Here is a 109,336-nt window from a genome sequence, read left to right as displayed (position 1 = left end):
CGGCGGAGGCCTTTGCGATGACCATGAAGCCGCCGTCCCGCAGCATTGCGATCGCAGGCAGCGGGGTGTCCGACAGACGGCTCCACCGCGTTCGATAGATTCGGGCTTTAAGCCCGAGAGACCTCGCGCAGCGGACGATATCCGCTGCGCCGAAGCTTGCCGCGCCCAGCCGGTGCCTTAGCTGCTCGCGATCGGCCGCAACACCTTGCAGATGCAGCAGCGTCAGCAACGCATCGAGCCCCGTGTCGGTGGAGACCGCATTCGTCGTCATCAGCGTTCTCCGGGCCGATGCAGCGAGAACGCCACGGCGTGAAGTCGAATCAAGCTTGGCCAGCAGCAGCGCTCCATCCGTTCCCTCCCCCCTTGTGGGGGAGGGACAGGTAGGGGGGTGCCCCACGGGGATTCTTTCCGTCGTTCGGTCGCTAACACCGCATCTTCAACCATCGGCACCTTTTCCTGGGCTACCCCTCTCCCTAACCCTCCCCCACAAGGGGGGAGGGAACGCACCTCCGTCGGAGCGCTAGTGAGGCTCATCCCATCAGGCCTTACTGTCAGGCGTGCTGCGGCGGTGCGAGCACCTGGCTCTGCGTCGCGTGCGGATCGGGCAGCGGCATCTCGCCGTTCCCGTCACCTGCGGGAACGAAGCTGGCCGCCATGGCCTGGTTGAGCAGCATCGCGGCCGCAAACGCTCCGCCCTGGATGACGACGTTGTTGCCGGTGCCGCCGTCCAGGATGTCGAGACCGCCGCCGCCGATCAGCACGTCATCACCGGCACCACCCGCCAGCGTGTCGTTGCCGGGGCCGCCGATCAGCACGTCGTCGCCGTTGCCGCCGTTGGCGACGAGCTGGATGCCGCCCTGCAAGCCGGAAGCCGTGATGACGTCGTCGCCATCGAGGCCGTTGATGACGATCCGGTCGCCAGCGCCGGCATCGGTGATGTTGATGTCCTGGCCAAGCCCCGACACCGTGATGATGCCGTCGTGCTCGGTCACCGTGATGACGTCGTTGCCGCCGGTTGCGTTGATGGTCACGGTATCCGCGGCGCCGTCATTGGCGCCGAGATCGAGGTCGACCTGGCTGACGCCGGTGCCGGAGAGGTCACCGACGGTAATGTTGTCGGCACCGCCGAGAGCATTGAAGTCGACATGTTCGACCCCGTTCAGGTCCATCGCAATGGCGGCAACATCTCGCGTGAACAGCACCCGGCCGCCATTGGCCGAGATGTTGATGGTCTCGCTGATATTGGCGCCGTTGAATGCCAGCGTGTCGGTGCCCTTCCCGCCTTCGACGGTATCGCTGCCGTCGCCGGGATTCCAGACGAAGGTGTCGTCGCCCGCACCGAGATTGGCGAAATCGTTGCCGCGTCCGCCGTTCACGATGTCATTGCCGGCACTGCCTGTGATGGTGTCGTTGCCGTCGCCGCCATTGATGTTGAGGCTGAACGACTGTCCCGCCTTTATGGAAGACGCATTGATGACGTCATTGCCTTGTCCGCCGTTGATGCCGAGTACATCACCGGCGTCCGCGTGTGCAATCGTCACCTGCGCAGCGAGGCCGTTGACCACGATCGATCCGCCGGAGGTCAACACCGATATGTTGTCGTCACCGGTCGTGCCGTTCACGGTCACGCGGTCCGCCGCGCCATCGCCGCTCTGGCTGCCGGGGCCGGCACTGAGGTCGATGGCAACCTGCGTGATTCCTGTCCCGGTCAGATCGTTGACGGTGATGTTGTCGGCGCCGCCTGCTGCCGCGATCTGCACGTGCTCGATGCCGTCGAGGTCCATGACGATAGCGCCGACGTCACGGGTGAGAAGCGCACGGGTTCCGTTCGCCGAGATCGACATGTTCTCGGCCACATTGGCGCCGTTGAACACCAGCGTATCGGTTCCCGTGCCGCCTTCGACAACGTCGCTGCCGTCACCGGGATTCCACGTGAAGATGTCGTCGCCCGCGCCGAGAAGCGCGACGTCATTGCCGCGGCCGCCGATGACCTTGTCGTTGCCGTCGCCGCCGATCAGGGTGTCGGCTCCCTGGCTGCCGGTGATGGTGTCGTTGCCCGCACCGCCGTCGATGGTCAGCCCGATCACCGCGCCGAGCGTAGATGCATCGATCACGTCGTTGCCGCCGAGCGCCTGCACGACCAGCCGGTCGTTGCCCGCCTCTGCATTTGCGATCGTCACGAGCTCCGGCAGCCCCGTGACCGTGACCGTTGTGCCCGTGGCTGTGACCTCGATGTGCTGATTACCGTTGCTGCCGTTGACGGTCACCGTGTCAGCTGCGCCGTCGCCTTGCGTCCCTCCCGGAACGGCTCCGAGATCGACCAGCACCTGCTTGACGCCGGTCCCGGTGAGGTCGCCGACGGTGATGTTGTCGGAGCCGCCGCGCGCATCGAATTCGATCTGCTCGACGCTGTCGATATCCATCGTGATGTTGGCGACATCGCGGGTAAAGCGCACCCGGCCGCCATTGGCCGAGATGTCCATGGTCTCGTTGATGTTGGCGCCATTGAAAAGCAGCTTGTCGCTGCCCGATCCGCCTTCGACCGTGTCGCTGCCGTCACCGGGATTCCAGATGAAAGTGTCGTCGCCACTCCCGAGCTGGGCGACGTCGTTGCCGCGTCCGCCATTGACGATGTCGTCCCCGCTGCCGCCGATGATGAGGTCGTTGCCGTCGCCGCCGATGATCCTGTCGTTGCCGGCGCCGCCATCGAGCGTCAGCGAGATCAGGGCGCCGAGCCCGTTGCCCGCGGTGATGACATCGTCGCCGCCGCCACCGTGCAAGACCAGATTTTCCGTCGTGCCGATGTCGAGCGAGAACGGCGCCGCGCCCGTCCCGTCGAGCCGCACGCGGGTGCCGTTCGCCGTGATCGTGAACGTCTCGGCGGCGTTGCTTCCGTTGACCTGAGCCGTATCGTTGCCCTCACCACCTTCGAACAGGTTGGTGCCGCCGCCGGGATTCCAAATCATGACATCGTCGCCGGCCTCGCCGAACAGCTGGTTGTCGCCGCTGCCGCCGTCGAGGACATCGTTACCCGCTCCGCCGAACAGCAGATCATTGCCGCCGCCGCCCTTGATCAAATCGTTGCCGGCCTGGCCAAACAGAAGGTCAGCCCCCGAGCCGCCCGTGATCCTGTCATTGCCGTCGCCGCCGAAGATGTGCACCGCCGGCATCGGGCCGTGGCATTCGTCGACGGTGATCGTGTCGTCACCGCCTTGACCGAAGATGTCGATCGCGGTGGTGTTGTCGACGGTGGGTTCGCCACCAACCGTTTTCACGTGCCCGTTGTTGACCAGGATGCGGCCGGACTTGTCGCGACTTATCACGAGGCCGTTATTCGCGCCGTCGCCGAAAATGGTGAGCTGCCCCGTAACCGGGGAAAACACAGAGGTAATGGACATCCAAATGATCCTTCCGACCTAGCCCCTCCCCTCGGTGCGTAGCATTCGCGCACATGACATTCTTGAACCGTTGCTTGAGACGCGCGTGATTATTCTGGAGATTTCCTCCAGTTTTGCTTCGGGGCAGTTTTCGAAAGCGGATGCGAAGGCTCTCTCATCACGAATCGCGTGATCACGGATCACGCGTAACGCCACCGTGATTTTCAACGCGCGCGGAAGAACGCGGCTCGACGCAATGAAGGCGCTTTGGGCGAAGGTCGGCATCCGCGATGTCGAAACTCGCGAACAAGATCGCCGGCGAGCGCGAACGGAGAGATCACGGCTCACGCCCGCCCATCGCAATCAATGGATGCAAAATCGCTTGACGATAGAGGCAAGGATGCGCGGCCGATTGCAGCGACAACTGCAACCAGCATCAGGGCAAAAGGCCAAACCGTTACGCCGCCGACTTCTTCTTCGGCTTCGGCTTGGTCGCCTTCGGCATGACCGGTGCCTCCGGCGTGCCCTCGATCGAGGACAGGCGGCCGGACGTGAAGGTGTAGATGCCGGCGCGCGGACCGGTCGTCCAGGTCACGACCGCAACGCGCCTGCCGGCGGCATCTCCGGAGAGGTTGACGCTCGAGGGCGCGCCGATGCCGCGCACCACATCGCATTCGGTGTGGCCGAGCGCGACGGTGCCGCCCATGGGAGCCGGCGCGGTCGTCGACGCATTCGCATCAGCCGGCCCAGGCGGCGGCGCCATGCCAGCACAAGCCCCGTCGGCGCTGACCAGATCCTCGGCCCCAACCGGCTTGTCGGGGGTCAGCGGCGGCGACTCGATCGAGATGCTTTTGATGAACAGGCGGCTGGGCGTGTTGAACCACTGGGCATCCCTGGACAACAGATCGGTCCCGCCCGAACAGCCCGCGACCAGCGGGGCTACGGCCGCCAACGCAACTATGAGCGAGCTGGGAAGCTTTTGATGTCGCACGATAAACTAAATTCCCCGAGTGAAGGATCGGCCCTAAGCAATTGTACCAACACCACTTTGCGGCACGAAGGTGACAAAAGCCATCATCCCCCGAAAAGTGCAAATTATCATTAATTGCGAACGACCGCTAACTCCGCTTCTGCCACCGGCCCCGCTCGTCGGCCTGCCAATAGGTGACATCAAATCCCCGCGCCTTGCAATCCGTCCAGGCGCTGCGGGCGAACGCAAGCGCGTCCGGATCGTCCCCGTCGAACAGCAGCACCATGCGCTCATAGCCCTGGGCGTCCTGCGGCAGCGCAGCGTTGTCGACGAGGAAGCGGACATTGGCACCGTTCGGATTGTCCTCCTCGACCGCAAGCACGATCGGCTGATCGGCGGCGTCGCTCACCCGCCATGTCGCGTGGGGCAGGAAGGAATCGTCGCGATAGGTCCACAAATGGGCGTCGAGCGCATCGGCGCGCTCCGGCGAAGTCGACTGCACCACGACGCGCCAGCCGCGCTCGAGCGATTTCTCGAGAAGCGGCGGCAACACGTTCTCCACCGTCATGTTTTGCAGATGGTAGAACAGGACTTCAGTCATCTCGGGTCATTTGCGTTCGTAATGGTCGGCGACCAGACGATCGAGCAAGCGAACGCCATAGCCGCTTCCCCAGCTCTGGTTGATGTCGGTCTTCGGCGCCCCCATGGCGGTGCCGGCGATGTCGAGATGCGCCCAGGGCGTGCCGTCCACGAAGCGCTGGAGGAACTGCGCCGCGGTGATCGAGCCGCCATGGCGGCCGCCGGTGTTCTTCATGTCGGCGAACTGGGAATCGATCAGCTTGTCGTATTCAGGGCCAAGCGGCAGGCGCCAGACCTTCTCGCCGCTCTCGATGCCGGCCGCCAGCAGCCGCTCGGCAAGTTCGTCATTGTTGGAGAACATGCCGGCATGCTCGGTGCCGAGCGCGACCACGATGGCGCCGGTCAACGTCGCCAGATCCACCATGAATTTCGGCTTGGCCTTCTTGGCGACGTACCAGAGCACATCGGCAAGCACCAGGCGGCCTTCCGCGTCGGTGTTGATGATCTCGATGGTCTGGCCCGACATCGAGGTGACGATGTCGCCGGGGCGCTGCGCGTTGCCGTCCGGCATGTTCTCGACGAGGCCGATGGCACCGACGGCGTTGACCTTGGCCTTGCGTGCTGCGAGCGCATGCATCAGGCCGACGACGCAGGCCGCGCCTCCCATGTCGCCCTTCATGTCCTCCATGCTGCCGGCCGGCTTGATCGAAATGCCGCCGGTGTCGAAGCAGACGCCCTTGCCGACGAAGGCAACCGGCGCCTCACCTTTCTTGCCGCCGTCCCAACGCATGATCACGGTGCGGCTCGGCCGCGCCGAGCCCTGGCCGACGCCGAGCAGCGCGCCCATGCCGAGCTTGTCCATCGCCTTGACGTCGAGCACCTCGATCTTGACGCCGAGTTTGCGGAGCAGGCCTGCGCGGCGCGCGAACTCCTCGGGAAAAAGCACGTTCGGCGGCTCGTTGACGAGGTCGCGCGCAATGATCACGCCGTCGACGATCGCGGCTGCCGATGCAAACGCCTTCTTCGCGGCCACGACATCGCCGACAGCAAACGAGACGTCGGCGCGCGAGCCGCCCTCCTCGCCGTCCTTCTTCTTGGTCTTGTAGCGGTCGAACTTGTAGGTGCGCAGCCGCAGGCCCGAGGCGATCGCGACCGCCTGCTCGCTGGTCATGGCGCCATTGGGCAGTTCCGCCATGATGGTCATGGCCGCCGCGCCGGCCGGAAGCTTGCTCGCCGCCACGCCGCCGAATTTGAGGAAGTCGTTAGCCTTCAGGCCGGCCGCCTTGCCGGCGCCGATCACGATCAGGCGGGTGGCCTTCACGCCCTCCGGCGCAAGGATGTCGAGCGCAGCGCCGCTCTTGCCCTTGAAGGCGGCGGCGGTGGCCGCCCGCTTCACGAGTTCGGTGGCCCCACCGAGCGCCTTGGCGGTCGCCGGGCCGAGCTTCAGAGCGTCGTCGCAGAACACGACCATGATGCCACGGACGGCGGCAGACAAGGGAACGAAGCCGACCTTGATGGCATCGGACATGAGTAACTCCTCAAAAAGACAGGGCTTTTTACCGATCGGCGGCCCCGGCCACCGGCCGGAGCTGAACGGCGATTCACTGAGCGTGCCGCACTATGGGCCACCGGCCCGGCAGATGCCAAGCACCCCCGTGGCCGAGGGGCCACAACGAGGGAAATATTAACCATATATTGAGGGTGCCACGGGGCAGCCATTTTGTTGACGGATCAAAGGGATGGTACTGAGAGAGTAAGCCGGCGGATGAGATGGTTGGCCGACCTTGGGGATCCCCTTGCGGGGATTGGTTGGACAGCCGGAATTCCGGCCGGCATTGGGGACTTGGTGGGATTCGTGCGGTAGCGCATGGGGTCAATCGATAGGTATATCTTCCGCACGACGCTCGCGTCGTTTGCGCTGGTCCTGGTCAGCCTCACGGGCGTGATCTGGATTACGCAGGCGTTGCGCGGCATCGACCTGATGACGAGCCAGGGTCAGACCATCCTGACCTTCCTCGGCATCACCAGCCTCGTCGTGCCCGCGCTGGTCCTGATCATCTCGCCGATCGCGCTGATGATCGCGATCTCGCATACGCTGAACAAGCTCGCGACCGACTCCGAGATCATCGTGATGAATGCCGCCGGCTTCTCGCCGTTCCGGCTGTTCTATCCGTTCTTCTACGCCACCTGCGTCGTGGCGCTGCTGGTCGCCTTCATCGCGGCCTATCTCGCTCCCGACGGCATGCGGCGGATCAAGCAGTGGGACGCCGAGATCACCGCCGACGTGCTCACCAACATCCTGCAGCCCGGCCGCTTCGCCCAGCTCGACAAGAACTTGACGATCCGGATTCGCGAACGCCAGCCCGGCGGCATTCTCGCCGGCATCTTCATCGACGACCGCCGCGATCCGAACGAGCGGGTCTCGATCGTCGCCGAGCACGGCGAAGTCGTGAAGAACGACAACGGATCGTTCCTGGTGCTCGAGACCGGCAATCTCCAGCGCTTCGAGGCCGGCAAGCGCGATCCCGCGCTGGTGGCGTTCGGCCGCTACGGCTTCGACATGTCGAAGTTTTCGGGCCAGGGCCGCGACGTCACCCTCGGAATCCGCGAGCGTTATCTCTGGGAGCTGCTCTCGCCGTCCGAGGACGATCCCGTCTACAAGCAGATCCCCGGCCAGTTCCGCTCGGCCCTGCATGACAGCCTGTTGGCGCCGATCTATCCCTTCGCCTTTGCCGTGCTGACCTTCGCGTTTCTGGGTGCGCCTCGCACCACGCGCCAGAGCCGCAATTTCTCGATCGGCTCATCGATCCTCGCGGTGTTCGGCCTGCGCATGGCCGGCTTCGCCTGCTCGGTGATGGCGGTGAAATCGCCGGGCGCGGTGCTGGTCCAATATGCGATGGTCATTGGCGCCATCGGCATCGGGCTGGCGATCATCATTGGCGGCCTTGTGGTCGAACCGCCGCCGCGCCTCATGGAGGCCATCAACAGGTCGAACGCGCGCATCGCGCGGCTGTTCGGACGGCCGGCCACCGCATGAGCATGCTCACCAACACACTCGGGCGCTACTTCGCCGGCCGCTTCGTGGTCGCGGCGCTCGGCGTGTTCGCCGGCATTTTCCTGCTGCTGGTGCTGGTCGATTACATCGAGATGGTCCGCAAGACCTCAGGGCTCGCATCCGCCTCCGCGGTCATGGTGGCCGAGACCTCGCTGTTCCGCGTGCCGCAGCTGCTGGAGAAGCTGACGCCGTTCTGCATGCTGATCGGCGCCATGACCTGCTATCTCGCCCTCTCCCGCCGGCTCGAGCTCGTGGTCGCGCGCGCCGCCGGTGTCTCCGCATGGCAATTCATCTCGCCGGCGCTCGGCAGCGCGCTCCTGATCGGCGTGATCGCCACCGTCGCCTACAATCCGATGTCGGCCAATCTGCGCGAGCTCTCCAAGCGCATGGAAGCCGAGCTGTTCGGTTCGGCGCCGGGCGGCGGCATTCAGGACGCCTCCGGCTTCTGGCTCAATCAGGTCACCAATGACGGCCAGACCATCATCAACGCAGCGCGCAGCGAGCAGCAGGGCGTCCGGCTCACAGGGCTCACGCTGTTCCGGTTTGACACAGAGCAGCACTTCAAGGAACGGGTCGAGGCGCGCGAGGCGACGCTCGAGGCCGGCCGTTGGCTGTTCAAGGGCGTCCGCCGCTTCTCGCTGGATTCGCCGCCGGTCGATCAGGCCAGCCTGGAGATTCCGACGACGCTGACCGAGGCGCAGGTCCGCAACAGCTTTTCCACACCGGAGACTGTGTCTTTTTGGCAACTACCGAGCTACATCCGCTCGTCCGAAAGCTCGGGCTTCGCGACAGCCGGATACCGACTCCAGTATCAGAAGCTCCTGGCGCAGCCGTTTTTGCTAGCTGCAATGGTGTTGCTCGCGGCCTCCGTGTCGTTGCGCTTCTTCCGGATGGGCGGCGTGCAGAGGATGGTTTTGAGTGGCGTGGGCGCAGGCTTTCTGCTCTACGTTCTGTCGAAAGTGACTGAAGATTTGAGCAAGGCTGAGTTGATGCATCCGATCGCTGCGGCGTGGTTGCCCGTGGTGGTGGGCGGCCTCACCGGCTTTTTGGCCTTGCTGTATCAGGAGGACGGATAGTGACGGCCGTCCACCGAGGGCCCGTGTCTCGTTTGACGCGGCGCACATTGGTGCGCGCGAACGGGTGTGGCTTGTCCATTCGCAGGTTCCTGCTTGCTGTCGCCGCCGTGGCATCGCTCGGCGGCGTGATGGACGTTGCCGCCGTGGCGCCGGCCTCCGCCCAGAGCTTCACCTACAATCCGCTGCCGCCACGTGCGAAGCCGCCGAAGGCCGTCAACGACAACCAGATGCTGGTTCAGGCGACCGAGGTCGACTACGACTACAACAATTCGCGCGTCTCCGCGGTCGGTAACGTCCAGCTGTTCTACAACGGCACCAGCGTCGAGGCCGACAAGGTCATCTACGACCAGAAGACCAAGCGGCTCCATGCCGAAGGCAACATCCGCATGACGGACGCCGACGGCAAGATCACCTATGCCGAGATCCTGGATCTTTCCGACGACTACCGTGACGGCTTCGTCGATTCGCTGCGCGTCGACACGGCCGACCAGACCCGCATGGCGGCGAGCCGCTCCGATCGCTCCAGCGGCAACTACACGGTGTTCGAGAACGGCGTCTACACGGCCTGCGCGCCGTGCAAGGACGATCCGAAGAAGCCGCCGCTGTGGCAGGTCAAGGGTGCGCGCATCATCCACGACCAGCAGGAGAAGATGCTGTATTTCGAAACGGCGCAGCTCGAATTCTTCGGCGTGCCGATCGCCTATATGCCCTATTTCTCGACGCCCGACCCGACGGTGAAGCGCAAGACCGGCTTCCTGATGCCGGGCTTCACGTCGAACACGCCGTTCGGCTACGGCGTCGAGGTTCCGTTCTACTGGGCGATCGCGCCCGACATGGACGCGACTTTCAACCCGCGCATCACGTCCAAGCAGGGCGTGCTGTTCCAGGCCGAATTCCGCCAGCGCCTGATGGACGGCGCCTATCAGATCCGCGTCTACGGCATCGACCAGCTCGACCGCAGCGCGCTCGCCGGCCAGCCCGGCGACAAGCAGTTCCGCGGCGCCGTCGACACCAAGGGGCAGTTCGCGCTGAACGACAAATGGGTCTGGGGTTGGGACGGCGTCCTGATGTCCGACTACTATTTCTTCTCGGACTATCGATTGTCGCAATATCGCGATCCGCTCGGCTCGTTCCTGTATCTGCCGACGGATGCGCTCTCGCAGCTTTATTTGACCGGTGTCGGCAATCGCAGCTTCTTCGACGCGCGCACGATGTACTGGCTGAGTTACTCGGGCAACCAGAGCCAGGTGCCGGTCGTCTACCCCGTGATCGACTATTCGAACGTGCTGAACTATCCGGTCTTCGGCGGCGAGTTCAGCTACAAGACCAATTTCGTGAACCTGTCGCGTGACACCGCCGTGTTCGATCCGATCACGACGCTCGCCAACACCAACAGCCTGTGCACGACGGCGTCGGCCGATCCGCTCGCGCGCACACCGTCGCAGTGCCTGCTGCGCGGCTTCCCGGGCACCTACACCCGCCTGACGGCCGAAGCGCAGTGGCGCAAGTCCTTCACCGATCCGTTCGGTGAAATCTGGACGCCGTTCGCCATTCTCCGCGCCGATGCGATCAACTCCTCGGTCTCCAACCAGCCGGGCGTGTCGAACTATCTTCCTGTCGGCGACACCCAGGCGTTCCGCCTGATGCCGACCGTGGGGCTCGAATACCGCTACCCCTTCATCAACGTTCAGCCATGGGGTTCGACCACCATCGAGCCGATCGCGCAGATCATCATTCGGCCGAACGAGACCTATGCCGGCAAGCTCCCGAACGAGGACGCGCAGAGCATGGTGTTCGACGCCTCGAACCTGTTCAGCGTCGACAAGTTCTCCGGCTACGACCGCGTCGAGGGCGGCGGCCGCGCCAATGTCGGCGTGCAGTCCACAACGCAGTTCGACAAGGGTGGCGCCGTCAAGGTGCTGTTCGGCCAGTCCTACCAGCTGTTCGGCATGAACTCCTTCGCGGTCCAGGACTCCATCAATACCGGCGTGGATTCCGGTCTGCAAAGGCCGCGCTCCGACTATGTGGCGAGCGCTGCCTATTCGCCCAACAGCACCTATACGTTCAGCGTTCGCTCGCGCATGGACGAGCAGACCTGGAACATCCAGCGCTTCGAGGCGGAAGGCCGCGCCAACTTCAACCGCTGGTCCGTCAGCATGCTGTACGGCAATTACGCCGCGCAGCCGGAACTCGGCTATCTGACCCGCCGCGAGGGCATCCTGACGTCGGGCTCGATCAAGGTCGCGGCCAATTGGGTGGTCACGGGCTCGGCGCGCTGGGACCTGGAAGCCAACAAGATCAACCAGTATGTGCTCGGTGCCGGCTACGTCGACGATTGTTTTGTGCTCGGCTTGAACTATGTAACTGCGTATAGCTATTCTGCGGGCTCGACGCCGCCCGTGCTGAACCACGCGATCATGTTCCAGATCGGCCTGCGCACGCTGGCGAACACGGCGACGACCAGCAGTTCCGGCGGCGGCCTCCAGTGAACGGTTTGAAGGTGCCGGCCGCGTGTTCCCGATCGCAGGTTCACCGCGGCTGACATGCGAGCGACAAATATGACGATCCCATTGCCTGTCTTCCGCCTCTTCCTCGTCCTCGGCGCCCTGCTCCTGGCCGGCACGCCGTCGCGCGCGCAGAACATCGTCGTGATGGTCAACGGCGATCCCATCACCGACTTCGACATCGAGCAGCGCTCCAAGCTCGACCAGCTGACGACGCAGAAGACACCGGCCCGTCAGGAGGTCATCAACACGCTGATCGACGAGCGGGTGAAGCTAAAGGAAGGCAAGAAATACGGTGTCGACCCCGGCGTCTCCGACATCAACCAGTCCTATGAGGGCATGGCGCAGCGCATGCGCATCTCGCCGGACCAGCTCACCAAGTCGCTTGAGGTCAAGGGCGTCCGCCCCGAAACCCTGAAGAGCCGCATGAAGGCCGAGATGGTCTGGACCAGCCTCGTGCGCGGCCGCTTCAAGGAGAAGCTGTTGGTCGGCGAGAAGGACGTCGCGCAGGCCGTCCAGGCCCAGACCGGCGACAAGCTGCAGATCGAGGGCACCGAATACAAGATGCAGCCGATCGTGCTGATCGTGCCGCGCGGCTCCTCGCAGGCGTTCCTGGAGACGCGGCATAAGGAAGCCGAGCAATATCGCTCGCGCATCGGGAGCTGCGAAGAAGCCAATTCGTTGTTCCGCTCGACGCCGAATGCCACCATCCGCGACATCGTTACCAAGACCACCGCGGAATTGCCCGAGGCGCTGCGCAAGGTCCTCGACGACACGCCGATCGGCCACCTGACCGCGCCCGAGATGACCAAGGCGGGCATCGAGATGGTGGTGCTGTGCTCGCGCAAGCCGACCATGATCGACACGCCGAAGAAGCGCGAGGTCCGCGAGAAGATGTATCAGGAGAAGTACGAGAAGACCCAGAAGACCTATCTCGAGGAGCTCCGCAAGGCGGCGATGATCGAGTATCGCAACCGCTGATGGCCCAGCAGCCTGCCAAGCCTCTCGCCCTGACGCTGGGAGAACCTGCCGGCATCGGCCCCGACATCACGATCGCAGCCTGGCTCAAGCGCCGCGAACTGGACCTGCCCGCCTTTTATCTGCTCGGCGACGAGGCGCTGATCGCCCGCCGCGCCAAGGCGCTCGGCGCCGACGTCAGGATCGCTTCGGTAAGCGCCGGCGAGGCCGAGGCCGCCTTCCCCAAGGCCTTGCCAGTGGTTGCGACCGGCGAGCACGCAAGCGCCGAGCCCGGCAAGCCCGACGCATCGAGCGCGCCCGCCGCCCTTGCCTCGATCCGCCAGGCGGTCACTGATGTCCGCGAGGGCCGCGCCGGCGCCGTCGTCACCAATCCGATCGCCAAGAGCGTGCTCTATCGCGCCGGCTTCCGCCATCCCGGTCATACCGAATTCCTCGCCGAGCTCGCCGCGGAAGACGGCCGCGCGCCGCAGCCGGTGATGATGCTGTGGTCGCCGCGGCTCGCCGTCGTGCCCGTGACCATCCACGTCTCCTTGCGCGATGCACTGGCTCAGCTCACCAGCGAGCTGATCGTCTCGACCGTGCGCATCGTCGCGACCGAACTCAAATCCCGCTTCGGCATCGCGAATCCGCGCATCGCGATTTCCGGCCTCAATCCGCATGCGGGTGAGGACGGCTCGCTCGGCCACGAGGAGCAGACCGTGATCACGCCGGCGATCAAGACGTTGCGCAGCGGCGGCATCGAGGCGAAGGGACCGCTCCCCGCCGACACCATGTTCCACGAAGCCGCGCGAAACAGCTATGACTGCGCCGTCTGCATGTACCACGACCAGGCGCTGATCCCGATCAAGACGGTCGCCTTCGACGACGCGGTCAACGTCACGCTCGGCCTGCCCTTCATCCGCACCTCACCCGACCACGGCACCGCCTTCGACATCGCCGGCACGGGCAAGGCCAATCCGGCAAGCCTGATCGCCGCGTTGAGGCTCGCGAGCCGGATGGCGGCTGCGAAAACCCGATGAGCGCGATCGACGACCTCCCGCCGCTTCGCGAGGTCATTCGCCAGCACGCTTTGTCGGCGCGCAAATCGCTCGGCCAGAACTTCCTCCTCGACCTCAATCTCACCGCGCGCATCGCGCGTGCGGCGGCTCCGCTCGAGGACTCCACCATCATCGAGATCGGCCCCGGCCCGGGCGGGCTGACGCGCGCCCTGCTCGCGCTCGGCGCCAGACGCGTCATCGCCATCGAGCATGACGAGCGCGCGATCCCTGCCTTGCAGGATATTTCCGCGCGCTATCCCGGCCGTCTCGAGATCGTGCATGGCGACGCCATGACCTTCGACCCGCGCCCGCTGCTATCGGGCGAGAGAGCAAAGATCGTCGCCAACCTGCCCTACAACATCGCGACCCACCTCCTCGTCGGCTGGCTCACCACCGAGCCCTGGCCGCCCTGGTACGACATGATGGTCCTGATGTTCCAGCGCGAGGTCGGCGAGCGCATCGTGGCGCGCGAGGACGAGGAGGCCTTCGGCCGGCTCGGCGTGCTCGCCAACTGGCGCTGCGAGACCAAGATCCTGTTCGACATCGCGCCGTCCGCCTTCGTGCCGCCGCCGAAGGTTACGTCTTCCGTTGTGCGATTGATCCCGCGCGAAAATCCTCTCGCCTGCGATCGCAAGCTGCTCGAAAAGGTCGCAGCCGCCGCCTTCGGCCAGCGCCGCAAGATGCTGCGGCAAAGCCTGAAGTCGCTGGGCGCCGATCCCGCGCGGCTCGCCGCGGCTGCCGGCGTCGATGCGACGCGGCGCGCCGAAACCGTTCCGATTTCCGGCTTTGTTGCCATGGCGCGTGAATTGGCCAATATACGCAGCGAAACAGAGAGATAATTTCGGAGGAAGAAATATGGCGTTGATGCGTCGGCAATCCCTGGTCAAGTTCGATGCGCCGCTGTGCGAGACCATCGTCGACACGCCGAAGCCGCAAGGTCGAGAGGTGCTGGTGCGCATCGAGCGCTGCGGCCTCTGCCACTCCGATCTGCACATCCAGGACGGCTACGCCGATCTCGGCGGCGGCAAGAAGCTCGACACCACGCGCGGCATGACGCTGCCCTTCACGCTCGGCCACGAGATCGCGGGCGTGGTCGATGAAGTCGGTCCCGACGTGTTCGCCGGTCTCGTCGGCAGCAAGAAGGCGGTGTTTCCGTGGATCGGTTGCGGCAAGTGCCGCGACTGCGCCAATGGCGACGAGAACCTCTGCGCCAGGCAGCGCTTTCTCGGCGTCTCCATCGACGGCGGCTTCGCCACCCACGTGCTGGTGCCCGACGCGAAATATCTGCTCGACTACGATCCCCTGCCCGTCAACCAGGCCGCGACGCTGATGTGCTCCGGCGTCACCGCCTATGGCGCGCTCAAGCGCCTGGTCGATCGTCCACGCCAGCGCAATCTCCTGCTGATCGGCCTCGGCGGCGTCGGCATGATGGGCCTTTCCTTTGCGGCGGCCATGTTCAAGCAACCGATCACGGTCGCCGACCTCAGCGGTGCCGCGCGCGAGACCGCGCTGAAGAACGGCGCGGCGGCGGCCTACGATCCGGCCGAGCCCGACGTGATCAAGCGCATCCTCAAGGAAACCGATGGCGGCTTCGACGAGATCGTCGATTTCGCCGGCAACGAGAAGTCCATGGCTTTTGCGGTCGCGGTCGCCGCGCGCGGCGGCAAGATCGTGGTCTCCGGCCTGATGGGCGGCCAGTTCACGTTGCCGATGGTGCAATGGGTCTACAAGCGCATGACCATCGAGGGCTTCATGGTCGGCACGCTCACCGAGGCTCACGAGCTGATGGCGCTCGCCCGCGCCGGCAAGATCAAGCCGACGCCGATGCGCGAGGAGCCGATGGGCGACGTCCAGACCTGGATCGACGAGCTTCGCGCCGGCAAGGTCGTCGGCCGCATCGTGCTCAAGAACTAGGAATGCGCGCGAAGCACGAGGCGGCGGGGTCAGTATTCGTCACGATTAACTCGAAATTGACGCACGGCGGGGTTCCGAATTGGGGAACCCGCTCTCCGCGCATTATGGTCCTCGCCAGCTCTCTTTTGGAATTCTGGTAAGGCCATGCAGACCATCCGCCGCTTCCTCGCCGACGAGTCCGGCGCCACTGCGATCGAGTACGGCCTGATCGCCGCCGGCATTGCGCTCGCGATCATCGCCGTCGTCAACAACCTCGGCGCGACGCTGAACAAGAAGTTCACCTCAATCAGCAGCTCGCTGAAGTAACGCGGGCACGCGCGCTAATTCACGGCATTCGTCTGTCCCGCGGAACGGCAACGGCCGCGCCGCGTTGGCAGCCATGTCCATTCGCTGCACCGTCGAGAACGCATTCTTCATCGCCTGGAGCTTCCTGGAGCAGAGCGGAGAGCTCGGCTCTCCGGACGAGACGGCGAACGTCCTGCTCGACGCCATTGAGGCCCAGCTCAGGACCGGTGAACGCCGGCAACTTATGCTCGCCAACAGGGCGATCGATGCCTATCGCGCCCACGCGGAAAAAAGCCGGCCCGCGCACGATTGCGAAGCACGCTTCGGGTGACGAACTTCGGGTGATGATCATCCTCGCCGCCCTCGGGCCCGCCGGCCCGGCGGCGTTCGAGGTATAGGCCGGCGGTCCGTCGGGCAGAGCGCACGGGATCGGCGCTCCGCGACGAGGACGCTATGCCGATCCGCGCCCCTGCTGTGTGCACTCCTGCACAGAGCTCGTGAAGTTGAAGGCCGACGGGTTCGGCTGCGCCATTTGCCTCGCGTGCCATGTGCATCGCCAACACTTTCCGGAATTCCGCAAGCCGGAGGCCACTTTTTCAACGGCTGAAAAACGCCTTGTGTGCACTTTGGAACCGTCGGCTCCGTCACGGAAACGTAGGGTTCTGGCCGGTGCCGATTCCCGGCCAGAGCAAGACATGTGACCGGTCGGCCCCAGAACGATCTTCTCCAGCGGCTCAGCCGCCCGGATTTCGAACTGCTCGCGCCGCACCTCCAGCCGGTCGAACTCGAAGCGAGCCACATCCTGTATCACGCCGGCGACGAGGTGGCGGCGGTCCATTTTCCCTGCCGCTCCACGCTCGTGTCCTTCGCCGTGCCGGTCGAGGACGATCGCGAGGTCGAAAGCCTGCTGGTCGGGCGCGAGGGCGCGGTGGGCATTGCCGCCGGCCGCAGCGTCTCGCTGGCCTATTCGCGCATCGTGGTGAAGCTGGGCGGGACCCTGGTGCGGCTGCCGCTGCGCGCGCTCGAGCAGGCCCAGCAGAGGTCGGTCACGCTCCAGCAGGTGCTCTCGCGCTATGGCGACTGTCAGTTCGCGCAGCTGCTCCAGACCGCAGCCTGCAATGCCGCACATTCGATCGAGCAGCGCGCCGCCAAGTGGATCATCTCCGCGCAGCAGCACGTCGGCGGCCCCGAGATCCCCCTCACCCACGAGCAGCTTGCCGGCATGCTCGGCGTGTCCCGCAGCTATGCCAGCCGCGTCATCCAGATGTTCAAGGCGAGGCGGATCCTCGCGACGCGCCGTGGCGCCATCCTGATCCTTGACGCGCCGGCGCTCGAAGCCAGAGCCTGCTCCTGCAACGACTGGGTGAAGAAGCACTTTGATGAGGTGATGGGACGCACGGCCGCGGACGGTTAGCCTTGGTTAGCCTTGCGGTCTCAAGCATGCGGAGGCGATTGGCGCTTCAAATGCAGATAGGTCGGACTGAAGCCTCCGAGCCGCTGCAGTTCGCGCCATTTCAGGACGATCAGCTCGCCCTCGCGCATGTCCATGGTCCCGCTCCGCCTGAGGTCGGCGAGCGTCCGGTTCACGGTCGCGATCGCCATGCCCAGGGTTTCGCCGAGTTGTGCGAGGCTGAACGGCAGGCGGCAGCGATTGCCGCGGACGAGTTGCGCAGCCCGGGCGCGGTAGAACAGCTCGCAGAACAGGTGTGCCATGCGCGTGTGCATCGGCCGCGCGCTATTATTGGTGATGGCCTCGCGAAAGATCGCGGCATCGAGCAGAGTCTCGCGCCAGACCGACAGTGCGAAGGTCGGCCGTCGCCGGAAGGCAATGAACAATTCGCGATGCGGGAAGAACGCCACCGAAGCGGGTCCGAGCGCGCAGAGGCCATGGTCCATCTGGTCGATGAACAGTCCCTGCGAGTCCGGCAGGTCTCCAGACAAATGGAACGCGAGATATTGCCGCCGGCCGCTGTCGAGCAAATGGTAGCGCGCGACCATGCCGGAGACGACCAGCGCCGAATGCTCGGGTTCGTCACCCTGACGGATGAAATCCTCGTTCGGAGCGAACTCGCGCTGAACGAAGGTCAGCCCGCGAATTTCCGCGACATCCTCCTGTGCGAGTGCGGTGTGCTCGCTCAGGTTCCGGATCAGCACGTCATGCGCTTTTTCCATGTGTCCCGTTCCATGTGCCCCGCCAAAAATCCTGCCGGTTCGATCAAATGATACATCTGGCCCGTATCCAGCGGACTAGAACGCTGGTCGGAAGCACAGGTTGCTACCGGTTTGCGACGGTACAGGGTCGCGGCCCCCGTCCCTCGATCGCACACTGCGCCCGCCCTTCGCATGAGCCCTACGACGATCCTGAAACGCATTCGCCACCTGTTCGCATCGGATTCGGGCGAGCACCTGGACAGTATCCGCGCTGCTATCCTGCATGGCACGTTGAAGGAGCCGGCGCGGCCAATGTCGGATCAGGAGCTTGCGCGCGCCATCCGCGAGTTCCAGGCGGTTCCCGTGTCCGACTGGACCATCGCAAAACTCTCACGACGCCTGCTTGAGCCGACGATGCCGCGTGACGACTGAAACACCTCTTCCTCTCCATGCCACACCCGAAGTTCATCGCACATCTCCAGGCGATTGAAGGCCTCTCCGAAGACGAACGCCGCCAGATCGCGGGTCTGCCGTCCACGCTGCGCCAGGTATCGGACGGCGAGATCGTACTGCGCCAGGGTGAAGATGCCTCCCGATGCGTTTTCGTCGTCAGCGGCTTCCTCTACCAGGCGCGCATTGTCGGCGATCGCAGCCAGATCCTCGCCTTCCACGTTCCCGGCGACATGCCATGCCTGCACACGCTGCTGGTCTCGCCGATGGATGCGGACCTCGTGGGTCTTGGACCCTCCATCGTCGGCTACGTTGCACACAGCCAACTCAAGCAGCTGCTTGACGGCTCGATTCACCTGACCCGCGCGTTCTGGCGCGAGACGCTGATCGACGCGGCGATCTCGCGACAATGGATCGCGCGCCTCGGCGCACAGGCGGCGCTGCCGAAGGTGGCGCATCTGATCTGCGAGCTCGCCGCAAGGCTGGAGGTCGTGGGCCTCGTCAAGAACCGCTGCTTCCAGATGCCGATGACGCAGCGGCATGTCGCCGATGCCTGCGGATTGTCGATCGTCCACGTCAATCGCACCATCCAGGAGCTGAGAGGGCGCCGATTGATTGCCTGGGAGGGAAGCGAGATCGAGCTGTTGCAACCCGACGAACTCCGCGCGCTCGCGGATTTCACCCCGGATTATCTGACCTGAGCGGAGCGGGCAACTCGGGGGACGCGCCGGCGCTCCAACGAGCAAGCCCAGTCGGCCTGCGTCCGGGACACGAGATGGAAGGTTAGCGCACGCCGTCTCCACGGATTCATTGCGGGCGCAGCGAAGCAATCCAGACTGCCGCCGCGGGAAGATTCTGGATTGCTTCGCTGCGCTCGCAATGACGCGGAGGCCGTAGGCATGCAACAAGCCCTCTCGCCGCACGAGGCCTGCACCCGCGACCCGTCGGGCAAAACACCTAGTCAACCCCTGCTCGCAAAAATATTTTGCTTTTCCGAATTTCGGATTTGTGGCATACAGCGCGCATCCTGGCCCTGCCAAAGGGGCGTTCGCGACCGTCACGACATGCGGGCCGGGTGGCGGTGGACGCGGCAGCGACGGCGCGGGCGGCGTGATGACAGGGCGGGCAACCGTGAGTCCTCACGCGACGCGTACGACACGGCGCTGGAGAGCGGGCTTGTCGATCATCGAGGGTGAGCACACGCAAGCCCCTGACGATTTGGGCGGGACCGTCCGCGGACGGAGAAGTCGTGTGGTCCTGACGCCCGGGGTCTGTGCGTCAAGCCTCGCGGTGATGTGGCGGCCCAACCGGGCGCGCGCATCAGCGATCGGCGGGGCGACGGGGGCAATAGTGCATCGCTCCCCGAGGAGAGCACGAAGGACACCGTTAAAACCATCCGCGCAGGGAAGGCCGGGCGATCGGCCACCCTATCGGTCCACCCCGTGTGCACTCCTGTAGCGCACGGACCAACGGGTGCCGCCGGCGCCCGGCCTTCCCTGCGCCCTTTGGCCTCCATTGGGCGATGAACCGCAGCAAGGCTCGGGCAGAATCTGCCGCGGGAACGCGCGGCCGCGTTCGCAATCTGGATTGAGCGCCCGTTCTATTTCACCGTCACTCTGAGGTGCCGGAGCGTAGCGGAGGCCTCGAAGGGCGACGGCCCGGCTGCCGGTTCGGCCGTTCATCCTTCGAGGCTCTCCACACGTCGCGTTGCGACGCATGGCTCGCGCCTCAGGATGACGGGATCGGCAGCAAGCGCTCGAGCCGCCCGCGCCGCTGCCTGCCGCCGCACCACTTTTCGCCGGCGCGCCGGACTGTTAGACTGACGCCATTATTTTTGGGGAATTTTGATGCGCGCGAGGATTTTCAATCGCGTCCCGGGGCTGGCGACGCTGGTCGCAGCCCTGCTCGTCGTCGCCACATACCCGGCATCGGCCGAGAAGCGCGTCGCGCTCGTTGTCGGCAACTCCGCCTACAAGAACATCACGCCGCTCGACAATCCGTCCAAGGACGCGAGCCTGATGGCGGAGACGCTTGGCCTGCTCGGCTTCACGCTGGTCGGAGGCCGCGCTCAGCTCGATCTCGACAAGGGCGCGATGGACCTGGCGGTGCAGAGCTTTGGCCGGCAGGTGCAGGGCGCCGACGTCGCGCTGTTCTATTATGCCGGCCACGGCGTGCAGGTCTCGGGCGCCAACTATCTCGTGCCGGTCGGCGCCAATCCGACGCGCGAGGCCGACGTCGACTTCCAGATGACCGACGTCAACCTCGTGCTGCGCCAGATGCAGGGATCGGGCACGCGGCTCAACCTCGTGATCCTGGACGCCTGCCGCAACAACCCCTTCGGCTCGCGCGGCCTGCGCGCCTCCGATGGCGGCCTCGCGCAGATGCGCGCGCCCGAGGGCACGCTGATCTCCTACGCAACGCAACCCGGCAATGTCGCCCAGGACGGCAGCGACGGCCACAGCCCCTACACCAAGGCATTGGCCGCGACGGTCCGGACCGCGGGCCTCGACGTATTCCAGACTTTCAATCAGGTCGGCCTCGCGGTGAAGCGCGCCACCTCCGGCGCGCAGCAGCCCTGGGTGTCGTCCTCCCCGATCGACGGCACCTTCTATTTCGTAGCCCCGACGCAAACCGCGCCGCCGCAGGTCGCAGCGATGCAGCCTGATCCGCTGCCGGCAGATCGGCTGCGCCCCGATCCGGACCGCGTCCCCTTGCGCGATGCCGCCCTGCTGAGCGAACTCAGCGAGCGGCTCTACGAGCTCAATTTCGATCCTGACAGCCCTGATGGACTGACCCGCGCGATCACAAAACTCCAGCAGCGGATTTCCATGGCGCCGACGGGCGAAGCCACCGAAGGCCTTCTGCTGCGGATGCGCAAGATGGAGGACCTGAAGCCATGGGGCTCGATCGTCTACGGGCCCGACGGCGGCAAATGGGGCATCTCCTGGAACCACGCCTCGCGGCGCGCGGCGGTAGCGGATGCGCGCGGCAATTGCGCCGGCGCCAAATGTCCGATCGAGCTGTCCTTCTATGGCAACCGCTGCGGCGCGTTCGCGATCTCCGACAAATCCTGGTCGCTGGTCCAGCGCGACAGCGTGCAGCGCGCGAAAGACGCCGCGCTTGACGAATGCGGCAAGGCTGGCAAAGCTTGCCGCATTATCGGTTCCGTCTGTGCCGACGGCTCCGGCCGCTGATACGATTTTTCATTTTGGATTTTGCTCATGCGCAATGCCGTCATCCCTGCGATTGCCCTGGCCTTTTTCCTGTCTGCCGTCCTCGCTCCGCCGTCCGCCGTTGCGCAGTCCGGCAGCGCCGGCGGCTCGATCGGCAATGACGAGAAGTCGCTGTCCGGCTCGCGATCGGACCGTTCCGCCGAGCCGGCGCCCTCGGCGCGTCGCAGCAAGCCGGCAGAGGAGCCGCGCAGTTCCTCACGGCGCGGTGGTGGAGGCGGTGGTGGCGGTGGCGGGAGTTTCGACGGCGCCTGGATGGTCGTCAGCGTCGGCTGCGGCGGCACCACGTCCGGCGCGGTCGTGGTCTCCTCGGGCAAGGTCATAGGCCAAGGCGTCACTGGTACCGTCAGCGCGAGCGGCGCGGTCAGCACGTTCGGTCAAGGCGATGGCGTGACCTTCACCGGGTCCGGCCGCCTCGCTGCCCGCAGTGGCTCCGGATCCTTCCGCCGCTCGGACGGCTGCGGCGGAACCTGGACTTCGACCAAGCAATAGCAGCGAAAAAGTCTGATTCCGCGGCGGAACGAACGCCGCGCAGGCCCGATTCAGGCCACATCCTCTCCGGATTTGCGGCTCATTGCCACCCAAGTCTTTGACGACAAAGGGAAGGTAACGAGTTGCGTCATGCGTAATCGGGAGACCAGGATGGGCAACCGCACCGCAAAATTCTTATCCGCCCTTGTGGGCAGCATCATCGCCGGCGCGCCACTCGCCGCCGTGTCGCAGAATGCACCAACGGCACCGAGCACGGCAACTGCCGCGAGCGACTGCCTTGGCTCGCCAAAGGGCGCCGCGCCGCAGGGCCAGCATTGGCATTATCGCCTCGAGCGCGCGACCAAGCGGCAGTGCTGGTATCTGCGCGCCGAAGGCGGCAAGGCAACTCAAACCGCACAGGCTGCGCCCGACACGCCTGCAGCGGATTCAGCCGTGCCGCAGCAGCACTCGGTCCAGGACGCGCGCGCCGAATATCTGACGCCGCCGAGCATCGCCACGGTGAAGACGCCTGCACAGGCGGGACCGGCGCCGATGCAACAAGCTGCGAGCCCCGCCGCCGACGCCAACGCGCAGCAGCCCGCCGTCGCCGGGCCCTGGCCCGACGCCTCCTCGGCGTCCGCCGCGCCCACAGAGCAGCCGTCGCCTGTACCTGTCGCGGCCGCCGCGCAGCCGACCGCGAAGCCGGCGAAGTCCCCTGCTCCGATGGCTCTGGCCGCGGCAGACAGCACCGCCGACAAGCAGACCGGCTCGCTCCAGATGCTGCTGCTCGTGATCGGCGGTGCGCTGGCGCTTGCCGGCATCCTCGCCAGCGTCATCTACCGCTTCGCCGGTGGACACATCCGCGTCCAGGCCGCGGACCAGCGCCGCATCAACTGGGACAATTTTGAGCCGCACGATCACGACAATGGCCGTGCACCCTGGCTCAACGCAGCGCCCGCCGACGCGCCGCACGCTCGGCAGCCCGGCCCGGTGGATTTCGATGCCCTGCGTCCGCAGCCAGCCCAGCTCAAGACCGCGCAGCTTGCCGCGATCGATCGCGAGATTGATGTGATCGACGAGCGCGCACCGCAAGCGCACCACGATGCCGCAGAGCTCGACGATGCCGACATCTTCAACGGAGAATTCCAGATCGAGGCCGCACCGCAGCTCGCGGCCAACGACCTCAATGACAAAGAGCCGGCCGGCCGCGATGACGATGCGGGAGTCGAGGATGCCATCGACATCGACGTGATCACGACGATGCTGGAACGGCTCGCGAAGGACGGGCCGAGGCTGACGCAGCCTACTAGCCTTGAAGCTGACCTTGCAGACCTCGCACGAAGCCCACGAGGCCGGTCTGCCGCTCGCGCTTGAGGCGTTCGGCCTTCAGGACCGACTGCACCTCGGCGAAGGCCTCGTCAACGTCGTGGTTGATGACGATGTAGTCGTACTCGGCCCAGTGGCTCATCTCGTGGCTGGCGCGGCTCATTCGCTTGCGGATCACCTCGTCGGAATCCTGCGCGCGCGAATGCAGCCGCTTCTCGAGATCGGCGGCCGAGGGCGGCAGGATGAACACGCTGACGACGTCGGCGCGTGCTTTCTCTCGAAGCTGCTGCGTGCCCTGCCAGTCGATGTCGAACAGCACGTCCTGCCCAGCTGACAGCGCCGCCTCAACCGGCGCACGCGGCGTGCCGTAGCTGTTGTCGAACACGGTCGCCCATTCCAGCAGCTGGTCGGCCTTCACCATCGCCTCGAAGGTGGCCTTGTCGACGAACGAATAATCCCTGCCGTCGACCTCGCCCGGCCGCATCGCCCGCGTGGTCGCCGACACCGACATTCGGAGGCCGGGCATACGGTCGATCAACATGCGCGACAGCGTCGTCTTGCCCGCGCCCGACGGCGAGGACAGCACGAACATCAATCCGCGCCGCTCGACACCGTCAGTTCCGTGACCGCCATTCGTCATCGATCACTCCAGATTCTGGACCTGCTCGCGGAACTGCTCGACCACATTCTTCATGGCGAGCCCCGTATTGGTCAGCTCGATGTCGTTGGACTTCGAGCAACAGGTATTGACCTCGCGGTGAAACTCCTGCGCCAGGAAGTCGAGCTTGCGCCCGACCGGGCCGCCCTTGCCGATCAGCTCGCGCGCCTGCGCGATGTGCGAGGCGATGCGATCGAGCTCCTCGCGGATGTCCGCCCTGGTCGCGATCAGGATCGCTTCCTGCATCAGGCGGTCGGAATCGAAACGGTCGGAGGTGTCGAGGAGGCTCGCGATCTGCTCGGCGAGTCTCGCCTTGATCGCCTCGGGCTTGCGGCCGGGCGCGGCCTCGGCCTTCTTCGCCAGCTGCTCGACCTCGTCCACGCGCTGGATCAGGATCTGCCCGAGCGAGGTCCCCTCACGCTTGCGCATCTCAACGAGTTCGGCGAGCGCCTTGTCGAAGGCGTCCGCGGCGGCGGCGCGCGCGGCCTTGTCCTCCTCCTCGTCGCCCTCGGGCTCGGCGACCTCAATGACACCCTTGATGGCCAGAAGCCCGTCGACGCTCGGCGCGACCGCATCGACCTTGCCGGCGATCACGGCGGCGGCCTTGAGGACGGCGTTGAGCACGTCCTCGTTGACGCGGACGCTGGTGGCCGCATTGGCGCGCTTGACCGTCAGATTGGCGTAGACGGTGCCTCGCGAGAGCAGCTCGGCGGCGCGCTTCTTGGCATGAGCCTCGAGCTCGTCGAATCCCTGCGGCAGGCGCACCCTGAGATCAAAGCCCTTGGCGTTGACCGACTTCAATTCCCATTCGAACGCATACGGCCCGCTCGCGCCGTGGCTTCGGGCAAAGCCCGTCATGGACGACAACGCCATCAGGTCAATTTCTCCAGAAGCACGGGATTCGCAGGGCCATCAAGCCACGCGAATCTTAAGACTATTTTGCAGGAAAATGTAATCCGCAAAGTCCCGCGGGGCAGGTCTGCGCGCAGGCCTAGCGCTGCACCACCGGGGGCGAGGCCTGTACCGCACCTTGCCGGGCCGGCGGCGGACCCGCGGGGCGAGCAGCCGGCGGCTTTTTCTGCTGGTTCGGCCGCGCCGGCGTGGTCGCCGTCGGCGTATCGGCGGCACCGGGCGCGGCGGCGGCCGGTGGCTGCGCGTCCTCGGCCGGCTCGACCGTGTCGTTCTGGATCTGCTTTTCCATCGCGCGCAACTTGGCGACGTTCTTCTGGTGCGCGTCGTAGGTCTCGGTGAAGGAATGCCCGCCGGTGCCGTCCGCGACGAAATAGAGGTCGCGGGTGCGGGCCGGGTTGGCGGCAGCCTCAAGCGAGGCCCGGCCGGGGTTGGAGATCGGGCCCGGCGGCAGGCCCTCGATCACATAGGTATTGTAGGGCGAGGGCTGCGTGATCTCGCTGCGCTTGATCGGACGGCCGAGCGTGCCCTTGCCGCCGACGAGGCCATAGATGATCGTGGGATCGGACTGCAGCTTGATCCTCTGCTTCAGGCGATTGACGAATACCGCGGCGACGCGGCTGCGCTCGTCCGGCTTGCCGGTCTCCTTCTCCACGATCGAGGCCAGCGTCACCAGCTGCTCCGGACTCTTGACCGGAATGTCCTGACTGCGGCGCTCCCAGATCTCGGTCAGCACGCGCTTGTGCGCCTGCTGCATGCGTTGGATCACCTGATCGCGCGGGGTGCCGCGCGGGAACTTGTAGGTCTCGGGCAGCAGCGTGCCTTCGCGCGGCAGCTCACGCACGCTGCCGGTGAAGATGTCGTTGTCGGAGAGCCGCGCCACGATCTGCTCGGAGGTCAGGCCCTCCGGGATCGTCACGGCATGCTGCACCACCTTGCCCTCGACGATGGTGGCAATCACGTCGCGCAAGGATGCGTTCTTCTGGAACGAATATTCACCCGGCTTGAGGTCCGAGCTCGCCTTCAACGCAGCGACGCTGGCAATGAACGCCCACGGATTGACGTCGGTCACGCCTTCGCGGTTCAGCGTCTCGGCGATGTCACGCTTGCCGGCGCGCTGCGGGATGTTGACGATCTTGTCTTCCTTCAGCGGCCCCGGCGCCTCGAGCACCTGCCGGCCGTAATAGTACACGCCGCCCGCACCGATCATCGCAATCAGCAGCAGGGTGATGATGGCGTTGCCGACGATCACGAAGGGATTGCGCGCACGATCCGATCGCTTCGGCGGCGGCGGGACCTGCTCGGGCTCGAGCGCTGCCCGCGGGCTCCGGGGCGAAATGGGCGGCCTTTCACTCATCGAAGCAACCTGAATCCTGCCGGTTCAATCGCGACCTGACAATCGCTTGCCGAGCCAAATGCACGCGCCCGCTTCCATGACTATCGCCGAATACGGCAAAACGGTGGATTCGTCGCAACAACAAACTAGTGGACCAGACGCCGGAAGATGACCGATGCGTTGGTACCGCCAAAACCAAAAGAATTCGACAATGCGACGTTGACCTCGCGCTTCTTCGCCTGATGCGGCACGAGATCGATCGCAGTCTCGACCGACGGATTGTCCAGGTTGATGGTCGGCGGCACGACATTATCGCGAATCGCGAGAATGGCGAAGATCGCCTCGATCGCGCCGGCCGCCCCCAGGAGATGACCGGTCGACGACTTGGTCGAGGACATCGCGACCTTGGAAGCCGCATTGCCGAGCAGACGTTCAACGGCACCGAGCTCGATCTCGTCACCAAGCGGTGTCGAGGTGCCGTGCGCATTGATGTAGTCGAGATCGGACGCGGTGAGGCCGGCGCGCTTGAGCGCCGCCGCCATGCTGCGGAAGCCGCCGTCGCCGTCGGGTGACGGCGAGGTGATGTGATAGGCATCGCCCGAAAGACCGTAGCCGATCACCTCGGCATAGATCCTCGCGCCGCGGCGCTGGGCGTGTTCGAGCTCTTCGAGGACCAGAACGCCGGCGCCCTCGCCCATCACGAAGCCGTCGCGGTCCTTGTCGTAGGGGCGCGAGGCCTTCTCGGGCGTTTCGTTGAAGGCTGTCGAGAGCGCACGCGCGGCGTTGAAGCCGGCAATGCCGATGCGGCCGATCGGCGATTCCGCGCCGCCGGCAACCATGACGTCGGCATCGCCGAGCGCGATCAGGCGGGCGGCATCGCCGACCGCGTGAGCGCCGGTCGAGCAGGCCGTGACCACCGAATGGTTCGGCCCCTTCAGCCCATGCTTGATCGAGACGTAGCCGGAGGCGAGATTGATCAGCCGGCCCGGAATGAAGAACGGCGAGACCCGGCGCGGCCCGCGTTCCTTCAGCAGGACCGCGGTTTCGGCAATGCCGTTGAGGCCGCCGATGCCGGACCCAATCATGGTGCCGGTGGCGCATTTGTCCTCTTCGGTCTCGGGATGCCAGTTGGCATCGTCGAGCGCCTGGCCGGCTGCGGCCATGCCGAAGATGATGAAGTCATCGACCTTGCGCTGGTCCTTCGGCTCCATCCAGATGTCGGGATTGAAACTGTCGTTGGTGCCGTCGCCGCGCACGACCGTGCAGCCGATCTTGGTCTGAAGATCGGAGACATCGAAGCTCTCGATCTTGCGTGCGCCGCTTTGGCCGTCGAGGATGCGTTTCCAGGTCGGCTCGACTCCGCAGCCGAGTGGCGAAACCATGCCAAGACCCGTAACGACAACCCGCCTCATATCCGAAAACTCCGCATCGAAACATTCACGGCCAATAACAAGAAACCGGCTGACCGCTGTTGGGCGGTCCGTCCGGTTTCAATGTTGTCCCCGCGAAAATGAAGAGCCTTAGCTCTTCGCGTTCTTCTCGAGAAACTTCGTGGCGTCGCCGACGGTGAGAATCGTTTCCGCGGCGTCGTCCGGAATCTCGCAACCGAATTCCTCTTCGAACGCCATCACCAGCTCGACGGTGTCCAGACTGTCGGCGCCGAGGTCGTCGATGAAGCTCGCAGCGTCGACAACCTTCTCGGGTTCAACACCAAGGTGTTCGACCACGATCTTCTTAACCCGCTCGCCAATCTCACTCATTGCATAACCTCGTGTTGTTCCCTGTAGACCCGACCCCCCGGGACGATACGAGCCGTCGTGGTCGTTGACTGCCTTCGCTTACGAACTTTGACTGGCCCCATCCTAACCGATGCAGGCCCGGCGAATGACGGCCAAGGCTCCGCATCGCCAATATACAGGGTTTCAAAAACCTGCAATGGCGTTCTTTGCCCATCCGTTGAAGGTCCGGTTATCATACTTCAATTGCGTTGACTACAAGCCTCATTTCGCTCCGGAAACGGCCGTTTGCCGCATTCCGCACCGCCAGGGGGCGGTGCGGCATGAAGCGTCAGATCATGGCCATGCCGCCGTTGACGTGGATGGTTTGGCCGGTGACATAGGCCGCTTCGTTCGAACTCAGGTAGACGGCGGCCGCCGCGATGTCCTCTGGCGTGCCCAGGCGATTGGCCGGAACCTTGGTCAGAATCGTTTCGCGCTGCTTGTCGTTGAGCGCATCGGTCATCGGCGTCTTGATGAAGCCGGGCGCGATGCAGTTCGCGGTGACGCCACGCTTGGCGTATTCGGCACCTAACGTCTTGATCATCCCGATCAGGCCCGCCTTCGACGCGGTATAATTGCCCTGCCCCGGGTTGCCGGTGACGCCGACAACCGACGTGATGGCGATGATGCGGCCGAAGCGCTTGCGCATCATCAATTTGGTGGCGGCGCGGGCAAGCCGGAAGGTCGAGGTCAAATTGATGTTGATGACCTCCTCCCAGTCCTCGTCACGGAGCTGCACGAAGAGATTGTCGCGGGTGATGCCGGCATTGGCGACGAGGATGTCGACCTGTCCCATCGCCGCTTCCGCAGCAGGCACCAGCGCTTCGACCTCGTCGGCCTTGGCGAGATTGCAGGGCAGCACATGGGTGCGCTCGCCGAGCTTGCCGGCAAGCTCATCCAGCACTTCCTTGCGCGTCCCCGATATCGCAACGGTGGCGCCCTGCGCGTGCAGCGCCTGTGCGATCGCGCCGCCAATGCCGCCGGTTGCGCCGGTGACGAGCGCCTTCTTGCCGGTCAGATCGAACATCTTTGCAACTCCTCTAGGCCTGCTTCGCAGCGGCCAATGCATCCTTGGCGGCAGCAACGTCGTTGGGACCACCGACCGCAACGCCGACGGCACCGTCCGCAATACGCTTGACGAGGCCGGTCAGCACCTTGCCGGCACCGATCTCGAAGAAACGCGTGACGCCCTGCCCCGCCATATAGGCAACCGATTCGCGCCAGCGCACGGTACCGGTGACCTGCTCGACCAGGCGGCGGCGGATCTCGTCGGGATCAGTGATCGCGCTCGCCAGCACGTTCGACACCAGCGGGGTCGCCGGGGCCTTGATCGTGACCTTGGTCAGCGCCTCCGCCATCGCGTCGGCAGCCGGCTGCATCAGCTTGCAATGGAACGGTGCAGACACCGGCAGCAACATTGCGCGCTTGGCGCCCCTGGTTTTGGCGATCTCCACGGCGCGATCGACCGCGGCCTTGTCGCCGGAGACGACCACTTGCCCGCCGCCATTGTCGTTGGCGGCCTGGCAGACCTGCCCCTGCGCGGCCTCGTCCGCCACCGCCACGGCCGCCTCGTAGTCGAGGCCGAGCAGAGCGGCCATCGCACCGACGCCGACAGGCACCGCTTTTTGCATTGCGAGACCGCGGATGCGAAGCAGCCGCGCGGTGTCGGAGATCGTCAGGCTGCCGGCCGCGGCCAGCGCCGAATATTCACCGAGCGAGTGGCCGGCGACGAAGGCCGCATCCCTCCCTACGGAAAACCCGGCTTCGGTCTCCAGCACGCGCAGGGTGGCGACGGACACCGCCATCAGGGCCGGCTGGGCGTTTTGGGTGAGCTGGAGGGTTTCGGCCGGACCATCCCAGATGGTCGCCGTCAGCTTCTCCCCCAGCGCGGCGTCGACCTCGTCGAACACGGCGCGCGCCACCGGAAAGGCATCGGCCAGGGCCTTGCCCATGCCGACCGCCTGGGACCCCTGCCCCGGAAATGTGAATGCTGCCGTCATCGGCGCTCCCTGCTTGTCGGGCGTGATCCCTGCGAGAACCGGCAGCCGATGACGCACGGCCTTAGGCCATGGTTCCGGATCATGCTCCAAAGGGGGCCGTAGACACCGTCCGGGGCCGGAATGTCAAGCCAAGATAGGAACTTCGATCAGCATTCAACTGGCAGTCTTCAACTGATGAGACGGGTCCCTAAAATCCGCCGGCCGTCTGGTTGGCGTCGACCTCGGACCCCGCCTGCGCGCGGCGCGCGCTGTTGACCAATTGCCCCGGGCGGTCATCGCGGTTCGGCTTCGCGGTCGCAAGCCGCAGCACGGCCGCGTAACTCGGCTGCACCTCCATGCGGCCCGCGTGCCGGCTCTCGCTCAGCAGGCGATGCACCTTCGGCAGATTGTAGCAGGGCACGTAGAACAGGAGATGATGTTCGAGGTGGTAGTTCACGTAATACGGCGCGATGAACAGACGCTCGAGGAAATTGGCGTACGTGGTGCGGGTGTTGCGCAAGGGATCGCTGCTGTCGGGCACGACTGCGTGCTCGGCGATGTTGCGGATACGTGTGATGACCATCATCCAGGTCAGGAGCGGCACCAGCCATAGCAGCGGATAGGCCCACCATACGCCGGCCGCCGTGAGCGCTGCGAACATCGCGCCATTGACCAGACATTGCGGGCCAAGCTTGTCCCAAAAATGCGCCGCGCGCTGCCGCGACGCCCAGTCCTTCGGCCCGAGCGCATTGAGCAACTGCGCCTTGCGCTGCTGATAGCCGGTCTGCCCCGTGAGGTCGCGAATGAACTTGCGGCGATAGCTCAGCTTCGTGATGGGAAATGGCGCCGACAGCACGAGATCCGGATCATCCTCCTGCTGCGTGCGCGCATGATGCTGAAGGTGATAGCGCCGATAGCTGCGCGTCTCCGCAAACAGAGGGTAGGCGCAGAACCACTGGCTCAAGGTCAGATTGGTTTTCTCGTCGGCGGACAGGCAGCCATGCGCGCCGTCATGCATGAGGATCGCGAGCCCGAGCTGGCGCGAGCCGATGATGGCGACGGCGACAATATAGGTGATTGGATTGGGCCACCACGCGACCAGGGCGATTGCGGCGATGATGAGGGCCCAGGCGTGCGCGATCAGCGCGACGCCTTTCCAGGTCACGCGCTGGCGCACGTCGGCAAGCTGGTCGTCGGTCAGGAAATCGCGGGCACGCATGCGAAGCGCAGTCATGACCTAACTCTCCTCATTCGAATTGCTCGATGCGTCGCGCGCGTCGACGAGGCGCAGGCGCGCAGCGTCATCATTGGATTTCGCCTGTTCGCCCAGCACGCGCAGCATCTCGGCGCACAGCGCCTCTGGCGAACGGCCCATGGCGTGGCCCTCGAGGATGATTCCGATGGCGACAGCCCAGAACCGCCGCGAACTCTCATCCGGTGCGCGCAGGGAGCGCCAGCCGTGCCGCGCGACCTGGCTCGCATAGGCCCGCGCGCCTTCACTGTGCAGGCGCTCTATGGTGCGCTCGACCAGCGGCGCGAGATCCTGGCGCCGCCGCGTCAGCGTCAGCGCCTCGGCGAAGAAGGTCACCGAATCGCTCGCCGTAACGGTCTCGGCCAGCGCGTGGGTATAATCCTGCGGCGTGCGCGCTTTCAGCGCCGCCTGCTCGGTCGCTCGCGCCAGATACAGCAGCTCGCGGCAGGCGCATTCGACGAACAGCGCCTCCTTGGTGCGGAAGTAATAGGTGATCTGGCTCGGGAACGCGTTCGCAGCGGCTGCGATGTCGGCGATCGCCGTACCCGACAGCCCCCGCTCCCGGAACAGCGGGCTCGCGGCATCCAGCAGCAGCGAGCGCATTTTGCGGCCGGCCGATCGCGTGGCGCGGGCGGCGTGCTTGGGGTCGCCTGCCGCCTCGATCGGCTCGATCGGCTCGATCGGCTCGTGGGCCGGCTTTTCTGCCATTGGGTTTCGCTCCCGTTGACTTGTTTGTATGATATACAAACAAATAAATCAAGCCGGTATGGTAGCCGGCGGGGGATCCACCCGCCCGTATCGGGACCCCCGCGCCGAAAACGGCGCCTGCAACCTTGCCAAGTCGGCCGAAATCCGTATAACGCGCCCATCCGCAGACCCCGGCCGGGAGCTGAACGGACGGTCTCAGCAAATCATTCGTGATTTTGGTGTGGCAGGGCCAGTCGGCCCGTCGTCCCGTGTTTCCGCCTTCTGAGCTTCATCCCAGAGTCCTTTCCGAAGGCCTCTTAAGGGCTTGACGCCGGGCGATGCGCCAACATGAGGAAAGGACTTCCATGGCTCTCTATGAGCATGTTTTTCTCGCGCGCCAAGACGCGAGCACGCAGCAGGTCGAAGAGCTGACTGCGCAGATGACCGGCATCGTCGAGGGTCTCGGCGGCAAGGTCACCAAGACCGAGAATTGGGGCGTACGCTCCCTCACCTACCGCATGAACAAGAATCGCAAGGCGCATTTCGTGCTGCTCAACATCGACGCGCCGTCCGCGGCGATCGCCGAGATCGAGCGCCAGGAGCGCATCAGCGAAGACGTGATCCGCTACCTCAGCGTCCGCGTCGAGGAGCTCGAGGAAGGCCCGTCCGCGATGATGCGCAAGGCCGACCGTGACCGCGAGCGTGACGACCGTGGCGGTGGCTTCCGCGGCGATCGCGAAGGCGGTGGCTTCCGTGGTGATCGCGAAGGTGGTTTCCGTGGTGGCGATCGTGAAGGTGGCGGCTTCCGCGGTGACCGCGGTCCGCGCCGTCCGCGCGAAGACGCTGAAACCACCACCACCACGACGGATGGGGAGTAAGAACAATGGCTGAAGCTGGTGCACGCCGCCCGTTTTTCCGTCGTCGCAAGAGCTGCCCGTTCACGGGCGCGAATGCTCCGAAGATCGACTACAAGGACTCCAAGCTGCTGATGCGTTACGTCTCCGAGCGCGGCAAGATCGTGCCGAGCCGCATCACCGCGGTGTCCGCGAAGAAGCAGCGTGAGCTTGCCCGCGCCATCAAGCGCGCGCGGTTCCTGGGCCTGCTGCCCTACGTCATTCGCTAAGACGAATTCGGCCGGCGGCGACATCGCCGCCGGCCGTACCACCTAGTTTCTCATAAGGCTTCCGGGTCGTCCGGTCGCCGATGGTTGGGGCGAGATGCCTCTAACCGCTCGAAGGGAGCGGGACAGCTGATGATGGCTTTTGGACTGATAGCCCTGATCGCCGGCGCCGCGTCGGCCCTGATGTTCGCCTCGATCATTTCGGGCGCGCTGATCTCGCTCGTCCTGTTCTATCTCGCACCGCTGCCGCTGATGGTCGCTTCGATCGGCTGGGGACCGCTTTGCGCGAGCCTCGGCGGCATCGCCGCCGCGGTTGGCCTCGGCGCGCTGTTCGGCCTGCCCTACTGCATCGCCTTCGCCGTCACCGTCGCATTGCCGGCCTGGTGGCTCGGCCATCTCGTCCTGCTGAGCCGGCAGGTCGGCCCCACCGCGCCGCAGGCCGCCGCCGAGCCGCCCACCGAGCCTGCGCTCGAATGGTATCCGGTCGGCCGCATCCTGCTGTGGATCGCGGGCTTCGCCACACTGACCACGATCGCCGCGCTGCTCACGATCGGCACCGACGCCGAGACCATCACCGGCACGCTGCGCCGTGGCTTGATGCGCCTCCTCCGCGCCGCCGACCCGCAGAGCTCCGGCGAGACCGACCAATTCGTCGGCGCATTGGTGCGTATCTTGCCGGCCGGTGCCACCATCGTTGCGATGATGACGCTGACCCTCAACCTCTGGCTCAGCACCAAGGTCACAGCGACGTCGGGCCGGCTGCGGCGCCCCTGGCCGGACCTGATGACGGCGGAGCTGCCGCCGATGACGCTCGTGGCGCTCTGCATCGCGCTGGCGTTCTGCTTCACCGGCGGACTGCTTGCGATCGCGGCGCAAATTGCGACGGCTGCGCTGATGATGGGATATGCGCTGACCGGCTTTGCCGTGCTGCATACGCTGACGCTGGCGCTGAAGAGCCGCACCTTCTGGCTCGGCTCGACCTACGCCGTGGTGGTCGTGTTCGGATGGCCCGTCATCGCGATGGTGATCCTCGGCCTCGCCGATGCCGTGTTCGGCCTCCGCGAACGCTTCCTTCGTACGCGCCAGCCGCCGCCACTGCCGACCTCTTGAGTTCAAGTCCGAAAGTTCACGTTCGAAATTCCAACTCACTCAACACATCAAAGGAGAACGAATATGGAAGTTATTTTGCTGGAACGCGTCAACAAGCTCGGTCACATGGGCGAAGTCGTGAAGGTTCGCGACGGCTATGCCCGCAATTTCCTGCTCAAGCGCGGCAAGGCGCTGCGCGCCACCGCCGACAACCGTGCCAAGTACGACGGCATGAAGGCCGAGCTCGAGGCTCGCAACCTTGAGTCCAAGGGCGAGGCGTCGAAGGTCGCCGAGAAGATCCAGGGCAAGAACATCATCGTGATCCGTCAAGCTTCGGAGGCCGGCCAACTGTTCGGCTCGGTCAACGTGCGCGACATCGTCGTGGCGTTCGAAGCCGACGGTGTTTCGCTGTCGCGCCCGCAGGTTCAGCTCGACGCGCCGATCAAGACCATCGGCAAGCACACCATCACGGTCGCCATCCACCCCGAGGTCGAGGTCGAGATCAGCGTCACCGTGGCGCGCAGCCAGGACGAGGCCGAGCGCATCAACCGCGGCGAGGACATTTCGAGCCGGAACGAAGACCGGGATGCTGCGGCCGAAGCGATCGCAGCCGCCGGCGAGTTCTTCGACCCGGAAGCCCTGCAGGACGACGCCGAGCCGGCGCCGGCTGCGGAAGAGACCGAGAAGTAAGCCTCGCGCTCGCGCAGGCTTTCGCAGCCCGGTCGCCTCAGGCGGCCGGGCTTTTCGTTTTAGCGGCAACGTCCTCGCTCAGCATCGCGATCGAGGCGAGCGCCGTTGCCGTATGCTTCTCGACGCCGTCGCCGACGCAGAAAACGTCGGCTGCGACCACGGAGACCTGACGCCCCGGCTTGATCACCCTCGCCCGGCAAATCGGCTTCTCGCCGGCCGCGGGCGACAACAAGATTGAGCTTGTATTCCAAGACGACGAAAGCCGCGCCAGAGCGCGGCCTTCGCGTGACTAAAAAATGTGGTCGCTTATCGCGAAATCGGCGGCGCCGGCGGACCGGACGATTCGGCAGGCGCCGGCGGGGCCGCAGCGGTCGCGGGCGGCGCCGGATCCTGCGACTTCGCTGGCGGTTCGGACCTCGCGGCGGGCTTGGGAGCAGCCTCTTCCGCCGCCTTGGGCGCAGCTGGCTCGGGAGGCTTCGCGGCGGACGGTGCGGCCGGCGTTACCTGCGGCACCGGATCGGGCCGCAACGTCGGAGCTTCGCTGCCGCGCGGCTCCACCTTGGCGCTTTCCGGCTTGGCCTCGGCGGGCTTCTCGGACGGCTTACCGCCTTCAGATTTGCTGCCGTCGGATTTTGCCTCGCCGGAATCCACCTTCGCAGTCTCGGGTTTTGTCTCGGGCTTTATTTCGGGCTTGGACTCGACCTTCGGCTCGCTCTTCTTGTCGTCTGCTGTCGGCGCCGCGGCATCGACCTTCGGCGCCTCATCACTTCCGGGCTTGCCGCGCTTGCCGAGACGCTTGGCCTTGCGCCCTTCGGGTGCGGCCTGGCCCTCGGGCTTCGCGCCTTCCTTCGTTCCTTCTTCGGCCGGCCGCGCGGCGCGCTTCTGACGCGCGCCCTCGGCCGCGGGAGCGGCACCCTCGCCTTCCGGCTTGGCGGATTCCTGGGAACGTTGCCGGCGGCCCTGATGTTCAGGGGACTGCGCGGGACTGGTATTGGCTTCCTTGTCCTTGGCGCCGTCCTTCCTGTCCTTGCCGTCCTTATGGCCGTCCTTCGCCTGGTAGCGGGTGTCGGTGGCCCCGTTGGAGACGAGGTACGAGGCAAGCACGCCGGCCATGTCGGGGCTGGTCGTATAATGCTGACGCAGAAAGCCTGGCAGCGAGCCCGGCGCCACCGTCTTCAACAGGCCGCGCGGGCTCTTGTGACATGCATTGCAGGTCTGCGCGAAAAGCTGGGATGGGGCCTTGCCGGCCTCGAGGTTCGTCGCCTGCGCGAGAACGGTATCGGTCGCGCCGAAGCCGATCAGAAGCAAGATCGTCGCGAGGCTGAGCGCTCGGCTCGACATTCCCATCATCTCCATTGAATTCCGAGAGGTGCAGCCGGCAGGCGGCGCCGCGGCGGGTCACCTTTTATCCGATTGAGCCGCGAATGGAAGCAGGCTGCGCGCGCAAGGATGTGATTAAGCGGTTTTGGAATATCCGCTTTGAGCACAGCGCAATAGCGGGCCCGGGCCACCTCCTTAGATCTAGATGCAAACGCATAGGAACCGCTGAGATGCCCGGGCGTAGGGTGTGAAAGGCCGGGTTAGTCGCATCTCTTCGGGTTCGCTCGAGAGGATGGGTGCCGATGGATCGATTGTTGCGTCAATTCCTGTCTCAATTCATCCGCCGCGGGTCGATGACGGTGACCACGGCGAAGGGCTCGAAGTTCACCGTCGGCGACGGCTCGGGCGAACCGGTCGCAGTCCGCTTCGTCACCGCGGACGCAGAGCGGAAGATCCTCGTCAATCCCGAGCTCGGGCTTGGCGAGGCCTACATGGACGGCGAGTTCGTCGTTGAGCACGGCACCATAGCTGATGCCCTCGCGATCCTGCTCGATCAACCCGACCTATTGCCGCACTGGGCAAAACCCTGGTGGCACCTGCGCTATCTGGTGCGGCACCTGAAGCAGTTCAATCCGCGCCCGCGATCCCGTAGCAACGTCGCACACCATTACGATCTCGATGCAAGGCTCTATTCGCTCTTCCTCGACGCCGACAAGCAATACAGCTGCGCCTATTTCGAGACGCCGGAGAGCACGCTCGACGATGCACAGCTCGCCAAGAAACGGCACGTTGCCGCAAAGCTGCTCGTCAAGAGCGGCCAGCGCGTCCTCGACATCGGCTCGGGCTGGGGCGGACTTGGGCTCTATCTCGCCGAGATCGCAGGTGCTGACGTCACCGGCATCACGTTGTCGACCGAGCAATTGCAGATCGCCAATGCGCGCGCAGCCGAAAAGGGCCTGACCGGATCGGCCAAATTCCTGCTTCAGGACTATCGCGACATCGCCGGTCCGTTCGACCGCGTCATCTCAGTCGGCATGTTGGAGCATGTCGGCGCCCGCTTCTACGACACCTACTTCCGGCGCTGCGCCGAGCTGCTGGATCAGGACGGCGTCATGTTGCTGCACTCGATCGGCCGTTCGCAGGGCCCGGACTCCACCAATCCCTGGATCGCCAAATACATCTTTCCCGGCGGCTACATCCCCGCACTCTCGGAGGTGCTGCCGGCGATCGAGCGCGCGGGCCTGCTGGTCTGCGACATCGAGATTCTGCGCCTGCATTACGCCGAAACGCTGAAGGCATGGCGCGAGCGCTTCATGGCGCGACGCGAAGAAGCCGTGCAGCTGTATGACGAGCGCTTCGCGCTGATGTGGGAATTTTATCTGGCAGCCAGCGAGATGACGTTCCGGAAGCAGGATATGATGAACTTCCAGATTCAACTCACCCGCCGTCAGGGCGTCGTGCCGATGACGCGCAACTACATCGCGCGTGAAGAAGCCCGGCTGCGGGCCGTCGAAGCCGGCGCAACGCCGAGACTGAAGTTGGCTGGTGAATAAGGCCTAGTGGCGCAGGGTCGAAACCGGAGCGGAAGGGTAAGAGGCCGTTAAGGCCAATTGCATCCGCAACGCCTTCAGGATTTCGGGGGCGACCGGTTCCCGACGCACTTCCGGCCGTTCAGCTTGCTCCATGGCCGCGATCAGCCCCGACAGCCAAAGTCGACTGCCTGCTTCGCTTCGCCAATTCCGAGGCTGCCGTTCTGGCCGCATCGCTTGCCTCGTTCCTTGGTGGCAGATCGGGAGACAACCCCCCGCCCGCTAGCCTGTTCCGGCTGGCCCCCCGAAAGAATCCGGGGAGATGTGATCTGCTTCACATAAGTCTCGTCGGCCCTGGCTTAGACCGTCGCCATGAGCAACGAGACCAAAACCTCATTCGACGTGCAGGACGACCTCCGCACCGATTACGCCCTGATCGCTACCGGCGTCGGGGCGGCCCTGGTTGCGCTGGTTTACCTCCTGTTGGTCTGAACCGAGCCAAAAGCGCCTAGCCGTGCGTCATTCGCGCGCGTCTCGATAGGTCTGCCCGGCAACCCATCAGGTTCACTTCATCCGGCGTTTTCCGTGGCGCGGCAGCGGCCGCTTCCAGGCCGCGACCTGGTTCCACGAAAATCCGTCAAGCGCGGCGCGGGCTGCGGCGAACAATCATCCACCATTTTAATGATCGGTTGATAGCGGCGAGCTTTCGCTTCCGCTTTGGCCAGAGGCGGCGCTTTATCCCGGCCCCGCATCCGCCCCAGAAAATTGCTATCGCTCGACCATGGCCCTGACTGATTCGAACGTTCTCAAACTCGCGCCCGAAGCCGGAACTCCCGCCTATCGGAGCGCGCCGCATAATATTGAAGCGGAACAGAGCCTTCTGGGCGCGATCCTGGTCAACAACGACGCGTTTTACCGCGTCTCCGACTTCCTGGAGCCGAAGCATTATTTCGAGCCGCTGCACCAGACCATCTTCGAGACCGCCTCGAGCCTGATCCGGATGGGCAAGATCGCGACGCCCGTCACGCTGAAGACCTTCCTGCCCGCCGACACCGATATCGGCGGCATGACCATCGGGCAATATCTGGCGCGCCTCGCCGCCGAAGCGACCACCATCATCAATGCGCAGGATTATGGGCGGACCATCTACGATCTCGCATTGCGACGCGACCTCATCGGCATCGGCGAGGACATGGTCAATGTCGCCTATGACGCCCCGGTCGACTTCGCGCCGCGGGCGCAGATCGAGGACGCCGAGCGCCGCCTCTACGAACTCGCCGAATCCGGCCGCTATGACGGAGGCTTCCAGAAATTCTCGCAGGCGCTGACGCTTGCGGTCGATCTGGCCGCGAAAGCGTTCCAGCGCGACGGAAAGCTGTCGGGCATCTCGACCGGCCTGCGCGACCTCGACACCAAGATGGGCGGATTGCAGCACTCCGACCTCATCATCGTCGCCGGCCGCCCCGGCATGGGCAAGACGTCGCTCGCGACCAACATCGCCTACAACGTCGCCCGGGCCTATGTCGGTGAACTCCAGGCCGACGGCACCATGAAGGCCGCCCATGGCGGCGTCATCGGCTTCTTCTCCTGCGAAATGTCGGCCGACCAGCTCGCCACGCGTATCGTGGCCGAGCGCACCGGCATTCCCTCCTCCTCGATCCGCCGCGGCGGCATCTCGGAGGCCGATTTCGAGAAGATCCGCGAGGTCTCGATCGAGCTGCAGTCGCTGCCCTTCTATGTCGACGAGACCGGCGGTCTCTCGATCGCGCAGCTTATGGCGCGCGCCCGCCGGCTGAAGCGGCAGAAGGGCCTCGACCTCATCGTCATCGACTACATCCAGCTCTTGTCGGGTTCGGGCAAGCGGAGCGAAAACCGCGTGCAGGAAATCACCGAGATCACGACCAGTCTGAAGGCGCTCGCCAAGGAACTGAGCGTGCCCGTGATTGCGCTCTCGCAGCTCTCGCGCCAGGTCGAGTCGCGCGACGACAAGCGACCGCAGCTCTCGGACTTGCGCGAATCGGGCTCGATCGAGCAGGACGCCGACGTCGTGCTGTTCGTCTACCGCGAGGAATATTACCTCGGAAACAAGGAGCCGCGCCCGGGCACACCGGAGCACGAAAAATGGCGCTTGGACATGGATCTTGCGCATGGCAAGGCCGAAGTCATCATCGGCAAGCAGCGCCACGGCCCGACCGGCACCGTCGATGTGGCCTTCGAAGCGTCGATCACACGGTTCGGCGATCTTGCGCCGGACAGCCAGGTGCCGGACCGCAGCGGCAACGACTACTGAGTTCCCTGGGTTGAACCCGACCGGCCTCTTGCGTAAAACGGCGCCATGACAATGGCGTCCGACCCGAAAATGATCCCGCAATCCGGCCTTCTCTCCGCGGACGCCAATCAGGCTGCCGCGCTCGCAACCTTCGGCGGCGTGCTCACCGTCGATCTCGATGCCATCATCGCCAATTGGCGCAAGCTCGAGAAGACGGCGGTGCCGGCCGAATGTTCGGCGGTGATCAAGGCCGACGCCTATGGCTGCGGCGCCGAGCAGGTCGCCCGTGCCCTGAACAAGGCCGGCTGCAAGACCTTCTTCGTCGCCACCATCGAGGAAGCGCGCAAGGTGCGCGCGGCGGTGCCGGAGCCTGCGATCTACGTGCTCGGGGGCTATTTCCAGAACACGGGCGAGCACTACGCCCACATCAACTGCCGCCCCGTGATCGGCGATCTCAACGAGCTTGCCGAATGGGACGTGTTCTGTCGCCGCACCGGCTGGACCGGTGGCGCCGCCATCCACATCGACACCGGCATGAACCGGCTCGGCCTGACGCTTGCGGAAGCGCAGGCCATCATTCCCCGCATCAACGCCGGCGATCACGGCATCACCCTGGTGATGAGCCATCTGGTTTCGGCCGAGCAGCTCAACAGCCCGGTGAACGCCAAGCAACTCGCGGCCTTCCGCGGCATCGCCAGCGAATTCTCCGGCGTGCCGGCGGCGCTCGCCAATTCGTCCGGCGTCTTCCTCGGCGCACCCTTCCAGTTCGACATGGTGCGGCCGGGCGCCGCGCTCTACGGCGTCAACCCGACGCCGGAGGCCGACAATCCGATGCAGCCGGTGGTCGACCTGAAGGCCCGCATCGTGCAGATCCGCAGTGTCGAGCGCGGCGAGAGCGTCGGCTATGGCGGCACCTGGACCGCCCGGCGGCCGACGAAACTCGCGATCATCGCGGTCGGTTATGCCGACGGCTATTTCCGCGCCGCAAGCTCCAATGACGGCACCCGAGGCGCCGAGGTCATCGTCGCCGGCAAGCGCTGCCCCGTCGCCGGCCGCGTTTCGATGGACCTGATCGCGATCGACATCACCGATCTGCCGCCGAACGCGGCGCGGCGCGGCCACATGGTGACGCTACTCGGCGAGGGCATCACCGTCGACGAGCTCGCGCATCATTTCGGAACGATCGGCTACGAGGTACTGACCAGCCTCGGTCGCCGCTACGCCCGCATCTACAAGGGCGGGAATGTGGTGGAGCCGCTGGCCAAGCCGGCTCCCGCGCAGGCGGTCGAGCAGCAGCCGCCTGCTCCGCCACCGATCGAGCAGCCCGCAAGCCCGCCGCCGCTGCCGGGCTGAGCGGCTCGCCGCCTACTTCTTTTTCCTGCTGTCCAGCGCCGTCTTGCAGGTTGCGCTGAGCTGATCGCGCTTGCCGTTGAGGCAGGCGACGATGCCGCCGCCCGGCGCAAGGCCGGCGCAGAATTTGTCATAGTCCGCCTTGCACGCGCCGCGCGGATCGGATGATTGTGCCGAGGCGACCCCGGAGAACGCAACGGCGACGGCAATTGCGGCAAAGCTCAACTTGGACATTGTTTCTCCGGTAACGGAAGTCAGGAGCCGGTAGCTCTACATGAAGATCGCGACGTTCAACATCAACAACATCAATCGCCGCCTGCCCAATCTGTTGGCATGGATGCGAACGGCGAAGCCAGATGTCGTCGCACTTCAGGAGTTGAAGGCAAGCGATGGCGAATTTCCGGCGGCCGCGATCGAAAAGGCCGGTTACGGCGCCGTGTGGTGTGGACAGAAGACCTGGAACGGCGTCGCGATTCTGGCCCGCAATGCCGAGCCCATCCTCACCCGCGATCGCTTGCCGGGAAAGCCTGCCGATCACGAAGCCCGCTACATCGAGGCCGCGGTACGCGGTGTCATCGTCACCAGCATCTACCTGCCGAACGGCAATCCGCAGCCGGGACCGAAATTCGACTACAAGCTCGACTGGTTCGCGCGGCTCAAGCGCCACGCCAAAACGTTGATCAAGCAGGACCTGCCCGTGGTGCTCGCCGGCGACTACAACGTTGCGCCTGATGAGATCGACATCTATCCGACGCGCTCGTGGGACAAGGATGCCTTGATCCAGCCGAAGAGCCGTGCGGCCTTTGCCTCGCTGGTGGCGCAAGGCTGGTGTGACGCGATCCGCGAACTGCACCCGGAGCAGCGCATCTACACCTTCTGGGACTACAAGCGAAACCGCTGGCCGCGCGATGCGGGCCTGCGGCTCGATCATCTCCTGCTCAGCCCTGCCCTCGTTTCACGCCTGGCAAAAGCCGGCGTGGACAAGAAGGTTCGCGGCGAGGAAGGCGCGAGCGACCACGCACCGGCTTGGGTCGTGCTGCGCTAGGTCAACGCCCGTAATACTCCTGCACCGTGTCCCACGCTGTTTTTTGCAGAAGCTCCACCGTCGGCGCATCCAGTCCCATCGTGTAGGAATTGCCGACCGGCGAGCGGCCGGTCAGCGCGGCGAACGTCACGCAGGTCGCCAGATACGTGCCTGCGGGGCTCGGGTGCCGCTTGTCCGGCGCATACAGATTGAGCTCCGGCTGCAGCTTGCGCACACGCGCAAAGGCAAGGCCTGCGGGGATCACCAATGCATCATTGGCATTGCCTGCGATCGTGTAGGCGTCGGCCAACGCTTCGGTCATTTCAGGCTTGTCGGCGTAAGCCCAGGACATGAACAGGACCGGCCGCATGCCGTGGGCGCGGACGATCTCGCTGTCCTTCTTGGCGAAGGTCGCGAATGCGTCCTTCAATTGCGGATGAATGGGGCACTGGCTGCAATCCATCATCACGACGGCGTCGTACTGCCTGCCCGGCTTGTTGAAGACGACGTTGTTCTGCTCGTCGAACGAATAGGCGCCGAGGCCGCCCGGCCGCAGCAGATTGTCCATGTCGTGCCAATCGAGGCCGGAGCCGCCGATCGTCGCCATGGTGTTGCGATAGGCCGCCTTGTTTTCGGGATACGCAGCCCGCTCCATGAAGGAGAGATGTCCGGGCATGCCGTTGTTGTAGTAGAAGAAGCTGTTGCCGACGAACAGCGTCGCCTTGGGGAAATCCGGTCCTGACGTGGTGACCTTGGGCTTGGTCTGCGCCTGCGCCTGGAAGCCGACTACAACGGCCAGCCACATCGCGAGCATCACTCGCGCGAAAAGACGCATCATCGGCTTCCTCCCTTTTTCTGTCGGGCCGGAAACAGATCAGCTTTTCAAGAATGCCTCAAGAGCACGGACGAGCAGCAGACATGCGCGCGAGCGCATGCTCACCACAAATTTTTGCCATCGATCATGGTCACCGGCACGGCCTCGAGATCAAACTCGTCGAACAGGCGCGCGTTGACGGCGACCCTCGGATTGTCGAAATCGGGCTTGCCGGTCGACCAGTCCGGCGACTCCGAATAGGTCCCGCAGCCGCAGCTTGCGCAGAAATGGTGTTTGACGGTGCGGCTGCCCCAGAGATAGGTCGCGACGTTCTCCGCGGGCGACAGCAGGCGAAACTGCGCCGGCGTGTAATAGGCCCACAAGGCGCCGCGCTTGGCGCAGAGGGAGCAGGTGCAACGGGTCACGCTCGAGGGCGCCTCCGTCACCTCGAACACCGTCTCACCGCAATGACAGCTTGCCTCGATCGGCATGACCCGCTCTCCGTTTGCCAGGAGATGGTCCTAGCCGGACCCTGCTGCCAACATGCTGTCAGCAGCGCGCAGCCGGCGTTGCCCCATGTGCTGCGAGCACCGACTTGCCGCGCCAACTCGACAAAACACGAAAAACAACCCCATGCACAGTAGCCGACCGCTGTCGAATCAATGGGTTACACATACCCCGAAACGCAGGTTTTCACCGGTCGAGACACTTCGCCCGACACGCAAACGGTGCGATGGGCCAGGAGCTGACCTCGTAGGCGCCTTGCATTGCCTCCTTGTCCTCAGTTGCAGGATGAAAACCGAGCACGCGTTACCGGGCCTCGGCGATCTTCGGTCCAGGTGACGGCATCTGCGCGTGAGTTGCCGAGGGCCGGCTCGACGGCGATGCCGGGTCCGGTAATCGGAAAGCGGCGTCGGCCGGCGCTCCCTGGGGTGGTCGGCGGGCAACGGTTGTCGGAAGCACGATCACTTTCGCGCCGACTTTCACGCGATCATAGAGGTCAACGACGTCCTCATTGGTCAGCCGGATACAGCCGGACGAGACCCGCTTCCCGATCGTATCGGGCTTGTTGGTGCCGTGAATTCGATATTCGGTGTCGCCCAGATACATCGCCCGAGCGCCAAGCGGGTTGCCGGGACCGCCTGCCATGAACCGCGGCAGATAAGGCTGACGCGAGACCATCTCAACAGGCGGATGCCAATCGGGCCATTCTGCCTTGCGAGCCACAGTCTGCTCACCGGACCATGTGAAACCTTCGCGGCCAACACCGATGCCATAGCGCAGCGCTTGCGCGTCGTTCAGGACGAAATAGAGGAATGTGTTCTTGGTATCGATGATCACGGTGCCTGGCGTCTGACGGCTGGCGTAGTCAACCACCTGCCGAACAAATGCTCCCGGAACGTCAGCCGCTTTTGGTGGTTCGACCAGAGGCGCCGGGGCCGGAAGCGGAGCCGAAGTCGGTGCCGGAGCTGATGCATGAACCGGCGTTGCCACGTAAACCGGAGTTGACGACGCTTGAGCTTCGTGCGCGGACGGCTTTCGTGCCGGTTGCACGTTCGTCGGCCGGGACAGCAAACCGTACCCCAATGCGCCAACGGCCACGGCGCCAATTGCAACTCTCGCGGCCATCGGGATTGCGAACGTCTTCGCCTTTCCGCGCTTGGCCCGCTTACCCATTACTCTTCCCCCAGCTCACTATGCTCACGAGAGGTACCCAGTAAGATTTAAGAAACTTCGAAGCGATTTCGCTCAGACTGGAACCGTCGGCGATGGTTAACGCCGGGCTCTCGTTCGGCAAGACAGGGTTCCCTCGCCTCGCGGATCGCCCGCGCCGCTGGCCGCGGCTAAACTCTCCCGATTCGTGGAGACCGTTTTGGCTTTTCTCTTCGTCCTCATCGTCGGCCTCATCGCAGGCACCATTTCCGGCATCGTCGGCACGGGCTCGTCGATCATGCTGATGCCGGTGCTGGTCTATGCCTACGGGCCAAAGGAGGCGGTGCCGATCATGGCGGTGGCCGCCGTCATGGCCAACTTCTCACGAATCCTGGCCTGGTGGCGCGAGGTCGACTGGCGGGCCTGCGCGGCTTATTCGGTGACAGGCATTCCGGCCGCCGTGCTCGGCGCGCGGACGCTGCTGGCCCTGCCCTCGCACGCCGTCGATCTCGCCATCGGCGTCTTCCTGATCGCGATGGTGCCGGTGCGGCACTGGCTGGCACGGCACGATCTCAAGGCCAATCTCTGGCACCTGGCGATCGGCGGGGCCGTCATCGGCTATCTCACCGGCATCGTCGTCTCCACCGGCCCGCTCAGCGTCCCGCTATTCCTGTTCTACGGCTTGTCCCGGGGCGCCTTCCTCGCCACCGAAGCGGCTTCTTCGCTCGGGCTCTATGCCGCGAAATCCGTGACCTTCGAACGGTTCGGCGCGCTGACCGGCGATGTGTTCGTCAAAGGCCTGATCGCTGGATCTTCGTTGATGGCCGGCGCCTTCATCGCCAAACGCTTCGTGCTGCGCCTGAAGCCCGAAATGTTTCGCGTGGTGATGGACGCGATCATGATCGCCGCCGGCCTCTCCATGCTGTGGAATGCGGCGCAGCCCTAGCCGCGCTGCGCTCAGACGGCAAATTCGGGCGCGATCGACGGGCTATCCTCGATGACGCGGCTGTGGTGGGCCGGCCGTCCCTCGAGCCATAGCAACACGGCCTCGAGTGGCTGCGGCCGATGATAGAGAAAGCCCTGGCCGAACCTCACGCCCATCTCGCGCATGGCCTGGGCCTGCTCAGCGCGCTCGATGCCTTCGGCCACCAGAGTGAGGCCCAGCGTGCCGGCGAGCGACGCGATGACGCCCACAATCGCCTTGTCTTCCGCACTGTCGGGGATCTCGCTGATGAAGGCCTTGTCGATCTTGACCTTGTCCAGCGGAAACCGCCTGAGATGGGCGAGTGAGCTATAGCCGGTGCCGAAATCGTCGAGCGCGATGGTGGCGCCCAGGCGCCGCAGGCGGTGCAGTGTCTCGGATGCGCTGGCCATGTTGTTGATCAGCGATCCCTCGGTGATCTCGAGCTCCAGCAATGATGCCTCGACGTCGAAGCGTCCGCAGGTCGCGCGCAACTCGGCGGCGAACGAATGGTCGGCGAGCTCGGACGGCGGCAGATTGATCGCGATCCGGATCTGCGGCCTGCCGGCCGCAGCCAGTTGTTGCAGCGCGCGGCAGGCATCGGTGAGCACATAGCGCGTCAGCCGCGCATTGTTGCCGCTGCGCTCGATCAGCGGCAGAAATTCGCCCGGACCGATCACGCCATGTTCCGGATGGCGCCAGCGGATCAGCGCTTCCAGGCCGACGATGTCGTGGCTTTCGAGATCGACCTGGCTTTGATACCAGACCTCGAATTGCCTCTCGTCGAAGCCCGTGGGAATGGCAAGTTCGAGATCGCGGCGGCGGCGATAGTCGCGCTGAAGCGCTTCATCGAGCACCGCGACCGTGCCGGGCGCCTTGGTCTTGGCATGGTAGAGCGCGATGTCGGCGAGCGCCGGCAGATGCGAAAGCTCGGGATCTCCGGCACGGCGCACGGCAAGGCCGATGCTGGCACGCGGCACGACCTGCTTGTCGTGAAGCCGGATCGGTTCGGAAATCGCATCCAGCAAGTGGCGCGCAAACCTCTGCGCGCTCTCCTCGTTGCTGACCTCGGGCCGGATGACGACGAATTCATCGCCGCCGAGCCGCGCCACCCAATCTTGCGGTTCGACCGCACCACGAAGGCGCGCGGAAATGTGCACCAGGAACTTGTCGCCGGAATCATGGCCAAAGGTGTCGTTGATGCCCTTGAAGTCGTCGAGATCGATGAAGCAGAGCGCGATCAGCGCATCCGGCGAGCCGGCATCGTGGCTGAGGGTCGCGAGGTGCTCGGATAGCGAGCGGCGATTGGGCAGCCCCGTGAGCGGATCGTGTGCGGCCATGTGGCCGAGCCGGTCGAGCGCACCAGACGTCGTGTGCTGCATGGCGTTGAAGGCGTGCGCGAGCTGACCGAACTCGTTCGAGGATTTGACTTCCGCAGGATAGGCGCGGCCGTCCTGCTTGCTGCGCTGGATCGCGGACATCATTGCCGCCAGCGGCCTTCCGATGAAGATGTTGGCGGAGATCCGCATGGCGATCAGAGTCGCAAACGTTCCCAACAGGCCGACGACCAGCAGCAGCACCAGCCGGCTGCCTGCGTCTGCGTAGAGCGCCGCATGCGAATATACGATCGCGATGCGGCCGGCCTGCACGGCCATGTTGCCGTTGCTGTAGTTGATCGGACGCGAGACCTCCGCGACCGCCTGCCCCGCCGGACGCGCCATCACGCGGGCAATCGCGATACCGGTATCGTCGTAAACGGCCGCCGCGGCGATGCTCTCGTCGTGCATGATCTCGTTGAGCACGCTCGTGACCTGGTCGTAACGCATCTTCCAGAGCGGTTCGGCGATCAGCTCGGCGCGGCTCTCGGCGACGCGGGCAATGCGGGCGTCGAGCTGCCTGATCTGCGACCAGAAGCTCGAGGCCTCGACGCCGGCGGAGGCGAGCAATTGTACCAGCAACAGAACAGGTACGGTGGCCCAGATCATTGCGCGGACGACCGAGCGCAAGCGCGGCGGCGCCACCTGCTGCCTGCGATCCGGACCGGTCATATCGTCACCGTTTCGCATCAGTCGGCAGCGCCTTCCACAGGGGTCAGCGACGAGATGAGCGCATCGACGGAGAAGTCGTACTGGCCGCAGTGCCCTGTTTTGGCCTTGAACCGCGCGAAATCGATCCGGTCGAAGGCGCGCGTCGTGATGAGGTCGCCGACCGCAGCGAGGTTGTCGCGCGTGATCGCGGAGGTCTTGACCTCGACGCGGGGTGATACGGCCGCGAAATCGCAGCCGTCGGCGTAATCGCGCAAGAGAACGATCGACCAGCCGCCGAGCAGGAAATGCCCGCCGTCGGTCAGGAGCAGACGGCCCGCCTTGATCTCGCGCAGCGCATCCTCCGACCAATTGAGGCCGACCAGCTGGATGTTCCGCCCGGGCGTGAGGCCGGCAGCGCTCACCGCGCGAAGCGCGCCGAGCGCCATCGGATCGTTTCCGGCCCATATGCCCGCAGGCCGGATCTCCTTGCGCGCGGCCCAGCTCAGATAATTCGTGGTGACATGCTCGGCCTCCGACTGCGTCCAGTTGGCGAACAGCATCCGATCCACCACGACGTCTGGCGCGGCATCCACCGCGAGCTTGAGACCCGCGTTGCGCGCGATCGAGGCCGGCGTGATTTCGTCGCCACCGATGCCGAGAATGTGGATCTTGCCGTCCGGGCTCTGCCATTTCTCGGCGCGCGCCGCGCCGATCAGGGCATTGGCCATCCGCGCGCCCGCGGTCTGAAGATCCGTCGTGATGTCGCCAAGCCAGGTCTTGAGTTTTTGGCGCGGCGGTCCAAGACGCGCCGCATCGTCGCCGATCAGGGTGTTCGAGAGCAGCAGCGTCCTGACCCCGGCGGCCTCGGCCGCCTCCATGATCGGGACGGCTGCGGATTCCTCATTCGAGAGAATGAGGAAGTCGGGCTTGTCGCTGCGTGCCACCACGCCGAACCCGAGCTCCTGCATGGTGCGGTAATTGCGCTCGCTGGTCAGCACCTCGACATGCGCGCCGAGCTTGCGGCCGGCGGCCTGCATGGTCAGCGAAACCATGTCCCAATAGACCTCGCCGGTCTTGCCCGGGTTGACGAAGACGACGTTGAGACGCTTCGCGTCGGCCGCACTAGCGCCAGGCGGCATGAGAAAGCCGCAGACGACCCCCACAGCAAGCAATATCCGCAAAAGTCCCGTCATTCGTTTCGCCATCCCGTATTGGTTCCGAAGCTGGACCCGCGTCCGCTAACATTTGGCAAAGTCCGGCCTGTTGCGGCGGCATACAGCTAACAAAGGGTGTATCCGGCGTACCGAATTGCGATATTCGAGGCGCGCCCGGACTCACTCTCTTGACCCGTCATTCCGTGCTATCAGCAAACCTGAAACCCTCGACTCGCTGTCCCCGGGCGCTCGCTGTCCTCATGGCCAAGAACACACTTTCCTTCGTCTGCCAGAACTGCGGCGCGGCCTATAACCGCTGGCAGGGCAAGTGCGAGTCCTGCGGCGAGTGGAATACGCTCGCGGAGGAGGACACGACCGGCAGCGTGCCGGTGTCGATCCGCTCCAAGCGCAAGGGGCGGACGTTCGCGCTGGAGAGCCTGTCCGGAAAAGCCCAGGACGCCCCGCGCCTGTCCTCGGGCATGACCGAGCTCGATCGCGTGACCGGCGGCGGCTTTGTCCGCGGCTCGGTGCTTCTGGTCGGCGGCGATCCCGGCATCGGCAAGTCGACGCTGCTGACGCAGGCCACAAGCCTGCTCGCGCGCGCCGGGCACCGCGTCGTCTATATCTCCGGCGAAGAGGCGGTCGCACAGGTTCGGTTGCGCGCCGAACGGCTCGGGCTGTCGGACGCGCCGGTGCAGCTCGCAGCCGAAACGTCGGTGGAAGACATCGTCTCGACGCTGTCCGAAGGCGCGGTGCCCCGGCTGATCGTGATCGATTCGATCCAGACCATGTGGACCGACACGGTGGAATCGGCGCCCGGCACCGTGACGCAGGTGCGCGCCTCGGCGCAGGCCCTGATCCGTTTTGCCAAAAGGACCGGCGCGGCCATCATCCTGGTCGGCCATGTCACCAAGGACGGCCAGATCGCAGGCCCTCGCGTGGTCGAGCACATGGTCGATGCGGTGCTGTCGTTCGAGGGCGAAGGCTCGCAGCAATTCCGCATCCTGCGTGCCGTGAAGAATCGTTTCGGGCCGACCGACGAGATCGGCGTGTTCGAGATGACCGGGCTTGGCCTGCGCGAAGTCACCAATCCCTCCGAGCTGTTTTTGTCGGAGCGCGATCTCGGCACGCCCGGCACCGCAGTCTTCGCGGGCATCGAAGGCACAAGGCCCGTTCTGGTCGAATTGCAGGCGCTGGTGGCGCCGACCTCGCTCGGCACCCCGCGACGGGCCGTGGTCGGTTGGGATCCGAGCCGGCTTTCGATGGTGCTGGCGGTGCTGGAAGCCCATTGCGGGGTCAAGCTGTCCGGCCACGACGTCTATCTGAACGTCGCCGGCGGCCTGCGCATCCACGAGCCCGCGGCTGATCTGGCCGCCGCGGCGGCGCTGGTGTCTTCCCTGGTTAATGCGCAGTTACCCACCGATGCGGTCTATTTCGGCGAGATCTCGCTGTCCGGCGTGGTGCGCCCGGTGGCGCAGACCCCGGCCCGGCTGAAAGAAGCGGCAAAACTCGGCTTCCAGCGTGCCGTGCTGCCCGAATCGGCCCGGGGCGAAGCCGCCGGCGATGCCGGCCTGTCGCTGAACGCGATCAACAGCCTGACGACACTGGTCGCCGAGATCGCCGCGCGCGGCTCCCGGCGGGGCGAGCAGAGCGCGCCGGCAGAGAAAAATGCCACACCGGCAAGATTCCGCCGTGGAGAGGGTTAGCCGGTGGTGACGTCCCCCGCCCCCGCCGCTATACAGCCGTCACAAAAGCAGCATGGGATTGCGTGGTTGCGGCCTTGCCGGGAACGTCGTCTGGCCCTCACTTAGGGCGGCGGCCAAGCACCGATTCGCTGAGCACCTTGAAGTACGAGCGGACCAGACCAGCCGATGCCAGTAACCATCCTCGACCTGATCCTGCTCGGTGTGATGCTGATTTCGGGCCTGCTCGCCATGGTTCGCGGCTTCATGCGCGAAATCCTGTCGATCGCGGCCTGGGGCACGGCGGCGATCGTCACCCTTTATTCATTCTCGAAGCTGCTGCCGACCGCAAAGACCTATTTCAACAACGATACCGTCGCGAGCGTGGTCGTGGTCGCCGGCGTGTTCGTGGGCACCCTGGTCGTGGTCTCCGTGATCACGGTGCGGATCTCCGACATGATCCTGGATTCGCGCATTGGCGCGCTGGACCGCACCCTCGGCTTTCTGTTCGGGCTGGCGCGCGGGCTTTTGATCGTCGTGGTCGCCTTCCTGTTCTTCACCTGGCTGGTGCCGGACAAGCAGCGCCCGGACTGGGTCACAGGGGCCAAATCCCGCGTGGTGCTGCAGGGAACCGGGGATTGGCTGATGGCCCTCTTGCCTGATGACCCCGAGAACACCATCTTGAAGAGATTCAAGAAAAACAAACCAGATGAAGAGCAAACTGATTCCGAGCAGCAGCCTTCGGGCAGTGGCGACGGATACAGCAAACCGGCTCGTGACAGCCTTAAAAAGCTGATCGAGAAACCCGCGGCGCGTTGATTAAGCCGTAACGAGAGGCTCGGACGAGATGCGAAATCCTGACCAGGACGCCCTACTTGATCTCGGCCCGGCCGCGCTGGAACTTCAAGACGATCTGGAGGGGGATACGCTGCGCGAGGAATGCGGCGTCTTCGGCATCTACGGCCACCCCGATGCCGCCGCCATCACGGCGCTCGGCCTTCACGCCCTTCAGCACCGTGGCCAGGAAGCCGCCGGCATCGTCTCCTATGACGGCGGCCGCTTTCATTCCGAACGCCGCCTCGGCCTCGTCGGCGACACCTTCTCCCGCCGCGAGGTGATCGACCGCCTGCCCGGCACAATGGCAGTCGGCCATGTCCGCTATTCCACCACCGGCGCGACCATCCTGCGCAACGTGCAGCCGCTGTTCGCCGAACTGAATGCCGGCGGCCTTGCGGTCGCCCACAACGGCAACCTCACCAACGGCCTGACGCTGCGCCGCGAGCTCGTGAAGAACGGCGCGATGATGCAGTCGACCACCGACACCGAGGTGATCCTGCATTTGGTCGCGCGCTCCAGGCGCAGCCGCTTCATCGAACGCTATATCGACGCGCTGCGCGAGATCGAGGGCGCCTATGCGCTGGTGTCGCTGACCAACAAGAAGCTGGTCGGCGCGCGCGATCCGCGCGGCATCCGTCCGCTGGTGCTCGGCGAGCTCGACGGCTGCCCGATCCTGACCTCCGAGACCTGCGCCCTCGACATCATCGGCGCGCGCTTCGTTCGCGACATCGAGCCCGGCGAGGTCATCGTGTTCGACGAGAACGGGCAGGACATTCACAAGCCGTTCCCGCCGATCGCGCCGCGTCCCTGCATCTTCGAATACATCTACTTCTCCCGTCCGGATTCCATCGTCCACGGCCGCTCGGTCTACGAGGTGCGCAAGGCCTTCGGTGCGCAGCTCGCGCGCGAGAGCCACGTGCCGGTCGACGTCGTGGTGCCGGTGCCGGATTCCGGCGTGCCCGCCGCAGTCGGCTACAGCCAGCATTCCGGCATCCCGTTCGAGCTCGGCATCATCCGCAATCATTATGTCGGCCGCACCTTCATCCAGCCGACGCAGGCGATCCGCGAATCCGGCGTGCGCATGAAGCATTCGGCCAACCGCGCCGCGATCGAAGGCAAGCGCATCATCCTGATCGACGATTCGCTGGTGCGCGGCACCACCTCGAAGAAGATCGTGCGCATGATGCGCGATGCAGGCGCCAAGGAAGTGCATTTCCGCCTCGCCTCGCCGCCGATCCTCTATCCCGACTATTACGGCATCGACCTGCCGGACCGCGGCGGTCTTCTTGCGGCGACGCATTCGCTGGAAGAGATGCGCGAGATCATCGGCGCCGACTCGCTCGCCTTCCTGTCCATCGACGGCATGTACCGCGCCATGGGCGAGCCGGGCCGCGACCCCGCCAATCCGAAATTCTCCGATCATTGCTTCACCGGGGCCTATCCGACCCATCTCACCGACCAGACCCAGACCGAGCAGCAGCCGCGGCAATTGTCGTTGCTGGCGGAGGCGAGCTAAGGCGAGGTCACGACGATGCAGCCGATCATCGCCATTCTCTGCGGAGGGCTGTTGGTCGGCTTCATTGTCTTCGCCTTCAGGCAGGGCATGAAGGTAACACCCGACGGATCGGGAAACGCAAGCAACAGCGACAACATGCAGTCGGGCGGCGGCAACTAAAACCCGAGGTCGAAAATTCCGTCATGGCCGGGCTTGTCCCGACCATCCACGCCTGTAAAACCCCGCCATGACAAATCCCCTCGCCAACCGCATCGCTCTCGTCACCGGCGCCTCGCGCGGCATCGGCTTCGCCACGGCCAAGGCGCTGGCCAAGGCCGGCGCGCATATCGTCGCCGTGGCGCGTACGCAGGGCGGGCTGGAAGAGCTCGACGACGAGATCCGGAAGTACGGCGGCAGCGCCACGCTGGTGCCCCTCAATCTCACCGATTCCGACGGCATCGCGCGGCTGGGTGCCGGCCTGCATGAGCGTTACGGCAAGCTCGACATCCTCGTCGGCAATGCCGGCGTGCTCGGCCCCTCTTCGCCGATCGGCCATATCGAGCTGAAGGCCTTCACCGACGTGATGGCGGTCAACGTGTCCGCAAACTTCCAGCTGATCCGCTGCATGGAGCCGTTGCTGAAGCAGTCCGACGCCGGCCGCGCGGTGTTCGTCACTTCCGGCGCTGCCAACAAGGCCACCGCCTATGTCAGTCCCTACGCCGCCTCCAAGGCGGCGCTGGAAACGCTGGCGCGCGCCTGGGCGCAGGAGACAGCGAATACGAAGCTGCGCGTCAATTTGTTCAATCCCGGCCCGGTCCGCACCCGCATGCGTGCCACGCTGATGCCGGGCGAGGATCCGGCGACGCTCGATACCGCCGAACAGGTCGCCGAATTCATCGTGCCGATGTGCGCGCCGGACTGGACCGAGACCGGCAAGTTCTACGACTACAAGACCCGCAGCCTGATGAGCTTCCGCTCGCCGGCCTGATTGACTTGACGGCCTCCCCGCGATTGACTGCCCGCGCTCAAGCGGCAGCAAGCCGCAAGCCAATAAAGGGAGGTTGCCATGGCACCATGGCGGAATCGCGCAGGCTTTAAGCGTGCGCTCGCAGATGTCTCTCGCGTCCTCTCTGTCCTGATCGCGGCCGTGGCGTTTGCACTTCCGGGCGCGGCGACCGCCGGCGATATCCCGACCTTCGCAGTCGATGCGTCCTGGCCAAAGCCGTTGCCGAACAACTGGATCCTCGGCCAGGTCGGCGGCATTACCGTCGACTGGCAGGGCCACATCTGGGTGATCCATCGGCCCCGCTCCCTCACCGACGACGAGAAAGGCGCGAGCCTCACTCCGCCGCGTTCGAAATGCTGCGTCTCGGCACCGCCGGTGCTCGAATTCGACAGCGACGGCAATCTGCTGCGATCGTGGGGTGGCGCGGGCGAAGGCTATGAATGGGTCGGCCGCGAGCACGGCATCGAGGTCGACGAGCGCGGCTTCGTCTGGGTCGGCGGCAATGCCGACAATGACAACGCCATCCTGAAATTCACGCTCGACGGCAAGTTCGTCGCCCAGATCGGCAAGATCGCGCCGAGCCTCGGCAGCAACGACACGACGCAGCTCGGCAAGCCCGCCGAGACCGCGATCGACAAGGCCGCCAACGAAATCTACGTCGCCGACGGCTACGGCAACCGCCGCGTCATCGTGTTCGACGCAACCACGCTTGCCTACAAGCGGCACTGGGGCGCCTACGGCAACAAGCCCGACGACACCAAGCTGGCGGCGTACGATCCCAAGGCGCCGGTGTCCCAGCAGTTCGGCAATCCGGTCCACTGCGTGAAGCTCGCCAATGACGGGCTCGTCTACGTCTGCGACCGCATCAACAACCGCATCCAGGTGTTCAAGACGGACGGCACCTTCGTGAAGGAATTCTTCTTCGAGAAGAACACGCTCGGCAACGGCGCGGTGTGGGACATCGCGATCTGGCCCGATCCGAAGCAGACCTGGCTGCTCAGCGCCGACGGCGAGAACAACGAAATCAGGGTGGTCAGGCGAGACGACGGCAGCGTGGTCGGCAGCTTCGGGCACAACGGCCGCAATGCCGGACAATTCCATTGGGTGCATGCCATGGCGATCGACGCCAAGGGTAACGTCTATACCGCCGAGGTCGACACCGGTAAGCGGATCCAGAAATTCAAGCTGACGTCGGACGCGCTGAAATAGCGTCTCGACGCATTTTGCCCAAAAGTTAACCGATGGATGACGCTACGACGCAGCTTCATCCGGCTTTAGGCGCATTGCCGCCGGCCGTGGGACACGGTAGAGCCATCAGCCGGAACAAGGCCCATTCAAGAGAGCCGTCCGCATGTTTGACAATGGAGGAAACCTTTTATGACGACGACGTTCGCGCGCCGCTCTGCGGCCCTTCTGGCCTGTGCCGCCTTCGGTTTTGCCACATCCGCCTTCGCCCAGGACAAGACCGTCAAGATCGGCGTGCTCAACGACATGTCCAGCCTCTATGCCGACATCGGCGGCCCGAACTCCGTGGTCGCGATCAAGATGGCGGTCGAGGATTCCGGCCTGCTCAAGAAGGGTTGGAAGATCGACGTCATCAGCGGCGACCATCAGAACAAGCCCGACGTCGGCGTCAACATTGCCCGTCAGTGGATCGACAACGACAAGGTCGATGCGATCGCGGACACGCCGAGCTCCGGCGTGGCGCTCGCGGTGAGCAACCTCGTCAAGGAGAAGAATGCGGTCCTGCTCAATTCGGGCGCCGCCACCGCGGATCTCACGGGTAAGGCCTGCACACCGAACACGATCTCCTATACCTACGACACCTACATGCTCGCCAACGGTACCGGCAAGGCGTTGACCAAGGCCGGCGGCGACAGCTGGTTCTTCCTCACCGCCGACTACGCGTTCGGACATGCGTTGGAGCGCGATACCAGCGCCGTCGTCACCGCCAACGGCGGCAAGGTGCTCGGAGGCGTCAAGCATCCGCTCAACACGGCCGACTTCTCCTCCTTCCTGCTGCAGGCCCAGTCGTCGAAAGCGAAGATCGTCGGTCTCGCCAACGCCGGCGGCGACACCACCAACGCGATCAAGCAGGCCGCGGAGTTCGGCATTGTACAGGGTGGGCAGAAGCTTGCGGCGCTGCTGCTGTTCATCAATGACGTGCATTCTCTGGGTCTGAAGACCGCCCAGGGGCTGACCTTCACGGAATCCTTCTACTGGGACATGAACGACCAGACCCGCGCCTGGTCGAAGCGCTTCTCGGCGCTGGCCAACAAGAATGCGATGCCCTCCATGACGCAGGCCGGCAATTACGCGATGGTGCTGCATTATCTCAAGGCGATGGACGCGCTCGGCGGCAACCCGCATGACGGTGCCAAGGTCGTCGCCAAAATGAAGGAGCTTCCGACCGACGATCCGCTGTTCGGCAAGGGCCCGTTGCGCGCGGACGGGCGCCGCCTCATCCCGGCCTATCTGTTCGAGGTGAAGAAGCCGGAAGAATCGAAGGGACCGTGGGACTACTACAAGCAGATCGCCACGATCGCGGCGGAAGACGCGGCCAAGCCGCTCAAGGACAGCGAGTGCCCGCTGGTGAAGAAGTAAGAAGTCGCAGGGTGGGTTAGCTCTGCGGCTGCGCAAAGCGCAGTCCGCACGGCGTAACCCACCTCTTCTCCCGCCTCGGACAAGGTGGCGGATTACGCTTCGCTAATCCGCCCTACGGTTCTGATCTCGCCGCTCCCAGCGCCCGCACCGCGATCGCCACGCACGCCACCATCAAAACCGCCGCGAGCAGGAAGGGCGCGCCGGGCAGCTGCCACGGCGCGCTGGCGCCGATGAAGTATGAAAACGTCAGCGTGAACAGGAACGGACCGACGAGCTGCGATACGCTCTGCACGCTCGCGGTCGCGCCCTGCAACTGGCCCTGCTGATCGGGCGCGACCAGCCGCGTCATCAGCGATTGCATGGCGGCGCCCGAAATGCCCCACAGCGACATCACGGGAATGCCGAGCCAGAACAGCGGCCCGGTCGGCGCCGCGCCGAAGATCACGAAGCCGACCGCACCACAGCACAGGCCCATCAACAACGCGTTGCGCTCGCCGAACACGCGCACGATCGGGCCGATCGCGAGCCCCTGCACCACCATGGCGCAGATGCCGACCATCGCCAGCGTCAATCCCACGGTTTTCGAATCCCAGCCGTAGCGATAGGTGGCATAGAGCACGAAGGTCGAGGGAAGCACGACATGCGCGACCTGCGCGATGAAGTTGACGACAGACAGCGCAGCGAGGACCGCGTTGGAACGCAGTAGGCGGAGCGCTCCGAGCGGATTGGCGCTCCTCCAGCGGAACGGCGCGCGCTTGTCCGGCGCCAGCGATTCCGGCAGGACAAAGAGCCCATAGAGCGCATTGGCGAAGCTTAAGGCCGCCGAGGCCCAGAACGGCAGGCGCGGATCGATATCGCCGAGCAGGCCGCCCAGCGCCGGGCCCAGCACGAAGCCGGCGCCGAAGGCAGCGCCAATCCTGCCGAACACCGCTGCGCGCCGCTCCGGCGGCGTGATGTCGGCAATATAGGCAAAGGCGGTCGAGATGCTGGCCGAGGTGATGCCCGAGATGACGCGGCCGACAAACAGCCAGACCAGCGACGGCGCCAGCGCCATCAGCACATAGTCGGCCGCGAGCCCGAAATTCGACAGCAGCACCACCGGCCGCCGCCCGAAGCGATCCGACAGCGCGCCGAGCACCGGCGAGAACACGAACTGCATCAGCGCCCAGGCGGTGCCGAACAGACCGAAGATGCGGGCCGCATGCGCCGTGTCGTTGTCGACGAAGCTCTCGATCAGTTTCGGCAGGATCGGCATGATCACGCCGAGCGCGAGCATGTCGAGCAGGATGGTGACGAAGATGAAGGCGACCGCACCGCGCCGGACTGGCGCTGCGCCCTGCGCCATCGCCTCGCCGGCGTCATTGCTCACGACGGCCGCTTGCGCTTATGGGCGAACGGATTGGCCTTCTCGCGCAGGGTGATACGCACCGGCGTACCGGGCAGCTCGAAGGCCTCACGCAGCGAATTGGTGAGATAGCGCAGATAGGACTGCGGCACCGCGTCCGCACGCGAGCAGAACAGCACGAAGCTCGGCGGGCGGGCCTTGGTCTGCGTGATGTAATTCAGCTTCAGCCGTCGTCCGGACACGGCGGGCGGCGGATTCGCCTGGACCGCCTCCTCGAACCAGCGGTTCAGCGCCGCGGTCGACACACGCCTGTTCCAAAGCGCATACGCATCCTGGATCGCCTGCATCAATCGGTCGATGCCCTCGCCCATCAAGCCGGAGACGGCGACGATCGGCACACCCTTGATCTGCGGCAGCAAGTGATCGGCATCGCGGCGCAGGTTCGAGATCGCACCGCCACCCTTGCTCTCCATCAGGTCCCATTTGTTGACGGCGAGCACGACAGCGCGACCCTCGCGCTCGATCAGGTCGGCGATGCGAAGATCCTGCTCCTCGAAGCGGTTCTGCGCATCCATCATCATCACGACGACTTCGGCAAAGCGCACCGCGCGCAGTGCGTCGGCGACCGAGAGCTTTTCGAGCTTCTCCTCGATCCGCGAGCGCCGGCGCAGGCCTGCGGTGTCGAACACGCGAAACTCGCGGCCCTTCCAGTTGATCTCGACTGCGATGGAATCGCGCGTGGTGCCGGCCTCCGGGCTCGTCAGCAGGCGCTCCTCGCCGAGCAGATGATTGATCATCGTCGACTTGCCGGCGTTGGGCCGGCCGACGATCGCGACCCGGATCGGACGCGTGGCCGCCTCTTCCTCCGTCAGCGGCTCGTCGTCCTCGACGTCGTCCTCCTCGACGGGCTCCGGCATCAGCTCTCTCAGCGCGTCATAGAGCTCACCCAGGCCCTCGCCGTGCTCGGCCGAGATCTGGATGGGATCGCCGAGGCCGAGCGCGAAAGCCTCCATCGCGCCGGCATCGCCATGCTTGCCTTCGCTCTTGTTGGCGACGAGCAGCACCGGCTTGTTGGCCTTGCGGGCGAACTCGGCGAAGGCGCTATCGTTGGGTGTGAGGCCCATGCGGGCATCGATCACGAAGAACAGCGCGTCGGCCTGTGCGATCGCGGCCTCCGTCTGCTCCTGCATGCGGGCGGTCAGCGAGCCCTTGGCGCCCTCATCGAGGCCGGCGGTATCGATGATCGTGAAGTCGAGATCGCCGAGCCTGGCCTCGCCCTCGCGGCGGTCACGGGTGACCCCGGGCAGGTCATCGACAAGCGCGAGCTTCTGCCCAACCAGGCGGTTGAACAGCGTCGACTTGCCGACATTGGGTCGGCCGATAATGGCAATCTTAAAGGACATGGGTCATTCGTGCGCTGCCGGAGCCGCGCCTGTCAATGAAATGAAAAATTAGCGCGAGAAGCTGCCGCTCGGCATCGGCGCCGGGAAGGCGCCCTGCGTTTGCTGCTGGGTGGTCTGGGTCGGTTGCGCCTGCTGGACGGGTTGATCGGGCGGCGGCGCGGTGGTGCGCTTGCGCACGATCTTCTGCCTGGGCGGCGGAGTGGCCGCGGGCGGCGCGGCCTCGGGTTGGGCCTCGCCATCGACTTCCCCGGCGGGCGCCTCAGCCGGCGCGACGGCCGCGCTGGCCGGCTGCCTGGTCTTGTTCGCCTTGGCACCCTTCGCGGGCTTGGCCGGCTCGGGCGGAGGCTCGGTGGGCAGAGCCGCGACGGCGGGTCCGTTCGGATCGGGCTGTTGCTGTGCGCCCTTGTACATATCCTTCGGAACGCCCTGCTCGAGGCCGGGCACGCCTTCCGGGAACACCAGCTTGCGGTCGCCCGGCAGCTTCTTCTTGGTATCGAGGAAGTCGAGCATGTCGCTCGGATCGAAGCTGGAGCAACCGCCCAGGACGCCCGTGAAGGCGATCAGGACGGCGGCTGCGATCAAGCGTGGCGTGCGGCGCATGTCGGTATCTCGTCTCAGCTCTCGGCTCAGCTCTTCGCTACGGGCGGCAGCAGGGCCTGTAGCGCCTCGGCGCGTGAGCGCAGGCCGGGCGGCGTTTCGCCATCCTCGGCAATCGCGTCGAGCCATTTGCGGGCGGCAGTCATATCGTTGTTGCGCCAGGCCGACAGCGCCAGCATCTCGCGGGCGGTATGACGGAAGGTCGATTTAGGCGCGGTGGAGGCTTCCAGCCGCTGCTGCATGTCGGCATAGCCGGCGCTGTCGAGCAGGAGACCGGCCGCGCGAATCTTTGCCAGATCCTGCCACTCGCCGCCTACGCTGCGGTCGGCGGCGATGTCGTCATACAGCTTGGCGCCCGCCTTGCGATCGCGGGCCGCCGCCTCGGCCGCGGCACGCAGCCGCGCCAGAGTGCGATAGCCCGATGGAGCCTTTGCAGCGAGCTCGGTGAAGGCCGCTTCGGCCTCCGCATGCTTGTCCTGATCGGACATTTCGGCGGCCTTCTCGAAGGCGGCACCGGCCTCGGCAGCCTTCTTGGCCTCCAGATATTGGTAACCGCGCCAGCCACCCACGGCGGCGACGATCAGCACCATCAGGGCGATGAACAAAATTGAATACTTGTCCCACAGCTTCTTGAGCTGTTCGCGACGTACTTCCTCGTCGACTTCGTCAAATAATTCAGACACTTATGCTTATCCCATGCCCGTCCGGGTGCGCGCGCCAAAGCGTTCGCGTCAGGAATCCCGTCCCCACGTGGCGGCGAGGTACCCTAACGATATGGCGGTGGCAAGGCAAAGCGAGCCCGATCAAGGCGTTAACCACCCGGGACAGCCCGGAGAGACCGCCTCCTCGGGTCAGGTCCCCAACAGCTCCCGCAGCTGCCGCTTCAGCACCTTGCCATTGGCATTGCGCGGCAAGGGCTCCGCGGTGATCACCATGGTCTCCGGGACTTTGTAGTCGGACAGCCGCTCCGCGCACCAGGCCCGCAAGGACTCGCTATCCACCGGTGCGCGCGCCACCACCACGGCGTGAACGCGCTCGCCCAGCACCGGACACGCCTTGGCGACGACCGCGCTCTCGACCACGGCCGGGTGGCCGGCCAGCACGGATTCGACCTCGGCCGAATAGATCTTCAGGCCACCGCGATTGATCATGTCCTTCTGCCGGTCGAACACCCGGACAAATCCCTCCGCGTCGACCGAGCCGAGATCGCCGGAATGCCAGAACCCGCTGGTGAAGCTTTCGGCCGTGGCTTTTGGATTGTTCCAATAGCCCTTGATGACGGAGGCACTCTGGATCCAGAGCTCCCCGATTTCCCCAGGCGGCAGCTCGCGTCCGTCCGCGTCCATCGCCAGGATGCGCGCACCCGGACACGGCAGGCCGACGCTGTCGATATGGCTTGCCGTCAAGCTGCCCGGCATGATCGTGGACGGCGATGTCGTCTCGGTCGCGCCGTAGCAGTTCGCCAGCTCGAGGCCGGGAATGATCGCCTTGAGCTTCTCGATGGTGGCAACCGGCATTGGTGCGCCGCCAAAGCCGCCGATGCGCCAGCTCGATAGATCGTAACTCTCGAAATCCGGCTGGAGCAGGCAGAGATTGTACATCGCCGGCACCATCACCGTGTAGGTGACGCGCTCGCGCGCGGCGAGCTTGAGATATTCGCCGGCCTTGAACTCCGGCATGATGATCAGCGCGCCACCGCAGCAGATCATCGTGGTGATGTTGGCGACGACACCGGTGACGTGGCCGAGCGGCACCGCCGCGATCGAGCGGTCGGCCGCCGTCAATTGCAGGCAGGACACGAAGATCATCGAGGAATGGACGATGTTGCAATGGGCCAGCATCGCACCCTTCGGCTTGCCTGTCGTGCCCGAGGTGTAGAGGATCATGGCGGTGTCCTCCTCGCTCGTCTCGACCGGTGTCGAGGCCGGTGCGTTGTCTGCCAGCACAGCGAAACGCGACAAAGCCGGATCGTCGTCGACAGCGATGCGGTGGACCAGTTCGGGCACATCCGGCAGCCGTTCCGCGAGCGCCGCCTCGAAAATCAATATCTTTGCGCCGCAGTCGGCGAGCACATAGGCGATTTCCGGCTTCTGCTGCCGCGTGCTGAGCAGCACCGTGACGAGCCCCTCATGCGCGGCAGCAAACAGCAGCAGCGGGAATTCGACCCGGTTGCCGAGCAGGATCGCGACACGATCGCCGCGCTGCAATCCGAGCTTGCGAAATCCCGCCGCGATCCGCGCAGCCTGCTCCGCGGCCTGCCGCCAGCTGAGCCGGACCTGGCCTGAGATCAGCGCTTCGCCGTCGGGATTGCGGGCGCAGGCGTCCGCAATCATCGCCCACAGGCTCGACGGCCGATCGCAAAATGCCGGCACGACCCGATCGCCGAAGCGCGCCTCGAACCGCATGGGCGGGATCTGAGAATGCGACCAGTCCATCGGAATGCCTTGGCTTGTTGCTCTCGTTATCTTCCGCGCATGGGCATGCCGTCTTGTCTTGTGCTGATCGGCTAGCCGCCCATCACGGGAACGCCGATGACGACGGGATGGAACGCAAACGCCAGCGCCAGATAAGCGACGATTCCAACCACGACCGCGATCAGATCGTTGGTGACGCCGCCGACCGGAATCGGCGGACCGCCACCATCAGTCCGACGCTTCAGCGTAATGCGATCATACACCGCCCAGCCCAGGAACGAGCCGAACAGGATGATGGAGCCGAGATCGCCATTGGCCAGAAGATGCGCCGCCGCCCACAGCTTGATGCCGGCCAGCATCGGATGTTTCAGCGTCGCATAGATGCGGCCGCGCAGATAGGACGCAACCACCAGGATGACCGCGGGCAGCATCAGTGCGAGCGTGATGTGCTTCAGCGCCTTCGGTGGATACCAGACGTCGATCCAGCCCGTCGCGCGATAATGCGCGAAGCCCCAGATGATCAACGCGAGCCCCGCGAGCGAGGCAAGCGAATAGAGGATTTTGTAGGTCCCCTCGCCCAGTCTCGCGATGGCCTGCGCGCGCGCCTCGCGTTTCGTCGTGAACACATGCGCCGCAAAAAACAGCGCAAGCCCCAGGATCATAACCAGCAGACCCACGAGATTCTCCCCTCAACCAGCGCCCCAGCCCATGGCCTATCATCGATTGGCCGCGGGTCGCAACTCTCACCCCTCATGGTGAGGAGGCGCGAAGCGCCGTCAGCGGACGATGCTTCGCATCGCCGCGAGAACCATGCAGGCCCGGCTGCTGCAACAGCGCGGCCTGCATCCTTCGAGACGCGCGTAAGAACGCGCTCCTCAGGATGAGGGGATAGAGATGTCCCGGCTGTTATTTTCCCAAGGTCCGATTGTCGACATACCGGATCGCGATCGGCCGCCCGGCGAGGGCACCGCCAAGACCCCCGGTGAATTTCAGCGGCAGGCAGGCGTTCAACGATGAATTGATCGCATTGAGATAGGTGGTTCTCGTCTCGGGGGGCACGCCCGCGGTCGCAAAGGTCAGGCGCGGCGGGCCGATCAGGCCGCCCGACTTGTTGAAGCTGAAGCGCACGGCGATCTGCATGCCCGCGCGGGCATTGTCCGTTGGCGGCGACCAGCAAGTGCGCAGCTCGGCGAAGAGATCGCCGATCGTATCGAGATCGTGATCCGGCTTTTGATATTTGGCGCGATCCGCCTCTGACGGTACGCTTTGGATCGTGAGCTGGAGGTTCTGGCCGTAGGGATAGTCGATCTCGGGAATGCAGGGACCAGGCTCGAGCGGGCTGCAATAGGACGGCGTGCAGGGCCTTCCATCGAGGACGCTGCACGGCTCGTGCGAAAACGGAATGGGGTTGATTTGCCGGGGCCGCGCGTCCGTGGCGATCGTCGAGATCGCCAGCAGGAGGAAAACAAGGATGCCGCGCCACATGACCAGAACGTGGCATCGCCGGAGAAGCCGTCAAGCCCGCAAGCGTTCACATGCTCGCGCGTACACGCGGTGTCGTCGTCCGGCTCGACCGGACGATCCAGTATCCCAGAGGCGATTGTGATTGAGCCGAGAGGCTGCGGCGTACTGGATGCCCCGCCTGCGCGGGCATGACCGCGGTGGGGCGGAACGCCCCTACCCCTTCTTCTTGACGTCCTTGACGTTGGTGAACTCGATGCCCTCGGCCCGTTCCCTGGTGTAGCCGAGATAGAACTCGTTCCGCGCCAGATAGACGGGATCGCCGTCGACATCGTCGGCGATGCTGGAGGTGTTGGCCGCGATGAAGGTGTCGAGCTTCTTGCGGTCGTCCGACGAGACCCAGCGCGCGAGCTGGAACTCGCTGACCTCGAATTCGACCGGCAGGGAATATTCCGCATCCAGCCGCGCCTTGAGCACGTCGAGCTGGAGCGCGCCGACGACGCCGACCAGCGCGGGCGCGCCGTCGCGCGGGCGGAACACCTGCACAACACCCTCTTCCGACATCTGCTGAAGCGCTTCCTTCAGCTTCTTCGCCTTCATCGCATCCGTAAGACGTACGCGGCGGACGATTTCCGGCGCAAAGCTCGGCACGCCAACGAAGTTGAAATCCTCACCGTCGGTCAGCGTATCGCCGATGCGCAGCGTGCCGTGGTTGGGAATGCCGACGACGTCGCCGGCGTAGGCCTCGTCCGCAACCGAACGGTCCTGCGCGAAGAAGAATTGCGGGCTGGACAGCGGCATGCTCTTGCCGGTGCGCACGAGCTTCGCCTTCATGCCGCGGCTCAGCTTGCCGGAGCAGAGGCGAGCGAAGGCGATGCGGTCACGGTGGTTGGGATCCATGTTGGCCTGGATCTTGAACACGAAGGCGCTCATGCGCGGGTCGGTGGCTTCGACCTTGCGCTGGTCGCTCTCCTGCGCGCGCGGCTCGGGCGCGAACTTGCCGAGTCCTTGCAGCAGGTCGCCGACGCCGAAATTGCGCAACGCGCTGCCGAAATAAACCGGCGTCAGATGGCCCTCGCGAAACGCTTCGAGTTCGAACGGTTTTGAAGCTGCGGTGACGAGCTCGAGCTCGTCCTTCACCGCCGACACGTCGAGATTGGCGTTGAGCTTGCCGAGCTCGGCGATCTCGATCTGCTGCGCCGCGCCGGTCTTGGCGCCGCCGCCTTCGAGCAGGCGCACGCCGCCATTGACGACGTCATAGGTGCCGAGGAACTCGCGGCCGCGGCCGACAGGCCAGGTCATTGGCGTGGTATCGAGCGCCAGCGTCTTCTCGATCTCGTCCAGAAGCTCGAAGACGTCGCGGCTCTCGCGGTCCATCTTGTTGATGAAGGTGATGATCGGGATGTCGCGAAGACGACACACCTCGAACAGCTTTCGGGTGCGCGCCTCGATGCCCTTGGCAGCGTCGATCACCATGACGGCGGAATCGACCGCCGTGAGCGTGCGATAGGTATCTTCCGAAAAGTCTTCGTGGCCCGGCGTGTCCAGAAGGTTGAACACCAGCCCCTCGAACTCGAAGGTCATGACCGAGGTCACGACCGAGATGCCGCGCTCGCGCTCGATCTTCATCCAGTCCGAACGCGTGTTGCGCCGCTCGCCCTTGGCCTTGACTTGGCCGGCCAGATTGATGGCGCCACCGAACAGCAGCAGCTTTTCGGTCAGCGTGGTCTTGCCGGCGTCCGGATGCGAGATGATCGCAAAGGTACGCCGCCGCGACACTTCAGCGGCAAGCGAGGAACGGGCCGTCGATTCGGCTGTGGTGGCGATGTCGGACATTGCGGCAGCGTTTGGCAGGGAAAATGAGCCTGATCAAGCCTCATCTGGTGATTGCGGAGCCTTCCGGCCAGTCCCATATCCGGCCTGGGATCAGGTTGGGAGGGACGGCCTTCCCTTCCCATCAGCACACCAGTCGCGGGGACGCCCCTGCCTTGAATGGAGGGTCGTCATGGCCTGGAGCATCCTGTTTGTCGCCGGTCTGCTGGAGGTCTCATGGGCGATCGGCCTCAAATATACCGAGGGGTTCAGCAAGCTCGTTCCGTCGGTCCTCACGCTTGGCGCCATGGCCGGCAGCATCATCCTGCTCGGGCTCGCCCTCAAATCGCTGCCGATTGGAACCGCTTATGCAGTCTGGACCGGCATCGGCGCGGTCGGTACCGCGACGCTCGGCATCATCCTGTTCGGCGAGCCGGCCACCGCGTTCCGCCTCGCCAGCATCGGGCTGATCGTCGCCGGGATCGTCGGGCTGAAGCTGGTTACCTGAGGAAGATCTTGACCGCCCACCAGGAGAGCGCGGCGACGATGGCCGAGGCCGGCATCGTGATCACCCAGGCATAGACGATCGAGCTGGCGACGTTCCAGCGCACCGCCGAGAGGCGCCGGGCGGCGCCGACACCGACGATGGCGCCGGTGATGGTGTGGGTGGTCGAGACGGGAACGCCGAGGAAGGTCGCCATGAACAGGGTCGCGGCACCGCCGGTCTCGGCGCAAAAGCCTTGCATCGGGGTCAGCTTGGTGATGCGCAGGCCCATGGTGCGGACGATGCGCCAGCCGCCCATCAAGGTCCCCATCGCCATCGCGGCCTGGCACGAGAGCACCACCCAGAAGGGGACGAAGAATTCGCCGCCGAGCTGGCCCTGCGAATAGAGCAGCACGGCGATGATGCCCATGGTCTTCTGGGCGTCGTTGCCGCCATGGCCGAGCGAATAGAGCGAGGCGGAGGCGAATTGCAGGATTCGGAAGGCGCGATCCACGGCAAAGGGCGTGGAGCGCACCGAAGCCCAGGAGACGATCGCAACCAGCACCATCGCGAGCAGGAAGCCGACCAGCGGAGACAGCACGATGGCGATCACCGTCTTGGACAATCCGCTCCAGACCGCCGCCGAAAGGCCGGCTTTGGCCACACCGGCACCAAACAAGCCGCCGATCAACGCGTGAGACGAGGACGATGGGATCCCGAGCGCCCATGTCACCAGGTTCCAGACGATGGCGCCGACGAGCGCCGCGAAGATCACCTGGGCATCCACGATCGCGGGATCGATGATGCCGGTGCCGATGGTCTGGGCGACGTGCAGCCCGAACACCATGAAGGCGACAAAATTGAAGAACGCGGCCCAGAACACCGCGTATTGCGGCCGCAGCACGCGGGTCGAGACGATGGTCGCGATCGAATTGGCGGCGTCGTGCAGGCCGTTCAGGAAGTCGAACAGCAGCGCGACGGCGATCAATCCGACCAGGACGGGAAGACCCAACGCAACATCCACGGCGTGGCCCCTGCCCTAAACTTGCTCGATGACGATGCTGTTGATCTCGTTCGCGACGTCGTCGAAGCGGTCGGCGACTTTCTCGAGATGGTCGTAGATCTCTGCGCCGACGATGAAATCCATCGCGTTGCCGTCGCGATGCTTGAGGAACAGTTCCTTCAGCCCGATATCATGGAGATCGTCGACGCGGCCTTCCAGCTTGCCCAGCTCTTCCGTGATCGCGGTCAGCATGGCCACGTTCTGGCCGATCTTCTGCATCAACGGCAGCGCACGACCGACCAGATTGGCGCATTCGATCAGGAGCCCGCCGATCTCCCGCATCGGCGGCTCGAAGCTGCGGACCTCGAACAGCATCACGGCCTTGGCGGTCTGTTGCATCTGGTCGATGGCGTCGTCCATCGAGGTGATCAGGTTCTTGATGTCGCCGCGGTCGAACGGGGTGATGAAGGTGCGGCGCACCGCGGTCAGCACCTCACGGGTGATGTTGTCCGCATCGTTCTCGAACTGGTTGACGCGCTGGCAATAGACCGGCGTCTCCTCGCCCCCGTTGAGCATGCTCTGGAGCGCGATCGAGCCCTGGATCACGGTCTGGGCGTGGCGGTCGAACAGGTCGAAGAACCGTTCTTCCTTGGGCAAGAAAGCGCGAAACAATCGCATCATGGGGGAGAGACTACCGGTTGGATAATGGCCTGGGCCCGAGCGGGCCGTCATAAAACTGTCATAGACCATTTTCGATCCACGCGCGTGCCACCTCACGCCCGTGGAGCCGGATCATCCACCGCTTTCGCCCGTCAGTACATCTTCCAATATATCAACGACTTACAGTGACCGCCGGAAGTAATGCGCGATTTCGCCGATGACGCCACGGCGGAAGGTGAGCACGCAGATCACGAAGATCGAGCCCTGGATCACGGTCACCCACTGGCCGAACCCCGCCAGATATTGCTGCATGGCGATGATCACGAAGGCGCCGACCACGGGACCGAAGACGGTTCCGAGTCCGCCGACCAGCGTCATCAGCACGACTTCGCCCGACATCGACCAGTGCACGTCGGTGAGCGAGGCATTCTGCGCCACGAAGACTTTCAGCGCACCGGCAAATCCGGCCAGCGTGCCCGAGAGGACGAAAGCCAGGAATTTGTACTGATCGGTGCGGTAACCCAGCGAGATCGCGCGCGGCTCGTTCTCGCGGATCGCCTTGAGGACTTCGCCGAACGGTGAGTTGATGATGCGGAAGATCAGCAAGAAGCCGGCGAGGAAGCCGACCAGAACCACATAGTAGAGCACGGTCGGCTTGGTCAGATCGAAGACGCCGAACATGCGTCCCTGCGGGATGCCCTGGATGCCGTCTTCACCATGGGTGAACGGCGCCTGGAGGTAGATGAAGTACAAAAGCTGCGACAGCGCCAGCGTGATCATCGAGAAATAGATGCCTTGGCGGCGGATCGAGATATAGCCCGTGATGAGCGAGAGCACGAAGGCACCGGCGACGCCGACGAGGATGCCGAGTTCAGGCGGCAGCGCCCAGACCTTCAGCGCATGCGCGCTGCAATAGCCGGCCGTCCCTAAGAACATCGCATGGCCGAAGGACAGCAGACCGCCATAGCCGATCAGGAGATTGAAGGCGCAGGCGAGCAGCGCGAAGCACAGCGCCTGCATCACGAAGAACGGGTAGACTCCCGTGAATGGCACCGAAGCCAGCAGCAGCGCCATCACCACGAACACGATCATCTCATCGCGGATCGAGCGCGGGGTTACCGGCAGCGTGTCGTCCGTCAAGGCTGTCATATCAGGCCGCCCTTCCCGTCAATCCCGTTGGCTTCACCAAGAGGACCAGCACCATCAGCACGAACACGACGGTGTTGGAGGCCTCGGGGTAGAAATATTTGGTCATGCCCTCGATCACACCGAGCGCAAAGCCGGTGATGATGGAGCCCATGATCGATCCCATGCCGCCGATCACGACCACCGCGAACACCACGATGATCAGGTCGGCGCCCATCAGCGGCCGCACCTGGTTGATCGGCGCCGACAGCACGCCGGCGAGCGCGGCCAGGCCGACACCCAAACCATAGGTCAGCGTGATCATGCGCGGCACGTTGACGCCGAAGGCGCGCACCAGCGTCGGGTTTTCAGTGGCGGCACGCAAATAGGCGCCGAGCCGCGTCTTCTCGATCAGGAACCAGGTCGCGATGCAGACTACCAGCGAGAAGATGACGACCCAGCCGCGATAGATGGGCAGGAACATGAAGCCGAGATTCATACCGCCCTTGAGCTGGTCCGGAATGGCGTAAGGCATGCCAGAGGAGCCGAAATAGTTCTGGAACACGCCCTGCACGATCAGCGCAATGCCGAAGGTCAGGAGCAGGCCGTAAAGATGATCGAGCCCCGTCAGCCATTGCAGCATGGTCCGTTCGAGGATCATGCCGAAGATGCCGACGATGATCGGGGCAAGCAGCAACGCCCACCAGTAGTTGATGCCGCCGATGTTCAGCAGGAAGTAGGCGACGAACGCGCCCATCATGTAGAGCGCACCGTGGGCGAAATTGATGATGTTGAGCATGCCGAAGATCACGGCAAGCCCGAGACTGAGCAGCGCGTAGAACGAGCCGTTGATCAGTCCCACCAGTAGCTGAGCGTAAAGAGCCTGCATCGATCCCGCACCCGGTCCCTTCGGCGTTCCCTGAAAGTCGCCCGCAAGCCTGATGGCCTGCGGGCGGTTATCTTACTTCTTCAACAGCGCGCACTTGCTCTCGGACAACGGCGTGAAGGCCTGGTCGCCCGGCACCGTGCCGACCAGCTTGTAGAAGTCCCACGGCCCCTTGGACTCGGAGGGCTTCTTCACCTCGAACAGATAGGCATTGTGGATGGTGCGGCCGTTGGGCTGGATCTCGCCCTTGCCGAACAGATCGTCTTCCGTCGGCATCGACTTCATCTTCTCGACGACCTTGGCGCCGTCATGCGGGTTGCCGCCGAGCGCTTCCAGTGCCTTGAAATAGTGACGCACGCCCGCATAGACGCCGGCCTGCACCATGGTGGGCGGCGCGTTGTTCTTCATCTTCTCGGCGAAGCGCTTCGAGAACGCCCGGGTCTGGTCGTTCATGTCCCAGTAGAAGGTCTCGGTGAAGTTGAGGCCCTGAGCGGTCTCGAGCCCGATCGCCTTGACGTCGGTGAGGAACAGCAGCAGCGCCGCGAGCTTCTGGCCGCCCTTGACGATGCCGAACTCGGCCGCCTGCTTGATCGTGTTGGTGGTGTCGCCGCCGGCATTGGCAAGGCCGATGATCTTGGCCTTGGAAGCCTGCGCCTGCAGCAGGAAGGACGAGAAATCCGGCGTGTTCAGCGGGTGCTTGACGCCGCCGACCACCTTGCCGCCGTTGGCGGTGATGACCGCGGTGGTGTCGCGCTCCAGCGCCGCGCCGAAGGCGTAGTCGGCGGTCAGGAAGAACCAGGTGTCGCCACCGGCCTTCACCAGAGCCTGGCCGGTGGTGTGGGCCAGCATGTAGGTGTCGTAGGTCCAGTGCACCGTGTTGGGCGAGCACTGCGCGTTGGTGAGGTCCGAAGTCGCAGCACCCGAGTTGATATAGACGCCGTTCTTTTCCTTGACGACGTTGTTGACCGCGAGCGCCACGCCGGAATTCGGTACGTCGACGATGATGTCAACCTTGTCGACGTCGAACCATTGCCGCGCGATCGCGGTGCCGATGTCGGGCTTGTTCTGGTGATCACCCGAGATGATGTCGATCTTCCAGCCCTTCGCGGCCAGGCCGGAATCTTCAATGGCCATCTGCGCGGCGAGCGTCGAGCCCGGTCCACCGAGGTCGGCATAGAGCCCGGACTGATCGGACAGCGCGCCGATCTTGACGGTCTTGTCCTGCGCGAAAGCTGCACCGGTGGCGGTCACGGCCAGCGCCGTGCCGAGCAGAAACGACGCAATCGACTTGGTCATCATGCTACTTCCTTATGAATCTTTTTATTGGCCGTTCTAGACGCCGAGATACGTGTGGAGCTTGTCCATATTGGCGGCAAGCTCCGCATTGGAAAATCCGTCAATGATCTTGCCGTGCTCGACCACGTAATAGCGGTCGGCGACGGTGGATGCGAACCGGAAGTTCTGCTCGACCAGGAGAATCGTAAAACCCTCCTTCTTGAGCCGCGCAATGGTGTGGCCGATCTGCTGGATGATGACGGGCGCGAGACCCTCGGTCGGCTCGTCCAGCATCAGGAAGTTCGCGCCGGTGCGCAGGATGCGCGCGATCGCGAGCATCTGCTGCTCGCCACCGGAGAGCTTGGTTCCCTGGCTGTTGAGCCGTTCCTTCAGGTTCGGAAACAGATCGAAGATCTGCTCGAGCGGCAATCCGCCCGGACGCACCACCGGCGGCAGCAGCAGGTTCTCCCGGACATCGAGGCTGGCGAAAATTCCCCGTTCTTCCGGGCAGAACGCGATTCCCATCCGCGCGATCTTGTCCGAGGTCGTACGGATGATGTCCTGGTTGTTGAACTTCACCGAGCCGGTGCGCTTGCCGATGATGCCCATGATCGACTTCAGCGTGGTGGTCTTGCCGGCCCCGTTGCGCCCGAGCAGGGTGACGACCTCGCCCGCGTTCACGTCGAAGTTGATCCCGTGCAGGATGTGGGACTCGCCGTACCATGCTTCCAGGTTGCGGACCTGGAGGAGGTTGCCGCCGCTCGCGGCCTTTGCGGGAGCTTCCGCCGTTGCAGTCTCAGCCATGACCGGCTCCCAGATAGGCTTCCTTGACGCGTTCGTCCTTGGTGAGCTCGCTGTAATGGCCTTGCGCCAGCACCTGCCCGCGCGTCAACACGGTGATGATGTCGGAGAGATTGGCCACGACGCTCAGATTATGCTCGACCATCAGGATGGTGTATTTCGCGGAGATGCGCTTGATCAGCGCCGCGATCTTGTCGATGTCCTCGTGGCCCATGCCGGCCATCGGCTCGTCCAGCAGCATCATCTCGGGGTCGAGCGCGAGCGTGGTTGCGATCTCCAGTGCGCGCTTGCGCCCGTAGGGCATCTCGACCGCAGGCGTATTGGAAAACTCGCTGAGGCCGACATCGTTCAACAGCTCGCGCGCGCGATCGTTGAACTGGTTGAGCACGGATTTGGAGCGCCAGAAATCGAAGGAGCTGCCGTGCTGGCGCTGAAGCGCGACGCGGACGTTTTCCAGCGCTGTGAGATGGGGGAATACCGCCGAGATCTGGAACGAGCGAACCAGTCCCAGGCGGGCCACGTCGGCGGGCGCCATCGCGGTGATGTCCTGCCCCTTGTACAGGATTTTTCCGGCAGACGGTTTGAGGAACTTGGTCAAAAGATTGAAGCACGTCGTCTTGCCGGCGCCGTTCGGGCCGATCAACGCGTGAATGCTCCCACGGCGAACCTTGAGCGCAACGTCGCGGACGGCGAAGAAGCCCGCGAACTCCTTGGTCAAGCCTTCCGTTTCGAGAATGAACTCATCGGCCAAACAGTTTTCCCCCTGCCCGCACAACGCGCGTGGCTATCCTTGTTGCTTCGGCTTTCCGGAGGCCTTGGAGCCACTCCCTGGAGCCTATCCGGAACGCCGCCTCCGGGCGCGGAATATGCCGGAGGTGACGGGGGTTAGGCAAGGCGGAAAGCTGAGCAGGTCAGGCCTCCGGCCGGGAGACTTATGCTCCCTTAGTCGGACGTGTTTTGATGTCGCGCCTGCCCGGCTTCCCGGTTCGCAAAGCGCCGGTCATCAAGCCGTCGTTAACGGTCTTTCGTTCCATGCGCCAGCCTTCATAGAAAATTTTCCCGCGGCGAGGATCATGCGCGGGTTTCATGCGTCCGGAATTTCTATTCGCCGGGAATATTGTCTTGGATTTTGCAAGCGCCGCTCCTTCCGTGGTCAAGTCGATCAGGCAGCGTGATCTCCTGAACACGTGGCTGCGGCTCTATGCGCGCGAGCAGACGGCCCCGGCGATCTGGGAGTACCAGCCTGCGCGGCTCGAGGAAGAGCTCTCCGATCTGATCTATTATACGGTGGACATGTCAACGCCGACACCGCGTCTGACCATCCAGAGCGAAGGTACGCGCATCTCGCGCGCCTATGGACACACCGGCAAGGGCGTTCTGCTCGACGACTATATCGGGCCGCGTCTCGTGCCCCTGGTGATGCCGGTCTATCATGAATGCGTGGCGCGCGGGCTGCCGGTCTACAGCATTGCCGACGTCGACGACATCTACGGCCGTGTCGTCGCCTATGAGCGCCTGCTGCTGCCCTTCCAGACCGACGGCAAGGTCTGTCACATCATCGCATCGCTCAAGACCTTCTGCGAGGACGGCGGCTTCGAGATCAAGAATCTGATGCGCGGAAATGACGCGCTGCCGCGCCCGAGATTGCGCAAGGTGATCGACCGCGACCTGTTCCATCGCACCCCCGGCCGCATCGCGCCGGCCGAGTTGGTCGAATTCGTGGACCAGCAGGGGTCCGGTGTTCCCACCGAGATCATCGAGCTGAACTAGCGCTCAGCGCGATTTGGCGCCGGCGTCCTTGGTCGTGACTTCCTTGGCATAGATATCCGGCTTGAAACCGACCAGCAGCTTGCCGCCGACTTCAAGCACCGGCCGCTTGATCATCGATGGTTGCGCTAGCATCAATGCCAGCACCTTTTTCTCGGAGAGGCCTTCCTTGTCGGCATCGGGCAGCTTCTTGAAAGTCGTCCCGGCGCGGTTGAGCAGCGTCTCCCAACCGACCTTGTCGCTCCACTGCTTGAGCTTGTCCTTCTCCACGCCCGCTGTCTTGTAGTCGTGAAACGCGTAGGCGACGCCATGGCTGTCGAGCCAGGCGCGCGCCTTCTTCATGGTGTCGCAGTTCTTGATGCCGTAGATGATGTTGGGCAAAACGTTCCTCGCGCATGCGTCGTATCGTGATCCCAAAGCGTTGTACGCAACTCCGGTTCGCGCGACAATATTGCGAACGACGCCATCTCTTCGAACGGACACTCCATGCACGTCACTCATGATCCAGGCGCGACTGCGTCGCCGACCATCGACTTCGACACTTTTCTCGCGGTCGATATCCGCGTCGGCACCATCGTCGATGCAAAGCCGTTCCCGCAGGCGCGCAAGCCGGCCTACCGGCTGTGGATCGACTTCGGTCCCGCGATCGGCGTGCGCACGAGCTCGGCGCAGATCACCGAAAATCATCCGCTTGAAACGCTGGTGGGCCGACAGGTTGCTGCGGTCGTGAATTTCCCGCCGCGCCAGATCGGCCCTGTTGTCTCGGAGGTGCTGACCCTCGGTTTCCCCGATGTCGACGGCAAGGTCGTCCTGGTGCAGCCGAGCAAGCCCGTGCCGAACGGCGGACGGCTGTTCTAGCACCGCGCGATCGAGGGGCGGTCCGTGGCCGCCGGCGGCCCCCCTTTAAAGAACCTGCTGTTTCCCGGCCCCGGGTCGTCGGGCTTGACCGGGTTACTCTTTGATAATAAAAATGACTGACTGATCGCTTTTTATCTTGTTCAGTGCTATACTGCCATGTCTCCTACAGAACAAGTAAACGATCGATCTGTCAGTTATTTATGGACGGCCGGATGCCAAAGATCAGCGACAAGCAACGTGAAAGCCGGCGGCAGCAGATTCTCGAAGCCGCCCTCGCCTGCTTCGCCGAGGACGGTTTTCACCAGACCGGGATGGCCGACATCGTCAAACGGTCGGGGCTGAGCCACGGTGCGGTCTATCTCTACTTCCAGAGCAAGGACGATCTGATCGAGGCACTCGCCGACGACCGGCACCGGCGCGAGGCCGTGCTCAACTCGGTCGCGCAAGGATCCGGCGATCCGATCGAAGGACTTCACGCGCTGGTCGGCGTCTATGCGCAATGGCTCACCGACCCCACCGGCGAAGCACGCCGCCGTGTCGGCATCCATGGCTGGGCCGAAGCCCTGCGCAATCGCCGCGTCCGGACCAGCGTCGTGGAAGGCGTCGACATGCCGCGCGCCCTGATCGTCGCACTGGTCGAGCGCGGCCAGCATGACGGCCTCATCAAACGCGATCTCGGTGCGGAAGCGATCGCGCGCGTGCTGATCGCGATCTTCCAGGGCTTTGTGCTGCAAAAATGCTGGGGCCAGGATTTTGACATCGAGGCCTGCATGGCGGCCGTGACCGGCGTGATCGATGGATTTCGCACCACGAAGGCCGACGTCAAGCGACGGACCAGGAGCTGAGCGATGTCGTGGGTCCATGACCTGCTCGCAGGCATTGGGGTCGGTCTCATCGGCGGGCTGACATCGGGCTTCATGGGGACGAGTCCCGGAGGCGGTCTCGTGATTTTCAGCGTGCTGCTACTGGGCGCGGAGCAGCACGTCGCCCAGGGCACATCGCTGATCGCGCAAGTTCCACCGACGGGACTCGCGGGCGTTCGCCGCTACTGGGAGAACGGCAATCGCAGCCCCTTGCTGTGGATCGTCTGGATCGGCATCGGATTTCTGTTCGGCGGCGCCGGCGGCGGCTACGCCGCGGCGGCGGTCTCCGACTCGGTGCTGCAATGGACCTACGTCGTTTATCTCGTCGCGCTAATCGCTCTCCTGATCCTGCGCCGCGACCGCGAGGAGAAAAATAATAAGACGGGTGACCGAGACAAGCTGCCCTGGCTGCCGCTGCTCCTCATCGGCATGCTTGCCGGATTTTCTTCTGGCTTCATGGGCATCGGCGGCGGGCTTGCGATCACCGTGGGGCTCGCAGCGGGCCTGCGGGTGCCGCAGCACCAGGCGCAGCTCGTCAGCCTCGTCTTCTCGGTCATCCCGACCAATATTCCGGCCGCGTGGATCTATTGGAGCAAGGGACTCATGGTCGGCTGGCCGGCCATCATCGGCATCCTTGCCGGTCTTTGGGTCGGCACCGATCTCGGTGCACGCGCGGCCAATGGCGTCAGCAGATCGGTGCTGCGCCGGGTCATGATCGCCCTCATCTTGCTGATGGCGCTCTACATGACCCACAAGGCGCTAACCTGATCTTATGGCCGCTTCGGAATGTTCAGCCCGCGCTCGACCGCCGGACGCGCCAGCCCGCGTTCGAGCCAGGCGGCGACGGATTTGAACTGGCTGAACGCGACCAGATCGCCGGCGCCGTAGAAGCCGATCAGATTGCGCACCCAGCCGAGCATGGAGATGTCGGCGATGGTGTAGTCGTCGTCCATGAACCATTGCCGGCCGGCAAGATGCATCTCCATCACCCCGAGCAGCCGCCTGGCCTCGCCCACGTAGCGCTCGAGCGGCCGCTTGTCCTCGAAATCCTTGCCGGCGAACTTGTGGAAAAAGCCGACCTGGCCGAACATCGGCCCGATGCCGCCCATCTGGAAATGCAGCCACTGGATGGTCTGGTAACGGCGCGCGGCATCCTGCGGCAGCAGCTTGCCGGTCTTCTCCGCGAGGTATTGCAGGATCGCTCCGGATTCGAACAGCGGCAGCGGCCTGCCGCCGGGACCGTTGGGATCGAGGATCGCCGGGATCTTGCCGTTCGGATTAAGCGAGAGGAACTCCGGTGTCTTCTGGTCGTCTTTGCCGAAATCGACGAGATGGACTTCGTAGGGAAGCCCGATCTCTTCCAGCATGATCGAGACCTTGACGCCGTTCGGCGTCGGCAGCGAATAGAGCTGGAGCAGCTCCGGGTGCTTGGCCGGCCAGCGCTTGGTGACGGGAAAGGCGGACAGATCGGACATCAGGACCCCGGCTTCGTTCATGAGATGCCGCCTAGTTTAGGCAAGCGAACGAACGACGCAAGGTCGAGTGGTCAGATCATTTTCCCGTACAGGTCACAACGGCCGCAGCAAATGGTTGGTGGCGTGCATCACATCGCGCTGTGCGCGTTGCTCGATGAAGAGCTGGCCGGTGACGAGCAGTGCTCCGGTAAAGACGAGCGCAAGCATCGCGGTCGCGAACTGACTGGCATCCCTCATCGGACGAGCTTCTCCGTGTTCGGTTCGCACGGGGAACGCGGGCCGGCCGTCGTCTGTTCCTGCAAGCTTCAAATAAATTGCAGCTTTTTCCCGAACCCTCACGCGCCGGCAGCCTCAATAATTGATCTCCATCCGCAAGCCCCGCGGGTCGGTCTCCTCCCCGCCGAACCGCTGCGTGCTGTCGCGTGCCGCGACCGCGCAGGCACAGGCGTCGATGAGATCGTCACGGCCGATGCCAGTGCCGTGTCGTTGGGTCAGCCATTTCGGCAAGCGCACGAAGCCGCGCTGCTGCAGGAGTGCGATGCGTTGCTCGCGGCCCTCCGCCGATGTCTTCTTAGCAAGCCGGGCCCGCCCAGCCAGATTCCAAAAAATCAATTCCGGATGCGCTTCGCCGATGGTCGCCTGCCGCGTCGGCGTCATGATCGCGTCGACGTCCCCGATCTTGTCCCTGATGTTCCAGAGCTGCGCCGACACGCCCCTGCCCTTGCCCTCGCGCGCCCAGTAGTGACGGTTGGCTGCGGCCATGTCGGCAAAGCTCCAGAGGCCGCGGCGCGCGCCGAGAAACACGGCAGGACCGACCAGCTCGCGTGCGCGCAAATCGCAGACGCGATATCCGCTCCATTTCAATCCGATCGGCATGTCGATCATCGCTCGGGCATGCGGCAGCGCGAGCAGCCGCGCGAGAACCGGCGAATAATCGAAGCAGTGATCACCGCGATCGTCGATCCAGGCGGCGACCCAGCCGAAGCGGAATCCATCGAGGCCGAGATAGCTTGGCAAGTTCCTGATCCCTGACGGGCATCCGCCCGCTCCTCTATCCCAGCTCCTCGCCCCGATGCCGCTCGAACAGGCGCTGCGCCAACAACGCGTGGCCGAGCGTGCCGCCGGCGCGAACCGCCGCCGCAATCAGCGCGGCTTCCGCGATTTCTTCGCGCGTTACACCGGCCTTCGCCGCCTGCGCCGTGTGCACATCGAGGCAATAGGCGCATTGCGTCGTGAGCGCGACCGCGAGCGAGATCAGCTCGCGATATTTTGGCGGGATCAATCCGTCCTTGCGCTCGACCGCGTGGTTGAACGCAAGGAACGCGTTGGCCTCGACCGGCGCGAGCGCCACGAAGGCCGGGATGGATTTCAGATCGTCAGGGCTTAGATAAAAGGTCATGGCTCATCTCGTCAGATATTCGCGCAGCAGCGCGCGGGCGCGATGCAGGCGTGCTTTCACGGCCTGCCGGGTCGCGCCGAGTGCGTCGGCGATTTCGTCGATGGTCATTTCCTTGACGTCGCGCATCAGAGCGACATCGCGGTAGTGCGGCGGCAGTGCCTCGAAGGCCGCCGCGACGTCGAGCCGCAAATCGGCTTCAGGACGCGACAGCAGCAGCGCCTCCGCCTCTCCGCCGTCGATCGCCGGCGCGAGGCCTGCCTTGCGGGCGAGCCGCAGGCATTCGCGGCGGACCACGCTGAACAGCCAGGCCGAAAACGCCAGCCACGAGCGGATCGTGCCGACATGGCGAAACAGGATCCACAGCGCCTCCTGCGCCGCATCCTCGGCATCCGCCGAGCTGCGACAGGTGGCGCGGGCATAGCGACGGATGTTCGGCTGCGCCGTCTCGAGCAGAGACGCGATCGCCTGGGGATCGCCGAGGCGCGCGGCCTCGAACAGGTCCGGCGAGATCACAGCGGCGCTCACGACGCGCCTCCCCTTCCGATGCCGGCCATCGCGCACATCGGACAATAACCGACGAGGCCGGTCAGCGCGAAACCGGCGCCGCCGAGCGCAACCAGCCACGCCGCGGCGCCGGTGAGATACACGAATGCCGCGACGGCTACTGCCACGCCCAAGGCGATCCGCACGACCTGATGCAGGCCGCCGATGTTCTTCCTGTAAAATGCCATCGCATCCTCCGAGACAAGCCGAAGCAAAATGCCTCGACCCTCAAGAGAGGGCGCGACGACCGGAAAGGATTCGCGGCGACCTGCAATTTTTTTCGCGATCAGCCTCCGAGAGCCTGATAGGCCAGACGCTTGAATTCGAAGAAGAACGGATTCCAGAAGCCCATGTAGCGCTGCGTCATCAGCACACCGGCGGTATTCGCCTGCGGGCAGATCCACCAATGGGTGCCGGCAAGGCCGCCCCACTGGAATTCGCCGGTCGAATTCGGGGGATCGAACGGCATCGGCGCGAAGGTGACGGCGCCGCCGAGGCCAAAGCCCTTGCCGGGGATCGGGCCGAGATTGGCGAAGCGGATGTTCTCGCCGGCGGGCAACTGGTTCGTCATCATCTGCCGCAGCGTCTCCGGCTTCAGCAGAGCATCCGAGCCCGGGAGCAGCGCCCGTATCAAAGCGAGCATGTCGGGCAAGCTCGAGACCAGTCCGCCGCCGCCCGACAGCCGCGGGAACTGCCGCCGATAGGCCTGCGGATAAGGCAGGTCGTCGGCCCGGTTAAGGCCGGGCTTCATGGGGTCGAGCACATCCGCGCCGTTGTAGAGGGCCACCAGCCTGCCCTGCTGCGCGTCCGGCACGTGGAAGCCGGTGTCGGTCATGCCGAGCGGCTCGAAGATGCGCGCCTTGAGGACGGCGTCGAGCGACTTGCCGGAGACGACCTCCACGACACGCCCCAGCACGTCGGTCGCGACCGAATATTCCCAGGACGCGCCGGGATGAAAGGACAGCGGCAGATCGGCGAGCTGGTCGATCATGCCGGTCAGCGGCGTCAACGGATTGAGAACCCGTGCCTCGTTATAGGCTTTGAACAACACCGTACCGGGATCAAAAACGCCGTAGCTGAGGCCGGAGGTATGAGTCAGAAGCTGCCGGATCGTGATCGGGCTCTTCGCCGGTTCGACGTCGGCAAGGCTCAAAGCGCCCGGCTTCAGAACCTTGCGATTGCCGAGTTGCGGCAGGAATTTCTCGACGACGTCATCGAGCCCGATGCGGCCTTCCTCGACCAGCAGCATGATCGCGCAGGTGACGAAGATCTTGGTGTTGGAGAACGCGCGAAAAATGTGATCGGGCCTCAGCGCGGTGCTCGCCTCGCGATCGGCAAAACCGACGCATTGCTGATCGACGACCTCGCGGCCGCGCAGCACCGCCCAGGATGCCCCCGGAATGATCTCCTGATCGACGTAACGCTGCATTGCCGTCCGCGTGGCGGAAAAATCAGGTGTTCTGGCGTCCATGTGCTTCCCCCAATGATGGTGGGATCGATATAGCGTGAATTCGCCGGATGAGAAGCCTGACCGGACGGCGCGGCTCATTCCTGCTTCATGAACGCAGTGACGTGCAGGCTGCGCCGAATCCACATCCCCTGCCGCTGGTACAGCGCGATGGCCGATGAGTTGCTCGAGAACACGTGCAGGAACGGAATTTCGCCGCGCGCCTCGATCTGGCGCGCGACCGCCGCGAGCAGCGCCTGCGCGTAGCCCCGGCCGCGATGGTCGGGGTGGACGCAGACGGCCGTCATCTCGACGAAGTTGCCCGGCTTCATGCGCTCGCCGGCCATCGCGACCAATTCGCCGCCCGCGCGGATGCCGAGGAACGTCCCGAGTTCGTGCGTGCGCCGCGCGAATGGACCGGGCTTCGTCAACTCCGTCAGCGCCATCATGGCGGGAACGTCGGCTGCACCCAGCCGGACGATCTCGGCATCGCGAAGCGGATTGTCGGCCGGAGAGCCGATCATCTGCTCGCAGGGTCCGGCCAGCACAACCTTGAAACCTGCGGGAACGTCGACGGCCTCCGGAGTGAACAGCGCGGCGACCTGCGAGCCCGACAGGAGATCACGGAGCGCGGCAAAGCTCGTCTCGGACATGTCGACCATGTCGGCAAAGGGCGTCACGTCGACCGGATAACGCAGCGCTCGCGGGCCACCCTCGGCCAGATGTTTGTGGCTGGTCGTCAGCGCGCTCCAGATCGGGCGATCCAGCAGCGTTGCGTCACCGTTGGACACCGGCCTAGTCCTTGTCGAAGCTGACGATGACGGCGGCATTGGCGATGAGGATGGGGTCGTTGCCCTGTTCCGCGGCCGAGGGGATCTCCAGCCCGCCCTTCACCGCGTTGACGGTGACAGTACCGTAAGGCAGCTCCTTGGCGACGGCTTCCTTGTCGACGGCTTCGGGATTCGGCACCGCAATTGTGACGTCCACGAACATGTCGTTCGCGGTCTTGTCGATCATCCGGAAGAAGCCGAGGCTCGAATGCCTGATGGCATCAGACACGGCACGCTTCGCCGCCTTGGTGGCGTCCCTGCCATGAACGTCGACGCCCATGCCCATCTCGGTGATACAGCGAACGCGAGTCATGTTCTTATTCCTGTGATTGGTTGGATGGTTGGGGAGTGTGGGCGATCGGACGGCACGAGACAAGTGAAGTCGTTCCTCTCGTGTCCCGGACGCGCTGTAACGCTTTGGCGTCGCTGCGCAGAGCCGGGACCCAGGAGGCGGAGAGTCCGCTGATGCATGGGCCCCGGCTCTGCAGCGCACCGCCGAAGGGGCGCTGCGCTGCGTCCGGGGCACGAGATCGCAGTTCTCACGCTTTTGCTTTCTCCCTCGCCCGCAGCTCCTCCACGAGCACCCGCACATTCTCCGAATAATCGATCGGGATCACGACCAGATGCACCCCGCCCTCCTTGAAGGCGGCATTCAGAGTCGGGGCAAAACTGTCGATGCTCTCGATCCGATGTCCCTTCGCCCCATAGGCTTTCGCGTACAAGACGAAATCGGGATTGCCAAAGGTCATGCCGAAATCGGCGAAGTGATCGACGGCCTGCTTCCAGCGGATCATGCCGTAGGCGTTGTCCTCGAGCACCAGCACGACCAGATTGAGCTTGAGCCGGACGGCGGTCTCCATCTCCTGGCTGTTCATCATGAAGCCGCCGTCGCCGGCAACCGCGAGCACGCGGCGCTCCGGATAGAGCATCGCGGCCATCATCGCCGACGGCAGCCCGGCGCCCATCGTCGCCAGCGCATTGTCGAGCAGCAGCGTGTTGGCGACGCGGGTGCGGTAGTTGCGCGCGAACCAGATCTTGTACATGCCGTTGTCGAGCGCGACGATGCCGTTCTCAGGAATGACCTGCCGGATATCGTGCACGATGCGTTGCGGCGTCGGCGGCCAGCGCGCTTCGGTGGCGCGGTCGGCGATCTGCGACAGAATCTTTTCGCGCAGCGGCAGCAGCGCGGCGGCTTGCGGCAGCTTGCCTTCGAGCCGGTCGGCGAGCAGTTCCAGGCTGGGGCCGACGTCGCCGACGACTTCCGCATCGGGGAAATAGACCAGCTCGACGCTGGCCGGCGTGTAGCTGACGTGAATCACCTTCGGGCCCGACGGTCCCATGATGAAGGGCGGCTTCTCGATTGGGTCGTGACCGATCGCAACGATCAGGTCGGCGGCGTCGATCGCGTCATGAACGTAGTCGCGCTCGGACAGCGCGGCGGTGCCCATGTAGAGATTGGTGCCGCCGGGAACCGTGCCCTTCCCCATCTGCGTGGTGAAGAAGGGAATGCCGGTCCGCCGCACGAAGCTGGCGATGCCGTGGGTCGCGCGCGGCCGGCTGGTCGCAGCGCCCATCATCACCAGCGGATGCTTCGCGGCCAAGATCATCTCGGCGGCGCCTTCGAGCGCGGCGCGATGGGCGACCGGGATCTCGATCGGATGAACCGGGATCACCGGGACATCAGGCACTTCATCGCCCGCGATGTCTTCCGGCAGCTCGAGGTGCACCGGCCCCGGCCGCTCCTCCATCGCCACGCGAAACGCGTCGCGGACCACGGTCGGGATGCTTGAGGCGCTGATGATCTGCCGCGACAGTTTCGTCAGCGGCTTCATGGTGGCGACCACATCGACGATCTGGAAACGGGCCTGCCGGCTGCTCATGATCGGCTTCTGGCCGGTGATCAAGATCATCGGCATCGCGCCAAGATGCGCATATGCCGCGCCCGTCGACAGATTGAGCGCACCCGGGCCGAGCGTCGAAAGACATACTCCGGGCTTGCCGGTCAGCCGCCCGTGCGTCGCGGCCATGAAGGCGGCGGCCTGCTCGTGACGGGTCAGGATCAGTTCGATTTTGGAGGTGCGGAGCGATTCCACCAGATCGAGATTCTCCTCGCCGGGCACACCGAAGATGCGGTCTACACCTTCGTTCTCCAGCGCGGCGACGAACAGGTCGGATCCTTTTACTTTGCGTTCCTGCCCACTCATGTCGCCTCCCGGTCACAATGTCGGCTCCCGTGTTCCACGGCAGCCGGCGCATGGTAACGGTCCGCGGCGCGGGCACAACTCACAAAGAGGCGCGCAACTGCATCATCCCCGTGGCGACAACGCTTGTCCCCTCCGTGTCCTTGCCGCGTGCGCTGTGCTATTGCTCGGGCGATGACTCCCAAAACCTTCGAGACCCGCTGCCTGCGCCTGCCGGCCGTCACCAAGGTGATGCAGTGGGAGGGCACCTCCGTGTTCAAGGTCGGCGGCAAGATGTTCGCACTCGGCGGCGGCTTTGCCGCGCGCTCCGGCGGCTACATGTTCAAGGTCTCGAACATGGCCTACGCCATGCTGATCGAGCACGGCCTTGCGCGGCCGGCGCCCTATCTGGCGCGCGCCAAATGGGTGCAGCTCGTCGGCAACAACGCACTGTCAGACGCCGAGCTCACGAGCTATCTGGCGCAGGCGCACGCGCTGATCGTGGCGAAACTCACGCGGAAGTCCCGCAAGGCGCTGGGCCTGGACTGAAGCGCAGCCGCTGTTGAAGCGAAAGCCTGCGCTGATTGACTTCGATGATATGCCTGACTAAAGTCAGATACATCATGCTCGACCCGGTTTCCCGCGTCCGCCGCTTCAATCGTGCCGTCACGTCCGCGGTCGGCGCACTCGACACGTCATTCCTCGGACGCGGGCGGCCGCTGGGGGCGGCGCGCGTGCTCAACGCAATCGGGCACGGACGTTCGGACGTGGCCGAGATTCGGGACTATCTCGGCCTCGATTCCGGCCTGATGAGTCGCCTGCTCCGCAGCCTCGAGGACGAAGGGCTGGTCGAGACCAATGCGCATGAGGACGATGCGCGCCGCCGCGTGGCGACATTGACGCGTGCGGGCCGGCGCGAGTTCGCGGCCTATGAGGCGCTGTCGAACACGCAGGCCGGGGGCTTCCTCGCCCAGCACTCGCAACGCGAGGCGCTGCTGGCGGCGATGGATTTGATTGCCTCCACATTGACGCGCGAACGCGTCACACTGGACGAGATGGATCCGCGGAGCGAACAGGCCCGTTATTGCCTCGGCGAATATTATGGCGAGCTCGGCCGCCGCTTCAAGCAGGGCTTTGACGTCTCGCTGTCGCGCGATCCCGACGCCAAGGATATGCGCCGCCCGCGCGGCACGTTCATCGTCGCGATCTCGGACACGCTGCCGGTCGGCTGCGTCGGGCTGAAGGGCACGGATCACGGCTATGCCGAGATCAAGCGGCTGTGGGTCGCACCGGCGGCGCGCGGATTGCGGCTCGGCCGCCGCCTGATGGACGCGACCGAGGATGCCGCGCGCGGGCTCGGCGTCAAGCTGCTGCGGCTCGACACCAACAGCGCCCTGGCGGAGGCCGGCCAGCTTTACCGACGAAGCGGCTGGACCGAGATCCCCCGCTTCAATGACGATCCCTACCCGGACCTGTTCTTCGAAAAACGTCTGTGAGCGCAGGCGCCGATTGCCCTGTTGCCGCGTTATGGCCGGAGCCGCAGGAGCAACGCCATGATCAAATCCGATCTCGCCGACGTCTACCGCAACTACATCGCCTGCCTGAACCGGCAGGATTGGCCCGCGCTCGGACAGTTCGTCCACGATGACGTCGTGCACAATGCGCGACCGTTCGGACTGTCCGGCTATCGTGCCATGCTGGAGCAGGATTTTCGGTCAATTCCGGATCTGCATTTCAACATCGATCTGCTGGTCTGCGATCCGCCCCACATCGCCGCCCGGCTGAAGTTCGATTGCACGCCGGCTGGAAAGTTTCTGGGCCTGGATGTGAACGGCAGGCGCGTGTCCTTCTGCGAAAACGTGTTCTATCAATTTCGCGACGGAAAAATACGGCAAGTGTGGTCCATCATCGATAAACCCGCGATCGAGGCGCAGCTCTAGTGTTGCGCCTCGATGAACCTGCTTACACCGCCGCCGGCGCCAACTCCGCTCGCGGCTTCGGGAACGGCTTGAAATTCATCGCCATCAGGAAGGCGCCGAGGCCCATCGCCCAGGAGGCGATATAGAGCCAGGCGTAGCTCGAGAACGCATCGTAGATCAGGCCGCCGGCGAGCGGGCCCGTGGCCATGCCGAGGCTGCCGGCCATGGCGGTGCCGCCGATCACCGTGCCCATCATCTTGAGCGGAAAATTTTCGCGGATCAGCACCGCGTAGAGCGGCATGGTGCCGGCATAGATGAAGCCGAAGACGGCCCCGACCGCATAGAATGTCGTGAGCTGGTGCGCGAAGACATAGGCGAGCGCGCCGAAGGCCTGCAACAGCAGGCCCGAGACGAGCACGCGCTTGGCGCCGAAGCGGTCACCCATCAGGCCGAAGGCGATGCGTCCGCCGAGGCCGGCAAAGCCTTCGATGCTGTAGATCGTCACCGCCGCGACCAGCGGGATGCCGCAGCTCACGGCATAAGAGACGGTGTGAATGATCGGACCGGAATGGGTGGCGCAGCAGAAGAAATTGGTCGCGAGCAGGATCAGGAATTGCGGCGAGCGCAGCGCCTCTCCCATCGACATCTCACCTTGCGCGGCACCTTCGCCCGCAGGCGCGGCGACGGCATGCGCGAGCGCCGGCGGGCGGCGCACCAGGAACGAGACCGGGATCATGATGGCGCCGACCACCAGCGCCACGATCTGCATCGAGGTGCGCCAGTCATGGCCTGAGACGAGCCAGGCCGCGAGCGGCGCCATCGTCATCGGCGCCATGCCCATGCCGGCCGACACCAGCGAGACCGCGAGGCTGCGATGGGTGTCGAACCAGCCCGTCACGGTCGCCATCATCGGCGCGAAGATCGCGGCACAGGACGCCCCGACCAGGAGGCCGAAGACGAACTGAAACGCCAGCAGCGAGGTGGCGTGGCTCGCCGCGAACAGGCTCACGGTCAGCACCGTCGATCCCGTCAGCACCACCAGCCGCGGCCCGAACCGGTCCGTCAGCGTGCCCCAGACCATGCTGGTGCAGGCCATCGCCAGAAAGCCGATCGTCATCGCGCTGGAGATGCCGGTCACGGACCAGCCGGTATCCTTTGCGATCGGCTGCAGGAACACCGGCAGCGAAAACATGCCGCCGATGGCGACGCAGCCGAGCAAGCCGCCCGCGGCGACGATCACCCAGCGATAGGAGGACGAGTTCATTTTTTGGTCTCCCGTCAGGTCTCTCTGGGTGGAAGACGAATGGGAACTCCGGCGGCCGACATTGGCAATGGACGAGACCGCAAGATTTTTCCGCCCCCGAAACAAAAACGCGAAAACAACCCCATGCACAGTAGCGGGGGTCAGCTTATTCAATGACTTACCAACGGCCGACAATGTCAGAACGCGATTTGACCCGTCGGGCAAAACACCTGCACAATGTCATCATCCCGAAAACGCGATCGTAACCCGCTGAACGCGCCCGCCACCTACGCACGGCTACGCGTCAAACAGCGCGTTCACATCACCCTCAGTGAGGGCCGACGCGATCCCGCCATCGCGATCGAACAAGCCGTCGGCGAGCGCGCGCTTTCTGGCTTTGAGCTCGTCCATCTTTTCCTCGATCGTCCCAGCGGCCACCAGCCTGTAAACGAAGACAGCCTTGTCTTGTCCGATCCGATAGGCCCGATCGATCGCCTGTTCCTCGACAGCGGGATTCCACCATGGATCGAAAATGACGACGGTGTCGGCGGCGGTCAGATTGAGGCCGACGCCGCCTGCCTTCAGGCTGACCAGGAATATCTCGGCAGCGCCGTCCTGAAAGGATTCGATCGCGGTCTTTCGGTCCCTGGTTTGACCGGTGAGAATGCTGTAGCGCAGGCCTGCCGTCTCGACGCGCTGCCGGATCAGATCGAGCATGGAGGTGAATTGCGAGAAAATGATGATCTTGCGCCCCTCGCTGAGCAGCTCCCCCACCATGTCGATCAAGCGATCGAGCTTGGCCGACGGCCGTTCGACGCCGTCGTTCAGTTTCAGCAAGGCCGGATCGCAACAGGCCTGCCGCATGCGAAGCAGAGCTTCGAGCACCACGATGTGACTCTTGGCGAGGCCGCGTTTTGCGATGGCCTCGCGCACCTTGCGCGACATCGTGAGCCGTATCGAATCGTAGAGATCGCGCTGCGGCCCTTCCAGCGCGATGGTCTCAACGATTTCGCTCTTGGCGGGCAAGTCCGTAGCGACCTCCGTCTTGGTACGGCGCAGCAAAAACGGCTTGACCCGCTGCGCCAACGCCGCAGTCCGCACCTTGTCGGCGCGCTTTTCGATCGGCGTGCGCCACTGGCGCGAAAAGGCCGCCTTGTCGCCGAGAAAGCCGGGGTTGACGAAGCTCATGATCGACCAGAGTTCGCCGAGATGATTTTCCATCGGCGTGCCCGTGAGACAGAAGCGATGCTGCGCCTTGGTCTCGCGCAGAAATCGCGTGGTCGCCGCATCCGGATTCTTGACCGTCTGCGCCTCGTCCAGCACCGCGATATGCCACTCCCGCGCCAGCAGAATTTCGCGATCCCGCGCAATCAGCGGATAAGTGGTCAGGACCAGATCGTGCTCTGCGATGGCAGGAAATCTGTGCTTGCGATCTGCCCCGTGCAGAACGAGAACCTTCAGCTCCGGCGCGAACTTCTGCGCTTCGGCGGACCAGTTCGTCATCAGGCTGGTCGGCGCGACGACCAGCACGGGATTGGCGAGGTGACCGCGCGCTTTCTCGAGCGCGATCAAGGCCAGGATCTGGACGGTCTTGCCCAGCCCCATGTCGTCGGCGAGGATCCCGCCCAACCCGCTCTCGCGGAGCAGATCGAGCCATGCCACACCCTGAGCCTGATAGGGCCGAAGCGTGGCGCGAAAGGTCGGCGGCAGTTCGGGCGGGGTCAACCCTCGCGCCTGGAGCAGGCCTGCGAGGTGGCGAAGACTGTCGGCTCCCCGAAAGGCGAAGCGCTCGTTCTCGACGCCGAGCAGCGGAACGACGTCCGCGCGCGACAGTCTGATCCTCCTAGAGGCGTCCTCGAAAGCGCCGCTCATATGCAGGCCATGCAACGCCAGCACGAGCGGCAGGAAGCGATCCGCAGCCAGCGCGACGTGCCGGCCGTCGGCCAGAGGCAGAAGGAAACGCTCGCCCTTGTCCGCGAGTGCCGTCAACGATTCGGGGCTGAAGCCGGGTGCCGAAACCAGCGCCGCCAGCAGCGGCGCGAGATCGCGCCGCTCGCCTTCGATCTCGATGCCGAGTGACAGCTCGAACCAGTCGATGCCACTGGACTCGAACTCAGCGTCAAAATCGCCCGACGACTCCGCCAGCCGGAACGGAAAATCGTCGTCGACCAGGATCTCGAACCCCCCGGACCGCAATTGCTCCCCATGCAGCGCGAGAAAGTCGAGCCAGCCGTGCTGGTCGCGCAGCGTCAGGTCCATGGCATGGCGGTAATCGAGCATCGGAAGCACCGACCTTGCCTCGATGAGCCCCGCGTCGGCGAGGCGCTTGCGCGCTTGCCTCTCCTTCGGCTGACGGCGGGCGATCGCATAGACCTGCCCGCCCTGGAACAGTTCCAGCCGGCTTGCCCGCTGGCTCGGATCGATGTCGAACCCACCGTAGCGGAAGCCCAGGCTGGCCACGCCGACAGGACCTGAGGCTTCGTTCTTGTTGCGATAGTAATAATAGCTTGCACCGACATGACCCAGCTTCAGCCTCAGCACGGGACGCGGATCCTCGTCGATGAGCACTGCGGCGGCCGGCGGCACCGGCAGCAGGCCGTGATGAAGCTCGGGCAGCCTCTGGCTCAGACGGCGCGACACTTCTTCGAGTTGGGCGCGGGGAATGGAGGGCGCAGCTAGGAACTGGCAGGCGAGCCGAGGCGGCAGGCCGAGTTGGACGGGCCCGATGACCCCGCTGGCTTCATCGACATAGACCGGCGGTTCGGCGTTCAACGCGACCGCTCCCGATACGACGAGGGTCGGTGCAACACCCTTGCCGCGCCCTGGCTGCCATTCAATCCGGCCTTCCCGCGCTTCGCCCCAGCTCAGCGGCGCGCCCTTGTGGTCAAGCCAGAATGCGCGGCCGGTCGCGACAATTCGGCGCAACAGCTCTTCCGAATACGGCCCCTGAGTGTAGTAGTTGCGCAACCGGCGCGATATCTCCGTCACGATATCGATGTCGACGTCACGGAAATATTTTGGCGCCCGGTCCGGCTTGAATTCGTACGGACTGGGACTGCTGTAGTTCTGGGCGTAAATTCCGCCCTTGCGGAGTTGGACCGATCGCAGGGACACCGCGGCCAGAGGCACCGGGTCATCCGAGGCCTCCAGGCAATACAGCAATCGCGGGCTCTCGTCCGCGGCATAATCGCTGCTCCTTACCGCCCGGCCCACATTGTCGATCCAGCTGTTCACTTCGACGCCGAGGACCGGCGGAGCCGAAGTCGCTTGCGCGTTGACGGGCTTGGCTGCCTGCGGGGTCGGCACAGGAGCCAGTTTCGACGGCTCGGTGTCGCTCAGCGCTTCAAGCAGGGTCGCCGCGACATGCTTGCAGTTGAGGGCCATCGGACAACTGCAATCGCCATCGATGCCGACGAGCCTGCCGCGGTCGAACGTTAATTCGATGTCGACGCGATAATTTCTGAACTCGCTGCCTCGCACCTGGGAACCGACGTGGGTCAGGTCGTCGCTGACGTCCAGCGCAGAGACCCGGCCATGCGCCTGATAGGCGTGTGCCTTCTCCATCGCCGAGCGGCTGAAATAAGTATAGATTTCTTTTTGCTTGAGGACGTCCGAGAGCACTTGCAGCGATTCCGCGACCCAGCTTTCCGGCTTGTAGCATAACCATTTGGGCCGGAGAGTTGTAGTCGCGAAATCCGCTTCGCCCCGGCTTCGTCCGGATCGTTCATAGACCGGGAGGGCAGCGGGCCGCTAAACGCGCTTGGCGTGCTGCCGCCACTCGCCGACCGTGAGCCAGATTGCCGAGACCAGAAAGTAGAGCGCACCGACGGCAGCATAGCCCGCGACATTCGCGATCGAAGGAACCTCGGGCATCGTCGCCTGAAAGATGAAGAAGCCGCCTGCAAGCGCCGACTGGCCACCGCTGAGCACCATGGCCCATTGCGCGCCAAAACTCCGCCAGCGGCGAATGGCCGTCCCCAACTGCAGCAGTCCGGACACAATCGCCCATGCCCCGAAGATTCCGAGCACCCGGTTCATGCTCACCTGCAAGGTCACAAGCACCGCAACGGTGGTCGCCAGGCTGACCACAACGTTCAGAGCCTGCGTGCGGCTTTGAGCGAGACCGCCGCTACGAACCGCGTCCGCGAAATTGGCTGCGGCGTCCCATGCGGGATAGAGGACGAGCAAGGCGGCGGCGATCACTGGAGAAGAAGCCCCGGCGGCAAACGCAGCAGCGACCCAGGCCACCGAGAATGCCGCTCGCACGAAGTAGTATTGCTTCAGCCATCGCTCGCGATCGGCACGAACCGGATCCAGTTGATATTGCGCCATTGCAGTCTTTCCTATACCTACTAGTTGGTAGTTTTCTTGCACGCAGCGAAACCGACTTCGCTCCAGCCCGCTTGTGGACCGTCGCCATCGTCTCGCTGATATCTCTCAGTGCTTGTTGGCCAGCCGGTCCAGCAGCGGGGTGGTGATCACACCGAACATTTTTGGATCGCCATAGGCACGCGCCGACAGCATTGCGCCGTGAATGGTCGCCATGAATCCTTCGGCCTCGACGCGGGCTGTGCCGGAGAGTTTGAGTTGCCCTTTCCGCTTGCCGCGCTCCATGACGGCCGTCAGCCAGGACGCCAGGGAGCGGAAGTGCGCACGGACTTCGAGCGCGACCTCCTCCGGCAAAATGGGGAGCTCGCTGGCCAGCAGCGCGCACACGCAGAACGGCGCCGTCGCATCATTGATGCACGCCTTCCAGTACGCGACATAGCTTTCGAGCTGGGCGCGCGGATCAGGGACATTGCGCTCGAGCGCGGACAGTCCCGCCTCGGCCTCTCCGCGGTAGCGCGACACGAGGGTGCGGACCAGGTCGACCTTGCTGGCGAAATGGTGGTGGATGCTCGGCTTGCGGATGCCGACCACCTCGGCCACGTCGGCGTAGCTGAAACCATTATAGCCGCCCGCGATGATCAAGCTGCGCGCGCAGGCCAGGATGTCGTCGGCAGTCGAGGAAACGTTGGTCATGGCCCTTAGCTACCTTCCAGTTGGTAGGGCGTCAAGAACGGGATGCTTCAACCATCCGTGAGTGGTAGGAGCCTGCATGACCATTCGCCCGATCGTCCGCTATCCCGACCGCCGCCTCGCGATGCCGGCCCGCCCCGTCACCGCGTTCGACGATGCGCTCCGCGAGCTTGCGAACGATCTGCTCGATACGATGCGCGCCGCGCCCGGCATCGGCATCACGGCGCCGCATATCGGCGTGCCCATGCGCGTCGTCGTGCTCGAGCTCGACGTCAGGGAGGGTGCGCAGACCTATGTCAATCCAGAGATCGAATGGGCCTCACCCGAGATGATCCTGCATCGCGAAGGCAGCGTCTCGATGCCCGGCGTCAACGACGAGGTGCAGCGCCACGCCCGCGTGCGGATCAGCTATCGGGATATCGACGGCAACGTGCACAGCGAGGAGTCGGAAGCCTTGCGCGCCGTCTGCCACCAGCACGAGATCGACCAGCTCGATGGGATGTTCTGGATCCAGCGGCTGTCGCGGCTGAAGCGCGAGCGGCTGGTGAAGAAATTCGAGAAGATGTCGCGCGAGTGAGCGGGCCAGCAGAGATCAGGCTTGTGTGAAATCGCGCCGGCTGCTCGATGTGGCGAAATCAAACCAGCCTGATATGATCGGACCGGTCGGCCCCGTCGGGAGGGAGACGAATGACATATTCAGGTCGTTGCGCCTGCGGCGCGGTTTGCTACACCAGTGCGTCCGCGCCGGTCCGCGGCTTCCAATGTCAGTGCAGCGACTGTCAGCGCGATACCGGCAGCGGCCACAGCTCCATCTTCGTGTTCGCGCGCAGCGCAGTCTCGGTGACAGGCGAGGTGCGCGAAATCGCACGCACTGCCGACAGCGGCGCAGTCAAGCGCAAGGGGTTCTGTCCGAACTGCGGCTCGCCGATCTACAACAAGCCGGACGAGAAGCCGGAGTTCATCGGCATCTATGTCGGCACGCTGGACGATGCCAGCACGTTCAAACCGTCCGTCGTGCTGTTCTGCTCGCGCGGATATGCCTGGGATCATCTCGATCCCGAGATTCCCAAACTCCCGGAATGGCACCCGGGATCGCGCTGATTTCTTGCAGATTGGGGGACAGCCAATGGCGATGAGCTTCGAGCTATCGATGCTGGCCGCCGCGATCGTCTGGGGCTTCGTACAGCTTGTCGCCGCCGCGCAAGCCGCGAACCTGCAGTACGGCCTCAGATGGGCTGCGAGTCCGCGCGACACCGAGATGCCGCCGCTCAAGCCCATCCCCGGCCGGCTCAACCGAAATTTCCGCAACTACATGGAGACGTTTCCATTCTTTGCCGCCGCGATCCTCATCTCTCACGCCGCAGGCGTTCACAATGAGCTGACTTATTGGGGATCGATCGCCTATCTTGGCGGACGCATCGCCTACACCGCGCTTTACCTATCCGGCATACCGCTCGTCCGCTCGCTGTTCTGGAATATCGCCAGCTTTGGTATGCTTGCTGTTTTGGCGGCGGCTTTCGTGCCTCACTGAAGCGGCGCGATGCTACGGGGCCTTTGCCGCGATGCCTTCATGCCCGCTTCCCGCTCCGCTTGGTCATCGGAGCATTCCGACGCTCGCGTTTGCCGCGCGCGATTTCCGTCGCCAGCGCATCCAGCTTCGGCTCCCAGAAATTGCGGAACTGACCGACCCATGCATCCACCGCTTGAAGCCCCGCAGCATCGACCGAATAGAGCCGCCGTTGCGCCTCCGCACGAACCGTCGCGAAGCCGCTCTCGCGCAGCACCTTGAGGTGCTGCGACACGGCGGCCTGCGTGATCCCGAACTCGGCTCCGATCACTTCGACGACCTCGCCGGACGCCATCTCGCCGGGCGCAAGCAGCTCGAGGATGCGACGGCGGACGGGGTCGGCGAGGACCTCGAAGATTTGCATCAGCTTCCTGTGCCCGGATGCGCGACGTCGGGCGGCGGCTCGCCGCGATAGAAAGCGATGGTACGGTCCGACCGCTGTTTCGCGGAGGCAGGATCCACGCCACTTGCGACATGCGCCGCGCGCCAATACTCGCCGCTACTGGTCATGAATTCCTTGCCCGCGGGAGAGCCCATCCATGCCTCGGCCGTCTCATGGTCGACCGATGCCCCGGTCGCAACATATCGCTCCAGCCCCGCAATGGCGAGATCCCAACCGATCCCGACCGCCCCTGGACCGAACTGCTCCCAATGATCCTCGATCATCGCGGTGTGCTCAAGCGTCAACCGCGCCTGGCTTCGTTCTGCCGTCAGCTTGACATCGATCCAGCTCATCGCGCCGCCGAATTCCCAGGTCGCCGCGAAATGGGTTGGCGGCGTGCACGCCGTGATGGTGCCGCCGGCATTCCCCTTGAGCTGGTACTTTCCACCGATCTGGAGATCTCCCTCGACCGGCAAGAACCAGCGCGGAATGCGTTGCTGGCTGGTCACTGCGTCCCAGAGATCGTCGACGCTGGTCTCGTAAAGCCGCGTCAGTGTCACCGCACTGGCCGCTTTCCCGTCCTTCTCGAAATTCCTCACCGAACGCGTAACCAGCCCCAATACCCTGACGACGTCGATCTCCATGGAGCTCCTCCTTGTCGCGTGCAAGGATCAATATCGACCCACACTAATATAAGTCAAGTCTTATATTATGGAGTATTCGATGTCTGGATTCGAGGACGCTACTTCAGCGGCAGAAAAACGTCCGCGACGGTCTCGTGCTCCGGCACCTCGGGGAAGAAGCTCAGCCGCTGGCAATAGACCGGGAAGTCGCGGGCTTCCTCGCCGCTGGCCGGAAGCCAGTCACGATAAAGAAAGAGCGCGGCAGGCTCCAGATTGTCGGTGTAGCCGACGACGCGCAGCACCGCGCAGCGTCCGCCGGGGATCTCGCCGGTCTTGATCGCTTCGCCGTTCGCCGCGATCGGCTGGTCGGTCCCGACACAAAGGTCGATGCTGTATTCGTCCTGCTGCGCCGGACGCCCCTCGGAATGCCAAACAGTGAAGGTGGGATTTGTCCTGGGGTGCAGGCCGGCGGCCCTGCGCCACGCGATGAACCGCCGGATCGTGTCACCAAGTGTCTCAGGGCTTCCCCGATGCTCCATGATCGCGACCGGCGTAGGGGGCACATCGCGGATCGTCACGTCGTCGGTGGTAAACGTTTTCTGCATGAGCTTGCTCCTGGCGTTGTCGAGAGGCCCTAAGGCCGCAAGCCACGGCTCCCAGTCGGGAGACTTCCGGAACGACGACGGCGATTGCCCGAACCGTTGCCGAAAGGCGCGGGCGAAGGCATCCGGTGCGTCGTAACCGGCATCCATCGCAATCTCCGTGACATCAAGGGCGTCCATATAGGCCAGCTGATGCGACGCGCGCTTCATGCGGGCCAGCTGGACATAACGATGCACTGATAGTCCGAAGGTCGCCGAGAACTGCCGGTGGAAATGAAACTTCGAGAAGGCCGCAACAGCACTCACCGTGTCCAGATCCAGATCGCCGTCGAGATGTCGGTCGATATGGTCCAGCACCCGTCGCATCCGGTCCCGATAGCTTTGCAGCGCCGCCTTCATCGTCCCTCCTCCGTGGCGGCTCCATCTAGTCGCTGACGGCCATGACTTGCTCGACCGATCTTGCGGTATGGCACGGATCGACCCTGACCGTCACTGTTCGCGCGGAACGAAGCGACAGCCCTCCTACGTGTTCAATGTTTGAAGCAATGCTCGCGGTGCCACTTCAAAAAATGCGGATGAGGCCGATCTGATAGTCGCTTTGGCTCATGCGCGCGGCCAGTCTTGTTGATTACCGCTCGGACTCCGTCCAGATCGTTTGTCTGGCGCGAGATCAGTATTTTCAGATCATCCGCCAAGCTGATCAAGCCACGATCGAACATCCAATGAGCGGTACCGGACAGAGCGATGCCATTGCTCACGATGTCCGGCCCATCTGCCTCCACAGACCGTATATGCGCCGCCGCGACCTCTGCGCGCCCCATTCCGTTTATGAGCTTCAGCCCGGTAATGGCGCAACGTTCGTCGTAGGCGCGCAATACAATGCGACGAAAAACCGATCGCGCAAAATTCTCGATACCGTAAGACTGACACGATCCCGCTGCTGCTCGAATTTGAAGGGCGCCTGCTCTTTTTCGCCGAATTGAGATTGAACATCAGCATCAACGCGCGGCAGCATCGGCGCAGTCTCCGAGAATCCAAGCTCGAATATTCGATTGAAATCGTCGGGTTAGATTGCGCGGACCGCAGACTGAGCACGCCCTGAAATTCGTCCCTGCGCGTTCAGCACGCCCCGTTCCACTAGACCGGTCGGCCCGTTGAAAGCCACCGAATTGGCAAAATCGAGGTAACTTCCGGGTTCCATCAGAGCAAGATATATCCCCGAAGTACCCGGGTCGGGAATAACCTGCTGAACGCGAGCAATCGCAAAGTAGCCGCGCGTCTCAGCGACCTTCCTTGGTTCGTAATAGATAATCCAATCGCCGATGCAGGCTTCGACGCGGCTGAGATACTGACCGGGAAATTGGTACTGCTCAGCTGGGCTGTCATCGTAAATCGAGTCCAATCGATGGATGAATACCCCAAATCCCATGACCTAAGCGGCGCTGCCTCTCCAGGAAATAACCGATGCTGGACGAATAGCAGTCACAACCCTACTCCCACTCGATTGTTCTGAAGCACGATAACGCACTGATCTGTCGAGGCCAACCTTTCCGTCGCCGACCTGCCGCGCCTCAGTCGCGCGCCACCGACAGTCCCGCAAGAAGCGGCGCGTACGCGGCGAGCCTGCGGGATACGAACTCGGTGAACAGCCGCACGCGCTTGGTCTTGCGTGTCTCGCCCTGCGTGAGGAGCCAGACCGTTCCGTACATGTGCAACTCGGTGCCCGGCACCCTCACCAGCAGCGGGTCGGCATCGCCGACGAAGCACGGCAGTGTCGTAATCCCCAGCCCTTGCCGGACAGCAGCGATCTGCGCCCCGGCGTCTGAGGTCCTGAATGGAACGCCCGCGGCGCGAACCTCACCCGCGCTGGCCCAGTCCGGGATGCCGTGAATGCTGATGACGATCCAGCGGAAGGGATCAGGCGCGCCGGCACGCCACGCGGTCAGCCGATCCCTAGACGTGTAGACGGCGCCGAACAGCTCCGGTCCCTTCACACCGTGAAGATTGAGCGGCAGGGTCTTGCGGTCGTAGACGACGCGGATCGCGACGTCGGCCTCCCGGTTGGTCAAATTGACCAGCTCGCCGAACGACAGGATATCCATCTCGATGTCCGGATGCAGACGCGCGAAGTCGGCGAAATCAGGCATCAGCAAATGTGTCGCGAGCGGCGGCGCCAGCGTCACCCGCAGACGCCCGCGCACACTCTGGTCGCGCCCGAAGACGCGCGTCTCCAGCTGGTGCGACGAGGCTTCCATCTGGTCCGCGAATTCGAGGACCTCCTCGCCCGCAGCCGTCAGGCGGTAGCCCGAGGGTAGCTTTTCGAACATCTGGACGGCGAGGCGTTCCTCGAGCTGGGCGATGCGCCGCAGCACGGTCGCATGGTTCACACCGAGCTGCTCGGCCGCAGCCCGCACCGAGCCTCCGCGCGCGACGGCCAGAAAGTAGCGAACGTCATCCCAGTCGATCATGGTGCAATCCCGCACCGCGCGGTGCGCCTTTCAAGCCCTCCGGATGCCTCGTACCGCAGTACGGGCGGTCATCATAGCCCGTTCCGGCAGGCGCAGCCCTTCCCAACGGCAGACACCGGCCGTCGCGGCTGGCGTCGATCGTGCAGCCGGATCGATTTCGCACCACCGATGTGCGCGCTTCCGCACTCAACGCCTGACGCCGGCGGACCTATGTCGGGGACGTCGGGGGCAGATGCTGTCCCGGCACCACGACAGGAGAAATCATGGGAAAGCTTGACGGCAAGGTTGCAGTCATCACGGGTGGCGCGACCGGCATCGGCCGCGCTGCGGCAAAGCGCTTCATCGAAGACGGCGCCTTCGTCTTCATCTTCGGCCGCCGACAGCAAGCGCTCGACGCAGCTGTTGCCGCCCTCGGATCCAATGCCCGCGCGGTGAAGGGCTCGGTCTCCGATGAGGACGACCTCGACCGGCTCTACGCGGCGGTGAAGGCCGAACGCGGTACCCTTGACATCGTCTTCGCCAATGCCGGAGCGGGAAGCCAGCTTGCGCTCGGCAAGATCACCGCCGCGCACATCGACGAAACCTTCGGCACCAACGTGAAGGGGACGATCTTCACGGTGCAGAAGGCGCTACCGCTGATGCGCCGGGGCGGTTCGATCATCCTGACCGGATCGAGCGCAGGCACCACGGGCGCCCCGGCCATGAGCGCCTACAGCGCCAGCAAGGCGGCCGTGCGCAACCTCGCGCGGACCTGGGCGGAGGACCTGAAGGGCAGCGGCATCCGGGTCAACGTGCTGTCGCCCGGGGCGACTGCGACCGAACTCGCGAAGGAAGCGCTCGGCGAGGAGGGACAGAAGATGTTCGCCGCGATGACTCCGCTGCAGCGCATGGCCGATCCCGCGGAGATCGGGGCCGTGGCTGCCTTTCTCGCCTCGTCGGACAGCAGCTTCATGACCGCCAGCGAAGTCGCCGTCGACGGCGGCCTGGCGCAACTCTGACCCCGGCGCGGTCCCGCGCCTGGCCCACACACAACGAAAGATAAACATCATGAAAAAACTGGAAGGCAAGATCGCAGTCATCACCGGCGGCAGCAGCGGCATTGGATTGTCCACAGCCAAGCGCTTCGTGGACGAAGGTGCGCATGTGGTGATCACCGGGCGACGCGAGAAGGAGCTGAAGGAGGCCGCGGCCTTCATCGAGAGAAACGTGACGACGGTTGTCGGCGACGTGTCGCGCCTGGAAGATCTGGACCGGCTCTATGCCGTCGTGAAAGAGAAACATGGTCACATCGACATTCTCTTCGCGAATGCGGGCGCGGGGACAATCGCGCCGCTCGCGGCAGCGACCGAGGCCCATTTCGACCAGACCTTCGACGTCAACGTGAAGGGGCTGTTCTTCACGGTGCAGAAGGCCCTCCCCCTCTTCAGGGACGGCGGTTCGATCATCCTGAACTCTTCGGTCTCGAACGTGAAGGGGCTGCCAGGGTTCAGCGTCTACGCCGCCAGCAAGGCGGCGGTGCGCAGCTTCTCGCGCGCCTGGACGCTGGAGCTGAAAGACCGCAAAATCCGCGTCAATACGATGAGCGCCGGGCCAACCGAGACCCCCGCCCTGGAGACGACGACGGGCTTGACCCGCGAGCAAGCCGAGCAAGCCGCCGCCGGATTTGCGTCACAGGTCCCGATGGGTCGCAGGGGCAAGCCGGAGGAAATCGCGGCTGCCGTCACGTTCCTCGCCTCCGATGAAAGTTCCTACATCACCGGCGTGGATCTCGCCGTCGATGGCGGCATGGCGCAGGTCTGACCGCGACATCAAAGGACTGGTCGAATTCACGCCGTGCCCACCGGCAAGGCTACGAGGCACGGATCGGATCGCGTGCGATCCGATCCGTGCGAGATGGAGAAATTCCCATGAGCATCGAGAACAACATCCAGACCGTGAAGGACTTCTTCGCCGCGATCGGCCGCGGCGACGGCGAGGCTCTGCTCGCGATGGTCACCGAAGACATCGAGTGGGTCATCCCCGGCGAGGGCTGGCCGCTGGCCGGAACGCACCGCGGGCACGAGGGGGTGACGGATCTGCTTGAGACGGCATCCAAGTCGGTAGAAACGTCCACGGGAGCCCGGGAGTTCGTCGCGCAAGGAGACCGGGTCCTGGTCGTCGGCCTCGCAAAGGGAAAGATCAAAGCCACGAACAAGACGTTTAGGGACGACTGGGTGTTCGCCATCACCGTTCGAAACGGCAGACTGACGAACATCCGGGAGTACGTCGACACGCAAGCACTGGCGCGAGCCGCGCGCGCATCGAATGCCCCGGCCTAAAGGAGATCCCGATGTACGACCAATCCAAGCTAGCCGAGTTGATCCAGTTCGCACGCATCGATGCGGGCTCCACCGTCATCGACGTTTACCCGGGCGACGGCGACTGGACCCGTCTCTTCTCCGAGATCGTGGGGGCCGACGGACGAGTCTACAGCTTCGTGCCGGCCGAAGTCGCGCACTTCAAGAACGATCCGCTCGGCCTCATGCGGTCGCTCGCGAAGGAGCCGGGTCGAGATAACGTCGAAGCCGTGTCGGGGGACCTCGTGGCGATGCCGCAAGCGACGCAAGCAGCTGACGTCCTGTGGCTGCACCTGTTCTACCACGATCTCCACACCGCGCTGATCCAGGCCAGGGGCGCGACGGCGGCGCGCTTCAATCGCGCCGTCTACGAGCGGCTGAAGCCCGGCGGGTCCTACGTCATCATAGACCACGCCGCCGCGCTCGGCGCCGGCGCGAGCGACGCCCAGTCACTGCATCGGATCGAGCCTGCCTCCGTTCGCGAGGAGGTGGAGGCGGCCGGCTTCGTGCTGGACGCGGAAAGCACCCTGCTCGCGAACAAGGACGATCCGCATTCGATCAAGGTGTTCGATCCCGCGATCAAGGGCAAGACCGATCGCTTCGCCTATCGGTTCGTGAAGCCCTGACAGAGATCGAAGGGCGGATTAGCGAAGCGTAATCCGCCCTACGCATCCGCTGCGGGTCAGTTGCAGTTCTTGAGCTTCCGGTGCTGCCGGATCACTTTTTAGGCGTGCCGTCAGATGGCAGCTCCGCCGACCCGCCGATTTTCTTCGAGACCAAATAGACGTCGACGCCGCTCATCGAGCATTCTTCGCTTGATGCTTGGTTTTTCGTGATGACCTCGATTGTCTTGCCATCCTTGGTGTGAAACGTGATGTCGTAAACCTGCAGGTAGAGGTCCTTGCCGATCTTTTCGGATGCGAGACGAACGGCCTTGGTCTGCGCCTCGACCACTGATGGGATATCAATCAGGCCGGCGTTCTTGAGGTGCACGAGGGCCATGTTGGTGGGCCAACTCGCGCAGTCCGGAGACTTCGCCAGAGCCACCGCAGCCGGCATGGCAAATGTTGCGGCCATCACCACTTTCAACGCGGCGCGCATCAACGCACCACCTCGATGGTGTGGTGACCACTTTCCCGGATCTGCTTACGCCCATTGATGGGCGGGACGGCAACGTACATGCCGTCGCGGTCGCCGCGCTTGCAAAGCGTCTTGCCACGCTTGAGCTTCGGAAGTCCCGTATCGGTCAACAAGGTATTCTCCGTTCGATTCGCCGCCAGGTACCATCATGGACCATGATGGTACAGAACCGACCGAAACGGAGCCACCGTATTTCCGTTTGTGCAATGGGCTCCGCGAGCATGAACGGTTGGTAGAGAATCAGCGGTCGTCGGAAGCCTCATATCTGCCGATAGAACAGTGCCCGCCCGCCGGGCATGAGCTGGACCAGGATATCAAAGTCACCAATATTCGTCGTCAGCACGACAAGGCCGAGCTTCCGCGCCTGGAGGAACAGCACACTATCCCCGAGCGCCCGAAGCTTCAGATCGTTCCCGTAGCCCTGGAGCCGGCAGAGGATTCCCGACAGCAGCGCTGCTCTGCCGAGCACCTCGATGTCTGGCGTAAAGATTCGATGGGGCGGCATCGCCTTGATCCGCTTGCCAATCTCGGCGGTGACCCGCGGGGTCCGCTTGTCAGCCGGGTTCAGCACGCCGACAGTGTGCATCAATTCCTGAATGGCAACCGACGAATGATTGACCTGGCGATGCGCGATGAGCTCTTCCAGCAGAGCTGGCGCGCGCGCCTGCATCTGGTCGATGTAGACGCAGGTGTCGAGCAAGAGCCCCTGCCCACCGATCTGGCCGGCGGCGACGAACGGAAGGACGTTGTCATGACGCCGGGCGAGCGTTCGCTTGGGGTTGAACCGGGCCCACCTGCATGCGGCGTCGAAATCGAACTCCGCCACGTCAGAAGCCGAGTTTCAGATCAGGATCGACCTTGCCTCGTGACTTCCGAAAGTCCTCGGCGAAATTGTCCTCCAGAGCGATGCTGGCCAGAGCAAACTCGATCAGGTCCGTATCGGCCACGATTCCGGTCTGCCGTTTGGCTTGCCTGATCAGCGCCGGACTGACGCGGCCGGCGATCCGGCCGCTCTTCCTACTGAGGAGACCGGATTGCTCGGCGGCCCGCATCACCGCCTCCACGCGTACGCTGCCGAGCTGGATTTCGCCTTTTGCGTCACCTTGGACGCGCTTTGGCCGCCGCGCCCCGCCCGTAAGGCCACTGCCCGGCGACCGCCGCCGACTTCGCGCCGCCGGCCGTTTTGACGAAACTCCTGCCATGGCGCTCCCTCATGTTGAACAAATCGGCATATTGTTGAACATATAGCTTTGGTTCGCCGGCTTCAAGACGCGACCCTCGCGGCAGCTCGCAGGATGAGGTGGAGCGCAGCGATACCCATCCTTGCACTTAGGGCGGCGGAAGTTGTGTGCACTGACACCGTGACTCCAGTCCCGTGTCGGTCAACAAGGCATTCTCCGTTCGGTACGCCGCCAGACGCGATCGTGGCGCTGCTTCATTATTTTCAAATACGTTGCTATCTTTTGTCAGAAGAAACTCGACTGACTGGTCAACCGAGGCCCGCGAATGAAAAGCTTGAACAATCTAGAGTGCGTGACCCTCTTCGTTGACGACCTCGCGCGCGCGAGGACATTCTACGAGGCCGTGTTCGACGCCAAGCCTATCTATTCCGACGCGGTATGCAGCGTGATCGGGCTTGGTGGTGTCATGGTCAATTTGCTTCAGGAGACGGAGGCACTGCAGCTCGTCCAGCCGTTGATGCCGGCTGCTTCGAGCGCCGGACCTCGCATGCTCATGACCATTCGAGTCAGCGATGTCGATGATGCCTGCGTAAGGCTCCGGCAAAGCGGCGTGGAACTAGTGAACGGCCCTATCGATCGTCCCTGGGGTCGCCGCACCGCCGCCTTTTCCGACCCATCCGGTCATATGTGGGAGATCGCACAGGAGATACCCTCCTAGCATCCGTCATCCGCGCAGGGACGTCTGCACCAAAGCGGGTCTAATTGGCGAGTGGCAGAGCATTGCTCCGATGGCACCACCAAAGGCCAATGGGCGACAGCGCCGCTATCAAGCCCACGACGAACTCGTAGGTGCGGCCGTCACCCATGACGCCGACGGTCTTGACGGGGAGCCACCGCAAAGGCCTGCCAGATGTCGTCGTAGAGGCCGTGCTTGCGGATCTGGTCGATGTAGACCACCGCAAATGCGACGGATTCTGCTGCGGTCTGTCCGTCTTAGGCTTCTCCGGTACCGCCTATTGCTTGAAGCAATGCTCGCGATGCCATTTTAGGAAATGCGGATGTGGACGATCCGATATCCGTCGCGGCGCAAGTGCATGCCCAGTATTATTGATGATCGATCGCGCTCCGTCCGGATCGTTGGTGTGGCGCGAGACCAATATCTCGAGATTGTCCGCCAGGCTAATGAGACCGCGATCGAACATCCAATGCGCGGTGCCAGAAAGAGCGATGCCATTGCTAATGATGTCGGGCCCGTGTGCCTCGACAGGTCGTATGTGAGCGGCTGCGACCTCTGCACGGCCCATCCCATTGATGAGCTTTAGCCCGGTAATAGCGCATCGCTCATCATAGGCGCGGAGCACGATGCGGCGGAAAACTCGATCACGCAAGATTCTCGATACTGTCAGGTTAACACGTTCGCGCTGTTGGTCGAAGCTGAACGTCGTCTGCTCCTCGTTGAGATCGAGTGAGTGGAAGTCCTCGTCGCGCCGCGGCAGCAGCGGCGCATTCTCCGCCAAACCAAGTCCGCATATTGTATTGAGATCGTCTGGAGAGATTGGACGGACCGCAGACTGAGCACGTCCTGAAATTCGTCCCTGCTCGTTTAAGACGCCGCGCTCCACAGGACCAGAGGGACTGCTGAATGGAACAGGATTGGCGAAATCGAAATAGCTGCCCGGCTCAATCAAAGCAAGGTACATCCCCGGCGTGCCGGGATCGGGAATAACTTGCCGTACCTTCGCAATCGCAAAGTAGCCGCGCGTTTCGGCTATCTTGCTCGGTTCATAGTAAATGATCCAGTTGCCGACGCAGGCTTCAACGCGACGCAAGTACTGGCTGGGAAACTGATAGCGTTCAGCCGGGCTGTCATCGTAGATCGAGTCCGATCGATGGATGAATACGCCAAATCCCATGGCTAATGCGGCGCCGCCTCTCTGGGATGAAAACAGCTGATGAGCGACGACCTACCGTTGAGATCCCCTACTCCCACTCAATCGTCCCCGGCGGCTTGCTGGTCACGTCATACACCACCCGGTTCACGCCCTTCACCTCGTTGATGATGCGCGTGGCGGTCTCGCCAAGGAATTTCATGTCGAACTGGTAGAAGTCCGCGGTCATGCCGTCGGTGGAGGTGACGGCGCGCAGGCCGACCACGAAATCATAGGTGCGGCCGTCGCCCATGACGCCCACCGTCTTCACCGGGAGCAGCACGGCGAACGCCTGCCAGATGTCGTCGTAGAGGCCGTGCTTGCGGATCTGGTCGATGTAGACGGCGTCGGCCTTGCGCAGGATATCGAGTTTTTCGCGCGTGATGTCGCCGGGGCAGCGGATGGCGAGGCCGGGGCCCGGGAACGGGTGGCGGCCGACGAAGATTTCGGGCAGGCCCAGCTCGCGGCCGAGCTTGCGCACCTCGTCCTTGAACAGCTCGCGCAGGGGCTCGACCAGCTTCATGTTCATGCGCTCAGGGAGACCGCCGACATTGTGGTGCGACTTGATCGTCACCGACGGGCCGCCGGTGAAGGAGACGCTCTCGATCACATCGGGATAGAGCGTGCCTTGGGCAAGGAAGTCGGCGCCGCCGATCTTCTTGGCCTCGGCCTCGAACACCTCGATGAAGAGACGGCCGATCGTCTTGCGCTTGGTCTCGGGATCGGTGACGCCTTCGAGTTCACCCAAGAACTGTTTCGAGGCATCCACGTGCACGAGCGGGATGTTGTAGTGGTGGCGGAACAGGTCGACCACCGTCTTGGCTTCGTGGAGACGCAGCATGCCGTGATCGACGAACACGCAGGTGAGCTGCTCGCCGATCGCTTCGTGGATCAGCACGGCCGCGACCGCGGAATCGACTCCGCCGGACAGGCCGCAGAGCACCCTGCCCTTGCCGACCTGGGCGCGGATCTTGGCGATCTCCTCCTCGCGGAAGGCGCGCATGGTCCAATCGCCGGAAAGGCCGGCGATCTTGCGGACGAAATTGCGGATCAGTTTGGCGCCGTCCGGCGTGTGCACCACTTCCGGGTGGAACATCAGGCCATAATATTTGCGTGTCTCGTCCTGGATGATCGCGAAGGGCGCGTTCGGCGAGGTGCCGGCCACCGAGAAGCCCGGCGGCATTTTCGTGATGCGGTCGCCATGGCTCATCCAGACCTGGTTCTTGCCGCCGGGTGACCAGACGTCCTCGAACAGCTTGCTCGACGCTTTCACCTCGACATCGGCCCGGCCGAATTCGCGGTGATGGCCGCCCTCGACCGTGCCCCCGAGCTGCTCCGCCATGGTCATCTGGCCGTAGCAGATGCCCATCACCGGCACGCCGGAATCGAAGATCGCTTGCGGGGCGCGGGGCGAGCCCGCCTCATGCACCGACTCAGGGCCGCCGGAGAGAATCACCGCCTTCGGCTTCATCTCGTTGAAGGCTTGTTCGGCCTTGTTGAACGGGACGATCTCGCAATAGACGCCGTCCTCGCGCACGCGACGCGCAATGAGCTGCGTCACCTGGCTGCCGAAGTCGACGATGAGAATCTTGTCATGCGCCGAGGCCACCGAGGGCGTCGACGCGGAGCGGTCGGTCTGTGCTGCTGTCATGGCAAGCAAATACGCGACCGCGCCCCTGCCCGCAACCGCGCGGGCCGCGCGCCCACATTCTTCTTTGGGCATGGACAAATGGAGATAGGTCAGTATTATTGACCTAATGTGCTCCGCGTCACACAGGAGCAATCAGGGAGACCGCCATGTCACAGCACCATCAGCCATCAACGCTTGCCGAGCTCGGCCGGACCTGGATCGAGGTCTGGAACGCCCGAGATCTCGAACGCGTGCTCACGCTCTATGCCGACGACGTCGTCATGACCTCGGACCGCATCCCCGCGATGGGGTTCGATGAAAGCGGTACCGTGCGCGGCAAGGATGTGTTGCGCGCCTATTGGGGCAAGGCGCTCGGGCTATTGCCGAACCTGCATTTCTCGCTCATCGAATTGTTCGTCAGCCCTGACAGCGTGGCGGTGCTCTACGAGAACGAGCGGGGAAAGCGGATCTGCGAATATCTGCGGGTGAATGCGGCCGGAAAGATCGTGCAGGGCTCGGCGAATCATTTGCCACATTGACGCTCGCGCACCCTGTCATTCCCCGCGAAGGCGGGGAATCCAGTACGCCGCGGCCTATCGCTTCAATCACTGCGGCCTCTGGAATACTGGATCGCCCGCCTTCGCGGGCGATGACAGCGGGAGTTAGGCGCGGGGCATGCCCCAAGCGCGTCAGTGCGGGCGCAGCGACGCAATGACGGAGACTGTGGCGAGCACATGCGCTAACAACACCGGCGCGGCTCTGACACAGGATTCCAGATGAAGCTTCCCACCTCCCCCTTCACCGTCACCGACTGGAGCAAGGTCGAGCCGACCATCCATCCCGGCGAGACCGGGCAAGCGCAGTGGCGCACGGTCGACATCGGCGACCTCCGAGTGCGGATGGTCGAATATTCGCCGGGCTATCTCGCCGATCATTGGTGCGATCGCGGCCACGTGCTCTACGTGCTGCAGGGCGAGCTCGACAGCGAGCTGCGCGACGGCCGCAAGTTCAAGCTTACGGCGGGGATGAGCTACCAGGTCTCGGATTTCGGCGACGCCGCGCACCGGTCCTCGACGGCGACGGGGGCGACGCTGTTTATCGTCGATTGAGGCGCCCGGGAGGGTTAATTTGCACCGCAAAATAGCAAAATTCGGCCACATCCCGAGCGACGGGTGGTGCCTTGAAGTGGCCCCAAAATCTCGCTATATTGTGATCATCGATACTTGGCCGAACGACTGGGCCGCTTCGCTTCGTTGCTGACGGGCGCGCACGCTTCAGATGATTTCTCCAACATCGACTGATCAGGACTATGGGCGCAATAGTGCGTACCGGTCCGCGTGTTAACTTCTTAAGCAAAGGAAATTCCCATGGCTATGGGCACCGTGAAGTGGTTCAACAATCAAAAGGGTTTTGGTTTCATTCAGCCGGATGACGGCGACAAGGACGTGTTCGTGCACATCAGCGCCGTCGAGCGCGCCGGCCTCTCGACCCTCAACGAAGGTCAGAAGGTCTCGTTCGACATCGTCGCCGATCGTCGCAGCGGCAAGTCCTCGGCCGACAATCTCCGCGTCGGCTAAAGCCCGCGCACCGTTCTGACCACGGACGTACCGGCAGAACGTCAAGTTAGAAAACCCCGCGACCGGGTTCCGGTTCGCGGGGTTTTTGTTTGGGGCCGCCGCACCCGCCAAGAGCGGCGATGACGCTACGATTTCTTCAGCACCGAGACGAAGAACCCGTCCGTCCCCGTCCGCCGCGGCGTCATCAGCCAGCCTTCGGCGGATCGCAGCGCGGTTTGTGCAAACTCCTCCGCCTTATCCCAGAGCACGCTCGCGGTCTGCTCGGGCGGCACCACCGCGAACTCGGGATGGCGGGCGGTGAACGCCCTCACCTGCTCGCCGTTCTCCTCTGAAAGTACCGAGCAAGTGATATAGGCGATGCGGCCGCCGGCCTTGACCAGCGGAACCGCGCGATCGAGCACCGCAGCCTGGTCCCGCAAGCGGATCTCGAGCGCGCCCGGGCGCATGCGCCATTTGGCATCGGGGTTGCGGCGCCAGGTTCCGGTTCCCGTGCAGGGCGCGTCGATCACGACGAGGTCGGCGGTGGCGCTGATCTCGGCCAGCGGATCGGCCTCGCCCTTGGGCGTGCGCACATCGGCATTGTGGACGCCGGCGCGCGACAGGCGTTCGTGGATGGGCGCGAGCTGCCGCTTGTCGCTGTCGGTCGCGATCAGCCGGCCCTTGCCCTGCATCATCGCGGCGAGCGCCAGCGTCTTGCCGCCGGCTCCCGCACAGAGATCGATCACCTGCTCGCCCGGTTTTGCCGCGGTCAAGGCAGCCGCAAGCTGCGACCCCTCATCCTGCACTTCAATGGCGCCCTTGATGAAGTCCTCTTCGGCCTGGATACCGGGGTTGCGCGCATCGGCCGAAAGCTCGATGCGCAGGCCGGTTGCGGACCACCGCGTCGGTTTCGCATGAAGATGAGCAAGCGCCGCCAGCGCCTTGTCGCGATTGGACTTTAGCGTGTTGACGCGCAGGTCGAGCGGCGCCCGGCTCGCCATCGCGGCCGCCTCCGCAACGCGCTCGTCGCCGAACGCTTTTGCCAAATAAGGATCCAGCCATTCCGGATAGTCGCCGGCGGTCGCGGCCGGGGCATTCTCAAGGGACCGCGAGGCGAGCGCGGCCTGCTCGGCCTCGGTCAACGGCGCGGGGGCAAAGCGGCTGCCATCGAACAGCGCGGCCATTGTGGCCGTGTCCATGTTGCGCTCGAGGCGAAGCATGCCGATCAGCCGCGCACGCGCGGTGTCCGAATCCATCAGATACGCGCTCGAGGCGTAGCGGCGCAGCACGTCCCAGACGAGGCCGGCAATGGCGGCGCGGTCGCCCGAGCCGGCGAAGCGGTGCGCGGTGCCCCACTCCTTCAGCGCCTTGGCCGCGGGCACGCGGTCTTTCTCGATGGTGTCGATCAGTTCGATGGCTGCGGACAGCCGGGCAGCGGGAGTCATTTGAATCTTTCAGATCAGGATCGGCGAGTAGCGGCTAGATCAGCAACAGCATTTTCAACGCGAAGTAGATCCACATCGCGAGCAGGACGAGCACGCCGGCGAGCCAGATCGTGGAGCGGCGGCCGAGATTGTTGGAGGAGACGAAAATTCCGGCATGGACGAAGCGCGTCACCACGAACACCCAGGACATCAGCACGATGAACAGATCGGCATGGCGCAACGGGAGCGCCAGCGCGATCAGGGCGTAGAACAGCACCGGCAGTTCGAACTGGTTGCGGTAGCAATTGGCGATTTGTGTGGCGCCCTTGGGCCAGTTGGGCTCGCCGAGCGCAATGTCACGGCTCTTGGTCTCGCCGGAGACGAGCGCGCGCCGGCGTCCCATCGCCATGGCGATCAGGAGCGCGAAGGTGAGACCGACCTGCACGAAGACCGGCAGCAAAACCATTTGAACGGACATCGAAATTTCCCGGGATTTCCCATCGGGCGGAAGCCACAGCTAGCGTCCATTAGCGGTCACCGCTGCTCCTGACAATCAACCAGTTGAACCGGCGTTCCCGATGAGGCGACCAACTGCCGACAGCTAAAGCGATATTGCCCCTTGGGGCGCGCAAGGCGAGAGACCGCCATGAACACCCTCTTCAGCCAGATCGCCAGCCTGACCGGCGCGTTGACCGAGTCCGCCGACGGCCAGTTCGGCATCCTGATGTCGGCGCTGGCAGGCATCGCGACGGCGCTTGCGGTGGCGCTGGCAATGACGGTCTACTTCCGAATGAGCTATCGGACCTGGCGCGATGTCCTCAGGCATGGCCTCGCTGCGCTCGCCGCCCTCGCTCTGTTCGCTTTTGCCGCCTACGACATGCGCCATGCCGCGCTGGCCTATCTCGGCCTCAATCCCTCGAAACCCGCGGTCGAGTTCGAGATCCGCATGCCCAGGGAGACCTTGGCGGCGTCGTCCGACACCCAGATCGAGCTGCATACCGACCGTAACCAGACGTTGGCACTGATTGACGGCGTGCGGGAGCTCGGTGATGGCCGCTCCGTGC

The 109,336-nt window shown here is 64.3% G+C and carries 115 protein-coding genes and 3 pseudogenes (2 of these 118 only partly in view); 51 read left to right on the top strand and 67 right to left on the bottom strand.

Features of this window, described 5'->3' with window-relative positions; all coding sequences use genetic code 11:
• From BRA471DRAFT_RS17200 to BRA471DRAFT_RS17180, 5 genes are all read right to left on the bottom strand, one after another.
• Positions 1–271 carry the beginning of a type I secretion system permease/ATPase gene (locus BRA471DRAFT_RS17200; RefSeq protein ID WP_007609356.1) on the bottom strand. The gene continues 1,862 nt to the left of window position 1, outside the view, so 271 of the gene's 2,133 nt are visible here — the first part of the coding sequence; the start codon lies at positions 269–271; its stop codon lies off the left edge, out of view.
• A gap of 280 nt (positions 272–551) precedes the next feature.
• Positions 552–3,398, bottom strand: a complete 2,847-nt coding sequence (locus tag BRA471DRAFT_RS17195; RefSeq protein WP_007609355.1) for a calcium-binding protein — start codon at positions 3,396–3,398, stop codon at positions 552–554.
• A gap of 436 nt (positions 3,399–3,834) precedes the next feature.
• A complete protein-coding gene (locus BRA471DRAFT_RS17190) occupies positions 3,835–4,329 on the bottom strand; it encodes a hypothetical protein (RefSeq protein ID WP_198287831.1) in 495 nt (164 codons plus the stop codon).
• A gap of 166 nt (positions 4,330–4,495) precedes the next feature.
• Entirely contained in the window at positions 4,496–4,948 is a 453-nt protein-coding gene (locus BRA471DRAFT_RS17185; protein ID WP_007609353.1) for a DNA polymerase III subunit chi, read from the bottom strand.
• Positions 4,949–4,954: 6 nt separating this feature from the next.
• Entirely contained in the window at positions 4,955–6,454 is a 1,500-nt protein-coding gene (locus tag BRA471DRAFT_RS17180) for a leucyl aminopeptidase (protein ID WP_007609352.1), read from the bottom strand.
• A gap of 339 nt (positions 6,455–6,793) precedes the next feature.
• Here BRA471DRAFT_RS17180 and lptF point away from each other — a divergent pair, with 339 nt between their 5' ends.
• The 10 genes from lptF to BRA471DRAFT_RS17130 all read left to right on the top strand — a co-directional run bounded on the left by lptF (position 6,794) and on the right by BRA471DRAFT_RS17130 (position 17,189).
• The gene (gene lptF / locus BRA471DRAFT_RS17175; protein WP_007609351.1) at positions 6,794–7,963 is read left to right on the top strand and encodes an LPS export ABC transporter permease LptF; all 1,170 of its coding nucleotides are present in this window, start codon (positions 6,794–6,796) and stop codon (positions 7,961–7,963) included.
• Positions 7,960–9,057: an LPS export ABC transporter permease LptG gene (lptG, locus tag BRA471DRAFT_RS17170; protein ID WP_007609350.1), complete on the top strand. Its 1,098-nt coding sequence runs from the start codon at positions 7,960–7,962 to the stop codon at positions 9,055–9,057. Before lptF ends, lptG begins: the two co-directional genes overlap by 4 nt.
• On the top strand, positions 9,057–11,546 hold the full coding sequence (locus BRA471DRAFT_RS17165; protein ID WP_007609349.1) for an LPS-assembly protein LptD: 2,490 nt from the start codon (positions 9,057–9,059) through the stop codon (positions 11,544–11,546). The genes lptG and BRA471DRAFT_RS17165 overlap by 1 nt, the downstream gene beginning before the upstream one ends.
• 69 nt (positions 11,547–11,615) lie before the next feature.
• Positions 11,616–12,542 carry a SurA N-terminal domain-containing protein gene (locus tag BRA471DRAFT_RS17160; RefSeq protein WP_007609348.1) on the top strand — a complete coding sequence of 309 codons (927 nt, stop codon included), beginning with the start codon at positions 11,616–11,618 and terminating at the stop codon, positions 12,540–12,542.
• Positions 12,542–13,558, top strand: coding sequence for a 4-hydroxythreonine-4-phosphate dehydrogenase PdxA (gene pdxA, locus BRA471DRAFT_RS17155; RefSeq protein WP_007609347.1), 1,017 nt, complete (start codon positions 12,542–12,544; stop codon positions 13,556–13,558). Before BRA471DRAFT_RS17160 ends, pdxA begins: the two co-directional genes overlap by 1 nt.
• Entirely contained in the window at positions 13,555–14,415 is an 861-nt protein-coding gene (gene rsmA, locus BRA471DRAFT_RS17150; protein WP_007609346.1) for a 16S rRNA (adenine(1518)-N(6)/adenine(1519)-N(6))-dimethyltransferase RsmA, read from the top strand. The genes pdxA and rsmA overlap by 4 nt, the downstream gene beginning before the upstream one ends.
• 16 nt (positions 14,416–14,431) lie before the next feature.
• On the top strand, positions 14,432–15,490 hold the full coding sequence (locus BRA471DRAFT_RS17145; RefSeq protein ID WP_007609341.1) for an alcohol dehydrogenase: 1,059 nt from the start codon (positions 14,432–14,434) through the stop codon (positions 15,488–15,490).
• Between the two features lie 144 nt (positions 15,491–15,634).
• Positions 15,635–15,796 carry a Flp family type IVb pilin gene (locus BRA471DRAFT_RS17140; RefSeq protein WP_007609340.1) on the top strand — a complete coding sequence of 54 codons (162 nt, stop codon included), beginning with the start codon at positions 15,635–15,637 and terminating at the stop codon, positions 15,794–15,796.
• 73 nt (positions 15,797–15,869) lie between these two features.
• Positions 15,870–16,106 (top strand): hypothetical protein, encoded by a 237-nt coding sequence (locus BRA471DRAFT_RS17135; RefSeq protein ID WP_007609339.1) that lies wholly within the window; start codon positions 15,870–15,872, stop codon positions 16,104–16,106.
• A gap of 366 nt (positions 16,107–16,472) precedes the next feature.
• Positions 16,473–17,189 carry a Crp/Fnr family transcriptional regulator gene (locus BRA471DRAFT_RS17130; RefSeq protein WP_007609338.1) on the top strand — a complete coding sequence of 239 codons (717 nt, stop codon included), beginning with the start codon at positions 16,473–16,475 and terminating at the stop codon, positions 17,187–17,189.
• Between the two features lie 20 nt (positions 17,190–17,209).
• Here BRA471DRAFT_RS17130 and BRA471DRAFT_RS17125 read toward each other — a convergent pair whose 3' ends face one another.
• The gene (locus BRA471DRAFT_RS17125; protein ID WP_007609334.1) at positions 17,210–17,947 is read right to left on the bottom strand and encodes a Crp/Fnr family transcriptional regulator; all 738 of its coding nucleotides are present in this window, start codon (positions 17,945–17,947) and stop codon (positions 17,210–17,212) included.
• Positions 17,948–18,118: 171 nt separating this feature from the next.
• Between BRA471DRAFT_RS17125 and BRA471DRAFT_RS17120 the strand changes: the two genes are divergently transcribed.
• From BRA471DRAFT_RS17120 to BRA471DRAFT_RS17100, 5 genes are all read left to right on the top strand, one after another.
• Positions 18,119–18,358, top strand: coding sequence for a hypothetical protein (locus tag BRA471DRAFT_RS17120; protein WP_007609333.1), 240 nt, complete (start codon positions 18,119–18,121; stop codon positions 18,356–18,358).
• Between the two features lie 17 nt (positions 18,359–18,375).
• Entirely contained in the window at positions 18,376–19,077 is a 702-nt protein-coding gene (locus BRA471DRAFT_RS17115) for a Crp/Fnr family transcriptional regulator (RefSeq protein ID WP_007609332.1), read from the top strand.
• Positions 19,078–20,223: 1,146 nt separating this feature from the next.
• Positions 20,224–21,570: a caspase family protein gene (locus BRA471DRAFT_RS17110; RefSeq protein ID WP_007609331.1), complete on the top strand. Its 1,347-nt coding sequence runs from the start codon at positions 20,224–20,226 to the stop codon at positions 21,568–21,570.
• A 27-nt stretch (positions 21,571–21,597) separates the two neighbouring features.
• Positions 21,598–22,098: a hypothetical protein gene (locus tag BRA471DRAFT_RS17105; protein WP_007609330.1), complete on the top strand. Its 501-nt coding sequence runs from the start codon at positions 21,598–21,600 to the stop codon at positions 22,096–22,098.
• 150 nt (positions 22,099–22,248) lie between these two features.
• A complete protein-coding gene (locus tag BRA471DRAFT_RS17100) occupies positions 22,249–23,451 on the top strand; it encodes a hypothetical protein (RefSeq protein WP_007609329.1) in 1,203 nt (400 codons plus the stop codon).
• Here BRA471DRAFT_RS17100 and gmk read toward each other — a convergent pair.
• The 9 genes from gmk to BRA471DRAFT_RS17055 all read right to left on the bottom strand — a co-directional run bounded on the left by gmk (position 23,384) and on the right by BRA471DRAFT_RS17055 (position 32,023).
• A complete protein-coding gene (gene gmk, locus BRA471DRAFT_RS17095; RefSeq protein WP_007609328.1) occupies positions 23,384–24,043 on the bottom strand; it encodes a guanylate kinase in 660 nt (219 codons plus the stop codon). The genes BRA471DRAFT_RS17100 and gmk overlap by 68 nt on opposite strands.
• A gap of 3 nt (positions 24,044–24,046) precedes the next feature.
• Complete coding sequence (locus BRA471DRAFT_RS17090) at positions 24,047–24,934, bottom strand: YicC/YloC family endoribonuclease (RefSeq protein WP_007609327.1); 888 nt, start codon at positions 24,932–24,934, stop codon at positions 24,047–24,049.
• A 118-nt stretch (positions 24,935–25,052) separates the two neighbouring features.
• Positions 25,053–26,327 (bottom strand): endolytic transglycosylase MltG, encoded by a 1,275-nt coding sequence (gene mltG, locus BRA471DRAFT_RS17085; RefSeq protein WP_007609326.1) that lies wholly within the window; start codon positions 26,325–26,327, stop codon positions 25,053–25,055.
• A 125-nt stretch (positions 26,328–26,452) separates the two neighbouring features.
• Positions 26,453–27,718: a beta-ketoacyl-ACP synthase II gene (gene fabF, locus BRA471DRAFT_RS17080; RefSeq protein ID WP_007609325.1), complete on the bottom strand. Its 1,266-nt coding sequence runs from the start codon at positions 27,716–27,718 to the stop codon at positions 26,453–26,455.
• 108 nt (positions 27,719–27,826) lie between these two features.
• Positions 27,827–28,066 (bottom strand): acyl carrier protein, encoded by a 240-nt coding sequence (locus BRA471DRAFT_RS17075; RefSeq protein WP_006020277.1) that lies wholly within the window; start codon positions 28,064–28,066, stop codon positions 27,827–27,829.
• 307 nt (positions 28,067–28,373) lie between these two features.
• On the bottom strand, positions 28,374–29,111 hold the full coding sequence (gene fabG, locus BRA471DRAFT_RS17070) for a 3-oxoacyl-[acyl-carrier-protein] reductase (RefSeq protein WP_007609323.1): 738 nt from the start codon (positions 29,109–29,111) through the stop codon (positions 28,374–28,376).
• Positions 29,112–29,124: 13 nt separating this feature from the next.
• Positions 29,125–30,084, bottom strand: coding sequence for an ACP S-malonyltransferase (gene fabD, locus BRA471DRAFT_RS17065; RefSeq protein ID WP_007609322.1), 960 nt, complete (start codon positions 30,082–30,084; stop codon positions 29,125–29,127).
• Positions 30,085–30,271: 187 nt separating this feature from the next.
• Positions 30,272–31,297, bottom strand: a complete 1,026-nt coding sequence (locus BRA471DRAFT_RS17060; protein WP_007609321.1) for a fatty acid desaturase family protein — start codon at positions 31,295–31,297, stop codon at positions 30,272–30,274.
• A 3-nt stretch (positions 31,298–31,300) separates the two neighbouring features.
• Positions 31,301–32,023, bottom strand: coding sequence for a TetR/AcrR family transcriptional regulator C-terminal domain-containing protein (locus BRA471DRAFT_RS17055; protein ID WP_007609319.1), 723 nt, complete (start codon positions 32,021–32,023; stop codon positions 31,301–31,303).
• 344 nt (positions 32,024–32,367) lie between these two features.
• Here BRA471DRAFT_RS17055 and rpsF point away from each other — a divergent pair, with 344 nt between their 5' ends.
• The 4 genes from rpsF (at position 32,368) to rplI (ending at position 34,901) form a co-directional block, all read left to right on the top strand.
• Positions 32,368–32,880 carry a 30S ribosomal protein S6 gene (gene rpsF / locus BRA471DRAFT_RS17050; protein ID WP_007609318.1) on the top strand — a complete coding sequence of 171 codons (513 nt, stop codon included), beginning with the start codon at positions 32,368–32,370 and terminating at the stop codon, positions 32,878–32,880.
• A gap of 5 nt (positions 32,881–32,885) precedes the next feature.
• Positions 32,886–33,125, top strand: coding sequence for a 30S ribosomal protein S18 (gene rpsR, locus BRA471DRAFT_RS17045; RefSeq protein WP_007592020.1), 240 nt, complete (start codon positions 32,886–32,888; stop codon positions 33,123–33,125).
• 129 nt (positions 33,126–33,254) lie between these two features.
• The gene (locus tag BRA471DRAFT_RS17040) at positions 33,255–34,232 is read left to right on the top strand and encodes a hypothetical protein (RefSeq protein WP_007609317.1); all 978 of its coding nucleotides are present in this window, start codon (positions 33,255–33,257) and stop codon (positions 34,230–34,232) included.
• A gap of 63 nt (positions 34,233–34,295) precedes the next feature.
• Complete coding sequence (gene rplI, locus BRA471DRAFT_RS17035; RefSeq protein ID WP_007609316.1) at positions 34,296–34,901, top strand: 50S ribosomal protein L9; 606 nt, start codon at positions 34,296–34,298, stop codon at positions 34,899–34,901.
• A 37-nt stretch (positions 34,902–34,938) separates the two neighbouring features.
• Here the strand turns inward: rplI and BRA471DRAFT_RS17030 are convergent.
• A pseudogene (locus tag BRA471DRAFT_RS17030) lies at positions 34,939–35,152 on the bottom strand (PaaI family thioesterase); the annotation flags it as partial.
• A gap of 55 nt (positions 35,153–35,207) precedes the next feature.
• On the bottom strand, positions 35,208–36,242 hold the full coding sequence (locus BRA471DRAFT_RS17025) for a hypothetical protein (protein ID WP_007609315.1): 1,035 nt from the start codon (positions 36,240–36,242) through the stop codon (positions 35,208–35,210).
• Positions 36,243–36,523: 281 nt separating this feature from the next.
• Between BRA471DRAFT_RS17025 and BRA471DRAFT_RS17020 the strand changes: the two genes are divergently transcribed.
• The 3 genes from BRA471DRAFT_RS17020 (at position 36,524) to alr (ending at position 41,372) form a co-directional block, all read left to right on the top strand.
• The gene (locus BRA471DRAFT_RS17020) at positions 36,524–37,774 is read left to right on the top strand and encodes a cyclopropane-fatty-acyl-phospholipid synthase family protein (protein WP_007609313.1); all 1,251 of its coding nucleotides are present in this window, start codon (positions 36,524–36,526) and stop codon (positions 37,772–37,774) included.
• A 757-nt stretch (positions 37,775–38,531) separates the two neighbouring features.
• Entirely contained in the window at positions 38,532–40,040 is a 1,509-nt protein-coding gene (locus tag BRA471DRAFT_RS17010; RefSeq protein WP_007592031.1) for a replicative DNA helicase, read from the top strand.
• Between the two features lie 51 nt (positions 40,041–40,091).
• A complete protein-coding gene (alr, locus tag BRA471DRAFT_RS17005) occupies positions 40,092–41,372 on the top strand; it encodes an alanine racemase (RefSeq protein ID WP_007609309.1) in 1,281 nt (426 codons plus the stop codon).
• Positions 41,373–41,384: 12 nt separating this feature from the next.
• On the opposite strand, the gene BRA471DRAFT_RS17000 is transcribed toward alr, so the two are convergent.
• The gene (locus BRA471DRAFT_RS17000; protein WP_007609307.1) at positions 41,385–41,603 is read right to left on the bottom strand and encodes a hypothetical protein; all 219 of its coding nucleotides are present in this window, start codon (positions 41,601–41,603) and stop codon (positions 41,385–41,387) included.
• A 40-nt stretch (positions 41,604–41,643) separates the two neighbouring features.
• On the opposite strand from BRA471DRAFT_RS17000, the gene BRA471DRAFT_RS16995 reads away from it, so the two are divergent.
• Positions 41,644–42,414 (top strand): exodeoxyribonuclease III, encoded by a 771-nt coding sequence (locus BRA471DRAFT_RS16995; RefSeq protein WP_007609306.1) that lies wholly within the window; start codon positions 41,644–41,646, stop codon positions 42,412–42,414.
• Between the two features lies 1 nt (position 42,415).
• On the opposite strand, the gene BRA471DRAFT_RS16990 is transcribed toward BRA471DRAFT_RS16995, so the two are convergent.
• The 3 genes from BRA471DRAFT_RS16990 to BRA471DRAFT_RS16980 form a co-directional block, all read right to left on the bottom strand.
• A complete protein-coding gene (locus tag BRA471DRAFT_RS16990) occupies positions 42,416–43,231 on the bottom strand; it encodes a hypothetical protein (RefSeq protein ID WP_007609298.1) in 816 nt (271 codons plus the stop codon).
• Positions 43,232–43,329: 98 nt separating this feature from the next.
• A complete protein-coding gene (locus BRA471DRAFT_RS16985) occupies positions 43,330–43,698 on the bottom strand; it encodes a GFA family protein (RefSeq protein WP_007609295.1) in 369 nt (122 codons plus the stop codon).
• A gap of 319 nt (positions 43,699–44,017) precedes the next feature.
• Positions 44,018–44,884 carry a L,D-transpeptidase gene (locus BRA471DRAFT_RS16980; RefSeq protein WP_007609294.1) on the bottom strand — a complete coding sequence of 289 codons (867 nt, stop codon included), beginning with the start codon at positions 44,882–44,884 and terminating at the stop codon, positions 44,018–44,020.
• 196 nt (positions 44,885–45,080) lie between these two features.
• Here BRA471DRAFT_RS16980 and BRA471DRAFT_RS16975 point away from each other — a divergent pair, with 196 nt between their 5' ends.
• The gene (locus tag BRA471DRAFT_RS16975; protein ID WP_007609293.1) at positions 45,081–45,806 is read left to right on the top strand and encodes a sulfite exporter TauE/SafE family protein; all 726 of its coding nucleotides are present in this window, start codon (positions 45,081–45,083) and stop codon (positions 45,804–45,806) included.
• Positions 45,807–45,817: 11 nt separating this feature from the next.
• Here BRA471DRAFT_RS16975 and BRA471DRAFT_RS16970 read toward each other — a convergent pair whose 3' ends face one another.
• Together BRA471DRAFT_RS16970 and BRA471DRAFT_RS16965 are read right to left on the bottom strand one after the other, a co-directional pair.
• On the bottom strand, positions 45,818–47,887 hold the full coding sequence (locus BRA471DRAFT_RS16970; RefSeq protein ID WP_007609292.1) for a bifunctional diguanylate cyclase/phosphodiesterase: 2,070 nt from the start codon (positions 47,885–47,887) through the stop codon (positions 45,818–45,820).
• A complete protein-coding gene (locus BRA471DRAFT_RS16965; protein ID WP_007609291.1) occupies positions 47,887–49,041 on the bottom strand; it encodes an ABC transporter substrate-binding protein in 1,155 nt (384 codons plus the stop codon). Before BRA471DRAFT_RS16965 ends, BRA471DRAFT_RS16970 begins: the two co-directional genes overlap by 1 nt.
• Positions 49,042–49,262: 221 nt before the next feature.
• On the opposite strand from BRA471DRAFT_RS16965, the gene radA reads away from it, so the two are divergent.
• From radA to BRA471DRAFT_RS16935, 7 genes are all read left to right on the top strand, one after another.
• Positions 49,263–50,708 carry a DNA repair protein RadA gene (gene radA / locus BRA471DRAFT_RS16960; RefSeq protein WP_007609289.1) on the top strand — a complete coding sequence of 482 codons (1,446 nt, stop codon included), beginning with the start codon at positions 49,263–49,265 and terminating at the stop codon, positions 50,706–50,708.
• Positions 50,709–50,873: 165 nt separating this feature from the next.
• Positions 50,874–51,503 carry a CvpA family protein gene (locus tag BRA471DRAFT_RS16955; protein ID WP_007592055.1) on the top strand — a complete coding sequence of 210 codons (630 nt, stop codon included), beginning with the start codon at positions 50,874–50,876 and terminating at the stop codon, positions 51,501–51,503.
• A gap of 28 nt (positions 51,504–51,531) precedes the next feature.
• Complete coding sequence (purF, locus tag BRA471DRAFT_RS16950; protein WP_007609288.1) at positions 51,532–53,037, top strand: amidophosphoribosyltransferase; 1,506 nt, start codon at positions 51,532–51,534, stop codon at positions 53,035–53,037.
• Positions 53,038–53,052: 15 nt separating this feature from the next.
• Positions 53,053–53,196, top strand: coding sequence for a hypothetical protein (locus BRA471DRAFT_RS38890; RefSeq protein ID WP_007609287.1), 144 nt, complete (start codon positions 53,053–53,055; stop codon positions 53,194–53,196).
• A 67-nt stretch (positions 53,197–53,263) separates the two neighbouring features.
• Positions 53,264–54,004, top strand: coding sequence for an SDR family NAD(P)-dependent oxidoreductase (locus tag BRA471DRAFT_RS16945; protein WP_007609286.1), 741 nt, complete (start codon positions 53,264–53,266; stop codon positions 54,002–54,004).
• A 78-nt stretch (positions 54,005–54,082) separates the two neighbouring features.
• Positions 54,083–55,231, top strand: a complete 1,149-nt coding sequence (locus BRA471DRAFT_RS16940; protein ID WP_007609282.1) for a hypothetical protein — start codon at positions 54,083–54,085, stop codon at positions 55,229–55,231.
• A gap of 168 nt (positions 55,232–55,399) precedes the next feature.
• Positions 55,400–56,626, top strand: a complete 1,227-nt coding sequence (locus BRA471DRAFT_RS16935) for an ABC transporter substrate-binding protein (RefSeq protein ID WP_007609280.1) — start codon at positions 55,400–55,402, stop codon at positions 56,624–56,626.
• Between the two features lie 112 nt (positions 56,627–56,738).
• On the opposite strand, the gene BRA471DRAFT_RS16930 is transcribed toward BRA471DRAFT_RS16935, so the two are convergent.
• The 8 genes from BRA471DRAFT_RS16930 to BRA471DRAFT_RS16895 form a co-directional block, all read right to left on the bottom strand.
• Positions 56,739–57,995 carry a TCR/Tet family MFS transporter gene (locus tag BRA471DRAFT_RS16930; protein ID WP_007609266.1) on the bottom strand — a complete coding sequence of 419 codons (1,257 nt, stop codon included), beginning with the start codon at positions 57,993–57,995 and terminating at the stop codon, positions 56,739–56,741.
• On the bottom strand, positions 57,992–59,374 hold the full coding sequence (gene der / locus BRA471DRAFT_RS16925; RefSeq protein WP_007609265.1) for a ribosome biogenesis GTPase Der: 1,383 nt from the start codon (positions 59,372–59,374) through the stop codon (positions 57,992–57,994). Before der ends, BRA471DRAFT_RS16930 begins: the two co-directional genes overlap by 4 nt.
• 48 nt (positions 59,375–59,422) lie before the next feature.
• Positions 59,423–59,974: a hypothetical protein gene (locus BRA471DRAFT_RS16920; protein ID WP_007609264.1), complete on the bottom strand. Its 552-nt coding sequence runs from the start codon at positions 59,972–59,974 to the stop codon at positions 59,423–59,425.
• A gap of 26 nt (positions 59,975–60,000) precedes the next feature.
• A complete protein-coding gene (locus tag BRA471DRAFT_RS16915) occupies positions 60,001–60,654 on the bottom strand; it encodes a tetratricopeptide repeat protein (protein WP_007609263.1) in 654 nt (217 codons plus the stop codon).
• Between the two features lie 168 nt (positions 60,655–60,822).
• Positions 60,823–62,406 carry a class I adenylate-forming enzyme family protein gene (locus tag BRA471DRAFT_RS16910; RefSeq protein ID WP_007609258.1) on the bottom strand — a complete coding sequence of 528 codons (1,584 nt, stop codon included), beginning with the start codon at positions 62,404–62,406 and terminating at the stop codon, positions 60,823–60,825.
• Between the two features lie 71 nt (positions 62,407–62,477).
• Positions 62,478–63,062 (bottom strand): NnrU family protein, encoded by a 585-nt coding sequence (locus BRA471DRAFT_RS16905; RefSeq protein WP_007609254.1) that lies wholly within the window; start codon positions 63,060–63,062, stop codon positions 62,478–62,480.
• Positions 63,063–63,291: 229 nt separating this feature from the next.
• Positions 63,292–63,870, bottom strand: coding sequence for a hypothetical protein (locus BRA471DRAFT_RS16900; RefSeq protein ID WP_007609252.1), 579 nt, complete (start codon positions 63,868–63,870; stop codon positions 63,292–63,294).
• Positions 63,871–64,062: 192 nt separating this feature from the next.
• Positions 64,063–65,682, bottom strand: a complete 1,620-nt coding sequence (locus BRA471DRAFT_RS16895) for a peptide chain release factor 3 (protein ID WP_007609250.1) — start codon at positions 65,680–65,682, stop codon at positions 64,063–64,065.
• 169 nt (positions 65,683–65,851) lie between these two features.
• Between BRA471DRAFT_RS16895 and sugE the strand changes: the two genes are divergently transcribed.
• Positions 65,852–66,166 carry a quaternary ammonium compound efflux SMR transporter SugE gene (gene sugE, locus BRA471DRAFT_RS16890; RefSeq protein ID WP_007609247.1) on the top strand — a complete coding sequence of 105 codons (315 nt, stop codon included), beginning with the start codon at positions 65,852–65,854 and terminating at the stop codon, positions 66,164–66,166.
• Here sugE and BRA471DRAFT_RS16885 read toward each other — a convergent pair.
• The 7 genes from BRA471DRAFT_RS16885 to BRA471DRAFT_RS16855 form a co-directional block, all read right to left on the bottom strand.
• Positions 66,159–67,166, bottom strand: a complete 1,008-nt coding sequence (locus BRA471DRAFT_RS16885; RefSeq protein ID WP_007609242.1) for an inorganic phosphate transporter — start codon at positions 67,164–67,166, stop codon at positions 66,159–66,161. The two genes, sugE and BRA471DRAFT_RS16885, sit on opposite strands and share 8 nt — an antisense overlap.
• 15 nt (positions 67,167–67,181) lie before the next feature.
• Positions 67,182–67,826 (bottom strand): DUF47 domain-containing protein, encoded by a 645-nt coding sequence (locus BRA471DRAFT_RS16880; RefSeq protein WP_007609240.1) that lies wholly within the window; start codon positions 67,824–67,826, stop codon positions 67,182–67,184.
• A 159-nt stretch (positions 67,827–67,985) separates the two neighbouring features.
• A complete protein-coding gene (locus tag BRA471DRAFT_RS16875; RefSeq protein WP_007609238.1) occupies positions 67,986–68,954 on the bottom strand; it encodes a branched-chain amino acid ABC transporter permease in 969 nt (322 codons plus the stop codon).
• A gap of 1 nt (position 68,955) precedes the next feature.
• Entirely contained in the window at positions 68,956–69,819 is an 864-nt protein-coding gene (locus BRA471DRAFT_RS16870) for a branched-chain amino acid ABC transporter permease (RefSeq protein WP_007609236.1), read from the bottom strand.
• A 72-nt stretch (positions 69,820–69,891) separates the two neighbouring features.
• Positions 69,892–71,115 carry an ABC transporter substrate-binding protein gene (locus tag BRA471DRAFT_RS16865; RefSeq protein ID WP_007609234.1) on the bottom strand — a complete coding sequence of 408 codons (1,224 nt, stop codon included), beginning with the start codon at positions 71,113–71,115 and terminating at the stop codon, positions 69,892–69,894.
• 33 nt (positions 71,116–71,148) lie between these two features.
• On the bottom strand, positions 71,149–71,895 hold the full coding sequence (locus BRA471DRAFT_RS16860; RefSeq protein ID WP_007609233.1) for an ABC transporter ATP-binding protein: 747 nt from the start codon (positions 71,893–71,895) through the stop codon (positions 71,149–71,151).
• On the bottom strand, positions 71,888–72,643 hold the full coding sequence (locus tag BRA471DRAFT_RS16855) for an ABC transporter ATP-binding protein (protein ID WP_018459153.1): 756 nt from the start codon (positions 72,641–72,643) through the stop codon (positions 71,888–71,890). The genes BRA471DRAFT_RS16860 and BRA471DRAFT_RS16855 overlap by 8 nt, the downstream gene beginning before the upstream one ends.
• A 335-nt stretch (positions 72,644–72,978) precedes the next feature.
• Here BRA471DRAFT_RS16855 and BRA471DRAFT_RS16850 point away from each other — a divergent pair, with 335 nt between their 5' ends.
• On the top strand, positions 72,979–73,662 hold the full coding sequence (locus BRA471DRAFT_RS16850; RefSeq protein ID WP_007609231.1) for a hypothetical protein: 684 nt from the start codon (positions 72,979–72,981) through the stop codon (positions 73,660–73,662).
• Positions 73,663–73,665: 3 nt separating this feature from the next.
• Here BRA471DRAFT_RS16850 and BRA471DRAFT_RS16845 read toward each other — a convergent pair whose 3' ends face one another.
• On the bottom strand, positions 73,666–74,040 hold the full coding sequence (locus BRA471DRAFT_RS16845) for an ArsC family reductase (protein WP_007609221.1): 375 nt from the start codon (positions 74,038–74,040) through the stop codon (positions 73,666–73,668).
• 105 nt (positions 74,041–74,145) lie between these two features.
• Between BRA471DRAFT_RS16845 and BRA471DRAFT_RS16840 the strand changes: the two genes are divergently transcribed.
• From BRA471DRAFT_RS16840 to BRA471DRAFT_RS16830, 3 genes are all read left to right on the top strand, one after another.
• The gene (locus BRA471DRAFT_RS16840) at positions 74,146–74,517 is read left to right on the top strand and encodes a tRNA-binding protein (RefSeq protein WP_007609220.1); all 372 of its coding nucleotides are present in this window, start codon (positions 74,146–74,148) and stop codon (positions 74,515–74,517) included.
• Positions 74,518–74,729: 212 nt separating this feature from the next.
• Positions 74,730–75,362, top strand: a complete 633-nt coding sequence (locus BRA471DRAFT_RS16835) for a TetR/AcrR family transcriptional regulator (protein ID WP_007609219.1) — start codon at positions 74,730–74,732, stop codon at positions 75,360–75,362.
• A 3-nt stretch (positions 75,363–75,365) separates the two neighbouring features.
• Positions 75,366–76,148, top strand: coding sequence for a sulfite exporter TauE/SafE family protein (locus tag BRA471DRAFT_RS16830; RefSeq protein WP_007609217.1), 783 nt, complete (start codon positions 75,366–75,368; stop codon positions 76,146–76,148).
• Between the two features lie 2 nt (positions 76,149–76,150).
• Here BRA471DRAFT_RS16830 and BRA471DRAFT_RS16825 read toward each other — a convergent pair whose 3' ends face one another.
• From BRA471DRAFT_RS16825 to BRA471DRAFT_RS16785, 10 genes are all read right to left on the bottom strand, one after another.
• Positions 76,151–76,855 carry a glutathione S-transferase family protein gene (locus BRA471DRAFT_RS16825; protein ID WP_035974955.1) on the bottom strand — a complete coding sequence of 235 codons (705 nt, stop codon included), beginning with the start codon at positions 76,853–76,855 and terminating at the stop codon, positions 76,151–76,153.
• Positions 76,856–76,948: 93 nt separating this feature from the next.
• A complete protein-coding gene (locus BRA471DRAFT_RS38885; RefSeq protein ID WP_007609210.1) occupies positions 76,949–77,092 on the bottom strand; it encodes a hypothetical protein in 144 nt (47 codons plus the stop codon).
• A 114-nt stretch (positions 77,093–77,206) separates the two neighbouring features.
• A complete protein-coding gene (locus BRA471DRAFT_RS16820; protein ID WP_007609208.1) occupies positions 77,207–77,872 on the bottom strand; it encodes a DUF429 domain-containing protein in 666 nt (221 codons plus the stop codon).
• Between the two features lie 34 nt (positions 77,873–77,906).
• A complete protein-coding gene (locus BRA471DRAFT_RS16815; protein ID WP_007609207.1) occupies positions 77,907–78,254 on the bottom strand; it encodes a carboxymuconolactone decarboxylase family protein in 348 nt (115 codons plus the stop codon).
• A gap of 3 nt (positions 78,255–78,257) precedes the next feature.
• Positions 78,258–78,779, bottom strand: a complete 522-nt coding sequence (locus BRA471DRAFT_RS16810; RefSeq protein ID WP_007609206.1) for an RNA polymerase sigma factor — start codon at positions 78,777–78,779, stop codon at positions 78,258–78,260.
• Complete coding sequence (locus tag BRA471DRAFT_RS16805; RefSeq protein WP_007609205.1) at positions 78,776–78,985, bottom strand: DUF2892 domain-containing protein; 210 nt, start codon at positions 78,983–78,985, stop codon at positions 78,776–78,778. Before BRA471DRAFT_RS16805 ends, BRA471DRAFT_RS16810 begins: the two co-directional genes overlap by 4 nt.
• Before the next feature lie 98 nt (positions 78,986–79,083).
• Positions 79,084–80,268, bottom strand: coding sequence for a serine hydrolase (locus BRA471DRAFT_RS16800; RefSeq protein WP_007609203.1), 1,185 nt, complete (start codon positions 80,266–80,268; stop codon positions 79,084–79,086).
• Between the two features lie 74 nt (positions 80,269–80,342).
• Positions 80,343–81,074 carry a GNAT family N-acetyltransferase gene (locus BRA471DRAFT_RS16795; protein WP_088931051.1) on the bottom strand — a complete coding sequence of 244 codons (732 nt, stop codon included), beginning with the start codon at positions 81,072–81,074 and terminating at the stop codon, positions 80,343–80,345.
• Positions 81,040–81,387 carry a Lin0512 family protein gene (locus BRA471DRAFT_RS16790; protein ID WP_007609201.1) on the bottom strand — a complete coding sequence of 116 codons (348 nt, stop codon included), beginning with the start codon at positions 81,385–81,387 and terminating at the stop codon, positions 81,040–81,042. Before BRA471DRAFT_RS16790 ends, BRA471DRAFT_RS16795 begins: the two co-directional genes overlap by 35 nt.
• Positions 81,388–81,613: 226 nt before the next feature.
• Entirely contained in the window at positions 81,614–83,278 is a 1,665-nt protein-coding gene (locus tag BRA471DRAFT_RS16785) for an acetolactate synthase large subunit (protein ID WP_007609200.1), read from the bottom strand.
• Positions 83,279–83,449: 171 nt separating this feature from the next.
• Between BRA471DRAFT_RS16785 and BRA471DRAFT_RS16780 the strand changes: the two genes are divergently transcribed.
• From BRA471DRAFT_RS16780 to BRA471DRAFT_RS16770, 3 genes are all read left to right on the top strand, one after another.
• Entirely contained in the window at positions 83,450–83,803 is a 354-nt protein-coding gene (locus tag BRA471DRAFT_RS16780) for an MmcQ/YjbR family DNA-binding protein (protein WP_007609199.1), read from the top strand.
• 74 nt (positions 83,804–83,877) lie between these two features.
• Positions 83,878–84,750, top strand: coding sequence for a bifunctional helix-turn-helix transcriptional regulator/GNAT family N-acetyltransferase (locus BRA471DRAFT_RS16775; RefSeq protein ID WP_035974037.1), 873 nt, complete (start codon positions 83,878–83,880; stop codon positions 84,748–84,750).
• Between the two features lie 57 nt (positions 84,751–84,807).
• Positions 84,808–85,194, top strand: coding sequence for an ester cyclase (locus BRA471DRAFT_RS16770; RefSeq protein WP_007609197.1), 387 nt, complete (start codon positions 84,808–84,810; stop codon positions 85,192–85,194).
• A gap of 22 nt (positions 85,195–85,216) precedes the next feature.
• Here BRA471DRAFT_RS16770 and BRA471DRAFT_RS16765 read toward each other — a convergent pair whose 3' ends face one another.
• From BRA471DRAFT_RS16765 to BRA471DRAFT_RS16750, 4 genes are all read right to left on the bottom strand, one after another.
• On the bottom strand, positions 85,217–86,437 hold the full coding sequence (locus BRA471DRAFT_RS16765) for an MFS transporter (protein WP_007609189.1): 1,221 nt from the start codon (positions 86,435–86,437) through the stop codon (positions 85,217–85,219).
• Between the two features lie 276 nt (positions 86,438–86,713).
• Entirely contained in the window at positions 86,714–90,037 is a 3,324-nt protein-coding gene (locus tag BRA471DRAFT_RS16760; RefSeq protein ID WP_007609188.1) for a DEAD/DEAH box helicase, read from the bottom strand.
• Between the two features lie 129 nt (positions 90,038–90,166).
• Entirely contained in the window at positions 90,167–90,748 is a 582-nt protein-coding gene (locus tag BRA471DRAFT_RS16755) for a hypothetical protein (protein WP_007609187.1), read from the bottom strand.
• Between the two features lie 105 nt (positions 90,749–90,853).
• Complete coding sequence (locus tag BRA471DRAFT_RS16750; protein ID WP_007609186.1) at positions 90,854–91,438, bottom strand: TetR/AcrR family transcriptional regulator; 585 nt, start codon at positions 91,436–91,438, stop codon at positions 90,854–90,856.
• Between the two features lie 76 nt (positions 91,439–91,514).
• Between BRA471DRAFT_RS16750 and BRA471DRAFT_RS16745 the strand changes: the two genes are divergently transcribed.
• The 3 genes from BRA471DRAFT_RS16745 (at position 91,515) to BRA471DRAFT_RS16735 (ending at position 92,966) form a co-directional block, all read left to right on the top strand.
• Positions 91,515–92,012 (top strand): peptide deformylase, encoded by a 498-nt coding sequence (locus tag BRA471DRAFT_RS16745; protein WP_007609185.1) that lies wholly within the window; start codon positions 91,515–91,517, stop codon positions 92,010–92,012.
• Positions 92,013–92,122: 110 nt separating this feature from the next.
• Positions 92,123–92,536, top strand: coding sequence for a GFA family protein (locus BRA471DRAFT_RS16740; protein WP_007609184.1), 414 nt, complete (start codon positions 92,123–92,125; stop codon positions 92,534–92,536).
• A gap of 49 nt (positions 92,537–92,585) precedes the next feature.
• Positions 92,586–92,966 (top strand): MAPEG family protein, encoded by a 381-nt coding sequence (locus tag BRA471DRAFT_RS16735; protein WP_231171123.1) that lies wholly within the window; start codon positions 92,586–92,588, stop codon positions 92,964–92,966.
• Positions 92,967–93,003: 37 nt separating this feature from the next.
• Here BRA471DRAFT_RS16735 and BRA471DRAFT_RS16730 read toward each other — a convergent pair whose 3' ends face one another.
• The 5 genes and pseudogenes from BRA471DRAFT_RS16730 to BRA471DRAFT_RS16710 all read right to left on the bottom strand — a co-directional run bounded on the left by BRA471DRAFT_RS16730 (position 93,004) and on the right by BRA471DRAFT_RS16710 (position 97,077).
• A complete protein-coding gene (locus BRA471DRAFT_RS16730) occupies positions 93,004–93,366 on the bottom strand; it encodes a helix-turn-helix transcriptional regulator (protein ID WP_007609182.1) in 363 nt (120 codons plus the stop codon).
• The gene (locus BRA471DRAFT_RS16725) at positions 93,366–94,028 is read right to left on the bottom strand and encodes an SRPBCC family protein (protein ID WP_007609181.1); all 663 of its coding nucleotides are present in this window, start codon (positions 94,026–94,028) and stop codon (positions 93,366–93,368) included. The genes BRA471DRAFT_RS16730 and BRA471DRAFT_RS16725 overlap by 1 nt, the downstream gene beginning before the upstream one ends.
• 98 nt (positions 94,029–94,126) lie before the next feature.
• Positions 94,127–95,008: a GyrI-like domain-containing protein gene (locus tag BRA471DRAFT_RS16720; protein WP_007609178.1), complete on the bottom strand. Its 882-nt coding sequence runs from the start codon at positions 95,006–95,008 to the stop codon at positions 94,127–94,129.
• A gap of 131 nt (positions 95,009–95,139) precedes the next feature.
• Positions 95,140–96,038 (bottom strand): annotated as a pseudogene (locus BRA471DRAFT_RS16715) (HNH endonuclease).
• A 142-nt stretch (positions 96,039–96,180) separates the two neighbouring features.
• A complete protein-coding gene (locus tag BRA471DRAFT_RS16710) occupies positions 96,181–97,077 on the bottom strand; it encodes a LysR family transcriptional regulator (RefSeq protein ID WP_007609177.1) in 897 nt (298 codons plus the stop codon).
• A 263-nt stretch (positions 97,078–97,340) separates the two neighbouring features.
• Here BRA471DRAFT_RS16710 and BRA471DRAFT_RS16705 point away from each other — a divergent pair, with 263 nt between their 5' ends.
• The 4 genes from BRA471DRAFT_RS16705 to BRA471DRAFT_RS16690 all read left to right on the top strand — a co-directional run bounded on the left by BRA471DRAFT_RS16705 (position 97,341) and on the right by BRA471DRAFT_RS16690 (position 100,039).
• The gene (locus BRA471DRAFT_RS16705; RefSeq protein ID WP_007609176.1) at positions 97,341–98,075 is read left to right on the top strand and encodes an SDR family NAD(P)-dependent oxidoreductase; all 735 of its coding nucleotides are present in this window, start codon (positions 97,341–97,343) and stop codon (positions 98,073–98,075) included.
• Positions 98,076–98,124: 49 nt separating this feature from the next.
• The gene (locus BRA471DRAFT_RS16700) at positions 98,125–98,877 is read left to right on the top strand and encodes an SDR family NAD(P)-dependent oxidoreductase (RefSeq protein ID WP_007609174.1); all 753 of its coding nucleotides are present in this window, start codon (positions 98,125–98,127) and stop codon (positions 98,875–98,877) included.
• 107 nt (positions 98,878–98,984) lie between these two features.
• On the top strand, positions 98,985–99,395 hold the full coding sequence (locus BRA471DRAFT_RS16695; RefSeq protein ID WP_007609172.1) for a nuclear transport factor 2 family protein: 411 nt from the start codon (positions 98,985–98,987) through the stop codon (positions 99,393–99,395).
• A gap of 11 nt (positions 99,396–99,406) precedes the next feature.
• Positions 99,407–100,039 carry a class I SAM-dependent methyltransferase gene (locus BRA471DRAFT_RS16690; protein WP_007609170.1) on the top strand — a complete coding sequence of 211 codons (633 nt, stop codon included), beginning with the start codon at positions 99,407–99,409 and terminating at the stop codon, positions 100,037–100,039.
• Between the two features lie 91 nt (positions 100,040–100,130).
• On the opposite strand, the gene BRA471DRAFT_RS16685 is transcribed toward BRA471DRAFT_RS16690, so the two are convergent.
• From BRA471DRAFT_RS16685 to BRA471DRAFT_RS16670, 4 genes are all read right to left on the bottom strand, one after another.
• On the bottom strand, positions 100,131–100,514 hold the full coding sequence (locus tag BRA471DRAFT_RS16685; protein WP_007609168.1) for a hypothetical protein: 384 nt from the start codon (positions 100,512–100,514) through the stop codon (positions 100,131–100,133).
• Positions 100,514–100,666, bottom strand: a complete 153-nt coding sequence (locus BRA471DRAFT_RS16680) for a hypothetical protein (protein WP_007609160.1) — start codon at positions 100,664–100,666, stop codon at positions 100,514–100,516. Before BRA471DRAFT_RS16680 ends, BRA471DRAFT_RS16685 begins: the two co-directional genes overlap by 1 nt.
• Positions 100,667–100,812: 146 nt before the next feature.
• Positions 100,813–101,379, bottom strand: a complete 567-nt coding sequence (locus BRA471DRAFT_RS16675) for a type II toxin-antitoxin system VapC family toxin (protein ID WP_007609159.1) — start codon at positions 101,377–101,379, stop codon at positions 100,813–100,815.
• Between the two features lies 1 nt (position 101,380).
• Positions 101,381–101,605 (bottom strand): hypothetical protein, encoded by a 225-nt coding sequence (locus tag BRA471DRAFT_RS16670; protein ID WP_035974954.1) that lies wholly within the window; start codon positions 101,603–101,605, stop codon positions 101,381–101,383.
• 454 nt (positions 101,606–102,059) lie between these two features.
• Between BRA471DRAFT_RS16670 and BRA471DRAFT_RS16665 the strand changes: the two genes are divergently transcribed.
• Entirely contained in the window at positions 102,060–102,452 is a 393-nt protein-coding gene (locus BRA471DRAFT_RS16665) for a VOC family protein (protein ID WP_007609155.1), read from the top strand.
• An 82-nt stretch (positions 102,453–102,534) separates the two neighbouring features.
• Here BRA471DRAFT_RS16665 and BRA471DRAFT_RS38345 read toward each other — a convergent pair.
• The 3 genes and pseudogenes from BRA471DRAFT_RS38345 to guaA all read right to left on the bottom strand — a co-directional run.
• A pseudogene (locus BRA471DRAFT_RS38345) lies at positions 102,535–102,688 on the bottom strand (GMP synthase (glutamine-hydrolyzing)); the annotation flags it as partial.
• A 59-nt stretch (positions 102,689–102,747) separates the two neighbouring features.
• Complete coding sequence (locus tag BRA471DRAFT_RS16660) at positions 102,748–103,647, bottom strand: HNH endonuclease (protein WP_007609153.1); 900 nt, start codon at positions 103,645–103,647, stop codon at positions 102,748–102,750.
• Positions 103,648–103,714: 67 nt separating this feature from the next.
• The gene (gene guaA, locus BRA471DRAFT_RS16655) at positions 103,715–105,313 is read right to left on the bottom strand and encodes a glutamine-hydrolyzing GMP synthase (RefSeq protein ID WP_083843322.1); all 1,599 of its coding nucleotides are present in this window, start codon (positions 105,311–105,313) and stop codon (positions 103,715–103,717) included.
• A 146-nt stretch (positions 105,314–105,459) separates the two neighbouring features.
• Between guaA and BRA471DRAFT_RS16650 the strand changes: the two genes are divergently transcribed.
• The 3 genes from BRA471DRAFT_RS16650 (at position 105,460) to BRA471DRAFT_RS16640 (ending at position 106,869) form a co-directional block, all read left to right on the top strand.
• Complete coding sequence (locus BRA471DRAFT_RS16650; protein WP_007609150.1) at positions 105,460–105,831, top strand: nuclear transport factor 2 family protein; 372 nt, start codon at positions 105,460–105,462, stop codon at positions 105,829–105,831.
• 237 nt (positions 105,832–106,068) lie between these two features.
• Positions 106,069–106,401 carry a DHCW motif cupin fold protein gene (locus tag BRA471DRAFT_RS16645; RefSeq protein WP_007609149.1) on the top strand — a complete coding sequence of 111 codons (333 nt, stop codon included), beginning with the start codon at positions 106,069–106,071 and terminating at the stop codon, positions 106,399–106,401.
• 258 nt (positions 106,402–106,659) lie between these two features.
• A complete protein-coding gene (locus BRA471DRAFT_RS16640) occupies positions 106,660–106,869 on the top strand; it encodes a cold-shock protein (protein ID WP_007592195.1) in 210 nt (69 codons plus the stop codon).
• A gap of 125 nt (positions 106,870–106,994) precedes the next feature.
• On the opposite strand, the gene BRA471DRAFT_RS16635 is transcribed toward BRA471DRAFT_RS16640, so the two are convergent.
• Positions 106,995–108,293: an RsmB/NOP family class I SAM-dependent RNA methyltransferase gene (locus tag BRA471DRAFT_RS16635; RefSeq protein ID WP_007609148.1), complete on the bottom strand. Its 1,299-nt coding sequence runs from the start codon at positions 108,291–108,293 to the stop codon at positions 106,995–106,997.
• Positions 108,294–108,327: 34 nt separating this feature from the next.
• Positions 108,328–108,750, bottom strand: coding sequence for an MAPEG family protein (locus tag BRA471DRAFT_RS16630; protein WP_007609147.1), 423 nt, complete (start codon positions 108,748–108,750; stop codon positions 108,328–108,330).
• A gap of 168 nt (positions 108,751–108,918) precedes the next feature.
• Between BRA471DRAFT_RS16630 and BRA471DRAFT_RS16625 the strand changes: the two genes are divergently transcribed.
• Positions 108,919–109,336, top strand: the 5' portion of a protein-coding gene (locus BRA471DRAFT_RS16625) for a hypothetical protein (protein ID WP_007609145.1). The gene runs 242 nt beyond the window's last position; only the first 418 of its 660 coding nucleotides appear in the window; it begins with the start codon at positions 108,919–108,921; the stop codon falls past the right edge of the window.

The organism is Bradyrhizobium sp. WSM471 (assembly GCF_000244915.1).
GTDB lineage: Bacteria > Pseudomonadota > Alphaproteobacteria > Rhizobiales > Xanthobacteraceae > Bradyrhizobium.
This window is presented reverse-complemented; position numbering and strand designations above follow the sequence as displayed.

What these genes read in the sequence shown, in the direction of transcription:
- BRA471DRAFT_RS17195 (WP_007609355.1), bottom strand. Translation starts at nt 3,398, where the DNA reads ATGTCCATTACCTCTGTGTTTTCCCCGGTTACGGGGCAGCTCACCATT.
- BRA471DRAFT_RS17185 (WP_007609353.1), bottom strand. Translation starts at nt 4,948, where the DNA reads ATGACTGAAGTCCTGTTCTACCATCTGCAAAACATGACGGTGGAGAAC.
- BRA471DRAFT_RS17180 (WP_007609352.1), bottom strand. Translation starts at nt 6,454, where the DNA reads ATGTCCGATGCCATCAAGGTCGGCTTCGTTCCCTTGTCTGCCGCCGTC.
- lptF (WP_007609351.1), top strand. Translation starts at nt 6,794, where the DNA reads ATGGGGTCAATCGATAGGTATATCTTCCGCACGACGCTCGCGTCGTTT.
- lptG (WP_007609350.1), top strand. Translation starts at nt 7,960, where the DNA reads ATGAGCATGCTCACCAACACACTCGGGCGCTACTTCGCCGGCCGCTTC.
- BRA471DRAFT_RS17160 (WP_007609348.1), top strand. Translation starts at nt 11,616, where the DNA reads ATGACGATCCCATTGCCTGTCTTCCGCCTCTTCCTCGTCCTCGGCGCC.
- pdxA (WP_007609347.1), top strand. Translation starts at nt 12,542, where the DNA reads ATGGCCCAGCAGCCTGCCAAGCCTCTCGCCCTGACGCTGGGAGAACCT.
- rsmA (WP_007609346.1), top strand. Translation starts at nt 13,555, where the DNA reads ATGAGCGCGATCGACGACCTCCCGCCGCTTCGCGAGGTCATTCGCCAG.
- BRA471DRAFT_RS17145 (WP_007609341.1), top strand. Translation starts at nt 14,432, where the DNA reads ATGGCGTTGATGCGTCGGCAATCCCTGGTCAAGTTCGATGCGCCGCTG.
- BRA471DRAFT_RS17140 (WP_007609340.1), top strand. Translation starts at nt 15,635, where the DNA reads ATGCAGACCATCCGCCGCTTCCTCGCCGACGAGTCCGGCGCCACTGCG.
- BRA471DRAFT_RS17135 (WP_007609339.1), top strand. Translation starts at nt 15,870, where the DNA reads ATGTCCATTCGCTGCACCGTCGAGAACGCATTCTTCATCGCCTGGAGC.
- BRA471DRAFT_RS17125 (WP_007609334.1), bottom strand. Translation starts at nt 17,947, where the DNA reads ATGGAAAAAGCGCATGACGTGCTGATCCGGAACCTGAGCGAGCACACC.
- BRA471DRAFT_RS17120 (WP_007609333.1), top strand. Translation starts at nt 18,119, where the DNA reads ATGAGCCCTACGACGATCCTGAAACGCATTCGCCACCTGTTCGCATCG.
- BRA471DRAFT_RS17115 (WP_007609332.1), top strand. Translation starts at nt 18,376, where the DNA reads ATGCCACACCCGAAGTTCATCGCACATCTCCAGGCGATTGAAGGCCTC.
- BRA471DRAFT_RS17110 (WP_007609331.1), top strand. Translation starts at nt 20,224, where the DNA reads ATGCGCGCGAGGATTTTCAATCGCGTCCCGGGGCTGGCGACGCTGGTC.
- BRA471DRAFT_RS17105 (WP_007609330.1), top strand. Translation starts at nt 21,598, where the DNA reads ATGCGCAATGCCGTCATCCCTGCGATTGCCCTGGCCTTTTTCCTGTCT.
- BRA471DRAFT_RS17100 (WP_007609329.1), top strand. Translation starts at nt 22,249, where the DNA reads ATGGGCAACCGCACCGCAAAATTCTTATCCGCCCTTGTGGGCAGCATC.
- gmk (WP_007609328.1), bottom strand. Translation starts at nt 24,043, where the DNA reads ATGACGAATGGCGGTCACGGAACTGACGGTGTCGAGCGGCGCGGATTG.
- BRA471DRAFT_RS17090 (WP_007609327.1), bottom strand. Translation starts at nt 24,934, where the DNA reads ATGGCGTTGTCGTCCATGACGGGCTTTGCCCGAAGCCACGGCGCGAGC.
- mltG (WP_007609326.1), bottom strand. Translation starts at nt 26,327, where the DNA reads ATGAGTGAAAGGCCGCCCATTTCGCCCCGGAGCCCGCGGGCAGCGCTC.
- fabF (WP_007609325.1), bottom strand. Translation starts at nt 27,718, where the DNA reads ATGAGGCGGGTTGTCGTTACGGGTCTTGGCATGGTTTCGCCACTCGGC.
- BRA471DRAFT_RS17075 (WP_006020277.1), bottom strand. Translation starts at nt 28,066, where the DNA reads ATGAGTGAGATTGGCGAGCGGGTTAAGAAGATCGTGGTCGAACACCTT.
- fabG (WP_007609323.1), bottom strand. Translation starts at nt 29,111, where the DNA reads ATGTTCGATCTGACCGGCAAGAAGGCGCTCGTCACCGGCGCAACCGGC.
- fabD (WP_007609322.1), bottom strand. Translation starts at nt 30,084, where the DNA reads ATGACGGCAGCATTCACATTTCCGGGGCAGGGGTCCCAGGCGGTCGGC.
- BRA471DRAFT_RS17060 (WP_007609321.1), bottom strand. Translation starts at nt 31,297, where the DNA reads ATGACTGCGCTTCGCATGCGTGCCCGCGATTTCCTGACCGACGACCAG.
- BRA471DRAFT_RS17055 (WP_007609319.1), bottom strand. Translation starts at nt 32,023, where the DNA reads ATGGCAGAAAAGCCGGCCCACGAGCCGATCGAGCCGATCGAGCCGATC.
- rpsF (WP_007609318.1), top strand. Translation starts at nt 32,368, where the DNA reads ATGGCTCTCTATGAGCATGTTTTTCTCGCGCGCCAAGACGCGAGCACG.
- rpsR (WP_007592020.1), top strand. Translation starts at nt 32,886, where the DNA reads ATGGCTGAAGCTGGTGCACGCCGCCCGTTTTTCCGTCGTCGCAAGAGC.
- BRA471DRAFT_RS17040 (WP_007609317.1), top strand. Translation starts at nt 33,255, where the DNA reads ATGATGGCTTTTGGACTGATAGCCCTGATCGCCGGCGCCGCGTCGGCC.
- rplI (WP_007609316.1), top strand. Translation starts at nt 34,296, where the DNA reads ATGGAAGTTATTTTGCTGGAACGCGTCAACAAGCTCGGTCACATGGGC.
- BRA471DRAFT_RS17025 (WP_007609315.1), bottom strand. Translation starts at nt 36,242, where the DNA reads ATGTCGAGCCGAGCGCTCAGCCTCGCGACGATCTTGCTTCTGATCGGC.
- BRA471DRAFT_RS17020 (WP_007609313.1), top strand. Translation starts at nt 36,524, where the DNA reads ATGGATCGATTGTTGCGTCAATTCCTGTCTCAATTCATCCGCCGCGGG.
- BRA471DRAFT_RS17010 (WP_007592031.1), top strand. Translation starts at nt 38,532, where the DNA reads ATGGCCCTGACTGATTCGAACGTTCTCAAACTCGCGCCCGAAGCCGGA.
- alr (WP_007609309.1), top strand. Translation starts at nt 40,092, where the DNA reads ATGGCGTCCGACCCGAAAATGATCCCGCAATCCGGCCTTCTCTCCGCG.
- BRA471DRAFT_RS17000 (WP_007609307.1), bottom strand. Translation starts at nt 41,603, where the DNA reads ATGTCCAAGTTGAGCTTTGCCGCAATTGCCGTCGCCGTTGCGTTCTCC.
- BRA471DRAFT_RS16995 (WP_007609306.1), top strand. Translation starts at nt 41,644, where the DNA reads ATGAAGATCGCGACGTTCAACATCAACAACATCAATCGCCGCCTGCCC.
- BRA471DRAFT_RS16990 (WP_007609298.1), bottom strand. Translation starts at nt 43,231, where the DNA reads ATGATGCGTCTTTTCGCGCGAGTGATGCTCGCGATGTGGCTGGCCGTT.
- BRA471DRAFT_RS16985 (WP_007609295.1), bottom strand. Translation starts at nt 43,698, where the DNA reads ATGCCGATCGAGGCAAGCTGTCATTGCGGTGAGACGGTGTTCGAGGTG.
- BRA471DRAFT_RS16980 (WP_007609294.1), bottom strand. Translation starts at nt 44,884, where the DNA reads ATGGGTAAGCGGGCCAAGCGCGGAAAGGCGAAGACGTTCGCAATCCCG.
- BRA471DRAFT_RS16970 (WP_007609292.1), bottom strand. Translation starts at nt 47,887, where the DNA reads ATGCGAAACGGTGACGATATGACCGGTCCGGATCGCAGGCAGCAGGTG.
- BRA471DRAFT_RS16965 (WP_007609291.1), bottom strand. Translation starts at nt 49,041, where the DNA reads ATGACGGGACTTTTGCGGATATTGCTTGCTGTGGGGGTCGTCTGCGGC.
- radA (WP_007609289.1), top strand. Translation starts at nt 49,263, where the DNA reads ATGGCCAAGAACACACTTTCCTTCGTCTGCCAGAACTGCGGCGCGGCC.
- BRA471DRAFT_RS16955 (WP_007592055.1), top strand. Translation starts at nt 50,874, where the DNA reads ATGCCAGTAACCATCCTCGACCTGATCCTGCTCGGTGTGATGCTGATT.
- purF (WP_007609288.1), top strand. Translation starts at nt 51,532, where the DNA reads ATGCGAAATCCTGACCAGGACGCCCTACTTGATCTCGGCCCGGCCGCG.
- BRA471DRAFT_RS38890 (WP_007609287.1), top strand. Translation starts at nt 53,053, where the DNA reads ATGCAGCCGATCATCGCCATTCTCTGCGGAGGGCTGTTGGTCGGCTTC.
- BRA471DRAFT_RS16945 (WP_007609286.1), top strand. Translation starts at nt 53,264, where the DNA reads ATGACAAATCCCCTCGCCAACCGCATCGCTCTCGTCACCGGCGCCTCG.
- BRA471DRAFT_RS16940 (WP_007609282.1), top strand. Translation starts at nt 54,083, where the DNA reads ATGGCACCATGGCGGAATCGCGCAGGCTTTAAGCGTGCGCTCGCAGAT.
- BRA471DRAFT_RS16935 (WP_007609280.1), top strand. Translation starts at nt 55,400, where the DNA reads ATGACGACGACGTTCGCGCGCCGCTCTGCGGCCCTTCTGGCCTGTGCC.
- der (WP_007609265.1), bottom strand. Translation starts at nt 59,374, where the DNA reads ATGTCCTTTAAGATTGCCATTATCGGCCGACCCAATGTCGGCAAGTCG.
- BRA471DRAFT_RS16920 (WP_007609264.1), bottom strand. Translation starts at nt 59,974, where the DNA reads ATGCGCCGCACGCCACGCTTGATCGCAGCCGCCGTCCTGATCGCCTTC.
- BRA471DRAFT_RS16910 (WP_007609258.1), bottom strand. Translation starts at nt 62,406, where the DNA reads ATGGACTGGTCGCATTCTCAGATCCCGCCCATGCGGTTCGAGGCGCGC.
- BRA471DRAFT_RS16900 (WP_007609252.1), bottom strand. Translation starts at nt 63,870, where the DNA reads ATGTGGCGCGGCATCCTTGTTTTCCTCCTGCTGGCGATCTCGACGATC.
- BRA471DRAFT_RS16895 (WP_007609250.1), bottom strand. Translation starts at nt 65,682, where the DNA reads ATGTCCGACATCGCCACCACAGCCGAATCGACGGCCCGTTCCTCGCTT.
- sugE (WP_007609247.1), top strand. Translation starts at nt 65,852, where the DNA reads ATGGCCTGGAGCATCCTGTTTGTCGCCGGTCTGCTGGAGGTCTCATGG.
- BRA471DRAFT_RS16880 (WP_007609240.1), bottom strand. Translation starts at nt 67,826, where the DNA reads ATGATGCGATTGTTTCGCGCTTTCTTGCCCAAGGAAGAACGGTTCTTC.
- BRA471DRAFT_RS16875 (WP_007609238.1), bottom strand. Translation starts at nt 68,954, where the DNA reads ATGACAGCCTTGACGGACGACACGCTGCCGGTAACCCCGCGCTCGATC.
- BRA471DRAFT_RS16870 (WP_007609236.1), bottom strand. Translation starts at nt 69,819, where the DNA reads ATGCAGGCTCTTTACGCTCAGCTACTGGTGGGACTGATCAACGGCTCG.
- BRA471DRAFT_RS16865 (WP_007609234.1), bottom strand. Translation starts at nt 71,115, where the DNA reads ATGATGACCAAGTCGATTGCGTCGTTTCTGCTCGGCACGGCGCTGGCC.
- BRA471DRAFT_RS16860 (WP_007609233.1), bottom strand. Translation starts at nt 71,895, where the DNA reads ATGGCTGAGACTGCAACGGCGGAAGCTCCCGCAAAGGCCGCGAGCGGC.
- BRA471DRAFT_RS16850 (WP_007609231.1), top strand. Translation starts at nt 72,979, where the DNA reads ATGCGTCCGGAATTTCTATTCGCCGGGAATATTGTCTTGGATTTTGCA.
- BRA471DRAFT_RS16840 (WP_007609220.1), top strand. Translation starts at nt 74,146, where the DNA reads ATGCACGTCACTCATGATCCAGGCGCGACTGCGTCGCCGACCATCGAC.
- BRA471DRAFT_RS16835 (WP_007609219.1), top strand. Translation starts at nt 74,730, where the DNA reads ATGCCAAAGATCAGCGACAAGCAACGTGAAAGCCGGCGGCAGCAGATT.
- BRA471DRAFT_RS16830 (WP_007609217.1), top strand. Translation starts at nt 75,366, where the DNA reads ATGTCGTGGGTCCATGACCTGCTCGCAGGCATTGGGGTCGGTCTCATC.
- BRA471DRAFT_RS16825 (WP_035974955.1), bottom strand. Translation starts at nt 76,855, where the DNA reads ATGTCCGATCTGTCCGCCTTTCCCGTCACCAAGCGCTGGCCGGCCAAG.
- BRA471DRAFT_RS38885 (WP_007609210.1), bottom strand. Translation starts at nt 77,092, where the DNA reads ATGAGGGATGCCAGTCAGTTCGCGACCGCGATGCTTGCGCTCGTCTTT.
- BRA471DRAFT_RS16815 (WP_007609207.1), bottom strand. Translation starts at nt 78,254, where the DNA reads ATGACCTTTTATCTAAGCCCTGACGATCTGAAATCCATCCCGGCCTTC.
- BRA471DRAFT_RS16805 (WP_007609205.1), bottom strand. Translation starts at nt 78,985, where the DNA reads ATGGCATTTTACAGGAAGAACATCGGCGGCCTGCATCAGGTCGTGCGG.
- BRA471DRAFT_RS16800 (WP_007609203.1), bottom strand. Translation starts at nt 80,268, where the DNA reads ATGGACGCCAGAACACCTGATTTTTCCGCCACGCGGACGGCAATGCAG.
- BRA471DRAFT_RS16795 (WP_088931051.1), bottom strand. Translation starts at nt 81,074, where the DNA reads ATGCCGCCGTCATCGTCAGCTTCGACAAGGACTAGGCCGGTGTCCAAC.
- BRA471DRAFT_RS16790 (WP_007609201.1), bottom strand. Translation starts at nt 81,387, where the DNA reads ATGACTCGCGTTCGCTGTATCACCGAGATGGGCATGGGCGTCGACGTT.
- BRA471DRAFT_RS16785 (WP_007609200.1), bottom strand. Translation starts at nt 83,278, where the DNA reads ATGAGTGGGCAGGAACGCAAAGTAAAAGGATCCGACCTGTTCGTCGCC.
- BRA471DRAFT_RS16780 (WP_007609199.1), top strand. Translation starts at nt 83,450, where the DNA reads ATGACTCCCAAAACCTTCGAGACCCGCTGCCTGCGCCTGCCGGCCGTC.
- BRA471DRAFT_RS16775 (WP_035974037.1), top strand. Translation starts at nt 83,878, where the DNA reads ATGCTCGACCCGGTTTCCCGCGTCCGCCGCTTCAATCGTGCCGTCACG.
- BRA471DRAFT_RS16770 (WP_007609197.1), top strand. Translation starts at nt 84,808, where the DNA reads ATGATCAAATCCGATCTCGCCGACGTCTACCGCAACTACATCGCCTGC.
- BRA471DRAFT_RS16765 (WP_007609189.1), bottom strand. Translation starts at nt 86,437, where the DNA reads ATGAACTCGTCCTCCTATCGCTGGGTGATCGTCGCCGCGGGCGGCTTG.
- BRA471DRAFT_RS16755 (WP_007609187.1), bottom strand. Translation starts at nt 90,748, where the DNA reads ATGGCGCAATATCAACTGGATCCGGTTCGTGCCGATCGCGAGCGATGG.
- BRA471DRAFT_RS16750 (WP_007609186.1), bottom strand. Translation starts at nt 91,438, where the DNA reads ATGACCAACGTTTCCTCGACTGCCGACGACATCCTGGCCTGCGCGCGC.
- BRA471DRAFT_RS16745 (WP_007609185.1), top strand. Translation starts at nt 91,515, where the DNA reads ATGACCATTCGCCCGATCGTCCGCTATCCCGACCGCCGCCTCGCGATG.
- BRA471DRAFT_RS16740 (WP_007609184.1), top strand. Translation starts at nt 92,123, where the DNA reads ATGACATATTCAGGTCGTTGCGCCTGCGGCGCGGTTTGCTACACCAGT.
- BRA471DRAFT_RS16735 (WP_231171123.1), top strand. Translation starts at nt 92,586, where the DNA reads ATGCTGGCCGCCGCGATCGTCTGGGGCTTCGTACAGCTTGTCGCCGCC.
- BRA471DRAFT_RS16730 (WP_007609182.1), bottom strand. Translation starts at nt 93,366, where the DNA reads ATGCAAATCTTCGAGGTCCTCGCCGACCCCGTCCGCCGTCGCATCCTC.
- BRA471DRAFT_RS16725 (WP_007609181.1), bottom strand. Translation starts at nt 94,028, where the DNA reads ATGGAGATCGACGTCGTCAGGGTATTGGGGCTGGTTACGCGTTCGGTG.
- BRA471DRAFT_RS16720 (WP_007609178.1), bottom strand. Translation starts at nt 95,008, where the DNA reads ATGAAGGCGGCGCTGCAAAGCTATCGGGACCGGATGCGACGGGTGCTG.
- BRA471DRAFT_RS16710 (WP_007609177.1), bottom strand. Translation starts at nt 97,077, where the DNA reads ATGATCGACTGGGATGACGTTCGCTACTTTCTGGCCGTCGCGCGCGGA.
- BRA471DRAFT_RS16705 (WP_007609176.1), top strand. Translation starts at nt 97,341, where the DNA reads ATGGGAAAGCTTGACGGCAAGGTTGCAGTCATCACGGGTGGCGCGACC.
- BRA471DRAFT_RS16700 (WP_007609174.1), top strand. Translation starts at nt 98,125, where the DNA reads ATGAAAAAACTGGAAGGCAAGATCGCAGTCATCACCGGCGGCAGCAGC.
- BRA471DRAFT_RS16695 (WP_007609172.1), top strand. Translation starts at nt 98,985, where the DNA reads ATGAGCATCGAGAACAACATCCAGACCGTGAAGGACTTCTTCGCCGCG.
- BRA471DRAFT_RS16690 (WP_007609170.1), top strand. Translation starts at nt 99,407, where the DNA reads ATGTACGACCAATCCAAGCTAGCCGAGTTGATCCAGTTCGCACGCATC.
- BRA471DRAFT_RS16685 (WP_007609168.1), bottom strand. Translation starts at nt 100,514, where the DNA reads ATGCGCGCCGCGTTGAAAGTGGTGATGGCCGCAACATTTGCCATGCCG.
- BRA471DRAFT_RS16670 (WP_035974954.1), bottom strand. Translation starts at nt 101,605, where the DNA reads ATGCGGGCCGCCGAGCAATCCGGTCTCCTCAGTAGGAAGAGCGGCCGG.
- BRA471DRAFT_RS16665 (WP_007609155.1), top strand. Translation starts at nt 102,060, where the DNA reads ATGAAAAGCTTGAACAATCTAGAGTGCGTGACCCTCTTCGTTGACGAC.
- BRA471DRAFT_RS16660 (WP_007609153.1), bottom strand. Translation starts at nt 103,647, where the DNA reads ATGGGATTTGGCGTATTCATCCATCGATCGGACTCGATCTACGATGAC.
- guaA (WP_083843322.1), bottom strand. Translation starts at nt 105,313, where the DNA reads ATGACAGCAGCACAGACCGACCGCTCCGCGTCGACGCCCTCGGTGGCC.
- BRA471DRAFT_RS16650 (WP_007609150.1), top strand. Translation starts at nt 105,460, where the DNA reads ATGTCACAGCACCATCAGCCATCAACGCTTGCCGAGCTCGGCCGGACC.
- BRA471DRAFT_RS16645 (WP_007609149.1), top strand. Translation starts at nt 106,069, where the DNA reads ATGAAGCTTCCCACCTCCCCCTTCACCGTCACCGACTGGAGCAAGGTC.
- BRA471DRAFT_RS16640 (WP_007592195.1), top strand. Translation starts at nt 106,660, where the DNA reads ATGGCTATGGGCACCGTGAAGTGGTTCAACAATCAAAAGGGTTTTGGT.
- BRA471DRAFT_RS16635 (WP_007609148.1), bottom strand. Translation starts at nt 108,293, where the DNA reads ATGACTCCCGCTGCCCGGCTGTCCGCAGCCATCGAACTGATCGACACC.
- BRA471DRAFT_RS16630 (WP_007609147.1), bottom strand. Translation starts at nt 108,750, where the DNA reads ATGTCCGTTCAAATGGTTTTGCTGCCGGTCTTCGTGCAGGTCGGTCTC.